Below are 113,395 nucleotides of genomic sequence, written 5' to 3'. Positions count from 1 at the left end.
CGGGTTCCGCTGCCGGACCGCCCCGGTCAACTCGCCCGTGTCTCCGACCTCATCGCCGGGGCAGGCGCGAACGTCATCGAGGCGATACACACCAGGCACGGTCACGGACTGCAGATCAGCGAGGTCATCCTCGAGCTCAGCGTCGAGACGCGCGGCCCGGAGCATTCGGAGCACACTCTCGACACTCTGCGCCGCGCCGGCTTCGAGCCCATCATCGTCGCCGACTAGGTACACGGTCGCTCACGCAGAAGCGCCCCCGCGTCCGAGAGGATGCGGGGGCGCTTCTTGCGTAGGGCGTCAGCCCGCGTAGGTCTCGACGTTCACGATCTCGACGCTGATCGAACGCCCGTTGGGCGCTTCGTAGGCCGACTTCTCGCCGACCTTGAGGCCGAGGATGGCCTGACCGAGCGGGCTGGCCTCGCTGTAGACGTCGAGGTCGCTGCCGACGGCGATCTCCCGGCTGCCGAGGAGGAAGACCTCTTCGCCGCCGGCGACGAGCGCGGTGACGACGGTGCCGGGCTCGACGATCCCGCGGCTGGCGGGAGCTTCGCCGACCTTGGCGGTCTTCAGCAGAGCCTCGAGGGTGCGGATGCGGGCCTCCTGCTTGCCCTGCTCATCCTTCGCGGCGTGGTATCCGCCGTTCTCCTTGAGGTCGCCTTCTTCGCGGGCCGCCTCGATGCGCTTGGCGATCTCATCGCGACCCACGGTCGACAGGTGCTCCAGCTCGGCGACGAGCCGGTCGTAAGCCTCCTGCGTGAGGAAGGGAACCTGAGCATCGGTGGACATGGCGAAGCTCCTTCTTTCGGGATCCCTCCGGCGTGCTGCGGGGGATATGCCAAGACGCCCCGGCTCGTGCCGGGGCGTCGTATGTCTGCCACGAGTCTAGGCGACCCAGCAGGTGTTCACCAAACCTGTCGTGGCCTCGGCGACCGTCGGGATGGTGACCGACTTCGCCTGTGAGTGACTGTCCCCGGCGGGGATCTCGACGATCTTCCAGCCGACCACGCCGAACTCCTCATCGAGGGCTTCGAGGGCGCAGACGACGTCCCGGCCCTGCACGCCGGTGACCTGGAAGCTCACTTCTACCGAGTACTCATCGACGAGCGTGAAGCCCAGATCGTCGGCGTCGACGGAGGCCATGGACTGCGCGACGGTCATCCAGCTGAACGCACCGACCACGAGCAGCGCGAGGCCGCCGCCGACGATCCACGGCCACCGCCGCCGTCGGGTTCGTCCATAGCGTTCGTCGAGCTCTTGTGCGGTCGTCACAGGTGGGTCTTCCCGGTCGTTAGGCTGGTAGTACCAGGTTATGCGACCTGCGTACGAAAGGCCGATTCATGCTCGCTCTGACCGAGACCCCGATGCCGACACCGTCCATGACGGTGAAGCCGGAGGCCGTCACCCCCGGGTTCATCGGTTTCGCCGTGATCGTGGTGATCGTGATCGCCGTGATCCTGCTCATCTGGGACATGAATCGTCGGATCCGCCGCGTCCGGTACCGCGACGAGGTGCGCGAGGAACTCGACGCCGAGGAAGCCGCACGCGCCGCCTTCGGAGCCCAAGGCGACACGAGCACGACGGGATCGACCGAGATCGACGGCGCCGGCGCCCGCGACGAGGGCGAAGAACCGCCGGCACGCTGAGTGCCCCAGGGCGCCGGAGCGCCCGAGCGAGCCCAGGCCGACGGGTGACTACGGAGCGCCGAGCGAGGGCGACAGCGGTGCGAGGGCGATGAGCAGGCACGCGGTCCAATGGCACAGGAACGCGAGCACGGTGCACACGTGGAAGATCTCGTGGAAGCCGAAGTGGCCGGGCCAGGGATTCGGCTTCTTGAGCGCGTAGACGACCGCGCCGCCCGTGTACAGGAGCCCGCCGACGATGACGAGCACCATCATCGCGACGTTCGCCGCGAGAAGGTCGCCGATGTACATCACGGCCGCCCAGCCGAGCAGCAGGTACAGGGCGACGTAGAGCCAGCGCGGCGCGTTGATCCAGAAGACTCGGAACAGGATTCCGATCGCGGTCCCACCCCAGACGAGGCAGAGCAGCAGCACGCCCTGCTCCGGCGGCAGCGCGAGGACCGCCAGCGGCGTGTAGGTGCCGGCGATCAGCAGCAGGATGTTCGCGTGATCGATCCGCTTCAGGAGTACCTTCACCTTCGGCTTCCAATCGAACCGGTGGTACAGCGCCGAGTTGCCGAACAGCAGCATCGAGGTGACCATGAACACGGCGGAGGCCCATTTCGCTGCGGCCCCATCGGCCACGAGGATCAGGATCGCGCCGGCGACCACCGCCACGGGGAAGGTGCCCGCGTGGATCCATCCTCGCCATGTGGGCCGGATCTCCACCGCGGCATCGACTTCGCCGGCGGCGTGCAGCGGGAGCTCGGGGACATCGGGACCGGACTGTTCGGGAGTGCTCACGTGCTCACTCTAAGCCGATGCGCATACCTCGACGAGCACATGATCCTCAGCATCCGCACACCGTGGCGAAAGCCCTGGCACGGTAGCGTAGGGAGGTGATATCACGCGAGAATCCGGTGCGAGGGCCGCTGTATCGGCTCTACACCAGTCGGCTGCGTCGCCACCTCGATCCCGCTTCCGTCCCACATCACGTCGCGATGATGATCGACGGCAACAGGCGATGGGCGCGCCAGCTCGGATTCGACAGTGCGGCAGAAGGCCACCGGGCCGGGGCTGCGAAGATGCGTGAGTTCCTCGGCTGGTGCGACGAACTCGGCGTGCGCGTCGTGTCGCTGTATCTGCTCTCCAGCGACAACCTGCGAAAGAGGGACTCCGCGGAGCTCGCCGACCTCATCGAGATCATCGCCGAGCTGGCAGAGGCGCTGTCCCAGGAGGGCAACTGGCGCGTCAAGCACGTCGGACGCTCCGACATCCTTCCGCCCGAACTCGCCAGAGTGCTCGCCGACGCCGAGGCGCGCACCAAGGACCACAGCGGACTCCACGTGAATCTCGCCGTCGGCTACGGCGGTCGCAACGAGATCGTCGACGCGGTTCGCAGCATCATCACCAAGCACGAAGCTTCGGGCGGCACGCTGGAGGACCTCGCCGCCCACCTCACTCCGGAGATGATCGGCGAGCATCTGTACACCGGGGGACAACCGGATCCCGATCTCGTCATCCGCACGAGCGGTGAGCAGCGACTCAGCGACTTCCTGCTCTGGCAGAGCGCGCACAGCGAGTTCTATTTCGTCGAGGCCCTCGGGCCGGATCTGCGACAGGTCGACTTCCTCCGCGCGATCCGCGACTACACGGATCGCGAACGCCGGTTCGGCCGCTGACCGGAGGCGGTGCGACCGGCACCGTGTCACAATGACGCAGTGAGCACTTTCCAGGACTATGTCGACACGTTCGACAACGAGTCCGGCTACCTGAACTGGGCGGCTTTCGGCCCGCTGTCTCCCTCGGTGCGCGAAGAGGTCTTCGCCGACGCCGACCTCCTGGGAAGCGGACGCCCCTCCTCCCTGTCGCTGGTCGCCGAGCGCGTCGGTCAGGCGCAAGAGCTCGTCGCGGAGATGCTCGGCGGCGACGCTGCCGACGTCACCCTGCAGCCCTCGTCGACGCAGGGACTGATGCACGCGCTGTACGGCATCTCCGGGGCGGTCATCGCGAGCACGGCGGAGTTCCCCAGCGTCAGCCTGACGCTCGAGCGGGCCGCGACCGCATCGGACCGCGCGGTCACGCCCCGGTGGATCACGCCCGACGACGGACGCGTGACGCCGGATGCGGTCGCCGAGGCTCTCGACGACGAGATCGTCGCATTGGCGGTGAGTCACGTCGACTTCCGCACCGGGTACCGTGTCGACCTCGCCGCACTGCGTGACGTGATCGGTCCCGACCGCCTGCTCATCGTCGACGCGGTGCAGTCGTTCGGCGTGATCGACGTCGACTACACGGCCGCCGACGTGGTGGTCGGACACGGCTACAAGTGGCTGCGTGCGGGCAGGGGCAGCGCCTTCGCCTGGTTCGCGCCGCGAGCACGGGAGCGGATCGTCCCCGTGCTCTCCGGGATCACCGGGACCACGGCGACCGACCTGTTCGTCGACGAGCTGCCGGCTCCGGCGGCATCCGCCAGGGCGTATACGGTCAGTCAGCCGGACACCCTCGCTGCGGGACGACTCGCGATCGGTGTGCGCGACATGCGCGACGCCGGAGTCGCCGCCATCGAGGAGCGGCTCGCCGACAACGTCGACCGTGTCATCGAGATCGCCGACCGCCATGGGATCGAGGTGAGTTCGCCGCGCGAGCGCTCGCAGCGTGCCGGCATCGTCGCGCTGGCGCCGGAAGAGCCCGCCCGGCTCGCGGCGGCGCTGGCGAATGCAGGAATCGTGGTGACGGCGCGCGGATCCTCGGTGCGCATCGCCCCGCACGCGGGCACAGACGCGGCCACCCTTGAACTGCTCGACGAGACGCTGCACGCGTTCGGCAACGAGACGTTCATCAGCGCGTAACGAATCCCTGGCGTGTCTAGCCCGGGTTAATCCCCTGGGCGGTCGTACGTTCTAGGCATCGGGCAAGGCGCCCGTTCGGGTCGGCCTCAGGTTCGCGGCTCGTGACCCCCTGGTCGACTCGTTCGAATAGCCGGGATTCCCCGGGTCGGGAGTGGGTCGTGACCACACGTACAGCGCAGCAGGCCACCAGCACCGCGCAGCAGTCCACCCGTAAGACGTCAAGCCGGGCATCATCGTCCGCCGATCCGGATCAGGATCTGCGCACCTACGTGCTCGACACCTCCGTTCTGCTGAGCGATCCGCAGGCGTTCTTCCGTTTCGCAGAGCACTCGGTCGTCGTCCCGGTGGTCGTGATCACGGAGCTGGAGGGCAAGCGTCACGACCCCGAGATCGGATACTTCGCACGCCAGGCGCTGCGGCACCTCGACGACCTGCGCATCGAACACGGACGCCTGGACTTCCCGGTCGAGGTCGGGGAGGGCGGCACGCTCCGCGTCGAGCTCGCCAACACCGACTCCTCGGTGCTCCCGGCCGGCATCCGTCTCAGCGACAACGACACCCGCATCCTCTCGGTCGCGATGCACCTCGCGCAGGACGGCCAGGACGTCACGATCGTCTCGAAGGACCTGCCGATGCGCGTGAAGGCCGCATCGCTGGGACTCCGGGCGGAGGAGTACCTCGCCGAGCAGGCGGTGGACTCCGGATGGACCGGCATCGCGACGCTCGACCTCTCCGGCGACGACATCAGCGACCTCTACGAGAGCGAAGTCGGCATCAGCGACCAGGCTCGGGGGATCCCGGTGAACACCGGGCTGATCATCCACTCCGAGCGCGGCTCCGCTCTCGGGCGCGTCACGGGTGATGGCGAGTTCCGCCTGGTGCGCGGCGACCGCGACATCTTCGGCATGCACGGCCGTTCGGCGGAGCAGCGGATCGCGATCGACCTGCTGCTCGACCAGGAGGTCGGCATCGTCTCCCTCGGCGGTCGTGCGGGAACCGGCAAGTCGGCGCTCGCACTGTGCGCCGGGCTCGAGGCCGTGTTGGAGCGCCAGCAGCAGAAGAAGATCATCGTGTTCCGGCCGCTGTTCGCGGTCGGCGGCCAGGAGCTCGGCTACCTGCCCGGCGACCAGGGCGAGAAGATGGGCCCCTGGGGGCAGGCGGTGTTCGACACGCTCGGCTCGGTCGTCTCCGGCAACGTCATCGAAGAGGTCGTCGAGCGCGGACTGCTCGAGGTGCTGCCGCTCACCCACATCCGTGGACGCTCTCTGCACGACGCCTTCGTGATCGTCGATGAGGCGCAATCGCTGGAACGGAACGTGCTGCTCACGGTGCTGAGCCGCATGGGACAGAACTCGCGGGTCATCCTCACCCACGACGTCGGTCAGCGGGACAACCTCCGCGTCGGCCGGCACGACGGGATCGCCAGCGTGATCGAGACGCTGAAGGGGCATGAGCTCTTCGGACATGTCACCCTGACGCGCTCGGAGCGCTCGGCCATCGCCGCCCTCGTCACCGAGCTTCTGGAGGGCGGAGAGCTCAGCTGACGACCGGAAACGACGGATGCCGCGAGGAACGAGTCCTCGCGGCATCCGTCGTTTCGTGCGGGTCAGCCCGGGTGGGTCATCGAGAGCAGGTCGAGCTTCTCGTCGAGCTGCTCGAGGGTGAGGTCGCCGCGCTCGACATAGCCGAGGTCGATCACGGCGTCGCGCACGGTGATGCCCTTGGCGACCGAGTGCTTGGCGATCTTCGCCGCAGCTTCGTAGCCGATGAGCTTGTTGAGCGGAGTGACGATCGACGGGCTCATACCCGCGAAAGCTGCCGCCCGCTCGACGTTCGCCTGCAGGCCGTCGATCGTCTTGTCGGCGAGTACGCGCGAAGCGTTCGACAGCAGACGGATCGACTCGAGCACGGCCGTGCCCATCACCGGGATCGCGACGTTGAGCTCGAACGAACCGGATGCTCCGGCCCACGCGACCGTCGCATCGTTGCCGATCACCCGCGCGCACACCATCAGCACGGCTTCGGGGACCACCGGGTTGACCTTGCCGGGCATGATCGAGGAGCCGGGCTGGAGGTCGGGGATGTGCAGTTCTCCGAGGCCCGTGTTGGGGCCGGAGCCCATCCACCGCAGGTCGTTGTTGATCTTGGTGAGCGAGACGGCGATCGTCCGCAGAGCGCCGGATGCCTCGACCAGGCCGTCGCGGTTGGCCTGCGCCTCGAAGTGATCCTTGGCCTCGGTGATGGGCAGCTCGGTCTCGGCCGCGAGCAGCGCGATGACCTTCTGCGGGAAGCCGAGGGGCGTGTTGATACCGGTGCCCACCGCGGTGCCGCCCAGGGGGACCTCGGCGACGCGGGGGAGAGCGGACTGCACGCGCTCGATGCCGAGGCGGACCTGTCGGGCGTAGCCGCCGAACTCCTGGCCGAGGGTCACGGGCGTGGCATCCATGAGGTGCGTGCGGCCGGACTTGACCGCATCCTTCCAGAGCTCCGCCTTCGCCTCGAGGGCGACCGCGAGGTGGTCGAGCGCAGGGATGAGGGTGTCGATGAGGGCCTGTGTCACGGCGATGTGCACCGACGTCGGGAACACGTCGTTCGACGACTGCGAGGCGTTCACGTGGTCGTTCGGGTGCACGGTCGAGCCGAGGATGCCGGTCGCGAGGGTCGCGAGCACCTCGTTCATGTTCATGTTCGACGACGTGCCGGAACCGGTCTGATAGGTGTCGACCGGGAACTCGCCGTCGTGCGCGCCGGAGGCCACCTGATCGGCGGCCTGCGCGATCGCGTCGGCGATGGCTCCGTCGAGCGTGCCGAGCTCCTTGTTGGCGAGCGCCGCAGCCTTCTTGATCCGCGCGAGCGCGGCGATCTGCGTGGATTCGAGACCCTTGCCCGAGATCGGGAAGTTCTCGACGGCGCGCTGCGTCTGCGCCCCGTAGAGGGCATTCACGGGCACCCGCACCTCACCCATGGTGTCGTGCTCGATGCGGTACTCGTTATCGGTCATTCCGAACCCTCCTTGGTTGCGGGGTCGATCCCCTTGGTGACGTCGGTGTCGAGCCCGACCGTGATGACGGGCACTGCCACGCCTTCGGCCAGACGGTAGTTGGCGCCGACGATGCCGAGACGGCCTTCGGCGACGGCGTTGCTGATGATCTCGGACGACTGCAGCAGATCGCGCACGGTGTTGCGCAGGTGCTCGATGCCGACGAGCTCCGAGTCGATGTCGGCGACGGTGCCGCCGCCGTTCTCTGCCAGGACCTTCCGGGCCGCGGGAACGATCGGGGCGATCAGCTTCCAGATGTGCGGCGGCAGGGGCGCGGCGTCGATCGCGGTGCCGTCGATCGCTGCGCGAACCGCGCCGCAGGAGTCGTGGGCGAGGACCACGATCAGAGGCACTTCGAGCACCGCGACCGCGTACTCGAGGCTCGCGACGATCGATTCACCGATGACCTGGCCGGCGTTGCGTACGACGAACAGGTCACCGAGGCCGAGGTCGAAGATGATCTCAGCGGCGAGACGGGAGTCAGAGCAGCCGAACAGCGTGGCGACGGGGTGCTGCGCCGCCGCCAGGTCTTTGCGGCGGAGCACATCCTGGTTCGGGTGACGCGGCTCGTCCGCGACGAAACGGCGGTTGCCATCCTGCATCTGCTGCCAGGCTGCGGCCGGGGTCAGGGGGTGCGTCATGAGGCCTCCGAGATGTCGCGGATCTGCGGGATGAGGGATTCTGCGAGCTCCGCGGTGGAGTCTGCGGAGCGCGCGCCGTAGAGCAGGATGTAGTCGTCGCCCGCCTGAGTGCCGATGGCGTAGGTGACGTTCGCGTTGGACTCGGCGCTACCGGGCTTGTAGACGTCCCAGTCGAGTCCGCCGATGCGCACCGTGTCCGTGGGAGCGATGCCGCTCAGACGTTGCGGGGCCCAGGACGCGTCGGCGTCGAAGGCCTGCGCGACCTTGATGAAGCCGCGCTCGGTGTCGGATTTCGGGGCGAGCGTCACTTCCCAGACGACCGTGGCGCCGCCCTGCATCTCCGCTTTGTTCGCGCGCCAGAAGGTACCGAGCTCGGGGATGAGGACGGGGCGCTCCATCGAGGACTCCACGCCTTCGGCCACGGCCGCGACGTCGAGCGGCTTGCGCTCCACAGGCTCGCCCCGGGGCACGGCGAAGATGATGACGGCGACGACGGCCACTGTGACCAGCAGTGCCGCGATGAGATTGCGGAAGGTCTGGCTGGATCGATAGGCCTTGCTCGACGCCGCCTTGCGGGCGGCGGTCTCGTCCGGCGTCTCGGGGCGTCCGAGCTCGGCGATGATCGGAGGCTGCTTGCTCATGCGTCTCCGCCAGGGGCCTCGTCGGATGCGGCCGCACGGGCGGCGTCCAGACGGCGCTTCGCGCCGAGCAGCCACTCCTCGCAGCGTGCGGCCAGCGCCTCGCCGCGCTCCCAGAGCGCGAGTGAGTGCTCGAGCGTCGGAGAGCCCTGCTCCAGCTCGGCGACGACCTTGACGAGCTCGTCACGGGCTGCCTCGAACGACAGCGTCTCCACGGGGATGTCGTTCAGGGCGCTCACTCCTCCATCCTACGTCGTGCGTCGCGTCGGCCCGGCTCAGTCGCTCTCAGGGATCTCGCCCTCCGAGCGGGCAGCCACCGATCCACGATCGACCGTGATCGTCAGCGCGCTGCCTGCCGGCGCATCCGCCGCATCGCGAAGGATCACGCCGCCCTCGAGGTGCGCGATCGCATAGCCGCGAGCCAGGGTCGCCGCGGGGGAGAGCGCGCGCAGGGAGGCGCGCAGTTCGCTCGTGCGACGGCCCGCGAGGTCGAGCTGCCGGGTGAGGCTGTCGCGGCCACGGGACAGCAGGAGCCACAGCTCCTGCGCGCGCGCGTCGATGATCGGCGCGGGGGAGCGGAGGACCGGGCGGGAGCGGAGCTGCTCGAGCTGTGCGATGTCGTGCGTGAAGCGCTGGGTGAGGCGCGACGTCGCGCGGGATCTCAACTGCGCGATCAGAGCTCGCTGCTCTCCGATATCGGGTACCACGCGCTTCGCCGCATCCGTCGGAGTGGACGCGCGGAGGTCGGCGACATCGTCGAGGAGGGGGTGGTCGTTCTCATGTCCGATCGCGCTGACGACGGGAGTGGTCGCCGCGGACACCGCCCGCACGAGACGCTCGTCGCTGAAGCCGAGCAGCGTCTGCGGGTCACCGCCGCCGCGAGCGATGATGATGACATCGACCTCGGTGTCCGCGTCCAACTTCGCCAGGGCGGCCAGGGTGTCGGGCACACAGCGATCACCCTGCACGGCGGCGTATTCGGTGCGGAAGCGCACCTGCGGCCAGCGCAGCTCGGCGTTGCGGTGCACGTCTTTCTCGGCGTCGGAGCGCTCGCCGGTGATCAGACCGATGACGTGCGGGAGGAACGGCAGGCGCTTCTTGCGGGCCGGGTCGAACAGGCCCTCCTGACGCAGTTGCACACGGAGCTTCTCGAGACGTTCGAGCTGATCGCCCAGGCCCACGTGCTTCATCGCGGAGACCGCGAAGCTGAAGTCTCCGGCCTTCACGAAGTAGTCGGCCTTCACCGCGACGACGACGTGATCGCCGATGCCGATGTCGGACGGGATGCGTCCGCGCACACTCGACCACACGCGGATCGAGATCTGCGCGTCGGAGCGGGTGTCTTTCAGTCGTGCGAAGACGTTGCCGGCGCGCACGTTCCAGGACGTGATCTCACCTTCGACCCACACCGTGTTCCAGCGGGCGATGAAGTCGCGGATGGTCGTGTTGAGCCGCGTGACCGAGGTGGGGGCATCGGCTGTGGAATCGCGCGGCGCGACCGAATCGGCGGGCGGCGTCTCGCCCTGGCCCGTCGTCGCTTCGAAGACTGTCATCCGCTCCCGTTCCTGACCTTGCGCTCTCCGGCCTCGCACAGCCGCGCGGCGGTAGAATCCAAGGGTGACTTCGACTGCCGTGCATCTCCCCATCCCCCGTCTCCCACGCGTGCGTGCGGCGGCCGGACGGCTTCAGGATAACCCGGTGGCCGGACACAAGCGGGTCCTGCTCGCCGCGCCGCGTGGATACTGCGCCGGCGTCGACCGTGCCGTCGTCGCCGTCGAGAAGGCGCTCGAACGCTACGGCGCCCCGGTCTATGTGCGCAAGCAGATCGTGCACAACATCCACGTCGTGACCGAGCTCGAGGAGAAGGGCGCGGTCTTCGTCGAAGAGGTCGACGAGGTCCCCGAGGGCGCGCACGTCGTCTTCAGCGCGCACGGCGTCTCCCCGGCGGTCGTCAACGCCGCCTCCGATCGCGGACTGCACGCGATCGACGCGACCTGCCCTCTGGTCACCAAGGTGCACCGCGAGGCCGTGCGCTTCGCCCGCGACGACTTCGAGATCCTGCTCATCGGTCACGAGGGCCATGAAGAGGTCGAGGGGACGGCAGGCGAGGCCCCGGAGCACGTCACGGTCGTGAACTCTCCGGAAGAGGCCGACACGGTCGTCGTCAAGGACCCGAACAAGGTCGTCTGGCTCTCGCAGACCACCCTCTCGGTCGACGAGACGATGGAGACGGTGAACCGGCTGCGCACGCGCTTCCCCGAGCTGCACAACCCGCCGTCCGACGACATCTGCTACGCCACGCAGAACCGCCAGGTCGCGATCAAGAAGGTCGCGGCCGGTGCCGACCTCGTGATCGTCGTGGGCTCATCCAACTCCTCGAACAGCGTGCGCCTCGTCGAAGTCGCCCTCGAGTACGGGGCGAAGGCGGCGTACCGCGTCGACTATGCCGAAGAGATCCAGCAGGAGTGGCTCGACGGAGTCGAGACCGTCGGCGTGACCAGTGGCGCCTCCGTACCTGAGGTGCTGGTGCGTGAGGTGCTCGAAGCGATCGGCGATGCCGGCTACCGCGATGTCGAAGAGGTCAAGACCGCGGAGGAGGACCTCATGTTCTCCCTGCCCAAGGAGCTTCGACACGATGCTTCCGGTCAGCGTGACGATCGTGCACTCGGCGGTCGTGCCACTGGAGGAGGCGCGTAGCGTTGAGCGCCGCGGAAGCGGAGCCGACCCTCATCGGGTCGGTGCAGCGCGCGCTGCGACTGGTCGACATCGTCGCCAACTCACCTCGTCCGCTTCCGGCCAAGATGTTGGCGGCGATCACGGGGCTGACGCCGGGCACGACCTACAACCTGGTGCGCACCCTCGTCCATGAGGGGTATCTGAATTCCGAACCGGACGGATTGGTGCTCGGGACCCGGTTCCCCTCGTTCCAGCAGCAGATCGACTCGCGGGGGGTCTTCCTCGCACGGGTCCGAGCGGCTCTTCGGGACGTGACGGAGGATGTGGGAGCGACCGCGTACCTCTCCCGGTTCGCCGATGGAGAGATGCACCTCGTCGACATCGTCGACGCGGTGCGCAACCCGAGGGTGGAGCTGTGGGTCGGTCTGCAGTCGAGCGCGCACGCGACCGCTCTGGGGAAGCAGATCCTGGCGGACCTCCCCGATGATGAGCGACTGGACTACCTTTCCCGGCATCGCCTGGAGGAGCTCACGCCGCGCACCATCAGTGATCGCACGACACTGCTGACCCAACTGGAGCATTCGCCGGGGTGGGCGGTGGATCATGAGGAGTATGTGATCGGCGCGACCTGCGTCGCCGTGCCGGTCGTCGCGCCCGGCGTCACCGCATCGCTGGCGATCTCATTGCCGGCCGACCGCGCGGTGGTGGACCGTGAGCTCGTCGCGACGCTGCAGCGAACGGCCAGACGGCTCTCGCTGCAACTCGGTGCCGACAACCTCGACGCCGGCTCCGACGGCGCGGAGTTCACTATCTGAAGTCTGGCCCCTGGCGCTCGGGCACGCGTTTTCCTATGATCGGAGAAGTAGCGGCATGCATCAGCGCTACTGATCACCACAGGCGTCCCCAGCGCCGGTGATCAAACTGGATGAGAAGCGTCCCCAGCGCTTCACATCCGCGGCCCCGCGAAGTCCCCACTTCTCCGGGGCCGCTATCGTTTTCGCCCTCCCTCGCTGTGAGCCGCCCAGAGCCGGGACGGTTAGCATGGCGGGATGACCGATCAGCGCCCGCAGTACGGCGAACTCGCCACGCCGGAGGAGCAGCGGCGAGCCGCCGGGCTGCCGCCCCTCGACGAGGTCGTCGTCGCCCCGCCGGCGCCGCCGACCGAGGGACCGACCGCGCCCAGCCCGAGTGCGACCGCCCCCGCTGCGCGTCCGCACCCGGTCGACCGCTTCGTGACCATTGCGCTGTTGGCCTACGGTCTGGTGAACATCATCATCACCGGGTTGTCGTACCTCGACCTGCCGACCGTGATGAACGAGACGATGAAGATCCTCGGCATCGAGGGGGAGTTCACGAACTTCGGCCAGGGGCGGATCTGGGGCACGATCGCGGCCATCGTGCTCGCCGTCGGGTGGTCGATCACCGCGGCGCTGTCGATCCGACGGCTGCGGCGTCGCCGGCTCAGCTGGTGGGTGCCGATCGCGGGTGCGCTGGCGACGATGATCGTCGTGACGATCTGCATCTCGGTGCCGATGATGAACGACCCGGCGTTCGTGGCGTATCTGTCGACCGTCGGACGGTAGACGCCGAATCGCACGGCTACTGTCGAAGGATGCCCCAGAACAGTTTCGGCGTCCACCTCTCCTACACTTCGGTCGATCGTGGTGACGGGACCGACCCGCGCGACGCGGCTCACGACGTCCTCGCTCGACTGCGCGTGCTCGCCGGCGTGCGTGATGCGACAGCCGCGTGGGACGACCACGAGGAGGCCGTGCTCGCGATCGCGGTGACCGACGACGGCCACGTCCTGACGCTCAGCGAGCAGGACACGATCGAGTCGACCCTGTCGGCGAGCGAGCTGAAGGCAGCCTTCGAGGAGAAGGGCCTCACGCTCTGGCTGGACGAGGACGTGGACGAGGCGTTCGGCTTCGATTCGGTGGAGGAATTGGTCGACGAGCTCATCGACGATTCCGTCGAGGTGGGCGCCGACGATTCGGAGGATGCCGCGATCGATTCCGCACTGTTCGCGGCTTCGGCGGTGCAGGTCTCCGCGTTCTCGCACCGCGGCCCCGCGATCGCCCGCATGCTCGCGGCCGTCCACGGGACCGCGGTCGACCACCGCGAGCCCGGAGACTGGTCGCTCCAGCGGTTCGAGACCTCGGAGCCGAGCGGTGCCTGGGTGAGTTCGAAGGCCGAGTTGCCCGTGATCGAGCTGAACCGCGCCGACGCCGCCGTGTGGTTCGAAGTGGCCGTGGGCAGCGGAGGCCCGATCCCGTTCTGGACCGAGGCGGAACGCGACACCCGGCCGGTCCTCGACATCGACGCCATCCGCGTTCCGGAGACGGCGGAGATCTACCGTCGGCTCCTCACCGAGGGCGACGGGAGCCGCGATGAGCTCCTCGAGATCGCCGCAGCCGTGGACCTCGACGTGGATGCCGCACACCGGGCACTGATCCCCGAGGCCCTGGGGGGCGTGGTCGGCGCGGAGGATCGCCAGCGCGCCTTCCTCGCTGCCTTCGGCATCTCGTCCGACCTGATCGACACCGCATTCGGAAGCGCGACCACGGGGGCGGATCGACGGTTCCTTCCTGTGGGATGGTGGCCCACGCTCCGGGAGACGGCGATCGCCGGACTCGGGGAACTCACGCCGCTCACCCGCCGAGAGCGGCCGCTCGCACGTATCGGCGACGCACTCCGTCGCCGCCCCGCCGCGGGTCTCCTGCTCTCCGTCGGGGAACTCGGGGCGGGCCTGTGGGTCGCATCTCGATCGCGGGGAGCGGGCAGGACACTCGGAGTGCTTCTCGTGGTGGATGCCGTCGTCGACGCGGCCATCTGGGTCACCCGCATTCGCCGCAGTCGCGGCGAGTGACAGCCCCGCCCTCGGGCGGTGCCGCCGAAAATGAGAGATGCCCCAGCCGACCGGCTGGGGCATCTCTCATCGAAGTCGTGACGGATCAGCTCTTCGACTGGCCGTACGAGCCGAGCTGACGGGTCGACTCGACCACGCGGGCGGCCATCGCCGACTCGGCGATCTTGCCCCAGGCGCGGGGGTCGTACTGCTTCTTGTTGCCGACCTCGCCGTCGACCTTCAGCACGCCGTCGTAGTTCTTGAACATGTAGTCGGCGATCGCACGCGTGTAGGCGTACTGCGTGTCGGTGTCGATGTTCATCTTGATGACACCGTTCGCGACCGCGAGGGCGATCTCCTCATCGGTCGAGCCGGAGCCGCCGTGGAAGACCAGATCGAGCGGCTTGGCGCCCGTGTTGTACTTCGCCGCGACCTCTGCCTGGATCTCGCCGAGGAGTTCCGGGCGCAGCTTGACACCGCCCGGCTTGTACACGCCGTGCACGTTGCCGAAGGTGAGGGCGGCGATGTAGCGACCCTGCTCGCCCAGACCGAGGGCCTGCACGGCCTGGTCGACGTCGGCGAACGTCGTGTAGAGGGCGTCGTTCGAGCCCTCATGCTGCACGCCGTCCTCTTCGCCACCGACGACGCCGATCTCGACCTCGAGGATGGCGTTGATGTTCTTCATGCGGGGGAGCAGGTCCTTCGCGATCTCGATGTTCTCCGCGAGGGGAACGGCCGAACCGTCCCACATGTGGGACTGGAAGATCGGGTTGCGACCGGCCTTGACCTCGTCCTCGGAGGCTGCGATCAGCGGCTCGACGAAGCCGGCGAGGGCGTCCTTCGGGCAGTGGTCCGTGTGCAGCGCAACGGTGACCGGGTAGTTCTTGGCGACCTCGGTGGCGAAGCGGGCGAAGGCGAGTGCGCCGGTGGCGCGTGCCTTCACGGTGTGGCCGGCGAAGTAGTCGGCTCCACCCGTGGTGACCTGGATGATGCCGTCGGAGCCGGCCTCGGTCAGCCCCTGGAGGACGGAGTTGATCGTCTGCGAGCTCGAGACGTTGAATGCGGGGTACGCGAAGCCGCCGGCCTTCGCGCGGTCGAGCATTTCGGCGTACTGATCCGGGGTGGCGACGGGCATGAGAACTCCTGCGATAAGGGAAGCCGGGACAGGTGCCACTCTATCGGGGCGACCGGAGTCGTACCGCAGGCGAGGGTCCCGCCGGCGCCGCACCTTGTGCTCAGGCGTTAAGAATCGCGATTCCTTCGCGTCGTGGAGCGCGAAAACCGGGCTGTTCGCTCGCGTCGATAGCTAGGCTGACCGCATGGTGAGTCTGACTGCGGATCTGAGCCCTCTTCGTCCCGACCGTAACCTCGCGATGGAGTTGGTGCGAGCGACGGAGGCTGCGGCCATCCGCGCGGTCCCCTTCATCGGTCGAGGCGCGAAGGAGGCCGCCGACGGGGCGGCCGTCGACGCGATGCGCGCGTTCCTGGGCACCGTCGACTTCCAGGGCCGCGTCGTGATCGGCGAGGGTGAGAAAGACAACGCACCCATGCTGTTCAACGGCGAGGTCGTCGGCACCGGGCGCGGACCGCTGTGCGACATCGCAGTCGATCCCATCGACGGAACCTCGCTCACCGCAGCAGGCCGGCAGAACGCGCTGTCCGTGATCGCGGTGTCCGACCGGGGCACGATGCTGGATGCATCCACCGTCTTCTACATGGACAAGCTCGTCACGGGACCCGCAGGCGTCGGCGTCGTCGACATCCGGCTCCCCATCGGCGAGAACATCCGCAAGCTCGCCGGCGCGCTCGACAAGCCCGTCGACGAGATCGTCGTGTCGGTGCTGAACCGTCCGCGTCACGAGCAGCTCATCCAGGACATCCGCGATGCGGGCGCCGGCACCCGACTGATGAGCGACGGTGACGTCGCGGGTGGGATCAACGCCGCCCGGCATGATGCGCGCACCGACATGTGCGTCGGCGTCGGAGGCAGCCCCGAGGGCATCGTCACGGCATGCGCCATCAAGGCGCTCGGCGGACACATCCAGGGGCGCCTGTGGCCGCGTGACGACGACGAGCGTCAGCGCGGGATCGACGCCGGGCTCGACATGGACAGGGTCTACGAGGCCGACGACCTGGTGCAGGGCAACAACACGATCTTCGTCGCGACGGGCGTGACCGACGGCCAGCTCGTTGCCGGCGTCCGCCGCGAGCGGGGCTATGTGTACACGGAGAGCGTCGTGCTCCGCGGTGCTTCCGGGACCCTCCGCCGCATCGCCTCGGAGCACCTCGTCTCGAAGTGGCTCTGATTCACGGGCCCTTCTGAGGGCGTGTTCTCCCGGCCGCCGACGACGGCATCGTTATCGAGCCGGTATGGGCTCGGGGTGGCGTGAGCCACGCTTTCCGAAGCGCCGTGTCACAATTGTCACTGGGTTTGTCGCCGTGGACGGAGCCGTCAGGCACCGCAGGCACAGGAGGGCGAACGGATGACAACGCAGCACACGAGCGGCTCGAAGGCCGCCGCGACGAAGATCATCACGACGAACACCGGGCGAATTCTCCGAGTGAGCGCCGACGCCGAGCCGGGCGTCGCAGCCACCCCGCCCGTGACCACCCCGCCGGCGGCGATCGCCGATCCGGCTCGCCGCGCTGACGTGCTGTTCCGCGTCCGCCGCGACGAGGGCCATGAGATCAGTGCCTGGTGGATGATCGGAGCTTTCCTCGCCACCAGTGGCCTCGTGATCCTGCTGCTCAGCGGCGTCCCCGGTATCGCCTGAGGCGCTGCTCGACAGTTCGTCCGCAGGCTACGCCATCCGCCGCACTGCAGGCGTGACGGCGGTGCACGGCGTCGGCGGGCCCTAGATCTCGTCGAGACGAATCCGCACCTCGCCCACGTCCGCGCGCACTGATGCCGCTCCGAGGTGATCCGTGGCTTCTGACGTTTCAGCCACCGGTTCGTCCCCTTGCCGGTCTGCGGCGATCAGCTCGGGAGCGGTGAAGCGTCGTCCTGTGCTTTCCGTCACTGCCGGAACGGACGCGAGAGCCGCGGCGTCGACGCCGGGGAACTGCCGCGCGGTGACGAGCACGCGCGTCTCGAGGGAGCCGGCGAAGCGGTTGTAGCTGTCGACCGTGCGCTCCAGGGCGCGGCGCAGGTCGTCGGCGTGTCCGGCGAGAGTTCCCAACCGGTCGTAGAGCTGCGTGCCGAGGGTGAGCAGCGTGCGCGCCTCGGTCGACACCTCCTGCTGGGTCCACGTGAAAGCCACGGTCTTCAGGACAGCCCAGAGATTCACGGGAGACGCGAGAGCCACGCGTCGGCTGAACGCGTAGTCGAGCAGGGTGGGGTCTTCGTCGATGGCCGCCGCGAGCAGCGACTCGCTCGGCAGGAAGCAGATCACGAACTCGGGACTCGCGTCGAGTCCGGCCCAGTACGCCTTCTTGGCCAGGGCATCGATGTGCGCGCGGACGGCCTTGACGTGCTTCTGCATGAGGGATCGCCGCTGGGGTTCCTGGGCGTCGCCCGCCGACAGCGCCGAAGCCTCGAGATACGCGTCGAGCGGCACCTTGGCGTCGACCGCGATGGAGCTGCCACCGGCGAGACGGATGACCATGTCGGGCCGACCCTGGCCCCGGTCGGAGGAGATCGTCGCCTGCAGATCGAAGTCGATGTGACGTGTGAGGCCTGCCGCTTCCACCACGCGGCGTAGCTGCGTCTCGCCCCACACTCCGCGAGTGGCTGTCGAGCGCAGCGCTCCGGCGAGGGACTCCGTCGTCGCCCGCAGCGCCTCGTCGGATTCCTGCGCGCGTCGCAGCTGCTCCTCCAGCGTGCCGAACTGGGCGTGGCGCTCGCGTTCGATCGCGGTGACCTTGGTCTGCATCTGCTGCAGGCTCTCCCGCACCGGAGCCAGCGCCGTCAGCACCGCGTTCTGCTGCTGCACGCGCTGCGCCTCGGCGCGCTGCTCGTTCCGTGAGTGCTCGACGGCATCGCGGTAGAGGTCGTACTGGCGGTCGCGGTCGTCGCGCGCGGCGGCCAGCTCGGCCTGAGCGCGCGCGAGATCAGCGGCCCCACGTCCTGCGTGCAGGAACCAGCCCACAGCGACACCCGCCGCGAGAGCGACGAGGAGGAGAACCACAGCCAGAGCATCCATGTGTTCATGATGCGGCCGGCATCGGACATTACGAGGTCGCCGCGCACGGGGGCGGTGTGTCGGCTCAGGCGACGGCGCGCTCCAGAGCAGGCGCGACGGGTGCGGTGACGCGCAGGCTCAGCGCGTCGGCGAGCGCGAACACGTCGGCGGCACCCGCCCTGGCGGCCGCATCGATCACGATCTGCGCGCAGGCACGAGCATCGGCGAGGGCATCGTGGTGCGCGAACTCCTCGAACCCGGCGGCGGCTGCGGCGACGGGCAGGCGATAGGAGTCGAGCACATACGTCTTCCGTGCGACCTGCAGGCTGCAGAGCGAGCGGTACGGCGGGCAGAGCTGCCCCGTCGCCTCCGAGGCGCGGCGCAGCACGTTGAGGTCGAAGCCGGCGTTGTGGGCGACGAGAACGTCGGCTCCGGCAAAGGCGCAGAGTCTGTCGAACTGGTCGACCCAGGTGGCGGCCGACAGCACATCCTCCGGTTGGATGCCATGGATCCGCACGTTCCACTCCTGGAACTCGTCGTGACCGGGCGGCGGCTGGATGAGCCATCCGGTGGTGGCGACGACCTCGCCGCCGCGCACACGGACCAGTCCGACGGAACAGGCGGAGGCGGGGCTGGAGTTCGCGGTCTCGAAGTCGATCGCAGTGAAGTCCAGTGGCACGTATCCACTCTCACCCCGAGGTCGGCGACCAGGCGGGAGACTCGCCGTAGGCTGGCCGCATGGCTGAGGACATGGCGACGTCGTTCGGAGCACAGGCCGGGGATTACGAGGTCGGCAGACCCGAGTATCCCTTCGAGGCGGTGGCGTGGATGCTCGAGCGGATGCCGCACGGAACCCGCCGTATCGCCGATGTCGGTGCCGGCACGGGCAAGCTCACGCGGGTCCTGACGGAAGCGCCGGATGCCGAGGTCGTCGCGATCGACCCGGATTCCGAGATGCTCGCGACGCTGCGTGGTGCTGTCCCGGGCGTGCCGACCTTCGTGGGCTCGGCAGAGCGGCTACCCCTTCCTGATGCCAGCGTCGATGCGGTCGTCCTGGGGCAGGCCTGGCACTGGGTCGATCCCGTCGCCGGATCCGCCGAGATCGGTCGGGTCGTGCGCCGCGGGGGAGTGCTCGGTCTCATCTGGAACATCCGCGACGATCGGGTCGACTGGGTGCGCCGGTTGACCGAGATCATGCACGGCAGCCACGCCGAGAACATGCTTGCCGAGGGAGATCCTGTCGTCGCTGCCCCGTTCGGCCCGCTCGAGCAGGAGCGCTGGGAGTGGGTCCGCCCCATCACGCGCGATCTGCTGCACCGCATGGCGGCGTCGCGCAGCTACATCATCACCGCCTCCGACGATGAGAAGGCTCGGATCCGGGGCGACCTCGACGCGCTGTTCGACGAGCTCGATCTGCACGGAGAGACGACCATCGACCTTCCGTACGTGACACGGGCCTACCGCGCCATCCGCGACTGAGGAGCGGCCTTCCGCAGGGCGATGGGGGTGGGGCCAGGTAGACTCGTGCCCCGTGGCTCTCACTATCGGCATCGTCGGCCTGCCCAACGTCGGCAAGTCCACCCTCTTCAACGCACTCACCAAGAACGACGTGCTCGCGGCGAACTATCCGTTCGCGACGATCGAGCCCAACGTCGGCGTGGTGAACCTGCCCGACCCGCGCCTCGACAAGCTCGCGGAGATCTTCGGCAGCGAGCGGATCCTCCCCGCAGCGGTGTCCTTCGTCGACATCGCCGGCATCGTGCGCGGTGCGAGTGAGGGTGAGGGGCTCGGCAACAAGTTCCTCGCGAACATCCGTGAGGCCGACGCCATCGCTCAGGTCGTGCGCGGCTTCTCGGACGACGACGTCGTGCACGTCGACGGCACGGTGAACCCCGCCTCCGACATGGAGACGATCAACGCCGAGCTCATGCTCGCCGACCTCGAGACGGTCGACAAGGCGATCGCCCGGTACGAGAAGGAAGTCCGCGGCAAGAAGATCGAGCCCGTCGTGCTCGAGACCGCGAACGCCGCGAAGGATGCTCTGGAGCGCGGCGTTCTGCTGTCGGTCGCTGGCATCGATCTGACGCCGATCCGCGAGCTGGGCCTCCTGACCGCGAAGCCTGTCATCTTCGTCTTCAACGTCGATGAGGGCGTTCTGACCGACCCCGCGCGCAAGGAAGAGCTCGCCGCTCTCGTTGCTCCGGCGAAGGCCATCTTCCTCGACGCGAAGATCGAGTCCGAGCTCATCGACCTCGACCCGGAAGATGCCGCCGAACTGCTCGCGTCGACCGGCCAGGACGAGTCGGGGCTCGACCAGCTCGCCCGCATCGGCTTCGACACCCTCGGACTGCAGACCTACCTGACGGCCGGTCCGAAGGAAGCTCGTGCCTGGACGATCCCCAAGGGGTCGAAGGCCCCGCAGGCGGCCGGCGTCATCCACACCGACTTCGAGAAGGGCTTCATCAAGGCCGAGATCGTGTCGTTCGCGGATCTGGTCGAGACGGGCTCCGTCGTCGAGGCCCGGGCCAAGGGCAAGGCTCGCCTTGAGGGCAAGGACTACGTCATGCAGGACGGCGACGTCGTGGAGTTCCGCTTCAACAACTGAAACGCGGCATCTGGCGGCTCGAAGTAAGACCGCGAGACGAGTCGTCCAAGCGGCGCGAAGCTTCCGTCGTCGAGTCAGGCGTGCGCCGAAGGGGCATGGGTATCCACCGAGTCCCGAGTGATAGGGATCGCCCCGACCCCCAGTCCGATGAGCGATCCAACCGCTCCGCAGGCAAGAGCCCATCCGGCGCACCACGCAAGTACAGAGCTTCGGGGATCGACGAAGCGGGGATTCTCCGAGTACGTCGCCATTGCTCCGGGGAACCATGCAAGGAGCACGACCAGGACGCCCACAACTGCGCCGCACGCAAACCCAACCATGGCAAACGTCAGCATCCGGCGACCGGCGGGGCGGAACTCACGCATCGAGGGAGCCATGAGCTAAAGATACGGCCTGCGACCACAGGGTGAGAGGGACAGCCCACGCATGACAACGATGTGGTGGACTTCCGCATCGGAAACATGTCTGGCGGTTCGAAGTAGGCTTCGTCCATGATCCGGGGCAACAGGGCGTCGCTCAGCATTCACAGCGACACGAAGACGGTAGCCGAAATCTCCGCGATTCTCGGACTGGAGCCTACTCACTGGGGTGACAAAGGCGATCTCACACCTGCGGGGCGGGCCGGTCGGAACTATGCGCCGGAGCATCTGACGCATCAGCGGACCTTTTGGTCGCTCACTGAGAATGTTGATGAACCGAGTGTCGACGATCAGACCGGTTTCTCCGCACTTCGCGCGTTGGTGGCGAGACTGGAACCGAACGCACAGGCACTCATGGAGCTACGCCAAGGCGGGGAGACCAGGCTCTGGTGGTCCGGAGACTCCGACAGCACGCAGGGTGGATTCGTGCTGGAGGCGGACCTTCTCCGCTACCTTTCCAAGCTGGGGTGTGATGTCTTCGGGACCGCGTTTCTCACCGAGGACGAGGACGAGGACGAGGGTGCGACGGCGACGTCAAGGAGCTCTGCTTCAACAACTGAGCGGGGATCGTAGGTCAGGGGACCTCTCAGACCCTGTCTATTCCGCGGAGTCGGCGCCAGGCCGTGGGGCCTCGGCCTCCATCAGACCCTTCCGATACTTCGTGGCCGCACGCCGGATCGTTGCCACCTTCGGGTTATCCGCCCGCGATGCGGGAAGACGGTCGAGGATCGTCACGTCGGCTCGTGCAGCGAGCGTCAGAAGTCCCCACATTCCGATCGAGTCGAGCTCGAAGTCAACCCCCTCCGGGGTTGCTGCCGCGAACGCCGCATACGCGGCCCCTTCGAGCTCGGGGTCGCTCGGCCTCTTCGCCGCGCCCTTGACGGCGTTCGGCTGATTCGAGTAGTCATCGAGCTTCGTCAGAAGTTGATCGGCGCGTTCTGTGCCGAGTGCCGATCCGAGCTCGGCTTGGATCGGGTACGTCTCCGTCATTCTCGTCTCCAGCGCTCTGTTGATCGAAGCTGCGGTGGGAGCCGGGGAAAGGTCCCGCACGGGCAGAATACCCAGTCCGAGGCCCTTCGCGTGCGGCCGGGAGCTCGTCAGAACATCCCGGGAATCTGCTGGAGCACCCAAGAGAAGCCGATCATGAGTGCGGTCGCGACCGGGAACACGAACACGGTCACCAGGCCTGCCCGAGGGCTCTCCGGCTGCTCGCCCGGGCCGACGATCGGGTCATCCTGCACCCGACCGCCAAGAAAGGCGCGCAGCTGCAGGAGGAAACCGGCGGCGAGAAGGGCCACGCCGATGGCCGAGGCGACCCCGATGCTCACCTCTCCGACCTGCTGAGGCAGGAGGAGAAGTGCGCCGACCATCACGACGAGCAGCACGATCCAGCCGACCCAGCTGCGTACCGGATGCTGGGCGATCATCCGCAGGGGCACGTGCGACGCGAAGAGGAGCAGCGCGAGCGATGCCGCGGCGATCGCGAGCAGGACGAGGTGCCCGACGGTCACGGCAAGTGCGGACTCGCCCGCGAATGCCGCCTGCGCGCTGAAGGTGGTGAGCAGCATGCCGAAGAGGCCGAGAACCAGGGCGATGCCCCATCCGGGATCGATTCGGTGAGGTGACTGCCGGGGCTGCTCCGGGGCGTCCTCGGCGGCGTACGCACGGGGTTCGCCGAATGCGGTGAGGGCGCTCTCCCCGGACTCGGACACATGGCTCTCCACGACCACGAGGGAATCGCCGATCCGCGGTCCCGGAACGCCGAGGAGGCGCTGTTCGAGCACGAACTGCTCGATCCAGTCCCTGTCGACGCTCGGCGCCAGTCGCGTGTAGGTGTCGACGGAGCCGAAGCCCGTCCTGTCGCTCAGGTTCATCGGTGTTGCCTTTCGGTTCCCGGTGGTCATCTCAGTTCTCGGCCCTTCTCGAGCGCTCCATCGGTGAGATCGCGGGTGGTCTTCGTGAAGTCGGCCCAGAGCTCGGCCAGGGACCGGGCATGCGTGCGGCCCTGTTCTGTCAGGGAGAAGTACTTCCGGCCGGGGCCGCCTTCACCCGGACGCCACTCGACCTCGACGAACCCGGACTCCTCCAGACGGCCGAGGAGGGGGTAGAGCGTGCCGCCCTTGACGGTGCCCAGCCCGGCTGCGGTCAGGTTCTGGGTGATCGCGTACCCGTAGTTCGGGCCATCGAGGAGGGTCCGCAGCACGCACACGCCCAGCACGCTTCTCATCCACTCGCTCGGCCACTCTTCCGGACTCATGACTAGAGCGTACGTCGGACTAGTCAGATTTGCAACTAGTGGTCGGCGCGGGTGCCTCCCCGCGAGTGACAGGATTGACGGATGACCGCAACACTCGTGGCCCAAGGGCTGGCCGGCGGGTACGGCCACCGCACCCTGTTCGACTCGCTCGACCTCACTGTCACCGCCGGCGACGTCGTCGGCCTCGTCGGAGCCAACGGAGCAGGGAAGTCGACCCTCCTGAAGCTGCTGGCCGGCGTCGACGAGCCGCAGGCCGGCACCATCAGGCTCGCTCCGGCGGATGCGTTCGTCGGCTGGCTTCCGCAGGAGCACGAGCGCGTCGTCGGAGAGAGCGTCGTCGACTACATCGCCCGCCGTACCGGGTGTGCCGCCGCGACCAGAGACATGGATGCCGCAGCCGCGGCTCTCGGTGATCCCTCGCTCGCGGCTCCGGGCACAGACCCCGCCGACACCTACTCCACGGCGTTGGATCGGTGGCTGGCCAGCGGTGCCGCGGACCTCGACGAACGCGTTCCCGCCGTGCTCGCCGACCTCGGACTCGATCTGGGCGACGAACCTGCCGACACCATGATGACCTCGCTGTCGGGAGGACAGGCGGCACGCGTCGGCCTCGCTGCGCTACTGCTCTCTCGCTTCGACATCGCGCTGCTGGATGAACCGACCAACGACCTCGACCTCGACGGCATCGAGCGGCTGGAAGCCTTCGTCCGCGGTCTTCGGGGCGGTGTCGTGGTGGTCAGCCACGACCGTGAGTTCCTCGCCCGTTGCGTGACCAGGGTCTTGGAACTCGACCTCGCGCAGAACAGCAACCGGGTGTTCGGCGGTGGGTACGACTCGTACCTGGAGGAGCGGGCGACTGTTCGTCGGCACCAGCGCGAGAAGTACGACGAGTTCGCCGACAAGAAGGCCGACCTCGTGTCCCGCGCCCGCACGCAGCGCGAGTGGTCGAGCCAGGGTGTGCGTAACGCGATGAAGAAAGCACCGGACAACGACAAGATCAAGCGCAAGGCGTCGGCCGAGTCCAGCGAGAAGCAGGCGCAGAAGGTGCGTCAGATGGAGAGCAGAATCGCCCGCCTCGAAGAGGTCGAGGAGCCGCGCAAGGAGTGGCAGCTCGAATTCACGATCGGTTCCGCCCCGCGCTCCAGCTCCGTCGTCTCGACACTGAGCTCGGCCGTGTTCCGGCAGGGATCCTTCCAGCTCGGACCGGTGTCGCTGCAGGTGAATGCGGGGGAGCGCATCGGCATCACCGGTCCCAACGGCGCCGGAAAGTCGACGCTGCTCCGCGGGCTGCTGGGGCGTCAGCTTCCCGATGAGGGAACGGCGAGCCTCGGCGCGAGCGTGCAGATCGGCGAGATCGACCAGGCCCGTGCGCAGCTCGTCGGAACGCAACCGCTCGCGGTCGCGTTCGAAGAGCTCGTGCCGGAGATGGCATCCGCGGAGATCCGCACACTCCTCGCCAAATTCGGCCTCAAGGCCGATCACGTGACGCGCGCGGTCGATGAACTCTCGCCGGGGGAGCGCACGCGGGCAGGGCTCGCCCTGCTGCAGGCCCGCGGCATCAACCTGCTCGTGCTCGACGAGCCGACCAACCACCTCGACCTGCCCGCGATCGAACAGCTCGAACAGGCGCTCGAATCCTACGAAGGAACCCTGCTGCTCGTCACGCACGACCGGCGGATGCTCGCCACGGTGCAGACCGACCGGCATTGGCGGGTGGAAGCCGGGCAGGTCGTCGAGGCATGACGAGCATCATCATCGACGCGGTCCCGCACGGTCGCCTGACCACGAGCGACATGGCGCAACTGCAGGCACTTTTCGACGACGAGTATCTCGGCGAGTTCGGTGAGTGGGATCCCGATCAGCCGTACGGCTACGCACCCCACGACGTTCACCTCATCGCCCGTCTCGGCGATCAGATCGTGGGTCACGTCGGTTGGGCGCGGCGGACCGTCGGCGTCGGTGCGGTGGAGCTCGTGATCGCGGGAGTCGGTGGGGTGCTGATCTCCCCACGCGCACGCGGGCAGCGCGTCGGTGCTCGGCTCCTGATACACGCGGCCGCGTCGATGACGGATGCCGGCGGGATCGAGTTCGGCTATCTCGGGTGCCGCGAAGAGGTCGTCTCCTTCTACGAATCGTGTGGATGGCGCCGCATCTCGGCGGTCGAGCACTCGATCGATCGCGCGGGTCAGCCCTCCACGCAGCCCTCGGGGCCGCCCATCCTGACGCTCGCACTCGGTCCGACACCGCGCATGTGGCCCGCGGCCACGATCGATCTTCGCGGGCGGGCCTGGTAGTCGACCGGCGGGATCCTCGTCTCGCGGACCGCCGGGTCGGGATACGCTGGAGGACGGCGGCTCCGGTCGCGGTCCGGTCGCAGGCGTCCGCCGTGGAGGTTCCGCCTGAATTCCTGACACCGACGGCACGAGGAGATTCACGCCGATGACCGACACCCAGATCTTCGAGCCCGACGGCCGCGCGATCCCCTTCGTCGACGAGGGCGACGGTCCCGTCAAGCTCGTCCTGATCCAGGAGCGCGACCTCCCGGCCGACATCCTCGGTGTCGTCGCGCACTACCTCGCCGAAGAGGCGGGCTTCCACGTGCTGCGGATCGGTCACCGCGCCGAGGTCAAGGGCGAAGAGGTTTCGCTGGACGAGCGCGTCGAGGATGCGCTCGCCGTGATCGACCACGTCGGCCTCGGCGACACCTGGATCGGCGGACACGGGTTCGGCGGCACCGTCGCGCGGGCTTTCGCCGTCGCGCACGCCGACCGCGTGAACGGCCTGGCGCTGCTCGGCGTCGAAGAGCTCGACATCCCCCTCGCGCCGGTGATGCCCGTTCTGATCATCCAGGGGACGAAAGACAACGTCACCCCGTTCGCCAACGGTGAGCAGCTGCAGTCGACGGCGCCCGAGCGTGCGAGCGTGAAGAGCATCGACGGGGGAGACCACCACTTCCCGATGACGCACCCGATCGAGACCGCGGTCGTCATCGAGGAGTACCTCGACTGGGACTGAGCCCCTAGCGGCCTTGCCGCTTCTTGTACGGCTTCGGCTGACCCTTCACCGCGGGGGTTCGGCCCTTGCCCTTCGAGGCCTTCGCCTTGCCGCCGGCGGGTGCGGGGGCGTTCTTCACCGGCGCGGGCGCCGCGGCGACCTCCGCCTTCGCCTCGACCAGCAAGAGCTCACCGACGTGCGTCAGCCGGGTCTGCCCCTCGCGGTGGACGATCGGATGGCCGACCTCGGCCTCGAGCTTGTCGATCGACGTGTACAGCGAGGCCAGTGGGATGCCGAGCTTCTCGGCCGCCCGCGGAAAGTGGAGCTCTTCCGCGAGGACGACGAAACGGCGGAGCAGAGAGATCTTCACGGTGGCCCTTCGACTGTTCGCACGGGATTGCGAGCCACTCCAGGTTACGCGGTGGAAGCCGCCGGTCAGATGTCGCTGAAGTCGTTCGCGGGAGATTGGATCTGTGTGACGGCGTCCGTCTCCAACAGGAAGAGCACGTAGAGGATACCGACGGATCCGGGGTGCGTCAGCGATTGCGTGTCCGGCACCTCCTGTCGGCCCAGGCCCAGTTCGGTGGCGGTCGCCGGGTCTTCTTCATCGATCAGTGCCCAGGCGCCTGCGTCGAGGAGGTCTGCCCTGCTCGACCCCACCTGGAGCCCTTCCTCCGTCATCACGGGGATCCCGTCGACCTCGGCCGCGGTGACCGCGATCGACGCAGGGCTTGCGCCGGAGGTGTCGGTGAGCACCCGCAGACCGTCCCAGACATAGGCCTGCATCTCGACGTCGTAGCCCTCCATCCCCTCGACCGGTTCGGGCTCCGGCAGTTCACCCGTCGCATCCTCGAGCAGGGCGAGAAGCGCATCCGAATCCGCATACTCCGCAGTCGCGGTGCCTCCGTCGTCCGTGAAGGAGAGGCCGTCGAGCGTGACGACGAGCTGGGGTTCGACCTCGGGCTCCGCAGACGCGGAGGTGGACGGCGTGGCCGCAGGTGAAGCGGACGGGGCCGCCGTCGGGGAGCTGCATCCGAGGAGCAGCAGCGCAGAGGCTGTGAGGACCAGGACAGGTGCGAGAACACGTGGCATGGTTCGGAGCGTAGCGCCCACCTGCGCCCTCATCGCGCAAGGGCGTGTCGTCGAGATGGAATCGTGAGGACCGACGCTGCCGTGACACGACGGATGCCGCGACCGAATCGGCCGCGGCATCCGGAATCCTTCGGTCAGGCGACCTGGGGGAGCACCGCGAACGACACGGAGCCCTCGTCGTCCACGCCCGCATCGAGGATCTTGTCGTCGAGTGCGGCGACGGCGGACTCATCGAGGAAGAGCCGGGTGCCGGAGACCTCGACGACCTGGTCCTGGGGCTCCGGATCTGCGGCGACGAGCACCGCGAGACGCGCGCCGCCCTCCGCGTTCTGAGGTTCGGACGAGTGGATGCGCAGTCCGGCATCCGGGGCGTCGGTCTGGCGACTGACGAGCGTCGTCACGATGGCGGAGGCGTTGTCGGTGAGGGTGAGCACGAGACTCTCCTTCCGTTCGGGGCATGTCACGGTCGCAACATGTCCGGGCTACGATGCCGAACTCGGACGATCACCTCAACCCCCTTGTGCCGATTCGGAGGAGGCTCTTATCCTCCTCGCAGGTTCTTCCGCAGGAACACCTGTTCCGTGCCGTCGCCGTCCGGCACGCGCTCGTGCTCGACGTAGCCGCACCTCTCGTAGAGGCGGATGTTCGCCTCGCTCAGGCTGCCGGTGAAGAGTTCGGCGACCTGTGCGTTGGATGCGCTCTCTGCGTGATCGAGCAGCGTCCGCCCGACTCCCTCGCCCTGCATGTCGGGGGCGATCGCGATCCTCCCGATGAGGAGCATCCCGTCCTTCTCCACGAAGCGGATCGCGCCCACGAGGCGTCCGTCGATGCGCGCCGCCAAGCCGGACTCCGCGCGCAGCTCCGCCTCGAGCTCGGTGAGGGTCTGCGTCAGGGGAGGCATGTCCACGCTCCCGTAGATCGCGGCTTCCGAGACGAAGGCCGCACGCTGCACGGTGAGCACTTCACCGGCGTCCGCTTCGCTGAGGGGGGAGATGACGATCTCGCGGTCGTTCGGGTCGTTCTGTTCTGTCACGATGCGGGGTTCTCTTTCTGTCGCGCATTCAGGTCCGGTCGCCACACTCGGGCTCCGCGCTTCCGGTGTCAACCCCCTCGGGTCCGGGCCCAGGTCGCCGTTATCCTCACCGGCAGGAGGTCACAGACATGGCTGATAGCAAGACGAAGAAGACCGGCACCTCGACGAAGGGTGCCGTGAAGACCACGCGCCAGCAGAATGCGGAGAAGGGCTTCACCGCCTCGCCCACGCTCGCGAGCAACCTGCAACTCGTGCTCGTCGACCTGCTCGAACTGGCGATTCAGGGGAAGCAGGCGCACTGGAACGTCGTGGGCCGCAACTTCCGAGACACCCACCGCCAGCTCGACGAGATCATCGACGATGCGCGCGCGTTCAGCGACACGATCGCCGAGCGGATGCGCGCCCTGCACGCCGTTCCCGACGGGCGCAGCGCGACCATCGCCAAGACCACGACTCTGCCCGCGTTCCCCGCGGGGGAGGTCTCGACCACCGAGACCATCGACTTGGTGACCGAGCGCCTGGAAGCGGCGGTCGGGACGATGCGCGACGTGCACGACGCCGTCGACGAGGAAGACCCGACGTCGGCCGATCTCCTGCACGCGGTCATCGAACGACTCGAGCAGTTCGCCTGGATGGTCAGCGCCGAGAACCGCAGCCCCGCCGGTCGCTGAGATCGCCCCTGCCCCTCGGACCGGGATCAGTTCGTCTCGGCTCCGGGGGCGCGGGGTCGGCCGCGCATGATTCGCGGCAACGCTGCCCACAGTGCGACGACCAGCACGAGCGCCGAGATCAACGCCACAAGCCCGGCCGTGCGATTCACGGTGAAATCGACGATCAGCGTCGTCACCCCGATCGTCAGAGCACCGATCACCATCAGATCGATCCTCACGATCCGCGAGGCGATCCGCACGAGCTCGGGCTTACGGCGGTGGCCGAACAGAGCACGGTGCATCCCCACCGGAGCCAGCGCCAGGATCGTCGCGATGGCGGACAGGGCGACGAGCACGACGTAGAGGTCGCGCTGGAATTCGTCCATCTCGGTGAATCTCGGCTGGAAGGCGACGGCGAGGAGGAATCCCGTGAGGATCTGGGTCCCCGTCTGCATCACGCGGAGTTCCTGCAGAAGTTCTTCCCAGTTGCGATCCGCGCGCTCGTTCGCAGTCTCGTCACGTCCGTCCCTGCGGTCATCGAGTTCGTGTTCGCCGCGCGGAGGGTCCGATGTCATGATCACAGTGTCGTGCCGACGCTCGCACGATGTCCAGGCTCTTGCACCGACGGATCGAAAGAAGGCACCATGACGCTCCCGCCGATCAGCGACTGGTGGTCCGAACTCTCAGGGGACGCACGCCGCTCTGTGCTCGACGGCGACTCTCCGCACCTCGACGCGGACGTTCGGGAGGAGATCCGCGTCATCACCGGAGCGGTCGTGGGAATGGTGGAGAGCCTGACCGATGACGACCTCGACTACGCCCGCGCACACGCGGAGGAGTCGGCCGACTGATGCGGGCGGCAGCCGTGGTGATTCACCCCAGGGCGTCGGGATCCGGAGTGGGCTGCTCCTCGCGAAGCCGCGGCTCGGTGCGTCGCTCCGGTCGTGCCCCGGCCTTGTCGGCGTAGAACGCGCGGATCCGATCCATGTCCGCGGCCACGTCTCCGGTCAGGTCGATGGTGGGGCCGAGACCCGTCGTCATCGTGGTGCGATCGACGAAGCCGAGCGTGACCGGCATCCCCGTCTCCCGCGCGATGCGGTAGAAGCCCGATTTCCAGTACTCGTTGCCGCCACGAGTGCCGTCGGGGGTGACGACGAGGCCGAAGACCGTCCCCGCGTGCACCTGCCCGACGACATCGTTCACCACGCGCGCGGGGTCCGCACGATCCACGGGGATCCCTCCGAGTCCGCGCATGAGAGGACCTCGCCAGCCGCGGAAGAGGCTCTTCTTCCCGAGCCAGTGCACATCGATGCTGAGGCGCCAGGCGATCGCGAGCATCAGGACGAAGTCCCAGTTGCTGGTGTGGGGGGCGCCGACGAGCACGGTCGGGCGCGTGGGTGCTGCCTCGCTCGTGAGCGTCCATCGGCTGAACGCCCAGAACATGCGGGCGAGGAGTCGTTTGACCATGGATCAACCGTAGGGGAGAACGGCTGTCGAGCCACTCTCCGCACCCCGCGCGCGGGTTCGGAGCCACCGCCTCGGAGCAGGCGTACGATCGAGGGATGAAGAAGACGCCGGAGGACACCGTGCAGCAGGAAGCGCCCATCGGGCTGCAGCCGCTCCCGGGAGCCCTGGACCTGCTCGAGGGCGATGCCGCCGGCTATTGCAGCAACGGCGTCTGCCACTTCCCCGCCCCGAAGGCCGAGTAAGAAGCAGACGCCGTCGCGTGCGAGCGCTGGGGTCAGTGACCGCCGTGGAAGCCCTCGCCGGCGTCGTCGGCCGGCTTGCGCACGAACGGGCTGAGCGCCACCGCGGCGAGCGAGATGATCGCGGCGATCAGGAACGCCATGCGCGCACCCGGTGCTCCGGCCGCCGCTCGTGACAGGCCTTCGCCCTCGCCCGCATGCAGGATCGCCGAGTAGGTGACCGTGAGCAGAGCGACACCGGCCGCGCCACCGACCTGCTGCAGCGTGTTCAGCACAGCGGAACCGTGCGAGTACAACGACCTCTGCAGCGAACCGAGCGAGGCGGAGAACAGGGGCGTGAACGACATCGCGAGCCCGACGGACATGGCCGCCTGCACGATGATGAGCACCCACCACACGGTGTGCTCGCCGACCGTCGAGTAGAAGAACAGCGCCGCCGACACGAGCATCGTGCCCGGGATCAGCAGCGGCCGCGTGCCGCGTGCGTCGTACACGCGACCCATGATCGGACCCAGCAGGCCCATCAGCACCGAGCCGGGGAGCAGGATCAGGCCGGACTCGAGCGCGTTCAGACCCGCGACGTTCTGCAGGTACTGCGGCAGCAGGGTCAGTGTTCCGAACATCGACAGCGCCAGGATCGTCATGATGATCACCGAGAACGTGAAGTTGCTCGAGCGGAAGACGCGCAGGTCGAGCAGTGCGTCGTCGACACGCTGCAGGATGAGCTGACGCCACACGAACAGCGCCAGCGACACGGCGCCGACGACCAGGGCGATGATGCCCGTGGTCTCGCCCGATCCGCCTTCGCCGCCGAACTGGCTGAGGCCGAACACGATCCCGCCGAAGCCGAGCGCCGCCAGCGGGATGGAGAGCACGTCGAGCGGGACGAGGCGGGTCTCCCCGAGGTTCGTCATCCACTTCACGCCCATGAAGAGCGCGATGAGCGCGATCGGAAGGATGATCGCGAAGAGCGCGCGCCAGTTCAGCGTCTCGAGGACGGCGCCGGCGACGGTGGGTCCGATCGCCGGGGCGAGCGAGATGACCAGGCCGACGCGGCCCATCATGCGGCCGCGGGACTGCGGCGGAACGACGTTCATGATCGTCGTCATCAGCAGCGGCATCATGATGCCGGTACCGGCGGCCTGGATGACGCGCCCGACGAGCAGGATCGAGAAGCCGGGAGCGACCAGCGCAACGAGCGTGCCGAGCGAGAACGCGATCATCGCGGCGATGAAGACCTGGCGGGTGGTGAACCGCTGCAGGATGAACCCGGTGGTCGGGATCACGATGGCCATCGTCAGCATGAAGGCGCTGGTGAGCCACTGGCCGAGCTCGGGCGGGATGCCGAGATCGGCGTTCAGATGCGGGATCGCGATCCCCATCGTGGTCTCGTTGAGGATGGCGACGAACGCGGCGACGAGCAGCAGCCAGATGACGCGCATGTCCTTGCGCGAGATCTCACCCGCTGCCGGTGCGGGGGTCGTCGAGATGGAGCCGGTATCGACGGCAGACATGGGCGGCCTCCTGGGCGAAGAAGAAATGGAGATATCGCGAGAGTTCGCAAGAGTCCTTCAGCGTAACGGCGGTCGCCGACATTTCATTCCGAACTCACAGAAATCCGCTGTCGGCAGATCCGGGCGGCCTCGATGTCGTGGGGGCTGAGTACGCTGGCGCCATGAGCATGGGCGGTGGACGAGGTGGAGGAGCGAGCTTCCGCGGGGTCGATGAGGATACGCAGCGGAAGCTGAATGCCGAGGCGCCGCGGATCAGCGGCCTCGGTTCACGGGTTGTCTCCCTGTTCCGTGCCTACCGCGCGCGCATCTTCCTCACGGGAGTGCTCGTGGTCGTCGGCGCGGCGATCGCGGTCATCCCACCCCTGATCGTGCAGCGCATCTTCGATGACGCGCTGTTCCCGGTCGCCGGCGGCGGGCCGCATCTCGAGCTGCTGGCCTGGCTCGTCGCCGCGATGGTGGTGCTCTTCCTGCTCTCCGCCGTCCTCGGCGTCGCGCAGACGTGGCTCACCTCCACTGTCGGCAACAGCGTCACCGGCGACTTGCGGGTGAAACTCTTCGAGCACCTCCAGGCCATGGAACTCGGGTTCTTCACGCGGACGAAGACCGGGGTGATCCAGTCGCGACTGCAAAACGACGTGGGCGGCGTCTCCGGAGTGCTGACCAACACCGTCACGAGCATCCTGGGTAACGTCGTGACCGTCATCGCCTCGCTCGTCGCGATGATCCTGATCGACTGGCGCCTCACCCTCATCGCCGTGATCATGATGCCGTTCCTCATCTTCGTCCAGCGCAAGGTGGGCCAGGTTCGGGCGCGGATCGCGGGGGAGACGCAGGAGTCCCTGTCGGAGTTGACCTCGATCACGCAGGAGACGCTGAGCGTCTCGGGCATGCTGCTCTCGAAGTCGTTCAACCGTCAGCGCACGGAGTCGGAGCGCTATCAGGCCGAGAACCGCAACCAGGTCGTTCTTCAGGTGCGCAGGGCCATGAGCGGTCAGGGCTTCTTCGCGGTCGTGCAGGTGCTCATGGCCAGCGTGCCTGCGGTCATCTACCTCGTCTCGGGCTACCTCATCGCCGGAGGCACCGGGGCGATCACGGCGGGAACCGTCGTCGCGTTCACCACGGTGCAGGCGCGGCTCCTCATGCCGCTGATGGGCCTGATGCGGGTCTCGCTCGATCTGCAGACGTCTTCGGCGCTGTTCGCCCGCATCTTCGAGTACCTCGACCTGGTGCCCGAGATCCAGGACGCTCCGGATGCGATCACCGTCGACGAGGCACCGGGTCCCAAGGGGCGGCTCGAGTTCGCCGATGTGCTCTTCCGCTACCCGGACGCCTCGGCCGATGCCCGGCCGACGCTGGACGGCGTCTCGTTCGTCGCCGAACCCGGGCAGCACGTGGCGTTCGTCGGTCCATCGGGTGCGGGCAAGACGACGATCCTGTACCTCGCGCCGCGGCTGTACGAAGCCAAGGGCGGCTCGGTGCTCTTCGCGGGCGCCGATGTGCGCACGCTCACGCAGGAGTCGATCATCGACCACGTGGGCATCGTGTCGCAGGAGACCTACCTGTTCCACGCGACGATCCGCGAGAACCTCCGCTATGCCAAGCCGGATGCGACAGAGCAGGAGCTGATCGCCGCGTGCACCGCGGCCAACATCCACCACATCATCGCCGGGTTCGAGCAGGGGTACGACACCGTGGTGGGTGAGCGCGGGTACCGGCTCTCGGGCGGGGAGAAGCAGCGCATCGCGATCGCGCGCGTGCTGCTGAAGGATCCTCCGGTGCTGCTCCTCGACGAAGCGACGTCGGCCCTCGACACCGTGTCGGAGCGCGTGGTGCAGGAGGCACTGGACGAGGCGGCGAAGGGGCGCACGACGCTGTCCATCGCGCACCGCCTGTCCACTGTGATGGGTGCCGACGTGATCCACGTGCTCGAGGCAGGGCGCATCGTCGAGTCGGGAACCCACTCCGAGTTGCTCGCGCGGGGCGGGTTGTATGCGGAACTCGCCGCTCAGCAGGTCGCGGCGTCGCGCGTGCTCGACACCGAGGCCGCGGTCGAAGAGGCCGTGACCGGGGGAGTCGGGGCCGCGCTCACCGACCGCCGTGCGGATCGTGCGCCCGCGGACTCCGCCGGTGCCGATGCCGTCGCGGCCATCACCGCTGCGGTGCCGCTGCTCGCCGAGCCGCGCCCCGATGAACGGGTCTACCCGCCCGAACCCTGAACCGCTCCGGGTGTCAGTGCACGGACAGTCCGCCGTCGACGAACAGGGAGTGGCCGGTGACATAGCCCGAACCGGCTCCGGCGAGGAAGACGGCCGCGCCGGCGAAGTCGCTCGGGAGCCCGTTGCGGCCGATCATCGTGCGGGCGGCCAGCTCGGCGATCTTCGCCGGGTCCTGCTGCAGCCGGGCGTTCAACGGTGTCAGCACGAACCCGGGTACCAGTGTGTTGCTGGTCACTCCGGTCCCTCCCCATGCTTCGGCCTCGGAGCGCATCAGCGACTCCACCGCCCCCTTCGAGGCGCCGTAGACGCCACTGCCGACGAAGGCTCGATGCGCCTGCTGGGAGCTGATGTGGATGAGTCTGCCGTAGCCGCGCTCCGCCATGCCCTGCGCATAGCGCTGACCGAGCAGGAAGGGCGCGAGGGCGTTGACGGTCATCGTCGCGTCCCAGTCGTCTTCGGTGATCTCCCCGAACGGCGGACGGATGTTGATGCCCGCGGAGTTGACCAGGATGTCGGGCTCCCCGAACGGCTCGGCCGCGGCCTCCGCGACGGCATGGATGCCCGACCGCGTGCTGAGGTCGCCGACGACTCCGGCCGCGCGGCAGCCGTGCGCGCGGAGTTCCTCGACGGTCTCCTCGATGCGGGCCTCGCCGCGAGCGACCACGACCGTCGCGGCACCGGACCGGGCGAGTGCCGTGGCGATGCCGCGGCCGATTCCGGAGCTGCCGCCGGTGATGACCGCAGTGCGGCCCTCGAGCGAGAAGAGGGAGGCGAGGTAATCGTTCATGCGGTCATCCGTGTCGTTCGTTCAGTGGTGCGGCGTCACCACGCGAGTGCGGCGGTGATGGTGGGATCGGGGGAGGCATCGGCGAACTCGGGGAGTGCCCGCAGCTCTGCGATGAAGGTGTCGACCTCGGCGGCGTATGCCGGGTCGGGGTGGCTGTGCGCGATGTCGAGGAGGGACGGCATGTCCATGGCGAGGATCAGGTCGAGCCGGGCGACGACCGAGCGTCGGGCACCCGCCTCGTGCAGCACACGGATACCGCCACGCAACGCCGCGAGGTAGTCCCTCAGCACGGGCAGCTGTGCCTTGCCCTGCGTGATCGAGGTGCCGTCGGCCCGGAGTCGCCACTGCACGACGACGTCGGGGATCACATCGAACGCCCGCGCCCGGGTGTACATGAGCTGAGCGACCACCTGGTCCTCGTAAGCGACCCCCTCGGGGAAGCGGAGGTCGTGCCAGAACTCGGTGCGGCTCAGCTTGGACCACGCGACGATGTTCGACACCGCCTGCGGGTGAGCCACGAGCGTGGTGCCGAGACGTTCCGGCGAGGTCGCCGCCATCACCCAGGGCTGCACGCGCCCGGCGACATACGCTGCTCCCTGCGAGCGTGAGCGCACGTAGGCGCCCGCCACGAAGTCGCTCCCGGTCGCTTCGAGTGTGCCCGCCATCCGGGCGAGCGCCTGGGGACGGAGCTCGTCGTCGCCGTCGAGGAACCCCAGGTAAGGCGTGTCGACGAGGTCGAGGCCGATGTTGCGCGCGGCGCCCAGGCCGCGGGATGCGGCATGGCGAATGGTCGTGAACCGGTCGTCGGCGGCGGCCGCCGCGTCGAAGATCGCACCGGTGTCGTCGGTCGAACCGTCGTCGATGAGGATCGCGCGCCATCGAGACTCGGTCTGTGCGCGCAGTGAGTCGAGTGCGGCGGGGGCGAAGGCGGCGATGTCGCGTCCGGGGACGATCACGGTCACGATCGGGGCGGCGGCGGTCACCAGCCGAGTCTATGGCTGTGCATCAGCCTCGCGCCGCGCGCACGGACTCCGCGACGAGCGCAGACAGCCGCTCGGGTGCGTCCTCGGCCAGCCCCTCCCGACCGAAGGTGAACCGGACGGATGTCTGGGCCACCTCGGGCGGAACACCGCACGCGAGGAGCACATGCGAAGGCTCGTCGCTGCCGGCCGCGCACGCCGAGCCACTGGAGGAGATGACTCCGCGACGCTCCAGCTCCAGCAACACGGACTCCCCGCTGGTGCCGGGGAACGTGAAGCTCGCTGTCCCGGGCAGACGGCGCACGGCGTCGCCGGTGAGCGCGGCTTCCGGAACGCTGTTCAGCACGAGGGAGATGAACCGCGCGGTGGCCGAACCCACCCGCGCCGTCACGGTCGCCCGTTCCTGCTCCGCGAGCTCCAGCGCGGTCGCGAGCGCAACAGCCCCGGCGACGTTCTCGGTGCCCGAGCGCCGCCCGCGTTCCTGACCGCCACCGTGCAGCAGCGGCTCGATGGGCACACGTCCGCGCACGGCGAGTGCGCCGATCCCCTTGGGGGCGCCGAGCTTGTGCCCGGCGATCGATACTGCATCGGCACCGAGCTCGTGCAGGGGAAGCCATCCGGCCGACTGCACGGCGTCGAGGTGGAGGGGCACGCGGACGGCGCGGGTGACGGCCGACAGCGCCGCTGCATCCTGAACGGTGCCGATCTCGTTGTTCGCGTGTCCCACCGAGACCAGCGCGGTGTCGGGGCGGATCGCCGCGGCGACGGCATCCGCAGAGATCCGTCCGCCGGCATCCACCGGCAGCAGGGTCACGTCGACGGAGTGGAAGCGTTTCAGGTACTCGGCCGACTCCAGGATCGATTCGTGCTCGATGGGGGAGATCACCAGGTGTCGTCGCCCGGCCTCGAGGCCTGCGAGCACGATGCCCTTGACCGCGAGGTTGTTCGCCTCTGTGCCGCCTGCGGTGAACACGACATCACCGGCACGCATCCCCAGGACACGTGCGACCCGGGCGCGGGCGTCGTCGAGGGCGCTCGCCGCAGCCTCTCCCGCGGTGTGGTGGCTGGACGGGTTGCCGAACACGCCCGTCAGGTACGGGCGCATCGCCTCCAGCACCTCCGGTCGCACCGGAGAGGTCGCGGCATGGTCGAGGTAGAGCACGATGCTCAGTCGATCCGCAGGTCCAGGCCGAGGTCGAGAGCGCGCGCGGAATGCGTGAGCGCCCCCACCGAGATCACGTCGACGCCGGTGCGTGCGATGTCGCCGACGGTGTCGAGGTTCACGCCTCCGGATGCCTCGACCGTGGCCCGATCGCCGATCAGGGCGACGCCTTCGCGCAGGTCGTCGAGCGAGAAGTTGTCGAGCAGCACGGTGTGGGCGCCACCATCGAGGACGGCCGGGATCTGGTCGAGACGGTCGACCTCGACGACGACGTGAGTGGTGTGCGGCAGACGGGACAGTGCGTCGCGCAGCGCCGAGGCGAGGTCGAGGCCGGAACGGGTGAGCACGGCGAGATGGTTGTCCTTGGCCATCACGGCATCGGACAGCGAATACCGGTGGTTGCGGCCGCCGCCGGATTCGACGGCGTGCCGCTCGAACGCACGAAGGCCCGGGGTCGTCTTGCGCGTGTCGGCGATGCGCGCGTGGGTGCCGTCGACAGCCGCGACGTATGCCGCGGTGAGAGTCGCGATGCCGCTCATCCGCTGGGTGAAGTTCAAGGCGACGCGTTCCGCGGTGAGGATGCCGCGCGCCGAGCCGGAAACCGAGGCGAGCACGTCACCCGCGGTGAACTCGTCGCCGTCGCCGACGTGGAGGTCGACGGCCAGGGTGGGGTCGGTGAGGGCGAACGCGGCAGTGAAGACCTCACCGCCGCTGAACACCCCCGCCTCGCGCGCGACGAGGTCGGCGGTGGCTGTCGCCTCAGCGGGAAGCAGCGTCGTGCTGGTGAGGTCGCCCCACGGCGCGTCTTCTTCGAGGGCTGCGCCGACGACGCGGGTCAGGGTGGAGCGGGTGAGCATCAGACGGTCTCCAGGATCGATGAGCGGGGGCGGGTCGGCGCGGCGTCGGCGGAGGCTGCGGCGTCGACTCGGTGGTGGGCGCCGACCGAGACGGTGCGGTCCAGAGCGGCTGCGGCAGTGGCCTCAGCGAGGAGCAGAAGGTTGGCATCCCCGTGCTCGGTGGTCGTGGTCGGTGCTGCCAGGGTCGCGGCCCACGTGCGCACGGTGCCCAGCGCGTGTGCGAGGCCGTCGTGGGTGCGCAGCAACCCGACCTCGTCCCACATCAGCTGCTGCAGTGCGGCACGGCTGAAGGGGGGTGCGTCGGATCCGCGGTCCTCCATCGGGTGCGAGACACCAGCAGGGGGCGCGGGCACCCGACGCCAGGGCATCGCGAGGGCAGCAGCGGCCCTCGCGCCGAAGACGGCGCCCTCGAGCAGCGAGTTGGACGCCAGACGGTTCGCCCCATGCACGCCGGTGCGGGCGACCTCGCCGACGGCGAAGAGTCCCGGGAGTGTCGTGCGGCCGTCGAGGTCGGTCACGACCCCACCCATCAGGTAGTGCGCCGCCGGGGTCACCGGAATCGGCTCGCGCGACCAGTCGAATCCCCGCTCCCTCGTCACTCGATCGATGGTCGGGAAGCGCGTGGCCAGGGTCTCGGCCCCGAGCATCGTGGCGTCCAGGCGCACCGGTCGCCCCTGTGCGGCCGCCTGCCGCGCGATGGCCCGGGACACGACATCGCGAGGCGCGAGCTCGCCGTCCGGATGGCTGTCGAACGTGAAGCGTCGACCGGTGTCGTCGATCAGGGTCGCACCCTCACCGCGCACTGCCTCCGAGATGAGGAATGCCGGGCCCGACGCCAGGATCGTCGGGTGGAACTGCACGAACTCCAGGTCGGAGACGGCCGCTCCTGCGCGCAGGGCCACGGCGATGCCATCCCCGGTGGCGCCGGTCGGGTTGGTCGTGTGGGCGTAGAGACGGCCCGCGCCACCCGTCGCGAGGATCACCGCGTCGGCGTAGAGCTCGGTGGTGTCCCCGTCACGCAGCACACGGATGCCGCGCACGGTGCCGTCGGCCACGACGAGCTCGGTGAGCAGAGCCTGCTCGACCGCGGTGATCGGTGCGCGCCGCACGGCAGCGATCAGCGCCGCGGAGATCGCTGCGCCCGTGGCATCCCCGCCGGCGTGCACGATACGCGCATGCCGGTGGGCCGCCTCGCGTCCGAGCTGCAGCGCCCCCTCGGCCGTCCGATCGAACCGGACGCCGCGGGCGATCAGCTCTGCGATCCGTTCGGCGCCCTCGGTCACCAGCACGCTGACCGCCGCGGGGTCCGAGAGACCGGCGCCGGCGTCGATCGTGTCGTCGGCGTGCCGTTGCGCCGAGTCGTCGGGCCCGTAGACGCCCGCGACGCCGCCCTGAGCGAGGCCGGTGGACCCGTCGCCGAGCGATCCCTTGGTGACGAGCGTCACCGCGTGTCCGGCCTCGTGCGCATGGAGCGCCGCTGTGAGACCGGCGATGCCCGAACCGACGACCAGGATGTTCATCGGGCGCCCGCAGTCACCGGGGGCCTCGCGGCGAGCATCCGCTCCAGCGCCACTCGGGCGGGATCGGCGACGTCGCCGGTGACCGTGATCCGGTTCGGCGTGCGACCGGCGACGAGCTCCTCCAGCACCCAGGCCAGGTAGCCCGGGTGGATGCGGTACATCGTCGAACAGGGGCAGACGACCGGATCCAGGCAGAAGATCTCGTGCTGCGGATACTGCGCCGCGAGTCGGCGCACGAGGTTGATCTCGGTCCCGATGGCGAACGTCGTGGGTTCGGTCGCCGAGTCGATCGCTCGGCGGATGTACTCGGTCGAGCCGGCCTCGTCCGCCGCGTCGACGACCTCCATCGGGCACTCCGGGTGCACGATCACCCGCACGCCGGGGTGGTCGGCGCGGGCCTGGTCGATCTGCCCGACGGTGAAGCGGCGGTGCACGGAGCAGAAGCCGTGCCACAGGATCACCCGGGAGTCGACGAGCTCGGCGGCCGAGGAGCCCCCGAGCGCTCGCCGCGGGTTCCACATCGGCATCTGCTCGAGCGGCACGCCCATCGCCTTGGCGGTGTTGCGCCCCAGGTGCTGGTCGGGGAAGAAGAGCACCCGCCGGCCGCGCTCGAAGGCCCACTCGAGCACGGTCTGGGCATTGGACGAGGTGCAGACGATCCCGCCGTGCCGGCCGACGAAGCCCTTGATCGCCGCCGAGGAGTTCATGTAGGTCACGGGGATCACGGGCACGCGGCCGTCGGCGTCGGGGGTGTCGAGATCGCCGAGCACGTCCGCCAGCTGCTCCCAGCACTCCTCGACCTGGTCGATGTCGGCCATGTCGGCCATCGAGCATCCGGCAGCGAGGTTCGGCAGGATCACGGCCTGCTCGGGCTGCGAGAGCAGATCGGCCGTCTCGGCCATGAAGTGCACTCCGCAGAAGACGATGGCCTCGGCGTCGGCTCTGCCCTTGGCCGCCGTGGCGAGCTGGAAGGAGTCGCCGACGTAGTCCGCGTGCCGCACGACCTCTTCCCGCTGGTAGAAGTGGCCGAGGATCACGACGCGGTCGCCGAGAGTGGCCTTCGCCGCGCGGATGCGTGCGTCGAGTTCGTCTTCGGACGCCTCCCGATACGCGACCGGGAGCTCGCCCTGACGAGGGGATCCTGTGGGGATCACGTCTCCCATCGATGACCCGGGCCCGTATCCGGGGCGGGAATCGAAGTCCCACGGCCCGGCGGCCAGGTCTGTGGCGCAGGTCGGGTCGGTGGACGCGCCGGCGACGATCGCCTGGATCGCGTGGTCCACCGAGGCGTCCAGCGGCGGGACGGTGGGAGCGGGGACGAAGGTGATGCTCATCGGGTGCTCGTTTCTTCGGGACCGAGGGGGCCGCGGTCGGCCAACTCGACATCGGTGTTGTCGCGGTACAGACGTGCAGGACGGTGGCTTCCCGTGCGGAAGCGATCGGTGGGGAGCAGATTCCCCGCCGACTCCACCTGGCGGCGGAAGTTGGCGGGATCGAGGTTCTTGCCGAGGATCGACTCATACGCCTCGCGCAGCTCCGCCAGCGTGAACTCGGCCGGCAGGAAGCCCTGGGCGACCCGGCTGTAACCGACCTTGTTGCGTAGGCGCCAGAGGGCGTATTCGACGATCTTGGTGTGGTCGAAGGCCAGCGGGGGCAACTGATCGACGTCGAACCAGCGCACGTTCTCGGGCGCATGACCGGATGCCCGGTGGGCCGAGATCTGCGCGGTCACGTCATCCTGTCGCAGCAGTGCCCAGTACACGATCGAGACGACCCGGGTGGGGGAGCGGTCGACGGCACCGAAGGCGTACAGCTGCTCCAGGTAGCTGGGGGCGAGACCGGTCGTCTCGGCGAGGGTGCGGGCCGCGGCGTCGACGGGCGACTCGGTGGCGGTGAGCCAGCCTCCGGGGAGGGCCCACTGTTCGGCGAAGGGTTCGCGGGTGCGCAGGACGAGGGGCAGCGCGAGGACGGCGCGTGCGTCGTCGGTACGCCGCAGCGTCAGGATGACCGTCGAGACGGCGACCCGGATCTCCCCGCTTTGAGTCATTGACACCTTAACCTCCGCTCTCGATCTTAGTGTCATCGAGACCCTTAGTGTGCGCATGTGACGCTTTCTCGCGTCGAGGCCGAAACGTTATCTGGCACGCTTCGGGAGGGTTGTCTACCCGCATCGGGGTTTGTTAGGTTACTGTCCTAACAAACCCCCTCCCGGGAGAGGCCGACCAGGCAACTCCTCGGGTCCCACGAACCCCACAGTCGGGGTTCCCGCTCCATCCGGAGCGATCCCTCCTGCAGTGCAGCACCGAGAGGAAACAAGAGAAATGATCCGAAACGGAAAGCGCAGAATCGCGCTCACCGCGATCGCCGGAGCATCCGTCCTCGCCATGGGCCTCACCGCCTGCGGCACCGGCGGCAGCGGCGACGACAATGCCGACAGCGACCGCGCCCTTCGCGTCTGGGCCGGCAGTCAGACGCCGATCGCCGCGAACTACAACCCGTTCGCGCCCACCGTGCTCCACGGTGCGCTCGGCCCCATCTATGAGCCGCTGTTCTTCTACAACAAGACGGCTGACACCGAGCCCGTCGGCCTGATCGGCGACACCTTCGAGTACAACGAGGACGGCACGGTGATCACGATCGCCATCAAGCCCGACCTCAAGTGGAGCGACGGCGAGCCCCTCACCGCGAAGGACGTCGCGTTCTCGTTCAAGTACGAGGCCAACAACCCCGAGGGCAACGGCCTGGTCTCCGCCGAGGCCACCGACGACACCACCGTCGTGCTGACGTACTCGTCCGCGCAGTACACGACCGAGTTCCAGCGTCTCGGCTCGACGTACATCCTCCCCGAGCACATCTGGGCCGACGTCACCGACTTCGCGAACTTCGCCAACGAGGAGCCCGTCGGCTCCGGCGCATACGTCGTCGAGAAGACGACCAGCGAGTCGTACACCCTCGTCGCGAACGAGAACTTCCGCGACGCCGACAAGCTCGGCGTCAAGAAGGTCCAGTACATCGCGGTCGACAACAACCAGACCGCGCAGGACCTGCTCGCCGCCGGCGAGCTCGACTGGACCGGCATGTTCATCCCGAACCCCGACGATGTGACGGGCAACGGGAAGATCGACTGGATCAACACCCCTCAGGACCCGACCGTCCTGTACACCTGCTCGAACGCAGAGCTCGGCTGCACTGGACCGCAGACCGACGTGGCCGTGCGTCAGGCGCTCAACGCAGCGATCGACCGCGCCACCATCAAGGACAAGGCGTTCGTCGGGCTCACCGGTGACATCTCTCCGACATACGCCCTGCTACCCCGCGACGAGAAGTGGGTCGCTGATCCCGCCAACGAGGTCAGCCCGCAGGAGGCGAACGTCGCAGAGGCGGACGCGATCCTCGAGGCCGCCGGCTACACGAAGGACGGCGACTTCTACGCGAAGGGCGGCGTGCCGCTCGAGCTGACGCTGACCTCGGTCGACGGCTGGACGGACTACAACGATGCCGCCAAGCTGATCGCCGAGCAGGCGGCCGCAGCCGGCATCAAGATCAACGTCTCCACCGTGCAGTGGCAGGAGTTCTCCGACTCCCGTCAGGGTGGAGAGTTCCAGCTCATCGTCGGCGGCATGATCGGCACGTCGGTGGCAGACCCGTTCCAGATCTACCGTGACTGGTTCGGCGGCACCGCGGTGCAGTCGACGAGCCCCGTCGGCACCGAGGTCCCGGCCGGTCGCTGGAACTTCAGCCGGTACAACAACCCGAAGGTCGACGCTGCCGTGCAGGCCGCGATCAGCACCGATGACGAGGCCGAGAAGAAGGAGCTGTACGGCACGATCCAGACCGAGATCGTCCGCGACCTGCCCTACATCCCGCTGGTGATCAACGCGACCCAGACCTTCTACAACACGAAGGACTTCACGGGTTGGCCGACGGAGGAGGACCTCTACGCCTTCCCGCCGTCCTGGGGCGCGATCGCGGCAGGCTACGTCCTGACGCAGCTGCAGCCGGCCAAGTAATCAAGAGGAGACGGGAAGCAGGAAGTCAGGAAAGAGTGACATGAAGTTCTATGCACGAAGAATCGGGTTCTACGCGTTCACGCTGTGGGCCGCGATCTCTCTCAACTTCCTGCTTCCCCGTCTCATGCCGGGGAACCCCGCCGACATCATGATCGCCAAGATGCAGCGGGCCGGCGGCGAGATCTCGGAGACGACGATCCGCAACATCAAGCTCCTGCTCGGTGGCGACGACTCCTCGCTCTGGGACCAGTACCTCGCGTACTGGGGGCGTATGTTCCGCGGTGACCTCGGGATCTCGGTGACGAAGTATCCGACACCGGTGACCGAACTGATCGCCGGAGCGCTGCCGTGGACACTCGTCCTGGTCGGCACCGCGACCGTCATCTCGTTCGTCCTCGGTGTCGCGCTGGGTGCCTGGGCCGGATGGAAGCGGGGCACCTGGGTCGACCACGTCATCCCGGCGACCACCGTGCTGCAGTCCATCCCGTACTTCTGGCTGGCGCTGATCCTGGTGTCGGTGTTCGCGGTCGGACTCGGCTGGTTCCCGATCTTCGGGGGCTACGACGTGTTCGACTTCCCCGACGGGCCGGAGCCCACCTGGGCGTTCTTCACCGACGCGCTCGCGCATTCGCTCCTCCCAGCAATCACGATCGTGATCAGTTCCGTGGGCGGCTGGCTGTTCGGCATGCGCAACATGATGGTCGCCACCCTCGCCGAGGACTACGTCCTCACCGCCGAGGCCAAGGGCCTCCGGCACCGCCGCATCATGACGACGTACGCCGCGAGGAACGCGGCCATCCCGTCGATCGCCGGATTCTCGATCACGCTCGGCTTCGTCGTCTCCGGCTCCATCGTCATGGAGCAGGTGTTCACGTATCCGGGCATCGGCAAGCTGATGTTCCAGGCCGTCACGAACAACGACTATGCACTCATGCAGGGCCTGTTCCTGGTGATCACCATCACGGTGCTCGCCGCCAACTTCTTCATGGACCTCGTCTATGGCTTCATCGACCCGAGGGCGCGCCAGAATGTCTGATCCGCAGAACACCGCCGGTCTCCTGACCGTCGAAGACGCGCCCATGACGGCGCCGGCCAGCACCGTCTCACTCGCGACGCAGAGCCGAGGCCGCAAGCGGCGCATCCTGCCGAGCACATCGCCGAAGTTCATCGTCGGCTCGCTCCTCGTGCTCGCGATCGTGCTGTTCGCGATCATCGCGCCGTTCTTCACGCAGAATCCGCGCAGCACGGCGAACCCTGCACTCCAGCCGCCGTCGGCCGAGCACTGGTTGGGCACCACGAAGCTCGGCAACGACATGTTCGCCCAGCTCGCGATCGGTGCGCAGGGATCGCTCATGGTCGGGTTGATCGCCAGCGTGATCGCGATCGTGCTGTCGCTCGTCTTCGGTGTCCTCGCCGGATACCTGGGCGGCTGGCGCGAAGACGGACTCGCCCTCATCACCAACGTGATGATCGTCATCCCCGCCTTGCCGCTGGTCATGGTGATCGCCTCCTTCGTGCCCCAGCGCACCTGGCAGCTGGTCGCGATCTTCCTCGGCATCACCTCCTGGGCCGGCGCCGCCTACGTCCTGCGCCTCCAGACCCGTTCCCTCCGCACACGCGACTACGTCTACGCCTCGAAGGTGGCCGGCGAGCGGTCGCTCCGCGTGATCCTCGTCGAGATCATGCCGAACCTCCTGCCGCTGCTGACCGCGCAGTTCCTCTTCGCTCTGATCTTCGCGATCCTCGGCGAGGCCGGGCTGTCGTACCTGGGGCTCGGACCGACGGACTCGATCACCTGGGGAACCATCCTCAATGACGCCCAGTCCGGTCAGGCACTCGGCCGCGGAGCGTGGTGGTGGTTCGTGCCGCCGGGCATCATGATCGCCATCCTCGGCGCCGGCCTCGCGCTGATCAACTTCGCGATCGACGAGGTCATCAACCCGAAACTGCGCAACGCGCCCGATGCCGCGCGCCGTGTGCGCAAGGCCGCGAAGACCAAGGGGGTCACCGCATGAGCGAGCCGGTGCTGACGGCGCGGAATGTGTCGATCGAGTACGAGGTCGACCCGCCGGTGAAGGCTGTGCGCGACGTGTCCCTGACACTGAACCGGGGAGAGATCCTGGGCCTCGCGGGGGAGTCCGGCTGCGGCAAGACGACCCTGGCCTATGGGATGAACCGCCTCCTCAAGGCGCCTGCCCTGATGACGGCGGGGGAGATCGTCTTCCATGACCGCGACGGTCATGACATCGACATCGTCGGCCTCGACGGCGAGGGCCTCCGGGCGTTCCGGTGGGACAAGATCTCGATGGTCTTCCAGGGTGCGATGAACTCGCTCAACCCGGTGATCTCGGTCAAGGCGCAGATCTTCGACATCTTCGACACGCATCGCCCCGGTATGGGCAAGAAGGCGAAGACCGCGCGGGCAGAAGAACTGCTCACCCTGGTCGGCGTCGACCCGAACCGCCTGACGAGCTTTCCGCACGAGCTCTCGGGCGGCATGCGGCAGCGGATGATGATCGCGATGGCGCTCGCCCTCGATCCGCAGGTGATGATCATGGACGAGCCGACGACCGCGCTCGACGTGGTGGTGCAGCGCGGGATCATCCGCGAGATCATGCGGTTGCGCGAGAAGCTCGGGTTCGCGGTGATCTTCATCACCCACGACCTGCCCATGCTGATCGAGATCAGCGACCGGATCGCGATCATGCTGCAGGGACAGATCGTCGAAGAGGGCACGGCGGAGGAGATCTACCGGACCCCGCAGCACGAGTACACGAAACGGCTGCTGTCGAGCTTCCCGTCGCTCAAGGGCGAACGGGGCGACTTCGTCCGCACCGGTGTCAGCCAGGAGGGCGTCCGATGAGCGCGAACACGACCGCCACGACCACGCCGCAGCCGGCGCGGTTGGAGGCGCGGAACCTGGTGAAGGACTTCCCCCTGCGCTCCGGTTTCAAGACGAACATCCTGCACGCGGTGAAAGACGTGTCCTTCACGATCGAGGCGGGTAAGACGGTCGCGCTGGTCGGCGAATCGGGGTCGGGGAAGTCGACGATCGCGCGGATGCTCATGAAGCTGGAGACCCCCACCAGCGGGGAGATCCTGTTGGACGGGAAACCGTCCGGAACCCGCGGCCGGGCGCTGGAACGCTACCGCGCCGATGTGCAGATGGTGTTCCAGGATCCGTTCGCTTCGCTCAACCCTTTCCACACGATCGTGCATCACCTCGAGCGCCCGATCCGCCTGCACCATCCGGAGCTTTCTCGTGGCGAGGTGCGGGAGCGGGCCGTGGAGCTGCTGGAGCGCGTCCGGCTCACGCCGGGGGACAGCTACGCCGATCGCCGCCCGCACGAGCTGTCCGGCGGGCAGCGTCAGCGCGTCGCGATCGCGCGGGCACTGGCTCCCGGAGCGCGGTTCATCGTCGCGGACGAACCGGTGTCGATGTTGGACGTGTCGATCCGTCTCGGGGTGCTGAACCTGCTCGCGGACCTGCAACGCGAGGAGAACCTCGGCGTCCTCTACATCACCCACGACCTGGCGACCGCGAGGCACTTCTCGGACGAGATCATGGTGCTGTACAAGGGAGATGTCGTGGAACGCGGGCCTGCGGACGAGGTCATCCTCAACCCGCAGCACGAATACACCAAGACGCTTCTGGGCGCCGCACCCGAGCCCGACAACCTCGGCCGCCTCCGCGACGAGGTGCGCGCCGAGCTCGGCATCGCGCACTGACGCCCTGCCACCCCGCTTTCGAATCGCGCGAATGGTCCTCTCGGAGCCCCGAGTGGGACCATTCGCGCGATTCGAACGCGCGTCCCGGGAACCCGGCGCCAGAGATCGGACGGGCTAGACTGAACCCACAATTGAAGACAGGCCGAATGAACCACGCGGGAGAGCCCCGGCGAACGCAGCCGGGCACCGAAGGAGCAAGCCTCCCCGCCAATCTCTCAGGTACGCGTACCGCGCGGTTCCGGCCACTCTGAAAAGCGATCCCGCGAAACTGCGGATCCGCCGACGGTGAAAACCCCGCCTCCGTGCACGGGTGAAGCTCTCAGGCCTATGACAGAGGGGGAGTTCCGAGGAGCGGCGATGCCGCCGTTCCGCCCGCCACAGCCCGGGAGAACTCCATGTCCGACCCCCGCTACACCCCGCTGCGTGAACGCCATGAGGCGCTCGGCGCGTCGTTCACCGACTTCGGCGGCTGGCAGATGCCGGTGCGCTACACCTCCGACCTCGCCGAGCACCACGCCGTGCGGAACGCCGCCGGCATCTTCGACATCTCGCACATGGCGGAGTTCCTCGTCACCGGTGAGAAGGCAGCGGAGTTCCTCGATTTCGCACTCGCCGGCCGCATCTCCGCGATGCCGGTGGGCAAGGCGAAGTACTCGCTGATGCTGGCGGCGAACGGCGGCATCGTCGACGATGTCATCGCGTACCGGTTGGCGGACGACCGCTACCTCGTGATCGCGAACGCCGGCAACCGCGGCTTCGTCGACTCCGCGTTCGCGAAGCGCGTCCGCGACTTCCCCTCGCTCATCGAGCGCGAGCTGCCACCGCTGACGCCGGGGGAGGACCGCAGCTTCGCCGGCTTCCTCGGCGACCGCGGCGTCGATGTGGAAGATGTGTCGGACTCTTACGCGCTGCTCGCCGTGCAGGGGCCCGCTGCGGAGGCGATCCTCGAGGCGACCCTCGGCCTCACCGAGTTGAGCACGCCGTGGGCCGATCAGAAGTACTACGCGTGGGCCGACGCGCGCTTCCTCGGTGAGCCGCTGCTCATCGCCCGCACGGGATACACGGGCGAAGACGGCTTCGAACTGCTCGTCTCGGCGGCTGACGCGCCCGCCCTGTGGGACGCGCTGGTCTCGGCCGGCGAACCGCACGGTCTCGTGCCCGCCGGTCTCGCGGCGCGCGACACCCTTCGCCTCGAGGCGGGCATGCCGCTGTACGGACACGAGCTGAGCCTCGACACACTGCCCGTCCAGGCCGGCCTCGGACGCGTCGTCGTGACTGCCAAGGACCAGTTCGTCGGCAAGGAAGCGCTCGTCGCCGTCGAGCAGGCCGGCGCATCCGACGCCCCCGTGCTGGTCGGCCTCGTCGCCGAGGGCAAGCGCGCCGGGCGCGCCGGCTACGCCGTCGTCGACGGCGAAGGGGAGAAGCTCGGTGAGATCACCAGCGGAGCCCTCAGCCCGACTCTCGGCCATCCGATCGCGATGGCCTACGTGCACCCTTCTTCCGCTGAGGAGGGAACCGCAGTATTCCTTGATGTGCGGGGGACCAGGATCCCCGCGACCGTGACCGCCCTGCCTTTCTATCGGAGGACCAAATGACCGACCTCGCCGCTCTCAGCTATACCGAAGAACACGAGTGGATCGCCGCTGACGGCGACACCGTGACGATCGGCATCACCGACTACGCCGCCGAGAAGCTGGGCGACGTCGTGTTCGTCGAGCTCCCCGCCGTCGGCACCGAGGTCACCGCCGGCTCCGTCGTGGGAGAGATCGAATCCACGAAGTCGGTCGGCGAGCTCTACGCGCCGGTCACCGGCACGGTCGTCGAGATCAACGACGCGGCCGTCGACGACCCGTCGCTCGTCAACTCCGCACCGTTCGAGGGCGGCTGGCTGCTCAAGGTCACCGTCGCCGCCGGTGCGCTCGACGGTCTGCTCGACCGCGACGCCTACGTCGCGCTGACGGAGGGCTGATTCACCAGTGGTCACTTTCGCCGATCGTCACATCGGACCCACGGATGCTGCGCAGCGCACGATGCTCGCCGCCCTCGGTCTCGACACCGCCGGAGCGGACGACGCGCTGAGCCCGGTCGAGGCGCTGATGCGTCAGGCCGTGCCGGCGTCGATCTACACCGGTCCGTCTTCCGAAGCCGAGGGGGGAACGCCGTCTCGCATCCCCGCGGCAGCGAGTGAGACCGAGGCGCTCGCAGAGTTGCGGACCCTCGCGTCCCGCAACACCGTGAACCGCCCGATGATCGGCCTCGGCTATTACGGGACCATCACGCCGCAGGTGATCCAGCGCAACGTGCTGGAGAATCCGTCCTGGTACACGGCGTACACGCCCTACCAGCCGGAGATCTCGCAGGGTCGTCTCGAGGCGCTCATCAACTTCCAGACCATGGTCTCCGACCTCACGGGGCTCACCACGGCCAACGCCTCGATGCTGGACGAGTCCACGGCCGTCGTCGAGGGGATGCTGCTGGCGCGGCGCGCCTCGAAGTCGTCGTCGAACGTGTTCGCCGTCGACGCCGACGCACTGCCGCAGACCAGGGCGATGCTCGCGACCCGCGCGGAAGCCCTCGGGATCGAGATCGCGTCCGTCGACTTCGCTGCGGGGGAGGAGCTTCCCGGTGATCTCTTCGGTGTCTTCGTCCAGTACCCGGGCGCATCGGGTCGGGTCTGGGATCCGTCCGCCGTGTTCGACGCCGCGCACCTCGCGGGTGGACTGGCCGTCGCAGCGGCGGATCTGCTCGCGCTCACACTGATCGCGTCGCCCGGGTCGCTCGGCGCGGATGTGGCCGTCGGCACGACGCAGCGCTTCGGAGTGCCGATGGGCTTCGGGGGGCCGCACGCCGGCTACATGGCCGTCCGCTCGGGCCTGGAGCGTCAGTTGCCGGGCCGTCTCGTCGGGGTGTCGGTGGATGCCGACGGCAAGCCCGCGTACCGTCTCTCTCTGCAGACGCGCGAGCAGCACATCCGCCGTGAGAAGGCGACGTCGAACATCTGCACCGCCCAGGTGCTGCTGGCCGTGATGGCGGCGATGTACGCGGTCTATCACGGCCCGGATGGGCTCCGTGCGATCGCCTCAGAAGCAGCCACGAAGGCGGCCCTGCTCGGGACCTGGCTCACCGAGGCGGGCGCCGAGGTCGTGCACGACGCGTTCTTCGACACGGTCACGGTGCGGGTGCCGGGGCGTGCGGCCGAGCACGCCGCGCAGGCGCGCGACGGATACGGCATCCTGCTCCGCGTGGCCGATGCCGACACGATCGGCATCTCGGTCGATGAGACCACCACGGTGACCGAGCTGCATCAGGTGGCGATGGTCTTCGGCGGCGCGCAGGAGCGTGCATTCGGCTTCCTTCAGCGTGGCAGCAACTCCCTGCCGTCGGACCTGGGGCGTCAGGACGAGTACCTCACGCACCCGGTGTTCCACGCACACCGCAGCGAGACGGCCATGATGCGGTATCTGAAGAGCCTCGCCGACCGCGACTATGCGCTCGACCGCGGCATGATCCCGCTGGGCTCCTGCACGATGAAGCTCAATGCGGCCACCGAGATGGCGGCGATCACGTGGCCCGAGTTCGCGGGCATCCACCCGTTCGCTCCGACGGCCGATGTGCAGGGCTACCTCGAGCTCATCGATCAGCTCGAGGGTTGGCTCGCCGAGGTCACCGGGTACGACGCGGTGTCGCTGCAGCCGAACGCGGGCTCGCAGGGTGAACTCGCGGGGCTGCTCGCGATCCGCGGCTACCACCACGCCAACGGCGACCAGCACCGCACGATCTGCCTGATCCCGTCTTCGGCCCATGGCACCAACGCCGCATCGGCCGTCCTCGCCGGTATGAAGGTCGTGGTCGTCGCGACCGACGAGCTCGGCAACGTCGACCTCGACGATCTGCGCGCGAAGATCGCGCTGCACTCCGACGAGCTTTCGGCTCTGATGATCACCTACCCCTCCACACACGGCGTGTACGAGGAGCAGGTGGTCGACATCACCGCAGCCGTGCACGACGCCGGTGGGCAGGTCTACGTCGACGGCGCGAACCTCAACGCTCTGCTCGGCTACGCGCGCTTCGGCGACCTGGGTGGCGACGTCTCGCACCTCAACCTGCACAAGACGTTCGCGATCCCGCACGGCGGCGGCGGCCCCGGCATCGGTCCGGTGGCGGCGAAGGCCCACCTCGCGCCGTTCCTGCCCTCGCACCCGCTCGCCCAGAGCGCGGAGCACTTCGGCGGGTATACGTTCGACGGCGGAGTCATCTCGGCAGCGCCGTACGGCTCGGCCGGGATCCTGCCGATCTCGTGGGCGTATGTGCGGATGATGGGTGCCGACGGACTGCGTCGCGCCACCGCGGCAGCCGTGCTCTCCGCCAACTACATGGCGGAGCGGCTCGGTTCCCACTTCCCGGTGCTCTACACGGGCGAGAACGGGCGGGTGGCTCACGAGTGCATCCTCGATCTGCGTCCGCTCAAGGAGGCCACCGGCATCACGGTCGACGATGTCGCCAAACGCCTCATCGACTACGGCTTCCACGCGCCGACCATGTCGTTCCCGGTCGCGGGCACGCTGATGGTCGAGCCGACCGAGTCGGAGGACCTCGACGAGATCGAGCGCTTCATCGAGGCCATGGTCATGATCAAGGCCGAGGCGGAGGGGGTCGCCGCCGGTCGCTTGCCGGCCGACGACAACCCGCTCGTGCACGCGCCGCACACCGCGGTCTCGCTCATCGCGGGGGAGTGGAACCATGCGTACTCGCGGGAAGAGGCGGCGTACCCCGTGCGTGCCCTCATCGCGGGCAAGTACTGGCCGCCGGTGCGTCGCATCGACCAGGCATACGGCGACCGCAACCTGGTCTGCGCCTGCCCTCCGGTGGAGGCTTTCGCTTGAGTCTCGTGCTCATGTGAGCAGACGGTGCTGCACCCCTGTTGTGGGGTGCGGCACCGTCTCTCTTTTCCCGGTGTTTCGGCCTTGTTACGTATGGTCACCACTCAGTAACAGTTCGTTAGCTGAGCGTCTCGGGCGAAGAGGTGCGGGTTACGCTCAGGTATCCCTGCCCGCTCGATGGTGAGTGTGCAGAATCCCCGTGTCCACAGGAGGACAAAAGTGAAAAGAAACAGGACTGCCCTCGCGGGCACCGCTCTGCTCGCCGTCGGCGCTATCGCGCTCGCAGGCTGCGCATCCGGCGGCGACAACGGCAGTGGTGAAGAAGGCGGCGAAGCGTCGACCGGAATCGTCACGGTTCAGAGCAACGAGCCTCAGAACCCGCTCCTCCCCGCCGTGACCAACGAGGTCGGTGGCGGACTCGTTCTGCAGAACATCTTCGCCGGTCTCGTCTACTACGAAGCCGACGGCGCCCTCGCCAACGACCTCGCCGACTCGATCGAGTCGGACGACAACCAGACCTGGACCATCAAGATCAAGGAGGGTGAGAAGTTCAGCGACGACACCCCCGTGACCGCGGAGTCCTTCGTCGAGGCATGGCAGTACGCCGCCTCCGACCCCGCCTTCGAGAACCAGTGGTGGTTCGCCAACTTCTCCGGCTACAGCGCCGACGCCGTGAAGGAAGACTCCCTCGCTCTCGAGGTCGTCGACGACACGACGTTCACGGTCGAGCTCGCCGCTCCGCAGTCGGACTTCCCGACCACTCTGGGCTACCAGGTGTTCGCGCCGCTCCCCGAGTCGTTCTTCGACGACCCCGAGGCGTTCGGCCAGGCTCCGGTCGGCAACGGCCCGTACGTGCTCGACAAGTGGGAGCACGACTCCGTGATCTCGCTGCTTCCGAACGAGAGCTACGACGGTCCGCGCAAGGCGAAGAACGGCGGAGTCGACCTCGCCATGTACGCGACCGCCGAGGCCGCATACACCGACCTGCTCTCGGACAACCTCGACGTGCTCAACCCCGGCGTGCCGCCGACGGCTCTGGCCACGTACAAGGACGACCTGGGCGACCGTGCCGTCGACCAGCCGGCCGCGATCTGGGAAGGCCTGACCATCCCGGCCCGCCTCGCCCACTTCGGCAATGACGAAGAGGGCAACCTGCGTCGTCAGGCCATCTCCTACGCGATCGACCGCGAACAGGTCACAGACGTGATCTTCGAGGGCACCCGCACGCCGGCCGTCGACTACACCTCGCCGGTCATCGCGGGCTGGAACGACGAGATCGCCGGTTCCGAGGTCACGCACGCCGACGCCGACAAGGCGAAGGACCTGTGGGCTCAGGCCGACGCCATCTCCCCGTGGAGCGGCACGTTCACCATCGCGTACAACGCCGACGGTGGACACCAGGCGTGGGTCGACGCGGTGTCGAACCAGATCAAGAACACGCTGGGCATCGACGCCGCCGGTCAGTCCTTCCCCGACCTGGCGACGCTCCGCGAGGAGATCAAGAACCGCACGCTGAACGCGGCGACGCGTTCGGGCTGGCAGTTCGACTACCCGGGTGCGTACAACATCCTGGGCGCGCTGTTCATCACGGGTGCCGGTTCCAACGACGGCGACTACTCGAACCCCGAGTACGACGAGCTCGTGACGAAGGGCTCCACGGCGCCCTCGGTCGAAGAGGGCAACAAGCTCTTCGAGCAGGCGCAGGAGGTCCTGTTCACGGACCTTCCCGTCCTGCCGCTCTGGTACCGCTCGACCAACGCCGGTTTCTCCACGCTCGTCGACAACGTCGAGTACGGCTGGGACAGCTGGCCGATCGTGTACGAGATCACCAAGGCCGGCGAGTAACACTCCCGCTCTGATCTGAACCCGCCGTGCGGGGCGATGCGCAAGCGTCGCCCCGCACGGCGCGGTTGAGTTCACGCTATGACTGCCTACATCATTCGTCGCCTTCTTCAGGCGATACCCGTCTTCCTCGGGGCGACCTTCCTGATTTTCTCGATGGTCTTCCTGCTGCCGGGTGACCCGATTCTCGCTCTGTTCGGTGACAAGACACCGACCGATGCGCAGTACGCCGCCTTGCAGGCGCAGTACCACCTGGACCAGCCGTTCTTCACGCGCTACCTGATCTACCTCGGCGACCTGTTCCAGGGTGACCTGGGAACGACCTTCCGCGGCCAGAGCGTCAATGAGATCCTCGCCGCGAAGTTCCCGGTGACGCTGCGCCTCGCGCTGCTGGCGATCGTCATCCAACTCGTCTTCGGCGTCGTCGTCGGTCTGATCTCCGGCCTGCGCAAGAACAGCCTGTTCGACCACGCCTCGATGCTGGTGAGCCTTCTGCTCATCTCGATCCCGGTGTTCGTGCTGGCCTTCATCGCGCAGTACTTCCTCGCCATCGAGCTGCATCTGTTCCGACCAACGGTCGGCCGAGGGGCGCCCTGGTCGGATCTGATACTCCCGGCCATCGTGCTCGCCGCACTGAACTTCGCCTACGTGGTCCGGCTCACGCGCAACTCGGTCATCGAGACGCGTCAGCAGGACTTCGTCCGGATGGCGTTCGGCAAGGGACTCCCCACGCGGCGCGTCATCCCGGTGCATGTGCTGCGCAACTCGCTCATTCCTGTGACGACGAACCTCGCTGCCGACTTCGGCATCCTGATCGTCGGCGCCACCGTCACCGAGGGCGTGTTCAACGTGCCCGGCATCGGAAACGAGCTCTTCAAGGCCATCAATCAACACGATGGTCCGGAGATCGTCTCGATCGTGACCGTGCTCGTCGTGATCTACGTCTTGGTCAACCTGTTCATCGATCTGCTCTACGGTGTGCTCGACCCGAGGATCCGCTATGTCCGATAACACTCGTACCCGCCGTATGGCGCATTATGTGGCCGAGGCCGACGAGGGTGGCCTCGGGGCCGTCGACGCCGTCCGTGTCAGCGAGCGCAAGAGCAACCTGTGGCTCGATGCCTGGCGTGACCTCCGTGGTCGCTGGATGTTCTGGACCGCCGGCGTCTTCGTCGTGCTGCTGGTCGTCATCGCGTCGTTCCCCGACCTGTTCGCTCCGGTCGACCCGTTCCAGTGCGACCTGAATTTCTCGAACGACGGGCCGTCTGCAGGACATCCGTTCGGATACACCTTCCAGGGCTGCGACGTCTACTCCCGAGTCGTGCACGGCGCAGGCACCTCGCTGTCGGTCGGCATCCTGGTGACGATCATCATCGCTGCCATGGGCATCGTGATCGGTGCGTTCGCCGGCTTCTTCGGCGGCTGGATCGATTCGCTGCTCATGCGCATCGGCGACATGTTCTTCGCGATCCCCTACGTGCTGGCCGCCGTGGTCATCATGTCGATGTTCCTCAACGACCGGAACATCCTCGTGGTCTCCCTCGCGATCGGCTTCTTCGGATGGCCGTCGGTCGCGCGCATCCTGCGCGCCGAGATCCTGCGCGTGCGCTCGGCCGACTTCGTGATGGCGTCCGAGGCCCTCGGTGTCTCCCGTGTGCGGACGATGTTCTCGCACGTCATGCCGAACTCGATCGCCCCGGTGATCGTGCTCAGCACGGTCGGTCTGGCCGCGGCCATCACGGCCGAGGCGACGCTGTCCTTCCTGGGTGTCGGTCTGCCGCCGGAGTTCATCTCCTGGGGCAACGACATCGCCATGGCGCAGCAGCGTCTGCGCACCGACCCCATGCCGCTGATCTATCCGTCGATCGCTCTCTCCCTCACCGTGCTGTCGTTCATCATGCTCGGCGAGACGGTGCGAGACGCGCTCGACCCGAAGGCGAGGGCACTGCGATGACCGCCGAATACAACCCCGATGTCCCGCTCCTGTCGATCGAGAACCTGGAGGTCGCGTTCAAGACGCAGGACGGTTTCGTCCCTGCGGTGCGCGGTGTCAGCTTCGACATCTACCCGGGCGAGACCATGGCGATCGTCGGCGAGTCCGGTTCGGGCAAGTCGACGACCGCACACGCGATCATCAACCTGCTGCCCGGCAGCGGGAAGGTCACCGGTGGCGCCGTCAAGTTCGAGGGTCGCGACCTGACGAAACTCGGACGCTCCGAGATCGAGCATGTGCGCGGCAACCTCATCGGCCTGGTTCCCCAGGACCCGATGAACAGCCTCAACCCCGTGCACCGCATCGGTTTCCAGGTGGAGGAGACCATCCTCGCCAACGGGCAGGCCGACGGCCGCAAGGCCGCGCGCAAGCAGGCGATCCAGGTGCTGAAGGAGGCGGGACTCGCGGATGCCGATCGGCGTCTGCGGCAGTTCCCGCATGAGTTCTCCGGCGGCATGCGCCAGCGGGTGCTCATCGGCATCGGGCTGTCGTCCGATCCGAAGCTGCTCATCGCCGACGAGCCCACCAGCGCGCTCGACGTCACGGTGCAGAAGCGGATCCTCGATCACCTCGACACCCTCACGAAGGAGCGCAACACTGCGGTCCTGTTCATCACCCACGACCTCGGCCTCGCCGCGGAGCGGGCGGAGAACCTCGTCGTGATGCATCGCGGACGCATCGTGGAATCGGGTCCTGCGCTCGAGATCCTGCAGAACCCGCAGCATCCGTACACCCAGCGGCTGGTCGCCGCGGCGCCGAGCCTGGCGTCGAAGCGCATCCAGACGGCGGTCACGGGCCACGTCGACCCTCTCGCCGAGGTGCTCACGGAGGCCACGGGCACGGTCGATCTCGCATCGATCGCGCACACCGAGGCGGTTCCGGCCGAGCCGGTGATCGAGTTCCGTGATGTGACGAAGGTCTACAAGATCCGGGGGAGCGGCTTCCGTTCCACCGATTTCACGGCCGTCGACAAGATGTCCTTCCAGGTGCCCAAGGGTTCCACGATGGCCATCGTCGGTGAATCTGGTTCCGGCAAGTCGACCGCCGCCAAGATGCTGCTGCGTCTGGAGACGAAGACGTCGGGCTCGATCCTGGTGAACGGTCGGGACACCGACACGCTCTCGCGGCCCGAGCTGCAGGCACTGCGTCGCGAGATGCAGCCGGTGTTCCAGGACCCGTACGGTTCGCTGGATCCGCTGCACAACATCGGAAACACGGTGGCGGAGCCGCTGCGCGTGCACGGGGTCGGCGACACTTCCTCGCGCCGCAAGCGTGTTCTCGAGGTGCTCGACCAGGTCGCGCTCCCGTCGAGTGTGGCCGACCGGTATCCGAACGAGCTCTCGGGCGGTCAGCGCCAGCGAGTCGCCATCGCCAGGGCCCTCGCGCTCAAGCCGGAGATCGTCGTCCTCGACGAGGCCGTGTCGGCGCTGGATGTGCTGGTGCAGGCGCAAGTGCTGAACCTGCTCGCCGAACTCCAGTCCGAGCTCGACCTGACGTATCTGTTCATCACCCATGACCTCGCGGTCGTGCGGGTGATCGCGGATCGGGTCTGCGTGATGGAGCAGGGGCGTGTGGTCGAGCACGGCACGGTCGACGACATCTTCGCGAACCCGCAGCAGGAGTACACGGAGCGACTGCTCCAAGCGATTCCCGGTGCGTCGATCACCCTCGGGAGCAACTGACGGTGACGACGGACGACAGGTCGGAGGGCGTACGGACATTTCGTGCGCCCTCCGGTCCCGCCGCGCTCGTGATCGGCTCGCTTCTGGCCCTGTTCCTGTTGGGCGATGCCGTTCTGCGGGCAGGGTGGGGGCCGATGCTCCTGCTCGCCCCGTGGGTGCTGCTGGTGCTCTGGCTCGTGTATGTGAGCTCCTTCGCCTCGGTCGTGCGCATCGACGACGACGGTGTGGTGGTGCAGAACCTGCTCCGCCGCATCACGTTCGGCTGGCAGCGCGTGCGCGCCGTCGACCTGCGGTGGCAGCTGATCTTCTCGCTCGATGACGGGACGGATCTCGCCTGCTACGGGGGACCGGCCAAGGCCGGCCCGTTCCGGATGCCCGCTCGCGGGGGCGACGGCGAGGAGAAGATGCCCGCAGGCATCCGTGCGCTCACCGAGATCGAGGAGCGCTGGGAAGCCGCGTCAGACACCGCAGATGCCCCGATCCGCCGCAGCTGGGATCGTCCGGCCACGATCGCGCTGGTCGTGATCGTCGTCTGGGCGGTGCTGGCCGTCCTCGTGGCGAACGCGGGTTGACCCCGAAATCCTCTGCTCAGCCCCGCAATCCGAAGAGGTCGGGCCACATCGCCGCTGCCCACGGGTAGCCGACGAACGCGGCCGCATCGATCAGGAAGTGCGCGACCAGGAACGGCATCAGGCGCCCTGAGCGCTGATACAGCCAGCCGAACAGCAGACCCATCGCGAGATTCCCGAAGAACGCGGGATAGCCCTGATAGAGGTGGTAGCTCGCGCGCAGCACCGACGTGCCGATGATGATCGACCACGGTCCCCAGCCGAGCTGCTTCAGCCGCGTGAAGAGATAGCCGAGCAGGACGAACTCCTCCTGCAGTGCGGCCCGTGCGGCAGCGAGAAGGAGGACGGGCACCGTCCACCAGTAGGCGTCGATGCCCGCGGGATCGATCGCCACGGTCATCCCGAGTGCGCGACCGGCGAGGTAGAGGCCGATGCCGGGCACGCCGATGGCCAGGACCAGCAGGATGCCGCGACCGATATCGCGCCCCGTCCTAGTGCCGTCGAGTCCCAGCCGGCCCAGGTGCGGTCGGCGCGACTGCCAGAGCAGGAAGCACACCAGCAGCACGGGGACGAGCGAGAACCCGATCGCGAGTACCTGGTAGATGAGGTCGAAGATCTCCCGGTCGCTGCGCGAGGGATTCAGCTTCGCGACCTGATCGGCGATCGGGATCTCGTCGGTGAGACGGTAGGCGAGCTGCACGATCGCGTACACGGCGGACTGCCCGAGCCCGAGCGCCAGGACGATCGAGATCTCCCACCACAGCCGCGCGCGAGAGGGCGTGGGGGAGAGCTCGGGAAGGTCTCCGGAGGCCTGCGGTCGGGTCACGATCTCGATGCTACGACCTGTTTTCAGGAACTCGCCCTGAGCTTGCGTTATCCTGGAACGTCGGCTTCCCGGCACAATCCCACACTCTTTAGGACACCTGCATGGCGCACGCCCTTCGCTCTGACCTCCGCAACGTCGCAATCGTCGCCCACGTCGACCACGGCAAGACGACTCTCGTCGACGCCATGCTGCGTCAGACGGGCTCCTTCGGCGAACATGCCCACGTCGATGAGCGCGCCATGGACTCGAACGATCTGGAGCGTGAGAAGGGCATCACGATCCTCGCCAAGAACACGGCGATCACCTACAAGGGCAAGCACGCCGGCGGCAAGGAGATCACGATCAACGTGATCGACACCCCCGGTCACGCCGACTTCGGTGGCGAGGTCGAGCGCGGCCTGTCCATGGTCGACGGTGTCGTGCTGCTCGTCGACGCCAGCGAGGGCCCGCTGCCCCAGACCCGCTTCGTCCTGCGCAAGGCGCTCGAGTCGAAGCTGCCGGTCATCCTGCTCGTCAACAAGACCGACCGTCCCGACGCCCGCATCGCCGAGGTCGAGGAAGAGGCGCACGACCTGCTGCTGGGCCTCGCTTCCGACCTGGTCGACGACGTGCCCGACCTCGATGTCGACGCGCTGCTCGACGTGCCGGTCGTCTACGCCTCCGGTCGTGCCGGCGCCGCGTCGCAGAACCGTCCCGCCGACGGCTCGCTGCCCGACAACGACGACCTCGAGCCGCTGTTCGAGGCGATCCTCGAGCACGTGCCCGCGCCGTCCTACGACGACGAGCACCCGCTGCAGGCCTGGGTCACGAACCTCGACTCCAGCCCGTTCCTCGGCCGCCTCGCGCTGCTGCGCGTCTTCAACGGCACGCTCAAGAAGGGCCAGACCGTGGCCTGGCTCCGTGCCGACGGCACGCACCAGAACGCGCGCATCACCGAGCTCCTGAAGACCCGTGCGCTCGAGCGTTACCCGGCCGAATCCGCGGGCCCCGGCGACATCGTCGCCATCGCCGGCTTCGAGAACATCACCATCGGCGAGACCATCGCCGATCCCGAGGACGTGCGTCCGCTGCCGGCCATCACGGTCGACGACCCCGCCATCTCGATGACCATCGGCACCAACACCTCCCCGCTCATGGGCAAGGTCAAGGGCCACAAGCTCACCGCTCGCATGGTCAAGGACCGTCTGGACAAGGAGCTCATCGGCAACGTCTCGCTCAAGGTCGTCGACATCGGGCGTCCGGATGCCTGGGAGGTGCAGGGTCGCGGCGAGCTCGCCCTCGCCATCCTCGTCGAGAACATGCGTCGCGAGGGCTTCGAGCTCACCGTCGGCAAGCCGCAGGTGGTCACGAAGAAGATCGACGGCAAGACCTACGAGCCCTTCGAGCACCTCACGATCGACACGCCGGAGGAGCACCTCGGCGCGATCACCCAGCTGCTTGCGGGCCGCAAGGGCCGCATGGAGAACATGACGAACCACGGCACCGGCTGGGTGCGCATGGAGTTCGTCGTCCCGTCGCGCGGCCTCATCGGCTTCCGCAGCGAGTTCCTCACCACGACGCGCGGCACCGGCATCGCGAACGCGATCTCGCACGGCTACGAGCCGTGGGCGGGCTCGATCTCGACGCGTCAGAACGGCTCCATCGTCGCCGACCGTTCGGGCGTCGTCACCCCGTTCGCCATGATCGCCCTGCAGGAGCGCATGTCGTTCTTCGTGCAGCCCACGCAGGAGGTCTACGAGGGCATGGTCATCGGCGAGAACTCCCGCGCCGACGACATGGACGTGAACATCACGAAGGAGAAGAAGCTCACCAACATGCGTGCGGCGAGCTCCGACACCTTCGAGTCGATGACGCCTCCGCGCCAGCTGACGCTCGAGGAGAGCCTCGAGTTCGCGCGTGACGACGAATGTGTCGAGGTCACGCCCGAGGTCGTCCGCATCCGCAAGGTGAACCTCGACGCGAACACGCGCGCCCGCGACACCGCGCGCCTGAAGCGTCAGGACGCCGGCTCCTGAGCCTGAGCCTGCTCCGAGAAGAGTGCCTCGTGCCGCCGAAAGGCGAGCGCGGGGCCCTCTTCTCATGTAAATCCCAGGTCAGGGATGGTTTTCACTCAGGTTGATGGTGCAGACTCGTTGGCTTGCGCCCGGGACGAGCTCCCGATGAGTCTCCTGCAAGGGCGTACGACAACCCGAAAGTCGAACCCAATGCTTCAGAAAACCCGTGCGCTTCGGCGCGCCTCCGACGCGGCGTCGGCCCGCGCCGCCGTCACCGCCCGCCGCCCGATGACCATCCTCGGAGTGACCGCCGCCACCCTGGTCGGAATCACGCTCAGCGTCGGTCTGGCCTCCACCTCCGCCGCGGCCGCCATGAGCCCGGCCATCGCCGTCGCCGCGCCCGCACTGTCCGGTGCCGAGCCTCTGGCGAAGATCACCGCAGACGCTTCGTCCACGCGCGCGGAGGCCCGGAGTGCCGTCGCGGCGGCCGAGGCGGTGAGCGCCGACGTGGCGGCTTCCGGTCTCGATGTGGGCGTCTCGACATCCGTCGACACGGCCGAGCTCGAGAGCGGCATCGACAAGCTCTCCGACAGTGAGGTGACGCCGTTGCTCCTCGTGGGCATCGTCACCGACGACGTGGAGTCGGAACTGACGAAGGTCATCTCGGACACCGCGGATCTCCGCACCGCGCTCACCGCGGCGCAGGAGAAGCGCGCCGCGGAGGAAGCGGCCGCAGCGGCGGCCAAGGCTGCGGCAGAGCATGCGGCCGCCGAGCGAGCAGCCGCCGCGGCGCTCGCCTCCGCCAACACCGTCGAGGGCGCCAAGGCCTCCGCGCAGCAGCAGATGTCGAGCCGATACGGCTGGGGCGGGGATCAGTTCTCGTGCCTGGACTCGCTGTGGACCAAGGAATCGGGCTGGAACTACCAGGCCTACAACTCCGACGGCGGGGCCACCGGGATTCCGCAGGCTCTGCCCGGCAGCAAGATGGCATCCGCGGGAGCCGACTGGCAGTCCAGCGCCGCCACGCAGATCGCCTGGGGCCTCGAGTACATCTCGGCGGCCTATGGAAGTCCGTGCAGCGCCTGGTCGCACTCGCAGGCGATGAACTGGTACTGAGACCGTGAGATCCCAACCCGTCGCCTGTCGCCGGCGGGGAATGAGGCTCAGCGGAGCTCGGAGATGAGCACGGCGCTCGTGGCCGCTGTCGTCGCCTCGAAGATGTGCGGGGCGTCGCCGGCATACGTCAGATAGTCGCCGGGCTCGAGCAGTACCGGCTCATCCGCCGGTCCGATGAGGGCCTGCCCGGAGATCAGGATGACGTGCTCGATGGTGCCGGGGTGGTGTGGGTCAGAGCGTCGGGCATCGCCCGGTTCGGCCTTGATCAGGTAGATGTCGCGTCGCGCGCCGGGAGGGCTGGCCGCCAGCAGGGTGGCGCTGTACGCGGCTGCGGACGACGGGACGCCGGCGAGGTCATCGGCGCGGATCAGCGTCGGCGCGTTGCTCTGCTGGTCGACGAGCACCGCGAACGGCACTCCGAGGGCGACGCCGAGCGCCCACAGCGTCTCGACGCTCGGATTGCCGGCTCCGGCCTCGAGTTGCGAGACGGTCGCTTTGGACACGTCGGCGCGGCGCGCGAGCTCCGAGATCGACAGGCCGACGGCCTCTCGTTCTCGGCGCAGAGTGCGGGCGATGCGTGTGCGGAGGTCTTCCATCCGTTCATCATGCCAAACGTTCGTTCGCTTGACTATCCGTTCGCGAGTGTTCAGAATTATCGTCATGTGTTCAGCGAAGCGAACAGAGGTCCTCGGGGCGGGCGATGACCGCCGAGCGTGAGGTCTGGCGCGAGGCGCTCGGCGTCGTGCTCGCGACCAGCGCCTACGGTGTCTCCTTCGGCGCGCTGGCCGTGGCGTCCGGACTCGACGTCTGGCAAACGTGCGTCCTCAGCCTGCTGATGTTCACCGGAGGATCGCAGTTCGCGTTCATCGGCGTCTTCACTGCGGGAGGCCTCGCCGCTCTGCCCTCCGCGGTCGCGTCGGCCGCCCTCCTCGGCGTGCGCAACGTCGCGTACGGGATGCGCATGTCGCCGATCGTGGGCGGGGGGCCGGTGCGCAAGGCTGCCGCTGCGCATTTCACGATCGACGAGTCCACGGCCGTGGCGATCTCGCAGAGCGACCCGCGGCTGCGCCAGGTGGGTTTCTGGGTCACCGGCATCGGCATCTTCGTCGGCTGGAACATCACGACCCTCGTCGGCGCGCTCGTCGGTGACGTGCTCGGCGACCCGCGGACGTGGGGATTGGACGCCGCTGCCGCGGCCGCATTCCTCGCACTGCTCTGGCCTCGGCTCCGGCAGCGGCAGGCCATCGCGGTGGGTGTGGCGGCCGCGGTGGTCGCTGCAGCGTTCACCCCCTTCCTCATGCCGGGTCTCCCGGTGCTCGTCGCGGCCGTCGTGGCGATCGCCGTCGGCTGGTTCAACTGGCTGGGCGGCCGCGAGACGCCGTCGGGTGGTCCCGCCGGCATCCGAACGGAGGAGGCGCCATGAGCCTGTGGAGTGCGATCCTCCTCGCGGCGCTCATCTGCGTCGCGCTCAAGGCCGCCGGATACCTGGTGCCGCCCAAGGTCCTCGAAGCGCCTCGCACTGCTCGCATCTCCGACCTGCTGACGGTCGCGCTGCTGGCAGCGCTCGTCGCGGTGCAGACCCTCGGCGACGGCCAGTCCATCACGGTGGACGCGCGCGTGCCCGCCCTGCTCGTCGCGGGAGGGCTCCTGTGGCTCCGACAGTCGTTCCTCGTCGTCGTGGCGGCGGCTGCACTGGTCGCCGCGCTCCTGCGGCTCTTCGGCCTCGCCTCGTGACGGACTGCTCGGTCACAGGGGGCGCCGGTAAGATCGACGGGTGCGCGTGAGCTGGGTGTCGAGAGTGTTGTCGTGGGTCGCTGCGGCCCTGGTGGGCGGCGTCTACGGCATCGCCGGCACGATCGCGCACAGTGTGATGTGGGGACCGATCCCGGTGGGGCTCATCGTCGCCGCCATCGCCTGCGCGGCGATCCTCGTCGCCGTACGAGCACTCACCCACGACAGAGGGGCGGCGGTGGCAGCCGGCCTCGGGATGATCGGCATGCTGGTGCTGATCTCCGGCGTGGGTCCCGGCGGATCCGTCGTCGTCCCGGATTCCCTGAGTGGGCAGATCTGGACGTACCTGGTCGCGGGAATCGTGCTGCTCGTGATCGCCTGGCCCTCCTTCTCACGGGTTCCGGTCCGCACGGTCGCGCCTGCCGCGCAGGAACCCGAGCGCCACGAGTCGTAGACTGGAGGGGTGACGTATGTGATCGCCCTCCCGTGCGTCGATGTCAAGGATCGCGCCTGCATCGACGAGTGCCCCGTTGACTGCATCTACGAGGGTGAACGGTCGTTGTACATCCACCCCGACGAGTGTGTGGATTGCGGCGCCTGCGAACCGGTGTGCCCGGTCGAGGCCATCTACTACGAAGACGACCTGCCCGACGAATGGCAGGACTACTACAAGGCGAACGTCGAGTTCTTCGACGAGATCGGCTCGCCCGGAGGCGCCGCCAAGGTCGGCGTCTACACGTTCGACCACCCGATCATCGCCGCGCTCCCGCCCCAGGGCGAGTAGGCGTCTTCCGTGAGCGTCCGCGACCTCGCCGACTACCCGTGGGACGCCGTCGTCCCTTTCCGTGCGCGCGCCGCTGAGCATCCCGAGGGTCTCGTGGACCTTTCGGTGGGATCGCCGGTGGATCCGACGCCCGAGCTCATCCGCCGTGCGCTGGCCGAGGCCACCGATGCGCACGCCTACCCGCAGACGGTCGGCACGCCGACGCTGCGCGAAGCCATCGTGGAGTGGTACGCGCGGCGCAGGGGAGTGTCCGACCTCCGCGTCGACAACGTCCTGCCGACGATCGGTTCCAAGGAGCTCGTCGCACTGCTGCCCACGCTTCTAGGGCTCGGCGAGGGTGACATCGTCGTGCATCCGCGTGTGGCATACCCGACGTACGAGGTCGGCGCCCGCGTGGTCGGCGCGACGCCTCTGCCGGCCGACGATCCCGACGAGTGGCCGGAGGGCACCAAGCTCATCTGGATCAACACTCCGGGCAACCCCGACGGCCGGACCTGGACGGTCGACGAGCTCGCTGCAGCCGTGCGCCGTGCGCGCGAACTCGGAGCCGTCCTCGCGAGTGACGAATGCTATGCCGAGCTGGGCTGGGACGGAATCTGGGCGACGGAGCCGATCCCCTCGATCCTCGATCCTCGGGTGACCGGGGGCAGCAGGGCGAACCTGCTCAGCGTGTACTCGCTGAGCAAGCAGTCGAATCTCGCCGGCTATCGAGCCGCGTTCGTCGCCGGCTGCGCGCGCGTCGTCGGAGACCTGCTCACGGCGCGCAAGCACCTCGGACTCATGCCGCCCGCGCCCGTGCAGCACGCCATGGCGGTCGCGCTAGGTGACGACGAGCATGTCGCCGCCCAGAAAGAGCTGTACCGCACCAGGCGAGAAGCACTGCGCCCCGCGCTGGAGGCCGCCGGCTTCCGCATCGACGGTTCGGAGGCCGGGCTGTATCTCTGGGCGACGGAAGGGCGCGATGCCTGGGAGTCGATGGGACGCCTCGCCGATCTCGGCATCCTCGCCGGTCCCGGTCCGTTCTACGGCGCGGACTCCTCGCAGCATGTGCGCCTCGCGCTGACCGCTCCCACCGAGCGGGTGCGAGAAGCCGCGCGCCGGCTCACCGCTTCGGCTCTGTAGGTTTTCTCCGTGAAGATCGCATCTGTTTGGCGGATGTCACAGTAGGCCTGTGTGCCTACTAGGCTGTAAAGGCGATTCGGTCGTGTCTCGACCTGGTGCCACAGCGCCGTGAGATCGCCAGTTCCGACTTGATCAAGATCTTGTCCGATGCACCGCGACCAGCGGGGTCGGACGCCAGGAGGAGGACCGCGTGAGCGCAGCGGCAGAGCAGACGGCGAAGCTGACGATCGGCGATACAACCGCCGAATTCCCGGTATTGCGCGGTACGGCAGGCCACGACAGCATCGACTTCTCGACGCTGACCCGGCAGACCGGCTACACCGGCCTCGACTACGGTTTCGTCAACACGGCGTCCACCAAGTCCGACATCACCTTCATCGACGGAGACAAGGGCATCCTGCGCTACCGCGGATATCCCATCGAGCAGCTGGCCGGATCGACGAGCTACCTCGAGGTCGCCTGGCTCTTGATCTACGGGGAACTGCCCTCGGCTTCCGAGCTGGCAGAGTTCGACGAGAAGATCCGTCGCCACACGCTGCTGCACGAAGACCTCAAGCGCTTCTTCTCGGCTCTGCCGCACACGGCGCACCCGATGTCGGTGCTCTCGTCGGCGGTCGCCGCCCTCTCGACGTACTACGAGGGGCAGACCGACCCGCACAACCCCGAGCATGTCGAGCTGAACATGGTGCGCATGCTCGCCAAGCTGCCCGTGATCGCGGCCTATGCGCACAAGAAGAGCGTCGGCCAGGCCTTCCTGTACCCCGACAACTCGCTGAGCTTCGTGGACAACTTCCTCAAGCTCAACTTCGGCGTGCACAGCGAGGAGTACGAGGTCAACCCGGTCATGTCGAAGGCTCTCGAGCTTCTCCTGATCCTCCACGAAGACCACGAGCAGAACGCCTCCACCTCGACCGTCCGCCTGGTGGGCTCCACCGGCGCGAACCAGTTCGCCTCGGTCTCCGCCGGCATCCAGGCACTCTCCGGTCCGCTGCACGGCGGTGCGAACGAGGCCGTCCTGACGATGCTGGGGCAGATCCGCGACTCCGGCCAGAGCGTCTCGCGCTTCGTGGAGCGGGTGAAGAACAAGGAGGAGGGCGTGAAGCTCATGGGCTTCGGGCACCGCGTCTACAAGAACTACGATCCGCGCGCCAAGCTGGTCAAGGACGCCGCCGATGAGGTGCTCTCCTCGCTGGGCGTCACCGATCCGCTTCTCGACCTCGCGAAGGAGCTCGAGGAGCTCGCGCTCGCGGACGACTACTTCCGTGAGCGCCGCCTGTACCCGAACGTCGACTTCTACACGGGCGTCATCTACAAGGCGATGGGCTTCCCGACCCGGATGTTCACGGTGCTGTTCGCCATCGGTCGTCTGCCCGGCTGGCTGGCGCAGTGGCGCGAGCTTCAGCTCGACCCGCAGACCAAGATCGGCCGCCCGCAGCAGCTGTACACGGGCTCTCCCGAGCGGTCGTTCCCGACGCGGTGAGCACAGAACGAGAAAGCGCCCCTTCCGCCGAAACGGAAGGGGCGCTTTGCTGTCGAGCTGCGTCCGCGGGTCAGCGACCCTGCGCGCTGCGGCCGCCCTGACGGGACTGTCCGCTCTGCGTGGAGTAGCCACCACCCTGGTAGCCGCTGCCCTGGCCACCGGCGCCACCGGCGCGGGGGCGACGACGACGACGTGCGGGCGGGTTCGCCGCACCGCTCTTCTCGCCACCGGCGGGACGCTGCTTGGACGACTGACGCTGCTGCTGCTGCGGAGCCTGCACGGGAGCCGGGCGCACGTGCGGGGCGCGCTCGGGGACCAGGGCCGTGACGGCAGCGGTCGTGACATCTTCCAGCGGAGCCGAGATGGCCGCCTTGCGCAGCAGGTCCTTGACGTCACGGCGCTGCTCGGGGAGCACGACGGTCACGACGGTGCCGGCAGCACCGGCACGGGCCGTACGTCCCGAACGGTGCAGGTATGCCTTGTGCTCGACGGGCGGGTCGACGTGGACGACGAGGTCGACGTTGTCGACGTGCACGCCACGGGCGGCGACATCGGTTGCGACGAGAACGCGCACTCCGCCGTCTTCCGGTGCGGCGGAGAAGGCACCGAGGTTGCGCTCACGAGCGTTCTGCGACAGGTTTCCGTGCAGGTCGACGGCCGGGATGCCGGCAGCCGTGAGCTGCTTCGCGAGCTTCTTCGCCTGGTGCTTGGTGCGGGTGAAGAGGATGCGGCGGCCGGTGCCGGAGGCGAGCTCCTTCACCAGGGCGGTCTTGTTGTCGGTGGAGTCGACGACCAGCACGCGGTGGGTCATCTCGCCCACGGGCACGCTCTCTTCATCGACCTCGTGGCTGACCGCGTTCGAGAGGAAGCGGCGGGCGAGGGTGTCGATGCCGCGGTCCAGCGTCGCGCTGAACAGGAGGCGCTGGCCACCGGCCGGCGTCGCGGTGAGAATGCGGGTGACGCCGGGGAGGAAGCCGAGGTCGGCCATGTGGTCGGCCTCGTCGAGCACGGTGACCTCGATCGCGCTGAGGCGCACGACCTGCTGCTTCATGAGGTCTTCGAGTCGACCGGGGCAGGCCACGACGATGTCGACGCCGCCGCGCAGCGCCTGCTCCTGCGGACGCTGGCTGACGCCACCGAAGACGGTCGTGACGCGCAGGCCGGCAGCCTCGGCGAGCGGGGCGATGGTTGCGGCGATCTGCGTCGCGAGTTCACGGGTCGGGGCGAGGACGAGTCCGCGCGGGAGGCCGGCGCGGCGCTGACCACCGGATGCGGCGAGGCGTGCCACGAGCGGCAGGGCGAAGGCGATGGTCTTACCGCTGCCCGTGCGTCCGCGGCCGAGGAGGTCGCGACCCGCGAGGGAGTCGGGAAGGGTGTCGCGCTGGATCGCGAAGGCCTCGGTCTTGCCGGAATCGGCGAGAACGGCGGCGAGCTCGGCGGGAACGCCGAGTTCAAGGAAAGTAGACATGCAGAAACTCCGTCAGCGCACGAGTGATCGGCGCGAGATAAGGGGTGAGGTGGGCGACGGCGCAGGAATTGCGCATCGGTTCGCCGTTCGAAATGCCAGCTCATGCTGGTGGTGGGAGCAGTTCTGCTCGCTTCGGTCCTCGGAGACCCCATGACGACGACGATGTTGCAGCACCGGCGGTGCGGACAACGGTGTCAGTCTACCAGTGCGTGCATGCCGTCGGCTGCATGCCGCCTCCACGCGCGGGTCGCGGGCGGCCGACGCACGCGCAGGGAGGGCTCTCAGGCGTGAAGGGCCTCGTTGAGCGTCACGCCCACGCCGGCACGGCGCACGGCCTCGACGGCCCCGCTGAGGGAGTTCCGGCGGAAGAGCAGCCCGTCCTGGCCGGAGAGTTCTCCGCCCTTCACCGTCCGCCGTCCGCCGTCCGGCGTCATCGGGCCGTCGACCAGCACGATCTTCGTCCCGGCGGTCACGTACAGGCCCGCCTCGACGACGCAGTCGTCGCCGAGGGAGATGCCGATGCCGGCGTTCGCTCCGAGCAGGGTGCGCGCGCCGATCGACACCCGGTGCGTGCCACCGCCCGAGAGCGTGCCCATGATCGAGGAACCGCCGCCGATGTCGCTGCCGTCGCCCACGACGACGCCCTGCGAGATGCGTCCCTCGACCATGGAGGAGCCGAGCGTTCCGGCGTTGAAGTTGACGAAGCCCTCATGCATCACGGTGGTGCCGGGGGAGAGGTGTGCGCCGAGCCGCACGCGCGAGGCGTCGGCGATCCTGACGCCCGCAGGCTGCACGTAGTCGGTCAGGCGCGGGAACTTGTCCAGTCCCTGCACCTGGATGCCGGCGCGCTGGAGGTGCGGCCGCAGACGGGCGGCGTCGGCGGGGAGTACCGGGCCGGCGTTCGTCCAGGCGACGTTCGGCAGGTGGCCGAAGATGCCCTCCAGGTTCAGCTCGTTGGGGCGCACGACGAGGTGCGAGAGGGCGTGCAGTCGCAGGTACGCGTCGGCCGTGGAAGCGGGAGCTGCGTCGAGGTCGATCTGGAGCCGGATGATCTCGACGGTCACGTTCCGTCGCTCATCGGCGCCGACCAGGGGCTCGAGCGCGGCGACGGCCGCATCGTCTGCTGAGGCAGATCCCGTGCTGACATCCGGGTACCACGCATCGAGAACCGTGCCATCGCCGGCGATCGTGGTCAGGCCGATACCCCATACGGTGCGTGCGTCGCTCATCCCTCCACGCTATCGCGCCGGGAGGCGGGGGACTTCACGCATGACGGGGTAAGTAGGCTTGACCCATGGTGCTCGATCTGACCGCGTCCTCCGTCGACCTCACCCGTGCGATCTGCGACATCCCGAGCGTGTCCGGCGACGAGAAGACCCTCGCCGACGCGATCGAGGCGGCTATCACGCCGTTGACGCACCTCGAGGTCTTCCGCCACGGCAACACGATCGTCGCCCGCACCGATCTCGGGCGCGCGCAGCGCGTCGCCATCGCCGGTCACATCGACACCGTGCCGATCAATGCGAACCTGCCGACCAGGGACATCGAGATCGACGGCGTGCCCTATCTCTGGGGGCGCGGAACCGTCGATATGAAGGCGGGCACGGCCGTGCAGCTCAAGCTCGCGGCGGAGCTCACCGATCCCGCGATCGACATCACTTGGATGTGGTACGACAACGAAGAGATCGAGGCGTCCAAGAACGGCCTCGGCCTGCTCGCCGCGGTGCGACCCGACCTGTTCCGGGCCGACTTCGCGATCCTCGGCGAGCCCTCCAACGGCGAGGTCGAGGGCGGATGCAACGGCACGCTGCGCGCGATCGTGCGCACGACCGGCGTTCGCGCACACAGTGCACGAGCGTGGATCGGCGAGAACGCGATCCACCGTGCGGCGCCGATCCTGACGCGGCTCGCCGAGTACCGCGCCAGGGAGGTGCCGGTCGAGGGGCTCCTGTACCGGGAGAGCCTGAGCGCCGTGCGAATCGCCGGCGGCGTCGCGGGCAACGTCATCCCCGACGCGTGCGAGGTCGAGGTCAACTATCGCTTCGCGCCCAGCAAGTCCGCCGCGGACGCTGAAGCGCACCTCCGCGGGGTTCTCGCCGGCTTCGAGATCGAGATCACCGACGCCGCCGAGGGCGCGCGCCCCGGACTCGACGCCGAGATCGCGAAGCAGTTCGTGGCGGCTGTGGGCGCCGAGCCGCGCCCGAAGTACGGCTGGACCGACGTCGCCCGCTTCTCGGCGCTCGGCATTCCGGCGGTGAACTACGGTCCCGGCGACCCGCACCTCGCGCACCACGACGAGGAGCGCGTGCCGCTCGCGCAGATCGACGCCGTGGAGCGGGGCCTGCGCGCATGGCTCACCTCGCGCTGAGCACGGCTCGCCGTTGGGCGCAGGCGCCGATCGCGCTGCGGATCGCGATCATCTACCTCGCGGCACGGGCAACGACCACGATCTTCCTGCTCATCGCCGCGTCGCTGTCGACGTCGTTCTCGCGCTTCGGGGCCGATGCCGGACTCGATGACTTCATCCTCGGCTGGGACGCCCAGTGGTACTGGCTGGTCGCCGAGTCCGGCTATCCGACCGAGCTTCCCCTGACCGAGTCGGGCGAAGTCGCCGAGAACGCCTGGGCATTCATGCCCGTGTTCGCATATGCGGCGAAGGCGGTGGGCTTCGTCTTCGGGTCCTGGGGAGTCGGCGCTCTCCTGATCTCGCTGGCCGCGGGGTATCTCGCGTGCCTCGCGCTTCATCGTCTGCTCCGTGACCGCATCGGCGCTTCTGCGGCGCTCTGGGCAGTCGTGTTCTTCGCTGCCGGGCCGATCGCCGCGATGTTCCAGGTCGGTTATGCCGAGACTCTGTTCCTGCTGCTGTTGTTCCTCGCGCTCGATGCGACGATCAGACACGAGTACGGCCGGCTCTTCCTCCTGATCCCGGTGATGGCCTTCACGCGCCCCGGGATCCTCGCCTTCGCCCTGTACCTCGGGTTGCACGGTGTCGTGCGCTGGTTCCGCCGGAAGAAGGAACCGCTCACCGGGCGCGAGATCACGCACATCGTCGCGCTCGGGGCGCTCGCAACCGCGGCGGGCTTCGCCTGGCAGTTGATCGCCGGTGTCGTCACGGGCGACCCCGGTGCCTATCTCGCGACAGAACTCGCGTGGCGCCGGCACTGGATCGTCGGCGGCGTCGACGGTTTCCTGCCGTTCGAAGGATGGGTTCAGGCCTCGCAGTTCTGGTTCGCGCTCTGGGGCATGCCGCAGTGGTGGGGGCCGGTGGCGCTCGTGCTCCTGGTCGCGGCGGCCGCCGTCGCCCTCCTGCGCTCGCCCCAGGTGCGCGCCCTCGGCGGTGACCTGCGTCTGTGGAGCGCCAGTTATCTCCTGTACCTCCTCGCGGTGTTCTTCCCGCAGTCCAGCACGTTCCGCCTGCTGCTGCCCCTCAGCCCGCTCTGGGGCGCCGTCGCGGTTCCTCGATCGAGGTGGTGGCGCGTCGGTGTGGTGGCCCTCTGCCTCCTGGGCCAATGGCTCTGGATCTACCACGTGTATGCGCTCGGGAGCACGTTCTGGCAGGTGCCCTGACGGTGTCCGGCGACCCAATTGTTGCTCGGTGACCTCCAGGTCCCGGTGACACCCGATAAACTCATTCCATACCACCGGAGGAAAGGGAGCCACGATGGCAGCGATGAAGCCGAGGACCGGAGACGGACCCATGGAGGCCGTGAAAGAAGGACGACTCATCATCGTGCGCGTTCCGCTCGAAGGCGGCGGCCGTCTGGTCGTCTCCGTGAACGACGCCGAGGCCAAGGAACTTCACGACGTGCTTGCAGCCGTCGTGGCACCGGCCTGAACGATCTGAGGTCCGCATCCGCGGACCGAAAGGGCGGTGGATCCTCGGATCCACCGCCCTTTGTCGATTCCGGGGCGTACCCGAGCGCGGCTCTTCTCAGTCGCGGTCGGCGAGTCTGATCAGCTGGAGCAGTCCTTCACCTGCGGGTGACACGGTCGCCAACACGGCCGAAGACTCCTGCGTCTCCTGCACCAGCGAGCGGTAGGCCGACGTGACCTCATCGCGCTGCACCGGGTCGGCCACGCGGCCGCCGCCGAGAATCCGCGGCACCAGCACGATGCCGCCGGTGCGGGCGAGGCGGAGTCCGTGCTCGACGTACTCGATGATGTGGTCGGGGTCGGCGTCGACGAGCACGATGTCGTACGAGGACTCATTCATGCGGGGGAGCACGTCGATGGCGCGACCGGTGATGAATCGGACCTTGGTGGACGGCACCTTCGCGTCGGTGAAAGCCTGTCGCGCTGCTGCGAGGTGCTCGGGCTCGTTGTCGATCGAGGTGAGCACGGCCTGCGGCGCTCCGTGCAGCAGCCAGAGTCCGGAGACTCCTGCGCCGGTGCCGATCTCGACGATCGAGCGCGCGCCGGTCGCGGCGGCGAGCACGGCGATCTGGGAACCGACGACGGTGCTGATCGGCATCGCGCCGAGCTCGACCGCATGCGCGCGCGCACGTGCGATGGAGTCGGGTTCCACGATGGACTCGCGAAGGAATCGCGCGTTCGCGTCGTGCTCGCTCATGGCCTGTTTCTCCCTGCCTGCCCGGTGGTTCCCTCCAGAGTATTCGCTCGGTGTACCCGCGGACCGCAGGCGCGACGGTAGCCTGTAGAGATGACGTTCGGGCTCACCTTCGAGAAGCTGCTGCTGATCGGCCTCATCGCGGTCCTCATCATCGGCCCGGAACGTCTTCCGCGAGCTGCCGAAGGCTTCTCCCGCATGGTCCGCAAGGCCGGCGAGTATCTTCGCTCGACCAAGTCCCGCATGCGCGAGGAGATGGGTCCGGAGCTTGACGATGTGGACTGGCGCAAGCTCGACCCCCGTCAGTACGATCCGCGACGCATCATCCGCGACGCGCTGTTCGAGGAGCCGCAGCCGGCCGCGACGCCGACGCAGGCGCGAGAGACGATCGCGGAGCCTGTCGCTCCCCGTGTGCTCCCGCAGGAGTTCAGCGCGAGCAACCGGCCTCCGTTCGACCCCGAAGCCACGTGACCCGAGGGCGGCTCGCCGATCGCGATGCCGTGGCATTCGGGTTCTCCGCGCTGTGCGCGTGCATCGGTGTGCTGATCTGGACGCTCTGGGTGTTGCCCGTCGCGGCCTCCGTGAGAGATGCAGACCCGGTTCCGCTGGGACGGGGGGAGACGGTCGAGCTGCGGGCGGGCGAGCGAGTCGGCATCTGGGGCAGCGGCATCTCCGCGATGCTGGGGACGTTGGAGTGCTCGGTGTCGGGCCCGGACGGCGCCGCTCTCCCTCAGCGCGGAGGACCCTCGCTGTCGTGGGACGACACGCTCTGGTGGATGACCCCGAAACGCGGGTTCGAGCAGCATACGCAGTTCACCGCTGCTCATGAGGGCGTCCATACCGTCACCTGTATCGACTCGCTCGACACCTACGACGGCGAGTTCCTCGTCGCCGGGGACGCCTTCGGGAGTGGCTCCATCGGACTCGGACGCACTGGGGGGAACGACTTCGCCACGGGGACGCTCCTGGCGTTCGGTGCGGTGTTCTGTCTTCCCGTCGCCGCGTTGCTGCCCGTCGTCATCCTGGTCCGCCGTTGGGTCACCAGACGGAGAAGCACGCGAGATGCCGAGCGCGCGCACGAGTCCTGGACGGAGTCCCCGGAGCTGTAGGGGAGCTGCACTCAGCCGATCGTCATCGGCAGCGAGCGGCCGGAGAGGCCCCGCCCCTGCCGAGCGAGCGTGCGCGCGAGGTCGAGGATCGTCGTGGCCGCGGCATCCGTCGTCTCGCCGGCGACGATCGGGAGGCCGGCGTCGCCCCCCTCACGGAGCGCGGGACTCAGCGGGATCGAGGCCAGCAGGGGGACCGTGGCGCCCGGCTCGGAGAGCGCTTCGGCGACCGCCGCACCTCCACCCGAGCCGAACAGATCGATGACCGTGCCATCGGGGAGCGTGTACGCCGCCATGTTCTCGATGACGCCGATCACCCGCTGACCTGTCTGCCGCGCGACGAGTCCACTGCGGATGGCCACCTCTGCGGCGGCGGTCTGCGGGGTCGTGACGACAAGGACCTCGGCGTGGGGGAGGAGTTGGCCGATCGAGATGGCGATGTCGCCGGTGCCGGGCGGCATGTCGATGAGCAGCACATCGAGGTCGCCGAAGAACACGTCGGTGAGGAACTGCTGCACCGTGCGGTGCAGCATCGGTCCGCGCCACGCTACGACGGCCTCGCCGTCGCGGAGGAACATCCCGATCGAGATGGTCTTCACCCCGTGCGCCACCGGGGGCAGCATGAGGTCGTCGATACGAGTCGGCTGCGTCCCGGCGGGGATGCCGAGGAGCCCGGGAATCGAGAATCCGTGCACGTCGGCATCGACGAGGCCCACGGACAGACCCTGGTCTGCGAGTGCGACGGCGAGATTGGCGGTGACCGTCGATTTACCCACGCCGCCCTTGCCGCTGGAGACGAGGATCACGCGGGTGAGCGAGTCGGGCCCGAAGGGCATCTGGCGGGCCGGCCTGCCGTCGCGGAGCTTCTCGGTCAGCGCCTTGCGCTCCGCCGGCGTCATGACGCCCACTTCGACGTCGACCGAGGCGATGCCGGGGACGGATGCCGCAGCCTCGCGCACGTCGGACTCGATGCGCGCCGCTGCAGGGCAGCCCACGATCGTCAGGACGATGCCGACCCGAGCGCGGTCTCCGTCCACGGCGATCTCACGCACCATGTCGAGCTCGCCGATAGGGCGGCGCAGCTCCGGGTCCGTCACCGCGGAAACCGCGGCACGGACGAGGTCGGTCTCGGTCACGATGCGGCGCCCGCCGTCGGCTTGTCCCCGGTGTCTTCGAGCTCGGCGAGGAGAGCCTTCAGCTCCTGTCGGAGAACGTCACGCGTGACGGCCTGCGAATTGCGCTCCTCGAGCGCCATCCGCAGCGCCACGATCTCCCGGGCGAGGTACTCGGTGTCAGCGAGGTTGCGTTCCGCGCGCTGGCGATCCTGCTCGATCTGCACGCGGTCGCGGTCGTCCTGTCGGTTCTGGGCGAGCAGGATCAGCGGCGCGGCATAAGAGGCCTGCAAAGAGAGCATGAGGGTCAGGGCGGTGAAGCCGAGGGCGGCGTCGTCGAAGCGCAGCTCGTCGGGCCCCAAGGTGTTCCAGACGATCCAGGCCACGCAGAACAAGCTGAGCATGAGCAGGAAGGTCGGTGTGCCCATCGCGCGGGCCACCCACTCCGTGAACCGGCCGAACCGGTCGCGCGAGGTCGTGCGGGGCCTCGTCGTGCTGCGGCCGGGGGCATCGAGGCGCGGCGAGCGGGGCATCAGCGTGCCTCCTTCGCGGGGGACGGCGTGTCGCTGTCGTGCGATCGCCAGTCATCGGGGAGCAGATAGTCGAGCACATCATCGATGCTGATCGCGCCGACGAGCCGGTGCGCCGCGTCGATCACCGGGAGCGAGACGAGGTCGTAGCTCGCCAGCAACCGCGCCACCTCGGCGGCGGACGCGGTGACGGGAACGGGCTCGAGGCTGTCGTCGAGGATCGCTCCGAGGCGCTCGTGCGGCGGGTAGCGCAGCATCCGCTGGAAGTGCACGAGGCCGAGCAGGCGCCCGGTCGGCGTCTCGAACGGTGGCAGGGTGACGAACACCGCGGCGGCCAATGCGGGGTGCAGCTCATGACGGCGGATCAGGGCCAATGCCTCCGCGACGGTGGCGTCTGCGGAGAGGATGATCGGCTCCGGGGTCATCAGACCACCCGCGGTGTCGGGGCCGTAGCGCAGCAGCATCCTGACGTCTTCGGCCTCTTCCGGCTCCATCAGCTCGAGAAGCTGTTCGAGTCGGTCCGGGGCCAGCTGGGCGAGCAGGTCGGCGGCGTCGTCCGGTTCCATCTGGTCGAGGATGTCGGCTGCGCGCTCATCGCCGAGGCGGTCGAGGATATGCACCTGTTCGTCCTCAGGCATCTCCTCGAGGGCATCGGCGAGACGGTCGTCCGACAGCTCTTCGGCCACCTCGATCATGCGCTGCTGTGGAAGATCGAGAAGGGTGTTGGCGAGGTCGGCGGCGTGCAGCTCCGAGTACGAGGCGACGAGCTGCTCAGCGGACTGCGACTCGCCCGGTGCACGCTGCTCGGCGACCTCGCTCCAGGCGGCGAACGTGGTCGGACCCTTCGCGAACGGCGAGGCGCTGGTCTTCGGGCGGCGGAGGAAGAGCTGACTGATCGCCCATTCGCCGAGGCGGTTCGGTTCGATCGCGACGTCTTCGATGACGGCCGTGCCGCTGCCGTCCGCGAAGCTCACGCGCCGTCCGAGCATCTCGGCGAGCACGCGCACCTCGCCGGCGCGGGGAGAGAAGCGTCGCACGTTGATCAGCCCGGTGGTGATGACCTGTCCGGACCGGATCGACGTGACCCGGCCGATCGAGAGGAACACGTGACGTCGCCCCGGGATCTCGACGACCAGGCCGATCACGCGGGGCGCCGCGGTACTTCGATACACGACGACGACATCCCGGACCTTGCCGAGCCGGTCGCCGAGGGGGTCGAAGACGGCGCACCCGGCCAGGCGCGCGGCGAAAACCCGTTGTGTGCTCACTTCTCCAGAGTAGTCGGCGGGTCCGGTCGAGGGCGGGATGGTCGCGCCTCGGGCCGTCGACGGGTGCGCGTGGAAGAATAGCCGGATGAGCATGCTGAACCGCCCCGCGAGCGGCACCGAGACCGGCGAGATGGTCGCTTCGACGCGCGACTACGAGAGCGCGCAGAAGACGGTGTCGAAGCTGATCGCGGGGGAGGTGCCGGCCAGGGACATCGCGATCGTCGGGCAGAGCGTGCGCACGGTCGAGCGCGTCACCGGAAAGCTGGGGTATGCGGCGGCCGCGCGTTCGGGCGCCGTCAACGGCGTCCTGATCGGCCTGTTCCTCTCGGCGATCCTCGTGATCGGCAACCCCGAGGTGCCGATCCAGCTCTTCGTCGGCTTCGTCTTCATCGGCGTCGCGCTCGGGATGCTGCTGAGCCTCGTCACCTACGCGATCGTTCGTCGCCGACGCGACTTCGCGAGCGTCACGCAGTTCGCCGCCGACCACTACGAGGTGACGGTGCAGGCAGCATCGCTCGCGAAGGCCCGTCAGGTGCTCGGCGCGACGAAGACGGCGCCGGTGCGGCCGCCCGTGAACCTCGACGAGCCGCCGCGCTACGGCGAGCGGATCACGCCCGGTGCGGTGACTCCCGAGCCCGCGGAGCCCGTGGTCCCGCCGCGTCCGGCCGATCCCGTCGCGGAACCGCAGCAGCCGGAGGGCGGTCCCGCCCCCGAAGCCGCCCCTGCGGCGCCCGCGGCCGACGAGGCCGAGCCGATCTCCCCGCTGCCCGTTCCCGAACCCGGCATCGTGCCCGGCTCGGATGCGCCGGAAGGTGACCGACGATGACGCTTCCCGAGCCCCATCAGCCGGGGGAGTTCGCTCCGCCGCCTCCGCCTCCGCCTGCGCCGCCTGTGCCCCCGGCGCCCCCTGCGTCGTCTGCACCACCCGTGCCCCCGGCGCCGACCGTGCCGCCGGCATCGCCTGTGCCCCCGGCGCCGCCGGCTCAGGCATACCCTGCGCCTACGGCGCCCGCGGGATACCCCGCACCCGGGTACCCCGCACCCGGGTACCCGGCGCCCACCTACCAGGCACCCGGCCAACCGGCTGCTGCGGTGCCGCCCGGGTATGCCCCGCCGGCGTATCCAGGACCCGGATATCCGTCGCAGACGTACCCCACCCCCGGCTACCCCGGGCAGTTCCCCCCAGCGGTCGCGCCGGCGCGCGGTCTGCTCCCGTGGGCGCTCGGTTTCCTGGTGCTCATCCCCTTCCCGTTCATCGGAGGGCTCGCGTCGGGCCTCGCGATGGCTGTCAGCGGAGCATCGGCGCGACGAGCCGGCGGACCCGCTGCGGAGAACGCGCGATCGGCGTTGAACTGGGGACTGACCTACCTGATGGTGTCGACGGTGCTCCTCGTCATGCACTTCGTGCTGCTCATCACCCTGACCTCGCAGGGCACCGCGTCCACCGGGTTCTTCCCTCTGGGCATCCCCATCACGTTGTACTTCGCCGTCTCGCTGCTGCACGTCGTGCTCGTGATCATCGGCACGGTGCGGGTGTCGTCGGGAGGCGTCATGCGCGTCCCCTTCGCCATCCCCTTCGCGCGCGCCTGATGACGACGATCCAGGTCGATCTCCCGACGGGGCCGACCGTGGTGAGCGCGGACTGGTCCGCGGGCGAGAACGGCATGACGGTGCTCGTCGCGCACGGTGCCGGCACCGGCAAGGACCATCCGTTCCTCACAGGGTTCACGGAGGCCCTCGGCGGACTCGGTTTCTCCACTCTGCGCTTCAACTTCCCGTACGTGGAGCAGGGCAGGAAGATGCCCGGACCCGCGGCGCACGCCATGTCGACGTGGCAGGCCGCTGTGGCGTTCGCCCGCGCGCAGGAACCGGGAAACACGGTGTGGGCGACAGGCAAGTCCTACGGCGGACGCATGGCGTCCATGGCCGTCGCGGACGGACTCATCGTCGACGGCCTGGCGTACCTCGGCTATCCGCTGCACCCACCGGGCAGGCCCGAGAAGCCGCGCGTGGAGCATCTGCCGGCCATCGCGGTTCCGCAGCTGTTCGTCGAGGGGACGAACGACCCTTTCATCCAGCCGATCTCGCAGTTCGAAGAAGCGGTCGCGTCCTGTCAGGATGCCCGAGTCGTCTGGATCGAGGGCGGCGGCCATACCTTCGAGGTGAAGGGACAGAAGCGTCCCGCATCCGAGATCGGCGCATCTCTCGCGCCGATCGTCGCCGAGTTCACACGCCGCTAGCGGCGAACTCGGCGACGTGCCGTGTCAGGCCTTCAGTCGGGCGATCCAGGCCTCGACCTCGTCGGCCGTGCGCGGGATGTCCGCCGACAGGTTGACCGGACCGTCTTCGGTCATGAGGATGTCGTCTTCGATGCGCACGCCGATCCCGCGGAGCTCGGCCGGAACCGTCAGGTCGTCGATCTGGAAGTACAGGCCGGGCTCGATCGTGAACACCATGCCCGGGGCCAGGATGCCGTCGTAGTACATCTCCCGACGTGCCTGCGCGCAGTCGTGCACATCGATGCCGAGGTGGTGCGAGGTGCCGTGCACCATGTACCGGCGGTGCTGGCCGCCCTTGTCGGCATCGAGCGCCTCCTCGGCGGTGACCGGAAGCAGGCCCCACTCGGCGGTGCGCTCGGCGATGACCTTCATGGCCGCGCCGTGCACATCGCGGAACCGCACACCGATCCGCGCCGCAGCGAAGGCCGCATCCGCTGCTTCGCGCACCGTCTCGTACACGCGGCGCTGCACCTCGGTGAACGTGCCGGAGACGGGAAGCGTGCGGGTGATGTCGGCCGTGTACAGGCTGTCGGCCTCGACACCGGCATCGACCAGGATCAGGTCGCCGGGGACGACGGTGCCGTCGTTGCGCGTCCAGTGCAGGTAGCAGGCGTGGGGACCCGAGGCGGCGATCGTGTCGTAGCCCTCGCCGTTGCCGTCTTCGCGGGCCCGGCGGTGGAACACTCCTTCGACGACGCGCTCGCCGCGGGCGTGGGCGACGGCGGCGGGAAGCTCGCGGATGATGTCGTCGAACCCGTCGGCCGTGATCTCGACCGCACGGCGCATCTCGGCGATCTCGAACTCGTCCTTGATGAGGCGCAGCTCGGAGACGAATCGGGTCAGCGCCTCGTCGTCTTCGAGCACGAGCTCGCCCGCCACGGCCTCGAGCTCGTCGAGGTGGGCGGTGGCGATGTCGAGGTCGGCGGCGACGCCAGCCAGGGACGGGCGGGGGCCGATCCAGAACTCGCCGACCGTGGCATCGGCGTAGAACTCGGTCGTCGTCCGGTCGGCACGCTCGCGGAAGAAGAGCGTGATGTCATGCCCCGAGTCGGTGGGCGCGAAGACCAGTACCGAGTCGGGCTCCGCGTCCGACGCCCATCCGGTGAGGTGCGCGAAGGCGGAGTGCGCCCGGAAGACGTAGTCGGTGTCGTTGCTGCGCTGCTTGAGGGAGCCGGCGGGGATCACCAGGCGCTTGCCGGGGAATGCGGCCGAGACGGCGGCACGGCGGACGGCGGCGTAGGCGGCCTGTGCGCGGGGAGCCGGAAGGGTCTCCGGGCGCTCGGCCCAGCCGGTGGAGATGGTGTCGAGGAAGCCCTGGGGGAACGGCTGCTTGCGGTTCGTGGTGCTGTTCTCGGCCGATGCTTCGACGGTGGGTTCTGCGATCGTGTCGCGCTCTCCGGTGCTCATCCCTCCAGTCTGTCATCTGCAGGGAGTACACGGGAGTTCAGCCGGCGGGCTCCAACTGCACGACGAGCGCACGGTGGTCGCTGCCGCCGGCATCGTCGAGCACGACGGAGCCGGTCGGCGTCCAGTTCTGCGAGGCCATCACGTGGTCGATCGGCGCACCGGCGAGCGGCGGGAGCGAGCTCGGCCAGGTGCCGGTGACGCCGTTGCCGGTGCGCGCCGCCACGTCACGGCAGTAGCCGATGTCGCCGCCCTCCACGCCGAGTCCGGCCATATGGTCGATCGTCGCGTTGAAGTCTCCCGCCAGGATGAAGTCCCCCTGCGGGCACTGGTCGGCGATCCACTGCAGATCGGTCTGCCACTGCTGCATCTCTTCCATGCGCGGTGCGACCGCGTGCACGGCGACGATCGTGGGACCTGTGCCGTCGATCGGCATCAGGACGACGCTGGGCACGGAACCCGTGTTGCTGGTGCCGTCCTTCGCCGACTCGATCACGGAGTACTCGCCGAGGTCGGGGGCGACCAGGACCGTGGTCTGCCAGGACTGCGGTCCGTCCTGCACATCGGGACGGAACTGCACGTGGTGCACCCACATCGGGTGCCCCTGCTCCCTCAGCATGATGGCGATTCGCTCACCGACCTCTTCGGTGGTCTCGGGCAGCGCGACCACGTCCGCGCCCTGGTCAAGGATGCGCTGTGCGATCACGTCGGCCGACACGGCCTCGCCCGCGGTGTTCCAGGTGAGCACTCGAACGCTGCTGTCGGTCTTCTCCGGAAGGGCGGTCGCTCCGAAGCCTCTGCTGGCTCCGATCAGTGCGGTGGCGCTCGCTCCCAACAGCGCGACGATCAGCACCGACGCGGCGAACCCGCGAAGCGGCCGTGCGAACAGCAGCAGGAGGGCGAGCACCACGATGATGAGGAAGCCGCCGAGGACCAGGCCGCGGACGGAGACGAGCTGCGCGAAGGGATAGGTCTGCTCGAGGTGGAAGAACTGCGGCCACACGACGATCGCCGTCGCGATCGCGAGCAGCACGGTGAAGAGGATCCCCAGTAGTCGAAACATCCCCTCCAGCCTAGAAGCGCCGCCTGTGAAGTCCCTGCCCCGACATCCCCTCCGTGCGCCTCCGCGCCCGGTGCGGGTGACGCTCGGTACGCTCGGAGGATGGCCACTCCGTCTGCCGGGTTCGCCGGTCCCGCCGACCTGCACCTGCACTCCCACCAGTCCGACGGCACGGAGTCGCCGGCCGAGGTGATGCGGCAGGTCCACGCGCACGGGATCCGCACGGCGGCGCTCACCGACCACGACCGCTCCACCGGGTGGGCCGAGGCGGGCGATGCGGCCGTCGCGCTCGGAATGACCTTCATCCCCGGCATGGAGCTTTCAGCCAAGCACGAATGGCGCAGTGTGCACGTACTGGGCTATCTCTTCGACCCCGAGAACGAGGCGCTGCGCGCCGAGACCGATCGCATCCGCGGAGACCGGATCGGCCGTGCCGAGCGCATCGTTCGGAACATCGGGCGGGACTACGACCTCCACTGGGAGGACGTCGTCGCGCAGACGAACCTGGATGCGACGGTGGGGCGCCCCCACATCGCCGACGCGCTGATCGCCCGCGGCATCGTCCGCGACCGGACCGAGGCGTTCGACGGCATCCTGCACCCGCGCGAGGGGTACTACGAGCCGCACTACGCACCGGATCCCCTCACCGCCGTACGGCTGATCACGGAGGCCGGGGGAGTGGCCGTCATCGCGCACCCCGTGACGTCGGGACGCGACCGGATGATGCCGGTGTCGTTCATCGAGCGACTGATCGACGCCGGCCTCGGTGGCTTCGAGATCGACCATCGCGAGAACACCGAGGCCGGCAAGCGGAAGCTGCGGGAGATCGCCGCCGAGCACGACCTCATCGTCACCGGGTCCAGCGACTATCACGGCAGCGGCAAACCGAACCGTCCGGGCGAGAACACCACGTCCGACGAGATGGTCGCGCGGCTCATAGCACGCAGCACCGGCATCTCCCCGCGTTATCCCTGATCCTCGGCATTCTCTCGGTCATCTCCCGGCGGGCTGTCGACGGCGACCGATACCGTCCGAGGCATGCAGCGACCGACTTCCCTGGAGCGGCGCGTCGATGCGATCGCTCACCGCGTCCTCCGTGGCGCCCCGGCGAACGGCATCCGCGCCGGCCTGATCGAGTTCGCGGTGTTCGTGCTGAAGCAGGCATGGGCGTGCATCTTCGGGGCGGCACTGCTCGTCGTGATCGTCGCAGCGCGGATCTGGTACCCCGACGATGCGGCGCTCGCCCGCAACGATGCGCTGACGATCGCCGCGGTGCTCATCCAGGCGGCGATGCTCGCCTTCCGGCTGGAGAGCGGTCGAGAGCTGTGGGTCATCGTGCTGTTCCACATCACCGGCACCGTGATGGAGCTGTTCAAGACCGATGTCGGATCGTGGGCCTATGCCGCGGACGGATTCCTGCGCATCGGCGGGGTGCCCCTGTTCAGCGGCTTCATGTACGCCGCGGTCGGGTCTTACATGGTGCGCGTCTACCGCCTCTTCGACCTGGGCTTCGAGAGGTATCCGCGTCGGTGGATGACGGCGATCCTCGCGGTCGCGATCTACGTCAACTTCTTCGCGCACCACTGGTGGTGGGACGCGCGTTGGGTGCTGCTGATCGGCGTCGTGCTGCTGTGGCTGCCCACCGTCATGCACGCCCGCGTGTGGCGTCGCACGATCCGGCTACCGCTCCTGGCCGTCTTCGCCGGTGTCGCCGTGTTCATCTATCTCGCCGAGAACATCGGCACCTGGGCGGGTGCCTGGGCGTATCCCGACCAGGCCGAGGGCTGGCAGCCGGTGTCTCCGAGCAAGCTGACCTCGTGGTTCCTGCTCATGATCATCTCGGTCGTCCTCGTCGCGTGGGTATATCCGCCACAAGTTCCTGCCGCGTTGCTGCAACGAGGGCAGGCCGCTCGAGCGCCGGTCTGATCCGGGTGCACGACGAAGGGCGCGTACTGCGGATGATCGTCCGCAGTACGCGCCCTTCGTGAGCTGCTGAGGTCTGTCAGGCTCCGGCGACCGGAGCCGCTCCTGCGCCGGAACCGCCGCGACGACGCCGGCGACGACGTGCCGGGGCCGGCTTGCCGTCGTGGTGTTCCTTGCCCGCACCGTCGTGTGTGCCGGCGCCCTCGGCGCCACGGTCGGCTGCCGGCGCGGACTGACCCTCGTCCGACGTGGACTCGGCAGCGCCTTCGGCGAAGGTCGAACCGACCGGGGTGGTGCTGTTGCGGCGACGACGACGGCGGCGCGTGCCACCCTCATCGGTGCCCTCGGCCGCGGCATCCGCAGCCCGTTCGGGACGGCGGGTGCGCTCGGTCTTGACCGACTCGGTCTTCGGAGCCGAAACGAGACGGCCCTTGGTGCCCTGCGGGATGTCGAGGTCCTCGAACAGGTGCGGGCTCGACGAGTAGGTCTCGGTCGGATCCGGCTGGCCGAACTCGAGGGCGCGGTTGATGAGGGCCCACTTGTGCAGGTCCTCCCAGTCGACGAACGTGACCGCGATGCCGGTCTTGCCCGCGCGACCGGTACGGCCGGCGCGGTGCAGGTACGTCTTGTCCTCATCCGGGATGGTGTGATTGATCACGTGCGTGACGTCGTCGACGTCGATGCCGCGGGCCGCGACGTCGGTGGCGACGAGCACGTCGCGCTTGCCGGCCTTGAACGCGGCCATCGAGCGCTCGCGCTGGTCCTGGCCCATGTCGCCGTGCACGCCGCCGACGTTGAAGCCGCGGTCGCCGAGCTCATCGACGAGGCGCTGTGCAGCGCGCTTCGTGCGCGTGAAGATGACCGTCTTGCCGCGACCCTCGGCCTGCAGGATGCGGGCGATGATCTCGTCCTTGTCCATCGAGTGCGCGCGGTAGACGAGGTGCTTGATGTTCGCCTGCGTGAGGCCCTCGTCCGGGTCGTTCGCGCGGATGTGGATCGGGTTCGACATGAAGCGGCGGGCGAGCGCCACGATCGGGCCGGGCATGGTCGCCGAGAACAGCTGCGTGTGGCGGACCGCCGGGACCTTCTGGAAGATCTTCTCGATGTCGGCGAGGAAGCCGAGGTCGAGCATCTTGTCGGCCTCGTCGAGCACGACCTCGGTCGCGTTCGAGAGGTCGAGCAGGCGCTGGCCCGCGAGGTCGATCAGGCGACCGGGGGTGCCGACGACGATCTGTGCGCCGGCCTTGAGCTGGTCGATCTGCCCCTCGTACGCCTTGCCGCCGTAGATGGCGACGACGCTGGTGGAACGGTTGCTGGTGAGCAGGTCGATGTCTTCGTAGACCTGCACCGCGAGCTCGCGGGTCGGCACCACGATGAGTGCCTTGACGCCGTGCTCCGGGTCCTTGCCGAGGCGCTGGACGACGGGGATGCCGAACCCGAAGGTCTTTCCCGTTCCGGTCTTCGCCTGGCCGATGATGTCCTGGCCGGGAAGGCCGAGGGGGATGGTCTGCTCCTGGATCGGGAACGCGTCGACGATGCCCTTGGCGGCGAGCGCGTCGACGATGTCCTGATCGATGCCGAGATCGGCGAAAGTTGTCACTTTATTCAGATTGCCTGTCCGGCGAGCCTGGGGGATCGCCACGTAAACGGAGCCACGCCGTCTCTTGTGCCACAGGCGCGGGGCCCCGCTCCGACGGCGGGGACACGCCCAGCCTACCCGAGGGGTCGTCAGGACCCGGGAGAAGGTCGCGGCGCGGGTATTGTGAACGACGTGGCGGACTCGGGAGGAAGACCTCGTGGTTAAGTGGTTCTGGCAGCGCGAAGACGCGCCGCGGCGTACCCTCGCTCTGCGCAGTCGAGGGGAGCAGAGCGATGCCACGCGCATCGACTTCGCCGAACTCGCCCCCGAACTGGATCGTTTCCTCGGCCAGGCGGCCTATCTGCAGCTGGGGTATTTCGAGACGCTCACCCGGCTGATCCGAGCGACGCCGGAGCTGTCCGAGAAAGAGTCGCTGTCGCGCGCGGCCGGAGCAGCGCTGACGAAACACCGCGGCATCGTCGAGGTCATCGCCGAGCGCGGCGGAGATCCCACGCAGGTGATGCTGCCGTTCCGCGAGCACCTCGACGCGTTCCGACGCAAGACGATCGGTGCGCGTCCGCGTGAGACCCTGCTGGCGGTCTACATCACCGCGGGGATGCTCGACGACTTCTACCTCGCGCTCGCCTCGAGCTACGGCGACACCGGCCGCCGGGTCGCGCAGATCCTGCGAGAGGACGACGCCGGCCACGAGATCGTCGCGATCATCCAGGAGACGATCGAGAGCGACGAGGAGTGGCGTTCGCTGCTGTCGATGTGGGCGCGGCGACTGGTCGGAGACACGATCCTCGTCTGCCGCTCGGCTCTGCGTCCCGAGCTGCTCGACGTCGACGACGCCCGCATCGAGCCGGTGTACACCGAGCTGATGGGCGCGCACGCGCGACGCATGGATGCGATGGGCCTCGCGTCCTAGAGGCCGCCGCGGACCAAGGGGCGTCCGGGTCAGATGCCCAGTGCGGTCCTCGTCGCCGAGTCGGAGCGCTTGCGCAGCGCCGTGATGGACATGGTCCCGACGGCGGCGATCACGGCGGCGCCGAGCACGCTCGCGAGCCACAGCCAGATGCTGTCCTCGCCGACGCCCAGCCACTGCAGGCCCGTGTAGAGGATCGCCGATGCGGCCGTCGCGATGGCGGGGGCGAGGACGACCCCGCGCAGCTCGCGGTCACCGATCAGGAAGTGCACCGCGATTCCCAGCGCGCACGCCCCGACGAGTGCGAGGAGGATATACATCGTCGGATCAGGCGACGAAGCCGACGCGGCGCGATTCCTCGGTGCCCAGCTCGATGTAGGCGAGGTTCGCGGTCGGGACGATGTACGAGTTGCCCTTCACATCGGCGAAGCTCACGTGCGTCGAGTTCTGCTCCAGCGCCGTGGCGACCTGGGTGCGGACCTCGTCCGCGCTCGCGCCGGTGTCGAAGCTCAGTTCACGGCCGGTGTTGATGATGCCGATGCGGATTTCCACGCGTGCTCCTTGAAGTTCGGGGACTGGCCCAACTCTACCCCGCGCGCCTCGGGCCGGATCGGCCGACCGCGGTGGTTTCGCCCTGAGCGCACAGGCGAGGACGCACGCCGATGTCCGCGCGTCCGGATAGCGTGGAGGACATGACATCGGATGCCGCGCAGCGAGCTGTGATCGCCGCGGAGCCGTCGGCATCGGGCGTCATCATCGGCGCACCGGGAACGGGGAAGACCCGCACCCTCGTCGACCGTGTGGTGCATCTGCTCGACGCGCAGGGGCTGCGACCCGAAGAGGTCCTCGCGCTCACCCCGAGTCGTCAGGCGGCGACGGCGCTGCGAGATCGCATCGGCGTGCGCATCGGTCAGGCCACCCCCGGCCCGTTGGCGCGGTCACTCGGGTCCTTCGCCTTCCAGCTGGTCCGCGGAGCGATGGTGCGAGAGGGCGCGGAACCGCCCGCGCTGCTCACCGGCGCAGACCAGGACCGTATCATCGCGGAGCTCCTCGCCGGTGACACGGAAGACGGGCGCATCCCCTGGCCGGATGCCCTCAGCGCCTCGGTTCGCGCATCGAAGGGATTCCGCTCCGAGCTTCGGGCGTTCCTGGCGGAGTGCACCGAGATCGGTGTCCACCCCGACGAGCTCCGAGCGTCGGGCAACGATGTGTGGGCCGCGGCGGCCGAGTTCCTGGTCGAGTATCGGACGGTGCTCGATGCGCTGCGTTCTGCGCACCGCGACGCGGCCGATCTCCTGAGCGAGGCGAGCACGATCCTGCAGGGGGCCGACGCCGCGACGCTCGGCCCTCTGGCGCCCCTGCGCGTGGTGCTGATCGACGACGCGCAGGAGCTCACCCGCGGCGGGATCGCCATGGTCCGGAGCCTGCGTGGCCGCGGCATCGCCGTTCTGGCGTTCGGCGACCCCGACATCTCGTCCGGTTCCTTCCGCGGAGCGAGCCCTGAGCTGTTCGCCCAGCTCGCGGGCGCGCTCGGAGATGTGCATGTGCTCGACGGTGCACATCGCCAGCAGCCGGCGCTCACCGCCCTCACGCGGACCGTGACGCAGGCGATCGGTGTCTCCGGCAGGGTGGAGCATCGACGTGCTCCCGTGCCGGTGACAGCGGAGGAGATCGACGCCCGGGTCTCGACCTTCGTCGCCCCCTCGCCCTACGAGGAGCTCGATCGCATCGCCGGTGTGATGCGGGAATGGCATCTCGCCGAGGGGATCCGCTGGGACCGGATGGCCGTCATCGCCCACGACACCCGACAGGTGACGACCCTCGAGACCGAGCTCGCCGCCCGGGAGATACCCACCAGGGCCGCCGGAGTGCAGCGTCCGCTCGGCAGCGAGGGCATCGTGCGAGACATCGTCGGCATCGTCCGGCTGGCGCTGACCCCGACGGAGGAGCGCACATCCGAAGCGCTCGAAGAGGCCATGCGCACCCCGTTCGGGGGGATGGACGCGATCGGACTGCGGCGACTCCGCGCGCGGCTCCGACACGTCGAGCTCGAGCAGGGCGGCGCGACCCCCGCGCGAGAGCTGCTGCGGCAGGCCATGGCCAATCCGTCGCACCTGACCCTCATCGACGCGCCGGAGTCGCGCACGGCCGAGCGCTTCGCCGAGACGATCGAGGCCACGGCCAGAGCGGCCGCTCAGGGGGAGACGATCCACGATCTGCTGTGGCGGGTGTGGGACCAGGCCCGCGCCGTGGACGGTCGTCGGCTGCAGGTCGCCTGGCGAGAGATCTCGCAGGTGCCGACCGGCGCCGAGACGGCGCGCTCACTCGACGCCCTCGTCGCGCTCTTCGATGCGGCGAAGAGGTTCGTCGAGCGCACTCCCAACGAGAAGCCGCACACCTTCGTGCGCGACATCCTCGACAGCGAAGTCCCCGAGGATTCGCTGTCGACTCCCGACCGCCCGGGCAGGGTCACGCTCCTGACCCCGGCGACCGCGCTCGGAACGGAGTTCGACGCGGTGGTCGTCGCGGGGGTGCAGGACGGCATCTGGCCGAACGTGCGCTTGCGCGGCGGACTGCTGCAGACGTGGCGGCTGGCAGATGCGATGCACGCGGCTCGCACCGGTATCAGCACCGAGCCCGCGGGTGTGCTGGATCGCCGGCGAGCGGCACTCCACGACGAACTCCGGCTGTTCGTCCGCGCGGTCTCGCGTGCGCGCGATCGCCTTCTGATCACGGCGGTCGACGACGACGATCTCACGCCGAGTCCCTTCTTCGGGTTCCTGCCGGCCCCGGAACCACCGGAACGCCACGCGTCAGCCGAGCATCCTCTCACCCTGCGCGGACTGGTCGCACGGCATCGACGCAGCCTCACCACCGCCCACGCGGAGTCGCTCAGACGCGACGCCGCCGGGCAGCTCGCCGTGCTCGCCCGGGAGGGGGTGCCCGGGTCCGATCCGGCCGAGTGGTACGGAATCACCCCCGCGTCGAGCGACGCCCCACTCCGAGATCTCGCGGTCACGGGTGCGCGGGTCTCGCCGTCGAAGATGGAGTCGTATGAGGAGTGCGGCCTCAACTGGGTCGTCTCGGCGCTCGGCGGCGATACGGTGATGCCGCCGACCGCCGGGATCGGCACGATCGTGCACGAAGCGATGGAGCGCGTTCCCGACGGCGACCTGGAGCGGATGCGGGCGATCGTCGAGGAGCACTGGCCCGAGCTCGACTTCGAGACCGAGTGGATCGGCCGCAAGGAGCGGCGGCGTGCCGACGTGCTCGTGAACCGCCTGCACACCTATCTCGGCGATGTGCGGCGCGAGGGCGGCCGCGTGATCGGCAGCGAGATGGAGTTCCGCTTCGCCGTCGACGTGGCGCCGGATGCGGAGGGCGAAGCCGTGCCGACCGTGCATCCGGTGGGGGAAGACCGGGCGAATCAGGCCGCCATCCATGGGTACATCGACCGGGTCGAGGCCTATCCGCCGGCGGCCGGCGAGCATTCCCACGCCCGCGGGCGCGGCTGGGAGCCGATGTCGGGCGGTCAAGAAGGCCCGGTGGTCGTCGTCGATCTGAAGACCGGGAAGAACGACCCGGAATCCGACTCCGGCGTCGTCGAGCACGCGCAGCTGGCCGCCTATCAGGTCGCGGTCCAGGAGGGGCTCGTCGAGGGTGCTCCGCCGACGTCGCTGGCGGGGGCGCGGCTCGTGATCGTCTCGAAGACGCTTTCCAAGAGCGACTATCGCATCGCGCATCAGCACACGCTGAGTGACGAATCGCGCTCCGCCTTCTTGCGGAGGGTGTCGGATGCCGCGCGCGGCATGTCGGCATCGAGCTTCACCGCGCAGGTGGAGTCGCACTGTGCGGACACCCAGCGCCGCGTGCATCCGTGTCGCATCCACACGGTGCCGGCGGTGAGCTCGTGACCGCGTGGAGCGGTGGCGAGGGGATCTCCGCCACCGATATCGCCGCCGCGCTCGGTCAGCCGTCGCCCACACCTGCGCAGCAGCGCGTGATCGAGGCGCCACCCGAGCCCGCGCTCGTCGTCGCCGGCGCCGGCAGCGGCAAGACCGAGACGATGTCGGGGCGCGTGGTGTGGCTGGTCGCGAACGGACACGTGCGGCGAGACGAGATCCTCGGTCTGACGTTCACCAGGAAGGCGGCGGGCGAGCTCGCAGAACGGATCGGACACCGGCTCGCGGTCATCGACGAGTACGGACGCCGAGGTCTTCTGCCGCACGTGCCCGAGATCGTGCGCGCGGGGGCACTGCGTCGTGTCGACGAGGCGGTGCCGGGCCGCCAGCGCGAGCTCGTGCGCGCGCACGTGCTCGATGAGCTTGCCGCGCACCACGGCACCGGGTGGGATCCGGCGACGCCTCGATCGGCCGAAGACCTCATGGTCCGGCCGCGCGTCTCGACGTACAACGCGTTCGCCGACGGCATCGTCCGCGAACACGCGGCGCGGATCGGCCGGGATCCCGACGTCGCCATGCTCAGCCAGGCAGCCTCGTGGATGCTGGCGCGCGAGGTCGTCCTCCGCAGCGATCTTCCCGAGCTGGAGAACATCGACTACGCGCTCGCCACGATCATCGACGCGGTGCAGCGGCTCGCGGGCGACGCCCTCGATCATCGCGTCGACCTCGACCTGGCCGAGCGGATCGCGGGGGAGCAGGCGCTGGCGTTCGAGCCGTATCGCGGCAATGCCGATGTCGAGAAGGCGGCGGTCAACCTGCTCAGTCTGCCGACGATCGCACGCCTGGTGCGCGACTACATCGATGCGAAGCAACGCCGTGGCGTGCTGGACTTCGCCGATCAGGTCAGTGGCGCCTACGACATCGTCGAGTCCGCTCCCGACGTCCGCGCTGAACTCCGTGAGCAGCATCGCGTCGTGCTCCTCGACGAGTACCAGGACACCTCGGTGATCCAGACGCGCTTCCTCGCCGAGCTCTTCCGTGATTCCGCGGTGATGGCGGTCGGCGACCCGCACCAGTCCATCTACGGCTGGCGCGGTGCGAGCGCCGACAACCTGTACGCCTTCTCGGGAACCTTCTCGGGAACGGGAACAGCGACGACGTACAGCCTCATGACGAGCTGGCGGAACGACCGGGGCATCCTCGACATCGCGAACCGGGTGCTCGAGCCGCTGCAGCGGCCGGGGCTCGATGTCCCGCCGCTCGAACCCCGCCCCGGAGCGGGCGAAGGCACGGTCACCGTGAGATTCCCGTTCACTGTCGACGAGGAGGCCGCAGCCGTCGCGGATTGGTTCGTCGAGCGGCGGGCGGAACACGAAGCGCGTGCGGGCGGCGCGGGCCACACAACGATTCCCCACACCGGTGCGATCCTGTTCCGCTCCAAACGGCACATGCAGACCTTCGCGGCGGCGCTCGCCGGCCGCGGCGTCCCGCACCGTATCCTCGGCCTCGGTGGACTCCTCGCGACACCGGAGGTCGTCGACGTCGTCTCGACCCTTCGCGTCGTGCACGACCCCACCGCGGGGTCTGCGCTGATTCGCCTGCTCACCGGCCCCCGGTTCGGCGTCGGCGTCGCCGACATGGCGGCCCTCTATGACCTGGGGCGTACTCTGTCCGAGCGCGACACCGCGATGGCGCCCCTCCCTGAAGAAGTGCGGGCACGGCTGCGATCTTCCCGCGGCGCGGACGAGGCGGTGTCGATCATCGACGCGGTCGACGTGGTGCGCGCGGTGCGCGACGACTACCGGTTGCTCGAATCGATCACCCCCGACGGGCGGGCGCGGGTCAGAGCAGCGGGGGAGATGCTGGAACGGCTCCGACGCGCCTCGTCGCAGCCGATCCCGGAGCTGATCCGACTCATCGAGCTCGAACTCCGCCTGGACATCGAGCTCGCGGCCAACGAGACGAGGGGCCCCGCACGTATCGCGGCCACGCAGCTGCGTGCCTTCGCCGACGAGGTGCGGGCGTTCCTCGCGGCCGACGAGCGGGGGAGCATCGGCAGCCTGCTCGCCTGGCTCGACAAGGCCGAGAGCACGGATGAGCTGATGCCGCGGCCCGAGCCGCCGGAGGCGGGTGTCGTGCAGCTGCTCACCATCCACGGGTCCAAGGGACTCGAGTGGGATGCAGTCGCCGTGGTCCGGCTGGTGGCCGACGAGCTTCCGAGCAGGGTCTCCGACACCTCTGGCTGGTTCGGGTTCGGCGTCGTGCCGTTCGCCCTGCGGGGTGACCGGGACGCGTTGCCGCGGTTCGAGTGGGACCCCGTCGAGGCCATGGGCGGCGAGGCCGATCCCGCGAAGAGGCAGAAGCTCGCGCAGGCCTCGCTCTCGGGCGGTGCGACGAAAGCGAACCCGCACGGGGGCGCGCTCAAGCGGTTCAAGGACGCCTACCGTGCGTACCAGCAGCAGGAAGAGCGGCGCCTCGCCTACGTCGCGGTCACCCGTGCGCGGACGGATCTGCTTCTCAGCGGTGCGCACTGGGCCGGTCAGAAGGCCCCGCGCACGCCGAGTCCCTTCCTCATCGAGGCGATCGAGGTGCGTGGCCTCGAGCCGATCGAGACGGTGGACCCGGACGACAATCCGTACGACGGTCCCGGGTCCACGCTTCGCTGGCCGCTCGATCCGCTGGGAGCGCGGAGGGCGGTCGTCTCCGCAGCCGCCACGTCTGTCGAGGAGGCGATGCGGGCCGGGACGGCCGAGCCGACGATCGAGCTCGAGCGTCTGCTGGCCGAGCGCGCGGCCCGCCAGCGCGGGACCGATGCCGAGGCCCCGACGCGTGTGCCCGCCTCACGATTCAAGGACTACGTGACCGATTTCTCGGGAACGCTGTCGTCGATCGTGCGCCCCATGCCGGAACGCCCCTATCGGCAGACGCGCCTCGGCACCCTGTTCCACGCCTGGGTCGAGCAGCGGTCCGAGCTCGTCGGAGTCGGCAGTCGCGTCGACGAGGCGCTCTGGGAGATCGACGAGGACGAGACCGGGCCGGATCCCGTCCGAGAAGGCTCGGGCGCGTCAGCCGACGCGGCCGACCTCGCTGCCCTGCAGGAGACCTTCGAGCGCAGCGAATGGGGCGCGCTGAAGCCGATCGCCGTGGAAATCGAGATCGATTTCGCCCTCGGGTCCGGACTGCCTGAGGCGGAACACCGGGGTGGGGCCCACATCGTGATCTGCAAGCTCGACGCGGTGTACCGGCGCGCCGACCGCGGCGACCGAATCGAGATCGTCGACTGGAAGACCGGTCGGGCGCCGCGCACACCACAGGAGCGCGACGAGCGGATGCTGCAGCTCGCGCTCTACCGCCTGGCCTATCATCGGCGATTCGAGGTGCCGCTCGACGACATCGACGTGGCGTTGTACTACGTGGCGGACGATCTGATCATCCGCGGCGACCGCGTCTATTCGGAGGAAGAGCTCTTCCAGCGCTGGAGTGCCGCTCGCGCGGCGCGCTGAGCCTCATCGGAGTCTTCCCCGTCGTCGTCGGTGTCCTCGCGCGGGGCGAGGGGGTGCGAGTCCTCGCGTGCTCCGGCGGCGCCGCTGGTGCCGGCGAACAGGCTCGCGACGCCCGAGAGGTCTTCGGTCTCGATGTTCAGCATCTCCGCCCGGTGCGCGCTCTCGTCGGGGCGACGGCCGGTTTCGGTTCTGGTGCTCGGGAGCCGGTCGTGCGATGCGGTCTCGGTCTGCGCCGGGTCCGACTCGTCGGGGGTGTTCGCCCACAGCTCCTCCGGGTTGTACGCATCGGTGTGCATCGACGTGTCGATCTCCGCGGCGGCGTCTTGGGGAACACGGTCGAGGGCGTCGAGGGCGGAGTCGACGCCGACGCCGCGAGAGTCGATGAGGTTGAGGTCGTCGTCGCGGATACCTTCGGCGAGTGCCTCCAGCAGGGCGGCGGCATCGTCGACGATGTCCGGGCGGCGCATCGAATCGCCGTGCACCAGCCACCGGGCGAATTCCAGCTCGGCGAGCAGGCGCGCCCGCACCTCGAGGCCGCTGTCGGGTGCGCGGTCGACAGCACGGGCGTATGACGCGTGCACGTCGGCGGCGGCGTCCGGGGCCGCCGAGAGCCAGGAGAGATCGAGGGCCGGATCGCCGACGGAGAGTCCATGCCATCCGAGCAGTCCGACCACTTCGGGGCCGCGCTCGGGGTCGTCTTCGAACAGGAACGAGGTCGCCTGGACGCCGCCCAGGATGACGGTGGACTCGAAACGCCACAGCTCGTCGTCGGCGACGGCATCGCGCCAGCGCACCGTGAGTCGGGCGGGAACGCGGCCGGTGGCAGCGGCCGTGTCGATCAGGCGATCCAGTTCCGCGCGGCTCTCCTCGGCGCTGCGAGTGGCGAGCCCTGCACCCCGGACGACCGATGTCGGCAGGCCGTGCACGGCGGCGATCGACGAGCCCATGGATTCGGCGGCGCCACGCCCGGCCGGCACCAGCGCGGCTTCGATCTGGAACCCGGGGAGGAGTTCGGTCACGAGGGCGCGTGCGTCGCCGAGTCGGGTCTCGCCGATGTAGGCGGGAGCGCGGAAGGGGAGCATCGCCCGTGCGCCGTCGGTCAGTGCGCGCAACGCGAGTGCCTCGGCAGCGAGCTCACGCGCGGTGTCGTCATCGTCTGCGACACGGATCGCGAGCTCACGGCCGTCGGCGAGCGAGGCCACCGCCGAGTCGAACCGCGCGTCGCCGTCCGCGCTCAAGCTCCGGGCGCCGGTGACCTCCGCCCCGGGCAGTGCGGCGGTCACTGCCGCGGCTAGAGTGAATGGAGAGCGTCCCATGCCCCCAGGGTAGGTGGGCTCAGGGGCGGTCCCGCCTCCGCCACGCCCGTGAAAGAGGGAGTCGATGACCATTCAGCGCCCGTCCCTCGACCGTGCAGCCGAACTCCGCGACGAGCCGGACGTCGTAGACCGCCTCCGTGACGACCCGGCCACCCGGGTGGTGGTCGTCCGCGAGGGGCGTGTCCGAGTCGTCGATTCGACACTCCTGCGGGTCCCCGCCGACACCGTGGTCGAGGCGACCTGGGCTCTCCTCGGCCGCGACGCCGACGGCACCGTTCTGCTCCTCGCCGCTGCCCCGCCCGAGACCGATGCGCTCGACACCGCACCCGATGAGGTCTGGCTCGGACTGCGTGATCTCGGCGGTCGCATCGACGGGCAGGAGACGGAGTTGCTCACCGGTGCCATCGCGCTCGCCGGGTGGCTCCGCGATGCACCGTTCTGCCCCACCTGCGGGGGCGGCACCGAACTGCGCAACGGCGGATGGTCGCGACGCTGCCTGGTCTGCGGGCGGGAGCACTTCCCGCGCACGGATCCGGCCGTGATCGTCGCCGTCGAGAGCCGTGACGGGGAACGCCTGCTGCTCGGCGCCAATGCGAACTGGGGAGGCCGCATGTACTCGTGCTTCGCCGGCTTCACCGAGGCGGGGGAGTCGCTGGAATCGACCGTCCACCGCGAGATCGAGGAGGAGTCCGGCGTGCGCCTGTCGTCGCTGCGCTACATCTCATCGCAGGCGTGGCCGTTCCCACGTTCGCTCATGGTGGGGTTCCGCGCCGTCGTCGACGACGAGTCCGCGGCGCTCGCAGACGGCGAGGAGATCATCGATGTGCGGTGGTTCACGCGCGCCGAGATCGGTTCTGCCCTCGCCGGAGACGGTCCGGTCGGGCTTCCGGGTCACGCGTCGATCGCCCGCGCACTGATCGTCGACTGGTACGAGGATCACGCGTGAGTGCACTCGATGCCCTCGATGAGCGGCAGCGGGCTGCAGCATCCGTCCTTCGCGGGCCCGTCGTGGTGCTTGCCGGAGCCGGCACCGGCAAGACGCGTGTCATCACGCATCGCATCGCGCACGGTGTCGACACCGGGGCGTACTCGCCGTCGCGCGTCATGGCCGTCACCTTCACTGCCAAGGCGGCCGGCGAACTGCGGGGGCGGCTGCGGGCGCTCGGCGTCGAGGGCGTCGCCGCTCGGACCTTCCACGCGACAGCTCTCGCGCAACTCAACTTCTTCTGGCCGACGCTCGCCGGCTCGCCTGCGCCGTCGATCATCGACAACAAGGTGCGGTTGCTGGGGCAGGCCGCGGATGCGATCCGGCTCCGCCCGAGCACGGCCACCCTTCGGGACATCGCCTCCGAGATCGAATGGCGCAAGGTCTCGATGCTCTCGATCGAGCAGTACGCCGCGCTCGGGCGTCCGATCAGCGGCGTCGACGCCGGTCAACTGGTCGAGCTCATGCGCGGCTACGAAGCGCTGAAGGACGATCGCCGTCAACTCGACTTCGAGGATGTGCTGCTCGCGTGCGCCGGCATGTTGGAGGCGGAGCCGCGGGTCGCTGCATCCGTCCACGAGCAGTACCGTCACTTCACGGTCGACGAGTTCCAAGACGTCTCGCCGCTGCAGAACAGGCTGCTGGAGCTGTGGCTCGGGGACCGGCACGACATCTGCGTCGTCGGCGACGCCAGCCAGACCATCTACTCCTTCGCCGGGGCGGAGCAGCGGTTCCTGCTCGAGTTCGAGCGTCGTCATCCCGACGCCACGGTCGTGCGGCTCGAGACGAACTACCGCTCCCAGCCCCCCATCCTCACCGTCGCGAATGCGCTGATGCAGGGTCGTCCCGGCGCGCTGGAACTCATGCCGGCGCGAGAGCAGTTCACCGCCGACGCCCCCACCGTCACCGCGTACGACACCGAGGGCGAAGAGGCCGCGGGCATCGCCGCAGCCATCTCCGCGCAGATCGCGGCGGGAGCATCCCCTTCGGAGATCGCCGTGCTGTATCGAGCGCATGCGCAGTCCGCGATGCTGCAACAGGCCCTCGCCGCGGAGGGCATCGCAACCACGGTGCTGGGCGGGACCCGCTTCTTCTCGATGCCCGAGGTGCGCCAGGCGATCCTGGCGCTGCGTGCCGCGGCGGTGGCGCCCACCGAGCAGGGGTTCCTGCCCGGGGTGCAGCGGGTGCTGCGCGAGCTCGGATTGACCGAAGAGCCGCCGGCGGCCGGCGGGGCCCAGCGCGGCGGCTGGGAGGCGCGACGCGCCATCCTGCGGCTCGCCGAGGAGGCGGGGCCGGACGCGACCCTGCGCAGCTTCAGCGACGCGCTGATGGCGCGGGCGAAAGACCAGCACGAACCCACGATGCGGACGGTGACCCTCTCGACCCTGCACGCAGCGAAGGGCCTGGAATGGCCTCATGTGCATCTCGCCGGCTGGGCCGAGGGCTCACTCCCGATCTCCTACGCGACGACTTTCGAGTCGGTCGACGAAGAGCGTCGTCTGGCCTACGTGGGCGTCACGCGGGCCGCGCGAACGCTCTCGTTGTCCTGGTCGAGATCGGCAGGACGGGGGGAACGTGCTCCGTCGAGGTTCCTCGCTGAGATGGGGACCACAGCCCGCGGCACCGGCATTCTTCGTGAAATGTCACCGAACGCCACACGCGGGAACCGTCCGCGCTGACGCGCACCACGCGCCCGTCAGCGCGTCGGTCGCCTGCGAGGAGCAGGGCTGCGAGGCGTCCGGCCTCGGCGGCCTGCGCGGCGCGGATCGGGCCGGGGTCACGGTCGATCATCTGGGTGTGCAGCAGCGGCCAGGCCGGGTCGAGCTCGGTGGCGTGCGCATCGCGGCAGGCGAGGCAGGCGGATTCACCGGGGACCACCAGCGGCCCGATGGTCACCCTGCCCGGTTCGAAGGAGACGGGCAGATGCGGGGTGTCTTCGCGCAGGTGGCGCGCGAACTGCAGAGCTGCAGCGGCGCCTTGCACGAGCACGACGCCCACTCCCGGTCGGTGACCGTGGTCGACGAGGGAGACTCCCTCATCGGTGAGCGCCTCCCGAATGCGGTATTCGCTGCGCCCGTCGTCGATGCCGATGCTCTCGACCCAGGCCGGGCGGAGCGTGGTGGGCTCATCGAGGAGAACCGGCTCCAGGCGCGCGAGCAGAGCCCTGGCTGCTTCGCGCGGTGCGCCGGCAGCGTGCGCGATCACGTCGAACGACCCGCGGCGGAAACTCGTGCGCAGGCGGCTGAGGAGGAGCTCCACCCAGGCGGCGTCCGCCTCGATGCGCAGTCCGTCGCCGTCGCCGAGCTGCAGTGTGTGCTCGTCCCGCCACAGCAGCGGTGCGCTGGGGTCGAGGCGCGTGAGGATCGGCGGTGTGAGAGGCATCTCTCCGATTCTGGAGGGACACCGGAGGCCGCAGGGTGCTGTCGAGGCATCCGTGGACAACTGCCGCGCGTGTCCCCGACGGGGGAGGAGAGGTGCTGACACCCTTCGCCCACGTCGAGGTCTGGTCCTCAGACCGGGCGGTCCCCCTCCGGGGCGGCGTCGCCATCGTCCCCGGCATCGTCGTCCGCGCCGTCGGCCGGTGCCTCTTCCGAGAAGTCGTCGCCGTCGAGCAGGCGGGCGAGCGCCTCGTCGAACTCGTCCGCGACGGGCTGTTCGCCGCGTTCGACCGCCTGCAACCGGGCGACGAGGGCGCTCGGATCGTCGATGTCCTCGGCCGTCGGCATCAGGTCGGGGTAGTCCCAGAGGGAGTCGCGGGCGCTGATGCCGACGGCATCCGTCACCGCCTGCCACATCGCGGACGCTTCGCGCATGCGCCGTGGTCGCAGCTTCAGTCCGACCAGCGCACCGAGCGCGTCCTCGGCGGGTCCGCCCACTGCGCGGCGGCGACGGGCGGCCTCGGCGATCCGTGCGCCGTCCGGCAGGCGGGACGTGGCCTGTGCGGTCACCACGTCGACCCAGCCGTCGATCGTCGCGATGAGGTTCTCGAGCCGGGTCAGGGCCTCGCGCTGCGCTTCGCTCTGCACGGGCAGGAGCGCGCCACCCTCGATGGCCGCGCGCAGCTCCTCAGGATCGGAGGGGTCCAATCGGCTCGCGACATCTTCGAGAGCGTCCACGTCGACGGTCACCCCCCGAGCGAAGTCCGTGATCTGGGCCATCACGTGCAGGTGCAGCCACTTCGCGTGCCGGTAGAGCCGGGCGTAGGCGAGCTCCCGGGTGGCGAGATAGAGCGCGATCTGGTCTTCCGGGATCTCGAGGCCATCACCGAATGCCGTGAGGTTCTGGGGGATGACGGCGGCCGTGCCGGCGGGGAGCACGGGGATCCCGACGTCGCCTCCGGAGACGACCTCGAGCGACAGGTTGCCGAGCACCTGGCCGAACTGGGCGGCGAACACCGAGCCGCCGAGCCCGCGCATGAGCTTGCCCGCGCCCTGGACGACGCTGCGCATCTCCTCGGGGACCTGCATGTCGAGCGCGGAGGTGAGCGCGTCGGCGATGCTGGTCGACACCGGGTCGGCGATCTCCTTCCACACCGGCAGCGTCTTCTCGACCCATTCCCCGCGGGTCATCGCGGTGGGCGCCTCGGAGAGCTCGGAGATCGTGGTGGCTTCGCCGAGCCACAGGTTCGCGAGGGAGAAGGAATCCGCGAGCGACGTGCGGGCGCCGTCGGTGACGCCCTGGCCATCGCGGTTGGCGATGAACAGGGCCTGCCGCAGCGCGTTCTCCCACGGGTCGCCACCGAACGCGCCCTGGAGCTGCGACATGATCGTCTGCATCATCGCGGGGTCGAGGGTGAAGCCGTCCATGCCTTCGAAGGCGCCCCGAAGCGCCTCGGGGTCGATGTCGCCACCGCCCTGATTCGCGAGCATCCTTCGCAGGAACTCCTGGAAGTCCTCGGGGGTGGGGTCGTTGTCTGCCATGTCGCTCGCCTCTCAGCAGGTCTGAAGCCGTGGCCTCTACGCTAGTCACAGGTTTCTGCGCGCGAACCCGATGCGGGCAGATCGGTGTACGCCGCCCGCGAACGACGGAGGAATGCAGTGGATCGAACGCGGTCTGGAAAGCTCGGACTCGGAGTCTGGGCGCTGATCGTCGCACTCGTCGCCCTGGTCGTGCTGACGTTCCTGCCGTCGCCGTACGTGATCCAGCGGCCGGGTCCGGTCTACGACACCCTCGGCACCGCGACGGACAAGGAGGGCGACGAGGTTCCCCTGATCAAGGTCGAAGGCGCCGAGACGTTCGAGACGGCGGGCACCCTCGACCTCACCACCGTGCAGGTCGTCGGCAATCGCGAGCGCACCCCGAGCTGGTTCGAGCTGGCGCTGGCCTGGATGGACTCGTCGCGCGCTGTCGTGCCGCTGGATTCGGTCTTCCCCGAGGGGGTCACGACGGAGCAGCGCGACGAGCGCAACGCCACGCTGATGGTCGACTCACAGCACGAGGCGACGGCGGCCGCACTCAACGAGCTCGGCTACGACACGGGCGCAGAGGTCGTCGTCGTGGAGGCGGTCGCCGACACTCCAGCCGACGGCACGCTCGAGGCCGACGACGTGATCACCGCGATCGACGGCACGGCCGTCGAGTCGGCGACGGAGCTGCGGACCGCGATCCAGAAGGCCGGGGGAGACCCGGTGACGCTCACGGTGCTGCGAGACGGCAAGGAGCAGAGCGTCGAGGTGACGCCGGAGGAACACACCGAGGGGGGAGTGACGACCTGGCTCATCGGCGTCACACTCCGCACCGACTACGACTTCGAGATCGACGTCACGATCCAGCTCGACAACGTCGGCGGACCGAGCGCCGGGATGATGTTCGCGCTCGGGATCATCGACACCCTCACCGAGGGCGAGCTCAACGGCGGGGAGAACGTGGCCGGCACCGGCACGATCGACGCCGCCGGCACAGTCGGGCCGATCGGCGGGATCCGACAGAAGCTGTACGGTGCGCGTGACGCCGGAGCGGAGTACTTCCTCGCCCCGGAGGCCAACTGCGACGAGGTCGTCGGGCACGTTCCCGACGGGCTGCAGGTGATCCGCACGGCCACGCTCGACGAGTCGCTCGCGGCGCTCGAGGTCATCGCGGACGACGGCGACGTCGCTTCGCTGCCCACCTGCGAACGCGTCGCCGGCTGATCCGCGGGAGCGGCCGTGACCTCGCCGTGATCGGGATGACAGCCCGCGCACAGTGAGCGATGCCTAGGATGGAAGGGTGACCTCACCCTCAGCATCGAATCCGGCCACGCCTCGAACGTCCCGACGTATTCTCGGCATCTCCCTGGTGATCATCGCCGCCTTGATCGCGGTGTTCTTCGTGTTCGCCTCCCTGTACACCGAGTTCCTGTGGTTCGATCAGGTGGGCTTCACGGGGGTGCTCACCACACAGTGGATCGCCACGGCGGTGATGTTCGTCGTCGGCTTCCTCGGGATGGCCGTGCCGCTGTTCGTCGCCATCCAGCTCGCCTACCGGCTGCGCCCGGTCTATGTGCGACTCAGCTCGCAACTGGACCGGTACCAGGAGGTCATCGAACCCCTGCGCCGTCTGGCGATGTGGGGCATGCCGATCTTCTTCGGACTGTTCGCCGGCTTCGCCGCCGCGGGGCAGTGGAAGACCGTGTGGCTCTGGGCCAACGGTGTCGCCACGTCGAGTGTCGACCCGCAGTTCGGCATCGACACCGGCTTCTACATGTTCGCGATGCCGTTCTACTCGATCCTGCTCGCCTTCGTGTCGGCCGTTCTGCTGCTCTCGCTGCTCGTCACCGCTCTCGTGTCGTACCTCTACGGCTCGGTGCGCATCGGCCAGGGTGAGCTGCGCATCTCCAAGCCCGCTCGCATCCAGCTCGCCGTCATCGCGGGGCTCTACCTGCTTGTGCAGGCGGCGAGCCTCTGGCTCGACCAGTACAAGACGCTGGTGCAGCCCGACGACCGCATCACCGGTGCCGCGTACACGGGAGTCAACGCGACCATCCCCGGCCTCGCGATCCTCGCCATCATCGCCGGTGTCGTCGCGATCCTCTTCTTCGTCACGGCCGTCATCGGCCGCTGGCGCTTCCCGCTCGCGGCCACGGCACTGCTGATCGTGGCCGCCCTGGTCGTCGGAGTCGGCTACCCCTGGGTGGTCACCACCTTCCAGGTGAAGCCGAACCAGAACGCCTACCAGGCCGAGTACTACCAGCGGAACATCGACGGCACGAAGGAGGCGTACGGGGTCGCGAACCTCGAGACGACGCCTTTCGCCGCCAAGACCGACGCCGAGGCCGGCCAGCTGCGCGCCGACGCGGAGACCACGGCGTCCACGCGCATCATGGACCCGAAGGTCATCCCGCCGACGGTCCGCCAGCTCGAGCAGTACCGCGGGTACTACCAGTTCCAGAAGACGATGGACGTCGACCGGTACGAGATCGACGGCAAGATGCAGGACACCGTGGTGTCGGTGCGCGACCTCGACATGTCCGGGCTCGGCGACGGAGACAACTGGAACAACCGGGTCGCGGTCTACACCCACGGCTACGGCCTCGTCGCGGCTGCGGGCAACCAGCGCACCACCGACGGCGAGCCCGTGTTCCTCGAGCGCGGCATCCCCACGTCCGGCTTCCTGTCGGACCGTGAGAACTTCGAGCCGCGTGTCTACTTCGGCGAGAACTCGCCCGAGTACTCGATCGTCGGGGCTCCCGACGGATCCGAGCCCGCAGAGATCGACTACCCGCGCGGCAAGGACGGCTCGAGCGAGACGAAGACCACGTTCGAGGGGAGCGGTGGTCCGCAGATCGGTGACACGTTCACGAAGCTGCTCTACGCGCTCAAGTTCCAGTCGGAGCAGATCCTGTTCTCCAACCTGGTGAACGAGGAGTCGCAGATCCTGTACGACCGCGACCCGAAGACGCGCGTGCAGAAGGTCGCTCCGTACCTCGAGCTCGACAGCGACCCGTACCCGAGCGTGGTGGACGGCCGGATCGTGTGGATCGTCGACGGTTATACGACCAGCTCGACCTACCCGTACTCGACGAGCGTCAGCCTGTCCGACGCGATCGCGGACTCCAACGTCCCGTCGCCGACGCTCGCCATCGACGACATCAACTACATCCGCAACTCGGTGAAGGCCACGGTCGACGCCTACGACGGCTCCGTCACGCTCTACGCGTGGGATGACGAAGACCCGGTGCTCAAGACCTGGCAGAAGATCTACCCGTCGACCCTGAAGCCGATCAGCGACATGTCGGGCGAGCTCATGAGTCACGTGCGCTACCCGACCGACCTGTTCAAGGTGCAGCGCGACGTCCTCGGCGTCTACCACGTCGACAAGGCCGGCTCGTTCGCCCAGCAGGACAACCGGTGGCAGACGCCGAACGACCCGCGCAGCGAGGCGATGCTGCAGCCGCCGTACTACCTGACGATGCAGATGCCCGGCCAGGATTCGCCGCGGTTCTCGATGTTCTCGACGTTCATCCCGAACTCGCAGGGCGCGGGTGGTAGCCGTGATGTACTGATGGGCTACCTCGCGGTGGACTCGGATGCCGGTTCCGAGAAGGGCAAGAAGGCAGAGGGCTACGGCCAGCTGCGCATGCTCGAGATCGACACCGACACGACAGTTCCTGGCCCCGGTCAGGTGCAGAACACGTACAACTCCGATACGTCGGTGGTCCCGCAGCTCAACCTGCTCCAGCAGGGTGAGTCCGAGGTGATCTACGGCAACCTGCTGACGCTGCCCGTCGGTGGCGGTCTGCTGTACGTGCAGCCCGTCTACGTGCAGTCGTCCGAGGGGACGCAGCTGCCACGACTCCAGAAGGTGCTCGTCGCCTTCGGTGACCGGGTCGCGTTCGAGAACACCCTCACCGAGGCGCTCGACACCCTCTTCGGCGGTGACTCCGGTGCGACCGGTGGCGATGACGAGGTCGAACCCACCGGACCAGGCACCGAGGACCCGGAGACCGGAGAGACGCCGACAGAGCCCACGCAGCCGACGAATGCCGAGGCGGACGCCCTGGCCTCTGCACAGGAGGCCCTGATTGATCGCGAGGCGGCACTGAAGGCCGGCGACCTCGCCAAGTTCGCCGAGGCGGACGAGCGCCTCACCGCAGCGGTCGAGAAGCTCCTGCAGTTGGAGTCCGCGGCGGGGGAGTGATCACTCCCTCTTCACGGTGAAAGAGAATGGGCGCCCCCTCGAGGGCGCCCATTCTCGTCTCCGGCCGACGTGGATCGACGAATTCATCGGGGAAGTCGACCTCGTCCGGGAAAATCGAAAGGCCCTCTGACCTGGATTTCTCCGAGTCAGAGGGCCTTTCATTTGTTGCGGGGACAGGATTTGAACCTGCGACCTCCGGGTTATGAGCCCGGCGAGCTACCGAACTGCTCCACCCCGCGGCACAAGAAGTAACTTATCACGGATCCCGGGGCCCGGCCAATCGGGGCCGCCCTGCGCGACGCCCCGGGCGTGTCGATGCGAGAGGATGGGGATATGCCTGAGACCCCTGCCGTCGCCGTCGCCGTGTGTCAGTTCGCGCCGACAGCTTCCCGAGCCGACAACCTCGCGCAGATCGCGGAGCTGACCGCCGACGCTGCCGCCCGGGGCGCGAAGCTGATCGTCTTCCCCGAGTACTCGAGCTACTTCGTCGACCCGATGGACGACACCCTCGCCGCGAATGCGGAAGATCTCGACGGCGAGTTCGTCGAGACGCTGACCGCGCTGGCCGCCGACCGCGCGGTGGTGATCGTCGCCGGCCTCGTCGAGCGTGCCTCCGATGGACATCGAGTGCGGAACACGGTCGTGGCGGTCCGCGGCGACGGCATCCTCGCCGTCTATCGCAAACAGCATCTCTACGACGCCTTCGGGCAGACCGAGTCCGACTGGATCGAGGCCGGAGACGTGGGGGAGGCCGCGACGTTCGAGCTCGGCGGTCTCCGGTTCGGACTCATGACCTGCTACGACCTGAGGTTCCCTGAAGTCGCCCGGTCGCTCGTAGATGCGCAGGCCGACGTCCTGGTCGTCCCCGCCGAGTGGGTCAGAGGACCGCTCAAGGAGCACCACTGGACGACGCTGCTCGCCGCACGGGCGATCGAGAACACCGTCTACGTGGTCGCGGCCGATCACCCGACGCCGATCGGCGTCGGCCACTCGCAGATCATCGACCCGCAGGGCGTGGTTCTGGCGGGGGTCGGGACAGCCCCCGGCATCGCGGTCGCGGTCGTGGAGGCCGCGGCGATCGAGCGGGTGCGACGGAGCAATCCCTCGCTGCGTGTGCGGAGGTACGCGGTCGTACCGCGCTGAGGGCGGGTTCCGCTGCGGGGGAGAGCCGGTCAGGCGGAGAACCGCGCCAGACGCGAAGCCGCCTCCTCGAGCACATCGACGCGCTTGCAGGCGGCGAAGCGCACCAGACCCGCGTACTCATGCCGGCGGGGCTCGGAGACGAACGCCGTCAGAGGGATCGCCACGACTCCAGCGCGCTCCGGCAGGGTACGGCAGAATGCTGCGGCATCCGTGCCTCCGAGCGCCGTCGCATCCGCCACCGTGAAGTAGCCGCCCTGCGGGGCGTACACGGTGAACCCGGCAGTGCGCAGCCCATCGCCGAGGATCTCGTGCTTGCGGGCGAGCGTCGCCGCAGCATCCGTGAAGTACGAATCGGGCAGCCGGAGCCCGACGGCGACAGCAGGCTGGAAGGCCGAGCCGTTCACATACGTGAGGTACTGCTTCACGGTGAGGACGGCGGTGATGAGGTCGGCGGGCCCGTGGACCCAGCCGATCTTCCATCCCGTCGCGGAGAAGGTCTTGCCTGCCGAGGAGATCGTGAGGGTGCGCTCGGCCGCTCCGGGGAGCGTGGCGATCGGCGTGTGCGGCGCGTGGAACGCGAGGTGCTCGTAGACCTCGTCGGTGACGATGACGGCATCGTGCCGCGTGGCGAGCCGGACGATCTCCTCGAGAACGTCGCGTCCGAAGACCGCACCCGTCGGATTGTGCGGATCGTTGACGAGGATGATCCGGGTGCGATCGGTCACGCTGGCGGCGAGCTGATCGAGGTCGGGCTGGAAGTCGGGAGCGCGGAGGGGAACAGTGCGTAGTCGCGCGCCCGCCAGCGCCACCGCCGCCGCGTACGAGTCGTAGTACGGCTCGAAGACGACCACTTCGTCGTCGGGGCCGTCGATTAGCGCGAGCAGCGTCGCCGTCAGTGCCTCGGTCGCTCCGGCCGTCACGATCACTTCGCCGGCCGGGTCCACATCGAGACCGTAGAAGCGCCGCTGATGCTCGCTGATGGCGGCGAGCAGGTCGGGGATGCCGCGCCCCGGCGGATACTGATTGGCGCCGTGCGCGATCGCGCTCCGGGCGGCTTCGAGCACCTCCGCCGGCCCGTCCTCGTCGGGGAAGCCCTGTCCGAGATTGATCGCCCCGGTACGGGCTGCTGCTGCGGACATCTCTGCGAAGATGGTGGGCGCGACGGTTCCGTCTGCGGCGAGCAGACCTGCACCGGCCGCCGTGCGCCGCCATGCGCCGGGAATGACACTCATGAAGAACAGGCTAAGGCCATAGCTGAAACTCATCCTCGACATAAGGAACACACAGACACAGGCGTCATTCTGAAGTGGTCGTTGAAGGAGCACACCATGAACGAGAACGAACCCCAGGACCACTCGGCACCCGCGTCGAACGACGCCGTGCCGTCCACCGAGGCTGCAGAGGTCGCCGCTCAGCCGGCGACGGCTGCCGCCGCTGACACGACCGGGTCGGCATCCGCCGCGCCCACCCCCGCCGCGCCGACGCCCGGTGCACCGGTGCAGGGGCACGAGGTGCCGTCGATGTTCACGTCGCACGTGGCGCCCGCGCCGCAGGTCGCGCCGGTGCCACACGCATTCAGCGCGCCATCTGCGCCGGCGACGGGCACCGCTTCGGGCGCGGCCTTCGGTATCCCGACGGCGTCGCACACGCAGCCCACGCAGCCGTACGGCGCGGAGCCGCTCGTCGGCGATGGCACCAAGACCAAGGAGCAGAAGCCGCGAGGGGGCACGAAGTTCGCGGCGCTGATCGTCGCGGCCGCACTCGTCGGCGGTGTCGCCGGCTTCGGCGGTGGTGCTCTGCTGAACGGGCTCCAGAACACCCCGTCATCGGGCACGGCGACCGGACCGCAGACCGTGACGGTCAACAACCCCGGCTCGGTCAACGAGACCACCGCGGTCGCGACCGCTGCTCTGCCGTCCGTGGTCACCATCGAGGTCGCCGGCTCGCAGGAGGCCGGCAGCGGCTCCGGCGTGATCATCAGCGACGACGGCTACGTGCTCACGAACACGCACGTCGTGACCCTCGGCGGTGCAGCGGCAGATCCCACCATCCGTGTGACCGCATCCGACGGGAAGATCTACGAGGCCACCGTCGTCGGCACCGACCCGATCTACGATCTCGCCGTGATCAAGCTGAAGGGCGCAGAAGGGCTCACGCCCATCGACTTCGCCGACTCGTCGAAGCTCAACGTCGGCGACACGACCGTCGCGCTCGGCGCCCCGTTGGGCCTGGCGAACTCGGTGACGACCGGTATCGTGAGCGCGCTCAACCGGAGCATCCAGATCGCGTCCTCCGCTCTGCCGGACTCGTCCACCGAAGACGCGCCGCAGGAGCAGTCTCCCGAGGGCCAGGGTCAGGGGCCGTTCCAGTTCGACATCCCCGGCAGCGGCGAGCAGCAGCAGACCTCGGAGTCGATCTCGATCGCCGTCATCCAGACGGATGCCGCGATCAACCACGGAAACTCCGGTGGAGCGCTCGTGAACAGCAAGGGCGAGCTGATCGGCATCAACGTGGCGATCGCGAGTTCGGGCAGCTCCGAGGAGTCCGGCTCGATCGGCATCGGCTTCGCGATCCCTTCGAACATCGCCAAGCGAGTGTCCGAGGAGATCATCGCCGACGGCGTCGCGACCCACGGTCTGCTGAACGCATCCGTCCAGGATGCCTCGAGCATCGAGGGCGCGACCGTCGCCGGTGCCTACATCGCCAAGGCCAATGAGGGTGGCGCTGCTGCCGCAGCGGGCATCGAGAAGGGCGACATCGTCACGTCGTTCAATGGCGTGCCGATCACCAGCGCCACCGACCTCACCGCGCAGGTGCGCGCGGCGGCGGCCGGCAGCGACGCCAAGGTCACATATGTCCGTGACGGCAAGGACTACGACGTCGAGGTCACCCTCGGCGAACTGGCCGGCTGACCCGGCGCCTCACAGCGAAGGACGCCACCCCGCGCGATAGGCTCGCGGGGTGGCGTCCTTCTCTTTCGGCACCGGCAACGCGGCCAAACTGCTCCGGATCCCGCTGTATGCCGTCGGACGCATCGGTACGCTCCTCCTCCCGCGAGGTCGGCGGTGGGTGTTCGGCTGCGGCGCCGGGATCGGTGACGGTGCGCTCGCGTTGCAGCAGCACGCCGCAGCGGCCGGCCATGACACGCTCTGGCTCACTTCCTCCGATCGTGAAGACCGCGAGGCGGCCGCCCACGGCATCCGGTTCGTCCGCAAGAGCGGTCTGCGCGGCTGGTGGGCGACCGCCAGAGCCGGCGTGCTGGTGGTCACTCACGGTCTGGGAGATGTCAACCGCTATGCGAACGGCGGCGCGTTCGTCGTCCAGCTCTGGCACGGCATCCCGCTCAAGCGGATCGGGCTGGACTCGCCGGCGACGACCGAGGTGCCGAACGTTCCCGGTGCACCGTTGCTGCGTCGCGCGATCGCGGTGCTCTACCGCGCCGCCGCGCAGCGGATCCGCGTGCTGCCCGCCGCGTCCCATCGCGCGAGGGGCAGGCTGGAGTCCGCATTCGGTCTCGGCGATCACCGGGTCGTCGTGACCGGTGAGCCTCGCGTCGACGTCCTCTCCGCGAATTCGCGAGAGGAGCGACGCAGCGCCGCATCCGAACTTCTCCATCGGGCGGTCGGCGACATCCCCGGGTCGGCACGCACGGTCCTGTACGCCCCCACGTGGCGGGACGGCGCTCCCGACCCAGCCGTGCCGTCCGCCGCGGAGTGGGTCCAGATCATCCGCCTCCTCGAAGCACAGGACGCGGTTCTCCTCGTGCGCTCGCACCCGTTGGGCGCCGGCGGCTACGTGCCTCCGCTGCCGAGCAGGCGGGTCCGCGCTCTGGGGTCGTCCGTGATCGCCGATGTGACCCCGGTGCTGGCAGCAGTGGACGTGCTCGTCACCGACTACTCCTCCCTCGCGTACGACGTCGGGCTGTTGCCGGTGCCGGTGCTGTTCCTGGCGCCCGATGCGCAGCAGTACGCGCGGACACGCGGCTTCTACGGCCGGTATGAAGAGGTCGCGGGCAACGATGCGGCCGCGGACTGGCCCGGGCTGCTCGTGCAACTCGAGCATCTGCTCGCCGACGGTCGCGTGTACGACGCGGCGTCCGAGTGGTCCGCTACGCTCAGCGCGGGGATGCACGCGTATCGAGACGGATGCAACACCGAGCGCGTCTACGACGTGATCCGCGCACGGGGGATTCCCGCGCCGAAGGGAGCAGTATGACAACGGCCCGCATCGACGACGCGGCACAGGCGCTGGTCGTCGCAGGGACCGGGGAGCGACCGGCGGATGCGGCGCTGGTCGGACCGCGCGCTCGGGTCGAGGCCCGCATCAGTGGCGGTGGCAAGACGTGGAAGGCCACGTTCCCGCTCGAGGCCTCGCGCTGGGGAGGACCGTCGCTCCCGCTGCCGACCGGAACGTACGAACTGCGGATCTCGGGTGCCGACCTGCAGGAGTTGAGGATCGATCCGGTCGTCCTGACCGGCGTACGCATCGCCGTCGACGGCGGCACCGTGCGCATCGCCGCGCCGATCGAGCCCGTGTATGAGACGGCGGAGGGCAGGTCGACGCTCGAGGAGCGCTACGTCGCTCAGAGCGGCGGCACCGAGAACGCGGTCTTCTTCGAGAGCTTCTACGGCCGCAGCGTCGGCTGCAATCCTCGCGCGATCGACCGCGAGCTCGCGGTTCGTGCTCCGCACGTGCGGCGCTACTGGAGCGTCGTCGACCTCTCGGTCGAGGTTCCGGAGGGTGCGATCGCCGTCGTCGAGGGGAGCCCCCAGTGGTGGCATGCGCGGGGAGCGGCCCGTCTGCTCGTCGTGAACGACTGGTTGCGGCGTCGCTTCGCCCGCAAACCGGGGCAGAAGGTTCTGCAGACCTGGCATGGCACCCCGCTGAAGCGGCTCGCGCTGCACCGGCCGGGCTTCGATCCGCGACGCATGGCGGCCGTGGTCAAGGAATCCCGCCGCTGGGACGTCCTCCTGGCGCAGAACACCTATTCGGAGCGCATTCTGCGGAAGGCATACGCATTCTTCGGGCGACCGATCTGGGTGGACGGTTATCCCCGGAACGACACGCTGATCTCCGGAGACGCCGCAGCGATCCGCCGCTCTCTGGGCATCGGCGCCGAGGAGCGGGTGCTCCTGTATGCCCCGACCTGGCGAGACGACCGCACCGAGATGGTCGACTTCGTCGACCCCGAACTCCTGGCTCGCCAGGCCAACGCCGTGGTGCTCGTGCGCGGTCATTCCCGCACCCTGGAGCAGGGCCGCGACCGTGACGGCGCGCGTGTCATCGACGTGACGGGGTATCCGGAGACCGCACGGCTGCTTCTCGCCGCCGACGCGCTGATCACCGACTACTCCTCGGTGATGTTCGATTTCAGCGTCACGGGCAAGCCGATGTACTTCCTGGTGCCCGACCTCGATCACTACCGCGGACAGCTGCGCGGCTTCTACTTCGACCTCGCCGAACGTGCACCCGGGCCCCTGGTGCGCACGCAACAAGAGCTCACCGCTGCCCTCGATGACGCGGGTCACGAAGCCGCATTCGCCGAGCGGTATGCGGCGTGGCGCCGACAGTTCAACCCCCGTGACGACGGCCACGCTGCTCAGCGTGTCGTCGACCGCATCCTCGATCTCGGCTTCGTCACGCTCTGACGTCGCCGTCCTCGCCGCCGGATCGGGTCAGGGAAGCGGTGTGTTGCGAGTGCCGAGGCGTGAGGCATCGACGGTGTCGCGTGCTCCGCGGAGCACGCCCCCGATGAAGCCGATGCCCCAGGAGACATGCATGGTCGGCAGCACGAGCATTGTCCACAGCCGCTGGCGTACGCCGCCGCCGCCGGGCGTGAGAGCGACGCTCAGCACCAGGAGCAGGTAGAGCGCGAGCGGTACGTAAACGATGAGGGAGACGATCAGCGAGACCGCGCCACTGAGCACTCCGGTGAGCTGAAGAAGCCCCGTCACGAGGGCGAGCACGGCCAGCAGCACGAGCGCGGGCGGAGCGAAGTAGCGGATGCCGTTGCGGCGACCGAAGCGACGCACGAGCTCGCCGCGCCAAGCACCGGTCGCGCGGAACTGACGTGCCAGACGTATCCAGCTCTCGCGGGGCCAGTAGGTGACGGACAGCTCGGGGTCGAACCAGACGCGGTGGCCCGCCTGACGGATGCGAAGGTTGAGCTCCCAGTCCTCGCCCCGCCGGATCGACTCGTCGAACAGGCCGACCTCGTCCAGCACCTCGCGCCGCATGACGCCGAGATAGGCGGACTCGGCCTCGCCCTCCTGGGAGCTGCCGTGATACGCGCCTCCGCCGAGTCCGACGGGGGAGTTGTACAGGCGGGCGACGGCCTTCTGGAACGGTGTGCGTCCCTCGGCGTGCATGACGCCGCCCACGTTGGCCGAATCGGTGCGTTCCAGAGTCTGAAGCGCCCGGGCGGCGTAGCCCGCCGAGAGCTCGGAGTGTGCGTCGACGCGCACGATCGTCGAATAGCGGCTCGCGCGGATCGCGGCGTTGAGTCCGACGGGAATGTGGGCCGCGGGGTTGTCGACCAGCCGGATGCGCTCGTCGTTCTCCGCCAGACGCTGAGCGAGTTCGGTCGTGCCGTCGTTCGACGGCCCGAGCGCGAGGACGAGCTCGGTGGGGACATCGACGTCCTGAGCGAGTACGGATTCGATCGCGCGCTCGAGATAGGCGCGCTCGTTGAGCACCGGCATCACGAAGGACACCCCGGGCAGGGGAGCGGCTGTTTCGTCGGCTGGCACATGACGATCATGTCACGGTGGCTCCCGGTGATCCTGAGCAGGACGCGGACTATCGCCCTTCCGGCGATGGATCCGTCCCCAGGCGCCGGACGCTGCCGCCTCGACGAACTATTCTGGAGGGATGGGTGCACTGTCTGATGCGAAGAAGGCGTACCGACTGCTGACGCGGGCGCTCGCATCCCGCACCGCCGTGCAACGCGTGCGTCGACGGCTCTCCGAACGCGAACCGCTCCCGACCGACCACTTCCAGGTGGCGGTGTACTTCGCCGACGGTGCGGTGAACATGTACCAGATGCGTCAGTGGTACCGCCCGCTCGCCGAACTCGCGAAGCGGTGGCCCGTCGTCGTGCTCTCACGACAGGCGACCGGCACCGAGAGGCTGCTCGAGGAGGACTCCCCTCCTGTCGCTTTCGTGCCGAAGGTCCGCGACCTCGAACGGTTCATCGCGACGCAGGACATCCGCGTGGTGCTGT

At 68.6% G+C, this 113,395-nt stretch carries 108 protein-coding genes, 1 tRNA gene, 1 pseudogene and 1 riboswitch (2 of these 111 only partly in view); of the genes and pseudogenes, 64 read left to right on the top strand and 46 right to left on the bottom strand.

The genetic code is table 11. The features are described from left to right. Positions 1-228, top strand: partial view of a threonine ammonia-lyase gene (gene ilvA / locus J7E45_RS03810; protein ID WP_215067121.1) — the final stretch only. 1,002 nt of this gene lie to the left of the window's left edge; 228 of the gene's 1,230 nt are visible here — the last part of the coding sequence; its start codon lies beyond the left edge, outside the window; its stop codon occupies positions 226-228. Between the two features lie 69 nt (positions 229-297). On the opposite strand, the gene greA is transcribed toward ilvA, so the two are convergent. Further along, entirely contained in the window at positions 298-786 is a 489-nt protein-coding gene (gene greA, locus J7E45_RS03805) for a transcription elongation factor GreA (protein WP_029262971.1), read from the bottom strand. 96 nt (positions 787-882) lie between these two features. Then, positions 883-1,269, bottom strand: a complete 387-nt coding sequence (locus tag J7E45_RS03800) for a DUF4307 domain-containing protein (RefSeq protein WP_167633925.1) — start codon at positions 1,267-1,269, stop codon at positions 883-885. A gap of 68 nt (positions 1,270-1,337) precedes the next feature. Between J7E45_RS03800 and J7E45_RS03795 the strand changes: the two genes are divergently transcribed. Then, positions 1,338-1,643 (top strand): hypothetical protein, encoded by a 306-nt coding sequence (locus J7E45_RS03795; protein ID WP_237682422.1) that lies wholly within the window; start codon positions 1,338-1,340, stop codon positions 1,641-1,643. 48 nt (positions 1,644-1,691) lie between these two features. Here J7E45_RS03795 and J7E45_RS03790 read toward each other — a convergent pair whose 3' ends face one another. After that, entirely contained in the window at positions 1,692-2,423 is a 732-nt protein-coding gene (locus J7E45_RS03790; protein ID WP_091034275.1) for a hemolysin III family protein, read from the bottom strand. Positions 2,424-2,521: 98 nt separating this feature from the next. On the opposite strand from J7E45_RS03790, the gene J7E45_RS03785 reads away from it, so the two are divergent. The 3 genes from J7E45_RS03785 to J7E45_RS03775 all read left to right on the top strand — a co-directional run bounded on the left by J7E45_RS03785 (position 2,522) and on the right by J7E45_RS03775 (position 6,015). Further along, positions 2,522-3,301 carry an isoprenyl transferase gene (locus J7E45_RS03785; RefSeq protein WP_091034563.1) on the top strand — a complete coding sequence of 260 codons (780 nt, stop codon included), beginning with the start codon at positions 2,522-2,524 and terminating at the stop codon, positions 3,299-3,301. A 39-nt stretch (positions 3,302-3,340) separates the two neighbouring features. After that, a complete protein-coding gene (locus tag J7E45_RS03780; protein ID WP_091034272.1) occupies positions 3,341-4,471 on the top strand; it encodes an aminotransferase class V-fold PLP-dependent enzyme in 1,131 nt (376 codons plus the stop codon). Between the two features lie 158 nt (positions 4,472-4,629). Further along, positions 4,630-6,015, top strand: coding sequence for a PhoH family protein (locus J7E45_RS03775; protein ID WP_029262965.1), 1,386 nt, complete (start codon positions 4,630-4,632; stop codon positions 6,013-6,015). A 62-nt stretch (positions 6,016-6,077) separates the two neighbouring features. On the opposite strand, the gene J7E45_RS03770 is transcribed toward J7E45_RS03775, so the two are convergent. Genes J7E45_RS03770 through xseA form a run of 5 tightly spaced genes read right to left on the bottom strand, consistent with a single transcriptional unit; the run spans position 6,078 to position 10,343 of the window. Continuing rightward, positions 6,078-7,472 carry an aspartate ammonia-lyase gene (locus J7E45_RS03770; protein ID WP_167633927.1) on the bottom strand — a complete coding sequence of 465 codons (1,395 nt, stop codon included), beginning with the start codon at positions 7,470-7,472 and terminating at the stop codon, positions 6,078-6,080. Next, the gene (locus J7E45_RS03765; RefSeq protein WP_091034267.1) at positions 7,469-8,152 is read right to left on the bottom strand and encodes a carbonic anhydrase; all 684 of its coding nucleotides are present in this window, start codon (positions 8,150-8,152) and stop codon (positions 7,469-7,471) included. Before J7E45_RS03765 ends, J7E45_RS03770 begins: the two co-directional genes overlap by 4 nt. Continuing rightward, on the bottom strand, positions 8,149-8,793 hold the full coding sequence (locus tag J7E45_RS03760) for a DUF4245 family protein (protein WP_215067119.1): 645 nt from the start codon (positions 8,791-8,793) through the stop codon (positions 8,149-8,151). Before J7E45_RS03760 ends, J7E45_RS03765 begins: the two co-directional genes overlap by 4 nt. After that, positions 8,790-9,029, bottom strand: coding sequence for an exodeoxyribonuclease VII small subunit (locus J7E45_RS03755; protein ID WP_208617666.1), 240 nt, complete (start codon positions 9,027-9,029; stop codon positions 8,790-8,792). The genes J7E45_RS03760 and J7E45_RS03755 overlap by 4 nt, the downstream gene beginning before the upstream one ends. A 36-nt stretch (positions 9,030-9,065) precedes the next feature. After that, entirely contained in the window at positions 9,066-10,343 is a 1,278-nt protein-coding gene (gene xseA, locus J7E45_RS03750) for an exodeoxyribonuclease VII large subunit (RefSeq protein ID WP_215067117.1), read from the bottom strand. Positions 10,344-10,407: 64 nt separating this feature from the next. Here xseA and J7E45_RS03745 point away from each other — a divergent pair, with 64 nt between their 5' ends. From J7E45_RS03745 to J7E45_RS03730, 4 genes are all read left to right on the top strand, one after another. Further along, positions 10,408-11,487 (top strand): 4-hydroxy-3-methylbut-2-enyl diphosphate reductase, encoded by a 1,080-nt coding sequence (locus J7E45_RS03745; RefSeq protein WP_215067115.1) that lies wholly within the window; start codon positions 10,408-10,410, stop codon positions 11,485-11,487. Positions 11,488-11,489: 2 nt separating this feature from the next. Then, the gene (locus J7E45_RS03740) at positions 11,490-12,281 is read left to right on the top strand and encodes an IclR family transcriptional regulator (RefSeq protein WP_091034257.1); all 792 of its coding nucleotides are present in this window, start codon (positions 11,490-11,492) and stop codon (positions 12,279-12,281) included. 234 nt (positions 12,282-12,515) lie between these two features. Then, the gene (locus J7E45_RS03735; protein WP_215067113.1) at positions 12,516-13,049 is read left to right on the top strand and encodes a DUF6264 family protein; all 534 of its coding nucleotides are present in this window, start codon (positions 12,516-12,518) and stop codon (positions 13,047-13,049) included. Positions 13,050-13,078: 29 nt separating this feature from the next. Further along, entirely contained in the window at positions 13,079-14,335 is a 1,257-nt protein-coding gene (locus tag J7E45_RS03730; protein ID WP_215067111.1) for a hypothetical protein, read from the top strand. An 85-nt stretch (positions 14,336-14,420) separates the two neighbouring features. Here J7E45_RS03730 and fbaA read toward each other — a convergent pair whose 3' ends face one another. Continuing rightward, on the bottom strand, positions 14,421-15,449 hold the full coding sequence (gene fbaA, locus J7E45_RS03725; RefSeq protein WP_091034247.1) for a class II fructose-bisphosphate aldolase: 1,029 nt from the start codon (positions 15,447-15,449) through the stop codon (positions 14,421-14,423). Positions 15,450-15,633: 184 nt separating this feature from the next. Here fbaA and glpX point away from each other — a divergent pair, with 184 nt between their 5' ends. After that, a complete protein-coding gene (gene glpX / locus J7E45_RS03720; RefSeq protein WP_091034244.1) occupies positions 15,634-16,620 on the top strand; it encodes a class II fructose-bisphosphatase in 987 nt (328 codons plus the stop codon). Positions 16,621-16,797: 177 nt separating this feature from the next. After that, on the top strand, positions 16,798-17,088 hold the full coding sequence (locus tag J7E45_RS03715; RefSeq protein ID WP_215067109.1) for a hypothetical protein: 291 nt from the start codon (positions 16,798-16,800) through the stop codon (positions 17,086-17,088). Between the two features lie 81 nt (positions 17,089-17,169). Here J7E45_RS03715 and J7E45_RS03710 read toward each other — a convergent pair whose 3' ends face one another. Further along, positions 17,170-18,456, bottom strand: a complete 1,287-nt coding sequence (locus J7E45_RS03710) for a DNA recombination protein RmuC (protein WP_215067107.1) — start codon at positions 18,454-18,456, stop codon at positions 17,170-17,172. A 64-nt stretch (positions 18,457-18,520) separates the two neighbouring features. After that, the gene (locus J7E45_RS03705; RefSeq protein WP_029262950.1) at positions 18,521-19,114 is read right to left on the bottom strand and encodes an exonuclease domain-containing protein; all 594 of its coding nucleotides are present in this window, start codon (positions 19,112-19,114) and stop codon (positions 18,521-18,523) included. Between the two features lie 59 nt (positions 19,115-19,173). Here J7E45_RS03705 and J7E45_RS03700 point away from each other — a divergent pair, with 59 nt between their 5' ends. The 3 genes from J7E45_RS03700 to J7E45_RS03690 all read left to right on the top strand — a co-directional run bounded on the left by J7E45_RS03700 (position 19,174) and on the right by J7E45_RS03690 (position 22,032). Beyond that, positions 19,174-19,914 carry a class I SAM-dependent methyltransferase gene (locus J7E45_RS03700; protein ID WP_215067105.1) on the top strand — a complete coding sequence of 247 codons (741 nt, stop codon included), beginning with the start codon at positions 19,174-19,176 and terminating at the stop codon, positions 19,912-19,914. A gap of 52 nt (positions 19,915-19,966) precedes the next feature. Further along, complete coding sequence (gene ychF / locus J7E45_RS03695; RefSeq protein WP_215067103.1) at positions 19,967-21,040, top strand: redox-regulated ATPase YchF; 1,074 nt, start codon at positions 19,967-19,969, stop codon at positions 21,038-21,040. A gap of 491 nt (positions 21,041-21,531) precedes the next feature. Then, positions 21,532-22,032, top strand: coding sequence for a DUF4279 domain-containing protein (locus J7E45_RS03690; protein WP_215067101.1), 501 nt, complete (start codon positions 21,532-21,534; stop codon positions 22,030-22,032). A gap of 24 nt (positions 22,033-22,056) precedes the next feature. Here the strand turns inward: J7E45_RS03690 and J7E45_RS03685 are convergent, their stop codons facing one another. From J7E45_RS03685 to J7E45_RS03675, 3 genes are all read right to left on the bottom strand, one after another. Next, positions 22,057-22,449 (bottom strand): hypothetical protein, encoded by a 393-nt coding sequence (locus J7E45_RS03685; RefSeq protein WP_215067099.1) that lies wholly within the window; start codon positions 22,447-22,449, stop codon positions 22,057-22,059. Positions 22,450-22,556: 107 nt separating this feature from the next. Then, entirely contained in the window at positions 22,557-23,333 is a 777-nt protein-coding gene (locus J7E45_RS03680) for a hypothetical protein (protein ID WP_215067097.1), read from the bottom strand. Positions 23,334-23,359: 26 nt separating this feature from the next. Beyond that, positions 23,360-23,716: a PadR family transcriptional regulator gene (locus tag J7E45_RS03675; protein ID WP_215067095.1), complete on the bottom strand. Its 357-nt coding sequence runs from the start codon at positions 23,714-23,716 to the stop codon at positions 23,360-23,362. Positions 23,717-23,797: 81 nt separating this feature from the next. Between J7E45_RS03675 and J7E45_RS03670 the strand changes: the two genes are divergently transcribed. The 3 genes from J7E45_RS03670 (at position 23,798) to J7E45_RS03660 (ending at position 26,731) form a co-directional block, all read left to right on the top strand. Then, complete coding sequence (locus J7E45_RS03670; protein ID WP_215067093.1) at positions 23,798-25,459, top strand: ABC-F family ATP-binding cassette domain-containing protein; 1,662 nt, start codon at positions 23,798-23,800, stop codon at positions 25,457-25,459. Next, positions 25,456-26,010, top strand: coding sequence for a GNAT family N-acetyltransferase (locus J7E45_RS03665; RefSeq protein ID WP_215067091.1), 555 nt, complete (start codon positions 25,456-25,458; stop codon positions 26,008-26,010). The genes J7E45_RS03670 and J7E45_RS03665 overlap by 4 nt, the downstream gene beginning before the upstream one ends. A 145-nt stretch (positions 26,011-26,155) precedes the next feature. Further along, positions 26,156-26,731, top strand: a complete 576-nt coding sequence (locus J7E45_RS03660; RefSeq protein ID WP_215067089.1) for an alpha/beta fold hydrolase — start codon at positions 26,156-26,158, stop codon at positions 26,729-26,731. Between the two features lie 4 nt (positions 26,732-26,735). Here the strand turns inward: J7E45_RS03660 and J7E45_RS03655 are convergent, their stop codons facing one another. The 4 genes from J7E45_RS03655 to J7E45_RS03640 all read right to left on the bottom strand — a co-directional run bounded on the left by J7E45_RS03655 (position 26,736) and on the right by J7E45_RS03640 (position 28,835). Continuing rightward, positions 26,736-27,080, bottom strand: a complete 345-nt coding sequence (locus tag J7E45_RS03655; protein ID WP_029262938.1) for a LysR family transcriptional regulator — start codon at positions 27,078-27,080, stop codon at positions 26,736-26,738. A gap of 65 nt (positions 27,081-27,145) precedes the next feature. Continuing rightward, positions 27,146-27,802, bottom strand: coding sequence for a hypothetical protein (locus J7E45_RS03650; protein WP_215067087.1), 657 nt, complete (start codon positions 27,800-27,802; stop codon positions 27,146-27,148). Between the two features lie 134 nt (positions 27,803-27,936). Continuing rightward, positions 27,937-28,236, bottom strand: coding sequence for a Fe-S cluster assembly protein HesB (locus J7E45_RS03645; protein WP_029262936.1), 300 nt, complete (start codon positions 28,234-28,236; stop codon positions 27,937-27,939). A gap of 107 nt (positions 28,237-28,343) precedes the next feature. Then, positions 28,344-28,835 (bottom strand): GNAT family N-acetyltransferase, encoded by a 492-nt coding sequence (locus J7E45_RS03640; RefSeq protein WP_215067085.1) that lies wholly within the window; start codon positions 28,833-28,835, stop codon positions 28,344-28,346. A gap of 128 nt (positions 28,836-28,963) precedes the next feature. Between J7E45_RS03640 and J7E45_RS03635 the strand changes: the two genes are divergently transcribed. Then, entirely contained in the window at positions 28,964-29,506 is a 543-nt protein-coding gene (locus J7E45_RS03635; protein ID WP_167633953.1) for a Dps family protein, read from the top strand. A 26-nt stretch (positions 29,507-29,532) separates the two neighbouring features. Here the strand turns inward: J7E45_RS03635 and J7E45_RS03630 are convergent, their stop codons facing one another. Then, complete coding sequence (locus tag J7E45_RS03630; RefSeq protein WP_091034555.1) at positions 29,533-30,060, bottom strand: DUF6328 family protein; 528 nt, start codon at positions 30,058-30,060, stop codon at positions 29,533-29,535. A gap of 69 nt (positions 30,061-30,129) precedes the next feature. Here J7E45_RS03630 and J7E45_RS03625 point away from each other — a divergent pair, with 69 nt between their 5' ends. Then, positions 30,130-30,336, top strand: a complete 207-nt coding sequence (locus J7E45_RS03625) for a hypothetical protein (RefSeq protein WP_215067083.1) — start codon at positions 30,130-30,132, stop codon at positions 30,334-30,336. Positions 30,337-30,358: 22 nt separating this feature from the next. Here J7E45_RS03625 and J7E45_RS03620 read toward each other — a convergent pair whose 3' ends face one another. Beyond that, the gene (locus tag J7E45_RS03620) at positions 30,359-30,952 is read right to left on the bottom strand and encodes a 1-acyl-sn-glycerol-3-phosphate acyltransferase (RefSeq protein ID WP_215067081.1); all 594 of its coding nucleotides are present in this window, start codon (positions 30,950-30,952) and stop codon (positions 30,359-30,361) included. A 95-nt stretch (positions 30,953-31,047) separates the two neighbouring features. On the opposite strand from J7E45_RS03620, the gene J7E45_RS03615 reads away from it, so the two are divergent. Next, entirely contained in the window at positions 31,048-31,194 is a 147-nt protein-coding gene (locus tag J7E45_RS03615) for a hypothetical protein (RefSeq protein ID WP_167381615.1), read from the top strand. 32 nt (positions 31,195-31,226) lie between these two features. Here the strand turns inward: J7E45_RS03615 and J7E45_RS03610 are convergent, their stop codons facing one another. After that, positions 31,227-32,705: a DHA2 family efflux MFS transporter permease subunit gene (locus J7E45_RS03610; protein ID WP_091034199.1), complete on the bottom strand. Its 1,479-nt coding sequence runs from the start codon at positions 32,703-32,705 to the stop codon at positions 31,227-31,229. A gap of 167 nt (positions 32,706-32,872) precedes the next feature. On the opposite strand from J7E45_RS03610, the gene J7E45_RS03605 reads away from it, so the two are divergent. Beyond that, positions 32,873-34,921 carry an ABC transporter ATP-binding protein gene (locus J7E45_RS03605; RefSeq protein ID WP_215067329.1) on the top strand — a complete coding sequence of 683 codons (2,049 nt, stop codon included), beginning with the start codon at positions 32,873-32,875 and terminating at the stop codon, positions 34,919-34,921. Between the two features lie 13 nt (positions 34,922-34,934). Here the strand turns inward: J7E45_RS03605 and J7E45_RS03600 are convergent, their stop codons facing one another. Genes J7E45_RS03600 through J7E45_RS03570 form a run of 7 tightly spaced genes read right to left on the bottom strand, consistent with a single transcriptional unit; the run spans position 34,935 to position 42,274 of the window. After that, positions 34,935-35,708, bottom strand: a complete 774-nt coding sequence (locus J7E45_RS03600) for an SDR family oxidoreductase (RefSeq protein WP_215067079.1) — start codon at positions 35,706-35,708, stop codon at positions 34,935-34,937. 35 nt (positions 35,709-35,743) lie between these two features. Further along, a complete protein-coding gene (locus J7E45_RS03595) occupies positions 35,744-36,691 on the bottom strand; it encodes a glycosyltransferase family 2 protein (RefSeq protein WP_215067077.1) in 948 nt (315 codons plus the stop codon). A gap of 22 nt (positions 36,692-36,713) precedes the next feature. Further along, on the bottom strand, positions 36,714-37,850 hold the full coding sequence (locus tag J7E45_RS03590; protein ID WP_215067075.1) for a cysteine desulfurase family protein: 1,137 nt from the start codon (positions 37,848-37,850) through the stop codon (positions 36,714-36,716). Between the two features lie 5 nt (positions 37,851-37,855). Continuing rightward, positions 37,856-38,707: a carboxylating nicotinate-nucleotide diphosphorylase gene (nadC, locus tag J7E45_RS03585; RefSeq protein ID WP_215067072.1), complete on the bottom strand. Its 852-nt coding sequence runs from the start codon at positions 38,705-38,707 to the stop codon at positions 37,856-37,858. Then, on the bottom strand, positions 38,707-40,227 hold the full coding sequence (gene nadB, locus J7E45_RS03580) for an L-aspartate oxidase (protein WP_215067070.1): 1,521 nt from the start codon (positions 40,225-40,227) through the stop codon (positions 38,707-38,709). Before nadB ends, nadC begins: the two co-directional genes overlap by 1 nt. After that, positions 40,224-41,561 (bottom strand): quinolinate synthase NadA, encoded by a 1,338-nt coding sequence (nadA, locus tag J7E45_RS03575; RefSeq protein ID WP_215067068.1) that lies wholly within the window; start codon positions 41,559-41,561, stop codon positions 40,224-40,226. The genes nadB and nadA overlap by 4 nt, the downstream gene beginning before the upstream one ends. After that, positions 41,558-42,274 (bottom strand): NUDIX domain-containing protein, encoded by a 717-nt coding sequence (locus tag J7E45_RS03570; RefSeq protein ID WP_167633968.1) that lies wholly within the window; start codon positions 42,272-42,274, stop codon positions 41,558-41,560. The genes nadA and J7E45_RS03570 overlap by 4 nt, the downstream gene beginning before the upstream one ends. Positions 42,275-42,548: 274 nt before the next feature. Between J7E45_RS03570 and J7E45_RS03565 the strand changes: the two genes are divergently transcribed. The 13 genes from J7E45_RS03565 to J7E45_RS03505 all read left to right on the top strand — a co-directional run bounded on the left by J7E45_RS03565 (position 42,549) and on the right by J7E45_RS03505 (position 58,935). Continuing rightward, a complete protein-coding gene (locus tag J7E45_RS03565) occupies positions 42,549-44,237 on the top strand; it encodes an ABC transporter substrate-binding protein (RefSeq protein WP_167633970.1) in 1,689 nt (562 codons plus the stop codon). A gap of 40 nt (positions 44,238-44,277) precedes the next feature. Next, positions 44,278-45,273: an ABC transporter permease gene (locus J7E45_RS03560; RefSeq protein WP_029262920.1), complete on the top strand. Its 996-nt coding sequence runs from the start codon at positions 44,278-44,280 to the stop codon at positions 45,271-45,273. Next, on the top strand, positions 45,266-46,252 hold the full coding sequence (locus J7E45_RS03555) for an ABC transporter permease (protein WP_105709582.1): 987 nt from the start codon (positions 45,266-45,268) through the stop codon (positions 46,250-46,252). The genes J7E45_RS03560 and J7E45_RS03555 overlap by 8 nt, the downstream gene beginning before the upstream one ends. Beyond that, the gene (locus J7E45_RS03550; protein WP_029262918.1) at positions 46,249-47,100 is read left to right on the top strand and encodes an ABC transporter ATP-binding protein; all 852 of its coding nucleotides are present in this window, start codon (positions 46,249-46,251) and stop codon (positions 47,098-47,100) included. The genes J7E45_RS03555 and J7E45_RS03550 overlap by 4 nt, the downstream gene beginning before the upstream one ends. Continuing rightward, on the top strand, positions 47,097-47,966 hold the full coding sequence (locus J7E45_RS03545) for an ABC transporter ATP-binding protein (protein ID WP_091034169.1): 870 nt from the start codon (positions 47,097-47,099) through the stop codon (positions 47,964-47,966). Before J7E45_RS03550 ends, J7E45_RS03545 begins: the two co-directional genes overlap by 4 nt. Positions 47,967-48,112: 146 nt before the next feature. After that, positions 48,113-48,207, top strand: a riboswitch (glycine riboswitch). 154 nt (positions 48,208-48,361) lie between these two features. Then, positions 48,362-49,561 (top strand): glycine cleavage system aminomethyltransferase GcvT, encoded by a 1,200-nt coding sequence (locus J7E45_RS03540; protein WP_091034166.1) that lies wholly within the window; start codon positions 48,362-48,364, stop codon positions 49,559-49,561. Then, positions 49,558-49,935: a glycine cleavage system protein GcvH gene (gene gcvH, locus J7E45_RS03535; protein ID WP_215067066.1), complete on the top strand. Its 378-nt coding sequence runs from the start codon at positions 49,558-49,560 to the stop codon at positions 49,933-49,935. The genes J7E45_RS03540 and gcvH overlap by 4 nt, the downstream gene beginning before the upstream one ends. Positions 49,936-49,996: 61 nt before the next feature. Further along, the gene (gcvP, locus tag J7E45_RS03530; RefSeq protein WP_251053456.1) at positions 49,997-52,849 is read left to right on the top strand and encodes an aminomethyl-transferring glycine dehydrogenase; all 2,853 of its coding nucleotides are present in this window, start codon (positions 49,997-49,999) and stop codon (positions 52,847-52,849) included. A 216-nt stretch (positions 52,850-53,065) separates the two neighbouring features. Then, positions 53,066-54,691: an ABC transporter substrate-binding protein gene (locus J7E45_RS03525; RefSeq protein ID WP_244176005.1), complete on the top strand. Its 1,626-nt coding sequence runs from the start codon at positions 53,066-53,068 to the stop codon at positions 54,689-54,691. Between the two features lie 78 nt (positions 54,692-54,769). Further along, entirely contained in the window at positions 54,770-55,699 is a 930-nt protein-coding gene (locus J7E45_RS03520; protein ID WP_091034157.1) for an ABC transporter permease, read from the top strand. Then, complete coding sequence (locus J7E45_RS03515) at positions 55,689-56,642, top strand: ABC transporter permease (RefSeq protein WP_091034155.1); 954 nt, start codon at positions 55,689-55,691, stop codon at positions 56,640-56,642. The genes J7E45_RS03520 and J7E45_RS03515 overlap by 11 nt, the downstream gene beginning before the upstream one ends. Then, positions 56,639-58,363: an ABC transporter ATP-binding protein gene (locus J7E45_RS03510; RefSeq protein ID WP_215067062.1), complete on the top strand. Its 1,725-nt coding sequence runs from the start codon at positions 56,639-56,641 to the stop codon at positions 58,361-58,363. Before J7E45_RS03515 ends, J7E45_RS03510 begins: the two co-directional genes overlap by 4 nt. 2 nt (positions 58,364-58,365) lie before the next feature. Continuing rightward, a complete protein-coding gene (locus J7E45_RS03505) occupies positions 58,366-58,935 on the top strand; it encodes a PH domain-containing protein (protein WP_215067060.1) in 570 nt (189 codons plus the stop codon). 16 nt (positions 58,936-58,951) lie between these two features. On the opposite strand, the gene J7E45_RS03500 is transcribed toward J7E45_RS03505, so the two are convergent. After that, positions 58,952-59,758, bottom strand: a complete 807-nt coding sequence (locus J7E45_RS03500; RefSeq protein ID WP_215067057.1) for a CPBP family intramembrane glutamic endopeptidase — start codon at positions 59,756-59,758, stop codon at positions 58,952-58,954. 101 nt (positions 59,759-59,859) lie between these two features. Between J7E45_RS03500 and typA the strand changes: the two genes are divergently transcribed. Then, positions 59,860-61,773, top strand: coding sequence for a translational GTPase TypA (gene typA, locus J7E45_RS03495; protein ID WP_215067055.1), 1,914 nt, complete (start codon positions 59,860-59,862; stop codon positions 61,771-61,773). A 189-nt stretch (positions 61,774-61,962) separates the two neighbouring features. Continuing rightward, entirely contained in the window at positions 61,963-62,868 is a 906-nt protein-coding gene (locus J7E45_RS03490) for a phospholipase (RefSeq protein ID WP_208617663.1), read from the top strand. A 47-nt stretch (positions 62,869-62,915) separates the two neighbouring features. Here J7E45_RS03490 and J7E45_RS03485 read toward each other — a convergent pair whose 3' ends face one another. Further along, a complete protein-coding gene (locus J7E45_RS03485) occupies positions 62,916-63,464 on the bottom strand; it encodes a helix-turn-helix domain-containing protein (protein WP_215067053.1) in 549 nt (182 codons plus the stop codon). 104 nt (positions 63,465-63,568) lie between these two features. On the opposite strand from J7E45_RS03485, the gene J7E45_RS03480 reads away from it, so the two are divergent. The 6 genes from J7E45_RS03480 (at position 63,569) to J7E45_RS03455 (ending at position 67,985) form a co-directional block, all read left to right on the top strand. Then, the gene (locus J7E45_RS03480) at positions 63,569-64,291 is read left to right on the top strand and encodes an AzlC family ABC transporter permease (RefSeq protein WP_215067050.1); all 723 of its coding nucleotides are present in this window, start codon (positions 63,569-63,571) and stop codon (positions 64,289-64,291) included. Beyond that, positions 64,288-64,602 carry an AzlD domain-containing protein gene (locus J7E45_RS03475; protein WP_091034138.1) on the top strand — a complete coding sequence of 105 codons (315 nt, stop codon included), beginning with the start codon at positions 64,288-64,290 and terminating at the stop codon, positions 64,600-64,602. The genes J7E45_RS03480 and J7E45_RS03475 overlap by 4 nt, the downstream gene beginning before the upstream one ends. 40 nt (positions 64,603-64,642) lie before the next feature. Further along, positions 64,643-65,053, top strand: coding sequence for a hypothetical protein (locus J7E45_RS03470; RefSeq protein ID WP_029262902.1), 411 nt, complete (start codon positions 64,643-64,645; stop codon positions 65,051-65,053). Positions 65,054-65,062: 9 nt separating this feature from the next. Continuing rightward, positions 65,063-65,383, top strand: a complete 321-nt coding sequence (gene fdxA / locus J7E45_RS03465) for a ferredoxin (protein ID WP_046013877.1) — start codon at positions 65,063-65,065, stop codon at positions 65,381-65,383. A 9-nt stretch (positions 65,384-65,392) separates the two neighbouring features. After that, positions 65,393-66,505, top strand: coding sequence for a succinyldiaminopimelate transaminase (gene dapC / locus J7E45_RS03460; RefSeq protein ID WP_215067048.1), 1,113 nt, complete (start codon positions 65,393-65,395; stop codon positions 66,503-66,505). 190 nt (positions 66,506-66,695) lie between these two features. Continuing rightward, a complete protein-coding gene (locus J7E45_RS03455; protein ID WP_081859847.1) occupies positions 66,696-67,985 on the top strand; it encodes a citrate synthase in 1,290 nt (429 codons plus the stop codon). A 73-nt stretch (positions 67,986-68,058) separates the two neighbouring features. Here J7E45_RS03455 and J7E45_RS03450 read toward each other — a convergent pair. Together J7E45_RS03450 and dapD are read right to left on the bottom strand one after the other, a co-directional pair. Beyond that, positions 68,059-69,453: pseudogene (locus tag J7E45_RS03450) on the bottom strand (DEAD/DEAH box helicase); the annotation flags it as partial. A 281-nt stretch (positions 69,454-69,734) separates the two neighbouring features. Beyond that, a complete protein-coding gene (gene dapD, locus J7E45_RS03445) occupies positions 69,735-70,682 on the bottom strand; it encodes a 2,3,4,5-tetrahydropyridine-2,6-dicarboxylate N-succinyltransferase (RefSeq protein WP_215067046.1) in 948 nt (315 codons plus the stop codon). 65 nt (positions 70,683-70,747) lie between these two features. On the opposite strand from dapD, the gene dapE reads away from it, so the two are divergent. The 3 genes from dapE to J7E45_RS03430 all read left to right on the top strand — a co-directional run bounded on the left by dapE (position 70,748) and on the right by J7E45_RS03430 (position 73,288). Beyond that, positions 70,748-71,821, top strand: a complete 1,074-nt coding sequence (gene dapE / locus J7E45_RS03440) for a succinyl-diaminopimelate desuccinylase (protein WP_091034126.1) — start codon at positions 70,748-70,750, stop codon at positions 71,819-71,821. Next, positions 71,803-73,020: a hypothetical protein gene (locus tag J7E45_RS03435; protein ID WP_215067044.1), complete on the top strand. Its 1,218-nt coding sequence runs from the start codon at positions 71,803-71,805 to the stop codon at positions 73,018-73,020. The genes dapE and J7E45_RS03435 overlap by 19 nt, the downstream gene beginning before the upstream one ends. Positions 73,021-73,114: 94 nt before the next feature. Beyond that, the gene (locus tag J7E45_RS03430; protein ID WP_017203323.1) at positions 73,115-73,288 is read left to right on the top strand and encodes a DUF3117 domain-containing protein; all 174 of its coding nucleotides are present in this window, start codon (positions 73,115-73,117) and stop codon (positions 73,286-73,288) included. Positions 73,289-73,384: 96 nt separating this feature from the next. On the opposite strand, the gene J7E45_RS03425 is transcribed toward J7E45_RS03430, so the two are convergent. After that, the gene (locus J7E45_RS03425) at positions 73,385-74,023 is read right to left on the bottom strand and encodes a class I SAM-dependent methyltransferase (protein WP_215067042.1); all 639 of its coding nucleotides are present in this window, start codon (positions 74,021-74,023) and stop codon (positions 73,385-73,387) included. Positions 74,024-74,113: 90 nt separating this feature from the next. Here J7E45_RS03425 and J7E45_RS03420 point away from each other — a divergent pair, with 90 nt between their 5' ends. Continuing rightward, on the top strand, positions 74,114-74,491 hold the full coding sequence (locus J7E45_RS03420) for a twin-arginine translocase TatA/TatE family subunit (RefSeq protein ID WP_215067039.1): 378 nt from the start codon (positions 74,114-74,116) through the stop codon (positions 74,489-74,491). Beyond that, a complete protein-coding gene (locus J7E45_RS03415) occupies positions 74,488-75,129 on the top strand; it encodes a hypothetical protein (RefSeq protein ID WP_215067037.1) in 642 nt (213 codons plus the stop codon). The genes J7E45_RS03420 and J7E45_RS03415 overlap by 4 nt, the downstream gene beginning before the upstream one ends. A gap of 11 nt (positions 75,130-75,140) precedes the next feature. On the opposite strand, the gene J7E45_RS03410 is transcribed toward J7E45_RS03415, so the two are convergent. The 3 genes from J7E45_RS03410 to J7E45_RS03400 are packed head-to-tail and all read right to left on the bottom strand — an operon-like array spanning position 75,141 to position 78,036. Further along, on the bottom strand, positions 75,141-76,262 hold the full coding sequence (locus tag J7E45_RS03410) for an Mrp/NBP35 family ATP-binding protein (RefSeq protein WP_215067035.1): 1,122 nt from the start codon (positions 76,260-76,262) through the stop codon (positions 75,141-75,143). Next, a complete protein-coding gene (locus tag J7E45_RS03405; RefSeq protein ID WP_091034110.1) occupies positions 76,259-76,771 on the bottom strand; it encodes a DUF1003 domain-containing protein in 513 nt (170 codons plus the stop codon). The genes J7E45_RS03410 and J7E45_RS03405 overlap by 4 nt, the downstream gene beginning before the upstream one ends. After that, positions 76,771-78,036 (bottom strand): magnesium transporter MgtE N-terminal domain-containing protein, encoded by a 1,266-nt coding sequence (locus tag J7E45_RS03400; RefSeq protein WP_091034547.1) that lies wholly within the window; start codon positions 78,034-78,036, stop codon positions 76,771-76,773. Before J7E45_RS03400 ends, J7E45_RS03405 begins: the two co-directional genes overlap by 1 nt. Before the next feature lie 85 nt (positions 78,037-78,121). Between J7E45_RS03400 and J7E45_RS03395 the strand changes: the two genes are divergently transcribed. From J7E45_RS03395 to J7E45_RS03385, 3 genes are all read left to right on the top strand, one after another. Beyond that, the gene (locus J7E45_RS03395; RefSeq protein WP_251053365.1) at positions 78,122-78,862 is read left to right on the top strand and encodes a general stress protein; all 741 of its coding nucleotides are present in this window, start codon (positions 78,122-78,124) and stop codon (positions 78,860-78,862) included. A gap of 407 nt (positions 78,863-79,269) precedes the next feature. Beyond that, on the top strand, positions 79,270-79,626 hold the full coding sequence (locus J7E45_RS18145; RefSeq protein WP_140403348.1) for a DUF4870 domain-containing protein: 357 nt from the start codon (positions 79,270-79,272) through the stop codon (positions 79,624-79,626). After that, the gene (locus tag J7E45_RS03385; RefSeq protein WP_215067033.1) at positions 79,626-80,276 is read left to right on the top strand and encodes an alpha/beta family hydrolase; all 651 of its coding nucleotides are present in this window, start codon (positions 79,626-79,628) and stop codon (positions 80,274-80,276) included. Before J7E45_RS18145 ends, J7E45_RS03385 begins: the two co-directional genes overlap by 1 nt. 24 nt (positions 80,277-80,300) lie before the next feature. On the opposite strand, the gene J7E45_RS03380 is transcribed toward J7E45_RS03385, so the two are convergent. Next, a complete protein-coding gene (locus tag J7E45_RS03380; protein ID WP_091034101.1) occupies positions 80,301-81,722 on the bottom strand; it encodes an aminopeptidase P family protein in 1,422 nt (473 codons plus the stop codon). Between the two features lie 37 nt (positions 81,723-81,759). Then, complete coding sequence (locus J7E45_RS03375; RefSeq protein WP_167634002.1) at positions 81,760-82,782, bottom strand: endonuclease/exonuclease/phosphatase family protein; 1,023 nt, start codon at positions 82,780-82,782, stop codon at positions 81,760-81,762. A 99-nt stretch (positions 82,783-82,881) separates the two neighbouring features. Here J7E45_RS03375 and J7E45_RS03370 point away from each other — a divergent pair, with 99 nt between their 5' ends. Both J7E45_RS03370 and J7E45_RS03365 read left to right on the top strand, forming a co-directional pair. Further along, positions 82,882-83,754: a PHP domain-containing protein gene (locus J7E45_RS03370; protein WP_215067031.1), complete on the top strand. Its 873-nt coding sequence runs from the start codon at positions 82,882-82,884 to the stop codon at positions 83,752-83,754. Between the two features lie 63 nt (positions 83,755-83,817). Further along, a complete protein-coding gene (locus tag J7E45_RS03365; protein WP_215067029.1) occupies positions 83,818-84,705 on the top strand; it encodes a DUF817 domain-containing protein in 888 nt (295 codons plus the stop codon). A 76-nt stretch (positions 84,706-84,781) separates the two neighbouring features. Here the strand turns inward: J7E45_RS03365 and J7E45_RS03360 are convergent, their stop codons facing one another. Next, positions 84,782-86,302 carry a DEAD/DEAH box helicase gene (locus tag J7E45_RS03360; protein ID WP_215067027.1) on the bottom strand — a complete coding sequence of 507 codons (1,521 nt, stop codon included), beginning with the start codon at positions 86,300-86,302 and terminating at the stop codon, positions 84,782-84,784. A gap of 196 nt (positions 86,303-86,498) precedes the next feature. Between J7E45_RS03360 and J7E45_RS03355 the strand changes: the two genes are divergently transcribed. After that, positions 86,499-87,212 carry a ferritin-like fold-containing protein gene (locus J7E45_RS03355; protein WP_167634004.1) on the top strand — a complete coding sequence of 238 codons (714 nt, stop codon included), beginning with the start codon at positions 86,499-86,501 and terminating at the stop codon, positions 87,210-87,212. A gap of 29 nt (positions 87,213-87,241) precedes the next feature. Here J7E45_RS03355 and J7E45_RS03350 read toward each other — a convergent pair whose 3' ends face one another. Both J7E45_RS03350 and J7E45_RS03345 read right to left on the bottom strand, forming a co-directional pair. Further along, the gene (locus J7E45_RS03350) at positions 87,242-87,529 is read right to left on the bottom strand and encodes a hypothetical protein (RefSeq protein WP_215067025.1); all 288 of its coding nucleotides are present in this window, start codon (positions 87,527-87,529) and stop codon (positions 87,242-87,244) included. 7 nt (positions 87,530-87,536) lie between these two features. Beyond that, complete coding sequence (locus J7E45_RS03345) at positions 87,537-87,761, bottom strand: DUF3107 domain-containing protein (protein ID WP_091034081.1); 225 nt, start codon at positions 87,759-87,761, stop codon at positions 87,537-87,539. A 140-nt stretch (positions 87,762-87,901) separates the two neighbouring features. Between J7E45_RS03345 and J7E45_RS03340 the strand changes: the two genes are divergently transcribed. Both J7E45_RS03340 and J7E45_RS03335 read left to right on the top strand, forming a co-directional pair. After that, complete coding sequence (locus J7E45_RS03340; RefSeq protein WP_215067023.1) at positions 87,902-91,123, top strand: ATP-dependent DNA helicase; 3,222 nt, start codon at positions 87,902-87,904, stop codon at positions 91,121-91,123. Then, on the top strand, positions 91,087-94,614 hold the full coding sequence (locus J7E45_RS03335; protein WP_308162049.1) for an ATP-dependent DNA helicase: 3,528 nt from the start codon (positions 91,087-91,089) through the stop codon (positions 94,612-94,614). Before J7E45_RS03340 ends, J7E45_RS03335 begins: the two co-directional genes overlap by 37 nt. Here J7E45_RS03335 and J7E45_RS03330 read toward each other — a convergent pair. Continuing rightward, positions 94,560-95,930 (bottom strand): hypothetical protein, encoded by a 1,371-nt coding sequence (locus J7E45_RS03330; protein ID WP_251053364.1) that lies wholly within the window; start codon positions 95,928-95,930, stop codon positions 94,560-94,562. The genes J7E45_RS03335 and J7E45_RS03330 overlap by 55 nt on opposite strands. A gap of 64 nt (positions 95,931-95,994) precedes the next feature. On the opposite strand from J7E45_RS03330, the gene nudC reads away from it, so the two are divergent. Then, positions 95,995-96,876 carry an NAD(+) diphosphatase gene (gene nudC / locus J7E45_RS03325; protein WP_215067021.1) on the top strand — a complete coding sequence of 294 codons (882 nt, stop codon included), beginning with the start codon at positions 95,995-95,997 and terminating at the stop codon, positions 96,874-96,876. After that, on the top strand, positions 96,873-98,594 hold the full coding sequence (locus J7E45_RS03320) for an ATP-dependent helicase (RefSeq protein ID WP_215067019.1): 1,722 nt from the start codon (positions 96,873-96,875) through the stop codon (positions 98,592-98,594). The genes nudC and J7E45_RS03320 overlap by 4 nt, the downstream gene beginning before the upstream one ends. Positions 98,595-99,425: 831 nt before the next feature. On the opposite strand, the gene J7E45_RS03315 is transcribed toward J7E45_RS03320, so the two are convergent. Next, the gene (locus J7E45_RS03315; RefSeq protein ID WP_215067017.1) at positions 99,426-100,835 is read right to left on the bottom strand and encodes a zinc-dependent metalloprotease; all 1,410 of its coding nucleotides are present in this window, start codon (positions 100,833-100,835) and stop codon (positions 99,426-99,428) included. A gap of 117 nt (positions 100,836-100,952) precedes the next feature. Here J7E45_RS03315 and J7E45_RS03310 point away from each other — a divergent pair, with 117 nt between their 5' ends. Then, positions 100,953-102,044 (top strand): PDZ domain-containing protein, encoded by a 1,092-nt coding sequence (locus tag J7E45_RS03310; RefSeq protein ID WP_091034069.1) that lies wholly within the window; start codon positions 100,953-100,955, stop codon positions 102,042-102,044. A gap of 76 nt (positions 102,045-102,120) precedes the next feature. Then, positions 102,121-105,030 (top strand): UPF0182 family protein, encoded by a 2,910-nt coding sequence (locus J7E45_RS03305; RefSeq protein ID WP_215067015.1) that lies wholly within the window; start codon positions 102,121-102,123, stop codon positions 105,028-105,030. Between the two features lie 165 nt (positions 105,031-105,195). Here the strand turns inward: J7E45_RS03305 and J7E45_RS03300 are convergent. Then, positions 105,196-105,269 (bottom strand) — tRNA-Met (locus tag J7E45_RS03300). 94 nt (positions 105,270-105,363) lie between these two features. Here J7E45_RS03300 and J7E45_RS03295 point away from each other — a divergent pair. Further along, positions 105,364-106,173, top strand: coding sequence for a carbon-nitrogen hydrolase family protein (locus tag J7E45_RS03295; protein ID WP_091034064.1), 810 nt, complete (start codon positions 105,364-105,366; stop codon positions 106,171-106,173). Between the two features lie 29 nt (positions 106,174-106,202). On the opposite strand, the gene J7E45_RS03290 is transcribed toward J7E45_RS03295, so the two are convergent. Further along, positions 106,203-107,405: an aminotransferase class I/II-fold pyridoxal phosphate-dependent enzyme gene (locus J7E45_RS03290; protein ID WP_215067013.1), complete on the bottom strand. Its 1,203-nt coding sequence runs from the start codon at positions 107,403-107,405 to the stop codon at positions 106,203-106,205. Between the two features lie 96 nt (positions 107,406-107,501). Here J7E45_RS03290 and J7E45_RS03285 point away from each other — a divergent pair, with 96 nt between their 5' ends. Genes J7E45_RS03285 through J7E45_RS03275 form a run of 3 tightly spaced genes read left to right on the top strand, consistent with a single transcriptional unit; the run spans position 107,502 to position 111,821 of the window. Further along, a complete protein-coding gene (locus tag J7E45_RS03285; protein WP_237682424.1) occupies positions 107,502-109,085 on the top strand; it encodes a S1C family serine protease in 1,584 nt (527 codons plus the stop codon). Positions 109,086-109,134: 49 nt separating this feature from the next. Continuing rightward, complete coding sequence (locus J7E45_RS03280; RefSeq protein WP_215067011.1) at positions 109,135-110,388, top strand: CDP-glycerol glycerophosphotransferase family protein; 1,254 nt, start codon at positions 109,135-109,137, stop codon at positions 110,386-110,388. After that, positions 110,385-111,821 carry a CDP-glycerol glycerophosphotransferase family protein gene (locus J7E45_RS03275; protein WP_091034057.1) on the top strand — a complete coding sequence of 479 codons (1,437 nt, stop codon included), beginning with the start codon at positions 110,385-110,387 and terminating at the stop codon, positions 111,819-111,821. Before J7E45_RS03280 ends, J7E45_RS03275 begins: the two co-directional genes overlap by 4 nt. Positions 111,822-111,848: 27 nt before the next feature. Here J7E45_RS03275 and J7E45_RS03270 read toward each other — a convergent pair whose 3' ends face one another. Beyond that, a complete protein-coding gene (locus J7E45_RS03270; RefSeq protein ID WP_308162048.1) occupies positions 111,849-112,922 on the bottom strand; it encodes a glycosyltransferase family 2 protein in 1,074 nt (357 codons plus the stop codon). 121 nt (positions 112,923-113,043) lie between these two features. Here J7E45_RS03270 and J7E45_RS03265 point away from each other — a divergent pair, with 121 nt between their 5' ends. After that, positions 113,044-113,395: the 5' portion of a CDP-glycerol glycerophosphotransferase family protein gene (locus J7E45_RS03265; protein ID WP_215067009.1), read on the top strand. Its footprint extends 932 nt past the window's final position; the window shows 352 of its 1,284 coding nt (coding positions 1-352); its start codon is at positions 113,044-113,046; its stop codon lies beyond the right edge, outside the window.

It is taken from the genome of Microbacterium sp. ISL-59 (assembly GCF_018613945.1).
Lineage (GTDB): Bacteria > Actinomycetota > Actinomycetes > Actinomycetales > Microbacteriaceae > Microbacterium > Microbacterium oxydans_B.
Note: the sequence above shows the minus strand (reverse complement) of the source record. Positions and strands in the feature narration are given on the sequence as shown.

What these genes read in the sequence shown, in the direction of transcription:
- J7E45_RS03685 (WP_215067099.1), bottom strand. Translation starts at nt 22,449, where the DNA reads ATGACGGAGACGTACCCGATCCAAGCCGAGCTCGGATCGGCACTCGGC.
- J7E45_RS03290 (WP_215067013.1), bottom strand. Translation starts at nt 107,405, where the DNA reads ATGAGTGTCATTCCCGGCGCATGGCGGCGCACGGCGGCCGGTGCAGGT.
- J7E45_RS03395 (WP_251053365.1), top strand. Translation starts at nt 78,122, where the DNA reads ATGAGCATGCTGAACCGCCCCGCGAGCGGCACCGAGACCGGCGAGATG.
- J7E45_RS03315 (WP_215067017.1), bottom strand. Translation starts at nt 100,835, where the DNA reads ATGGCAGACAACGACCCCACCCCCGAGGACTTCCAGGAGTTCCTGCGA.
- J7E45_RS03375 (WP_167634002.1), bottom strand. Translation starts at nt 82,782, where the DNA reads ATGTTTCGACTACTGGGGATCCTCTTCACCGTGCTGCTCGCGATCGCG.
- J7E45_RS03350 (WP_215067025.1), bottom strand. Translation starts at nt 87,529, where the DNA reads ATGTATATCCTCCTCGCACTCGTCGGGGCGTGCGCGCTGGGAATCGCG.
- J7E45_RS03630 (WP_091034555.1), bottom strand. Translation starts at nt 30,060, where the DNA reads ATGACATCGGACCCTCCGCGCGGCGAACACGAACTCGATGACCGCAGG.
- J7E45_RS03480 (WP_215067050.1), top strand. Translation starts at nt 63,569, where the DNA reads ATGACCGCCGAGCGTGAGGTCTGGCGCGAGGCGCTCGGCGTCGTGCTC.
- J7E45_RS03555 (WP_105709582.1), top strand. Translation starts at nt 45,266, where the DNA reads ATGTCTGATCCGCAGAACACCGCCGGTCTCCTGACCGTCGAAGACGCG.
- J7E45_RS03485 (WP_215067053.1), bottom strand. Translation starts at nt 63,464, where the DNA reads ATGGAAGACCTCCGCACACGCATCGCCCGCACTCTGCGCCGAGAACGA.
- nadC (WP_215067072.1), bottom strand. Translation starts at nt 38,707, where the DNA reads ATGCTCACCCGCTCCACCCTGACCCGCGTCGTCGGCGCAGCCCTCGAA.
- J7E45_RS03795 (WP_237682422.1), top strand. Translation starts at nt 1,338, where the DNA reads ATGCTCGCTCTGACCGAGACCCCGATGCCGACACCGTCCATGACGGTG.
- J7E45_RS03520 (WP_091034157.1), top strand. Translation starts at nt 54,770, where the DNA reads ATGACTGCCTACATCATTCGTCGCCTTCTTCAGGCGATACCCGTCTTC.
- J7E45_RS03770 (WP_167633927.1), bottom strand. Translation starts at nt 7,472, where the DNA reads ATGACCGATAACGAGTACCGCATCGAGCACGACACCATGGGTGAGGTG.
- J7E45_RS03760 (WP_215067119.1), bottom strand. Translation starts at nt 8,793, where the DNA reads ATGAGCAAGCAGCCTCCGATCATCGCCGAGCTCGGACGCCCCGAGACG.
- nudC (WP_215067021.1), top strand. Translation starts at nt 95,995, where the DNA reads ATGACCATTCAGCGCCCGTCCCTCGACCGTGCAGCCGAACTCCGCGAC.
- J7E45_RS03510 (WP_215067062.1), top strand. Translation starts at nt 56,639, where the DNA reads ATGACCGCCGAATACAACCCCGATGTCCCGCTCCTGTCGATCGAGAAC.
- J7E45_RS03610 (WP_091034199.1), bottom strand. Translation starts at nt 32,705, where the DNA reads ATGTCTGCCGTCGATACCGGCTCCATCTCGACGACCCCCGCACCGGCA.
- J7E45_RS03670 (WP_215067093.1), top strand. Translation starts at nt 23,798, where the DNA reads ATGACCGCAACACTCGTGGCCCAAGGGCTGGCCGGCGGGTACGGCCAC.
- greA (WP_029262971.1), bottom strand. Translation starts at nt 786, where the DNA reads ATGTCCACCGATGCTCAGGTTCCCTTCCTCACGCAGGAGGCTTACGAC.
- J7E45_RS03435 (WP_215067044.1), top strand. Translation starts at nt 71,803, where the DNA reads ATGGCTCACCTCGCGCTGAGCACGGCTCGCCGTTGGGCGCAGGCGCCG.
- J7E45_RS03340 (WP_215067023.1), top strand. Translation starts at nt 87,902, where the DNA reads ATGACATCGGATGCCGCGCAGCGAGCTGTGATCGCCGCGGAGCCGTCG.
- J7E45_RS03625 (WP_215067083.1), top strand. Translation starts at nt 30,130, where the DNA reads ATGACGCTCCCGCCGATCAGCGACTGGTGGTCCGAACTCTCAGGGGAC.
- J7E45_RS03550 (WP_029262918.1), top strand. Translation starts at nt 46,249, where the DNA reads ATGAGCGAGCCGGTGCTGACGGCGCGGAATGTGTCGATCGAGTACGAG.
- J7E45_RS03675 (WP_215067095.1), bottom strand. Translation starts at nt 23,716, where the DNA reads ATGAGTCCGGAAGAGTGGCCGAGCGAGTGGATGAGAAGCGTGCTGGGC.
- J7E45_RS03660 (WP_215067089.1), top strand. Translation starts at nt 26,156, where the DNA reads ATGACCGACACCCAGATCTTCGAGCCCGACGGCCGCGCGATCCCCTTC.
- J7E45_RS03380 (WP_091034101.1), bottom strand. Translation starts at nt 81,722, where the DNA reads ATGAGCACCGGAGAGCGCGACACGATCGCAGAACCCACCGTCGAAGCA.
- J7E45_RS03490 (WP_208617663.1), top strand. Translation starts at nt 61,963, where the DNA reads ATGCTTCAGAAAACCCGTGCGCTTCGGCGCGCCTCCGACGCGGCGTCG.
- dapE (WP_091034126.1), top strand. Translation starts at nt 70,748, where the DNA reads ATGGTGCTCGATCTGACCGCGTCCTCCGTCGACCTCACCCGTGCGATC.
- fbaA (WP_091034247.1), bottom strand. Translation starts at nt 15,449, where the DNA reads ATGCCCGTCGCCACCCCGGATCAGTACGCCGAAATGCTCGACCGCGCG.
- J7E45_RS03650 (WP_215067087.1), bottom strand. Translation starts at nt 27,802, where the DNA reads ATGCCACGTGTTCTCGCACCTGTCCTGGTCCTCACAGCCTCTGCGCTG.
- J7E45_RS03295 (WP_091034064.1), top strand. Translation starts at nt 105,364, where the DNA reads ATGCCTGAGACCCCTGCCGTCGCCGTCGCCGTGTGTCAGTTCGCGCCG.
- J7E45_RS03665 (WP_215067091.1), top strand. Translation starts at nt 25,456, where the DNA reads ATGACGAGCATCATCATCGACGCGGTCCCGCACGGTCGCCTGACCACG.
- J7E45_RS03715 (WP_215067109.1), top strand. Translation starts at nt 16,798, where the DNA reads ATGACAACGCAGCACACGAGCGGCTCGAAGGCCGCCGCGACGAAGATC.
- J7E45_RS03430 (WP_017203323.1), top strand. Translation starts at nt 73,115, where the DNA reads ATGGCAGCGATGAAGCCGAGGACCGGAGACGGACCCATGGAGGCCGTG.
- gcvP (WP_251053456.1), top strand. Translation starts at nt 49,997, where the DNA reads ATGCTCGCCGCCCTCGGTCTCGACACCGCCGGAGCGGACGACGCGCTG.
- dapD (WP_215067046.1), bottom strand. Translation starts at nt 70,682, where the DNA reads ATGAGCGACGCACGCACCGTATGGGGTATCGGCCTGACCACGATCGCC.
- gcvH (WP_215067066.1), top strand. Translation starts at nt 49,558, where the DNA reads ATGACCGACCTCGCCGCTCTCAGCTATACCGAAGAACACGAGTGGATC.
- J7E45_RS03570 (WP_167633968.1), bottom strand. Translation starts at nt 42,274, where the DNA reads ATGACTCAAAGCGGGGAGATCCGGGTCGCCGTCTCGACGGTCATCCTG.
- J7E45_RS03515 (WP_091034155.1), top strand. Translation starts at nt 55,689, where the DNA reads ATGTCCGATAACACTCGTACCCGCCGTATGGCGCATTATGTGGCCGAG.
- J7E45_RS03385 (WP_215067033.1), top strand. Translation starts at nt 79,626, where the DNA reads ATGACGACGATCCAGGTCGATCTCCCGACGGGGCCGACCGTGGTGAGC.
- typA (WP_215067055.1), top strand. Translation starts at nt 59,860, where the DNA reads ATGGCGCACGCCCTTCGCTCTGACCTCCGCAACGTCGCAATCGTCGCC.
- J7E45_RS03615 (WP_167381615.1), top strand. Translation starts at nt 31,048, where the DNA reads ATGAAGAAGACGCCGGAGGACACCGTGCAGCAGGAAGCGCCCATCGGG.
- J7E45_RS03620 (WP_215067081.1), bottom strand. Translation starts at nt 30,952, where the DNA reads ATGGTCAAACGACTCCTCGCCCGCATGTTCTGGGCGTTCAGCCGATGG.
- J7E45_RS03635 (WP_167633953.1), top strand. Translation starts at nt 28,964, where the DNA reads ATGGCTGATAGCAAGACGAAGAAGACCGGCACCTCGACGAAGGGTGCC.
- J7E45_RS03405 (WP_091034110.1), bottom strand. Translation starts at nt 76,771, where the DNA reads ATGCCCCGCTCGCCGCGCCTCGATGCCCCCGGCCGCAGCACGACGAGG.
- J7E45_RS03365 (WP_215067029.1), top strand. Translation starts at nt 83,818, where the DNA reads ATGCAGCGACCGACTTCCCTGGAGCGGCGCGTCGATGCGATCGCTCAC.
- J7E45_RS03700 (WP_215067105.1), top strand. Translation starts at nt 19,174, where the DNA reads ATGGCTGAGGACATGGCGACGTCGTTCGGAGCACAGGCCGGGGATTAC.
- J7E45_RS03605 (WP_215067329.1), top strand. Translation starts at nt 32,873, where the DNA reads ATGGGCGGTGGACGAGGTGGAGGAGCGAGCTTCCGCGGGGTCGATGAG.
- J7E45_RS03285 (WP_237682424.1), top strand. Translation starts at nt 107,502, where the DNA reads ATGAACGAGAACGAACCCCAGGACCACTCGGCACCCGCGTCGAACGAC.
- J7E45_RS03275 (WP_091034057.1), top strand. Translation starts at nt 110,385, where the DNA reads ATGACAACGGCCCGCATCGACGACGCGGCACAGGCGCTGGTCGTCGCA.
- glpX (WP_091034244.1), top strand. Translation starts at nt 15,634, where the DNA reads ATGGTGAGTCTGACTGCGGATCTGAGCCCTCTTCGTCCCGACCGTAAC.
- J7E45_RS03475 (WP_091034138.1), top strand. Translation starts at nt 64,288, where the DNA reads ATGAGCCTGTGGAGTGCGATCCTCCTCGCGGCGCTCATCTGCGTCGCG.
- J7E45_RS03710 (WP_215067107.1), bottom strand. Translation starts at nt 18,456, where the DNA reads ATGGATGCTCTGGCTGTGGTTCTCCTCCTCGTCGCTCTCGCGGCGGGT.
- J7E45_RS03765 (WP_091034267.1), bottom strand. Translation starts at nt 8,152, where the DNA reads ATGACGCACCCCCTGACCCCGGCCGCAGCCTGGCAGCAGATGCAGGAT.
- J7E45_RS03545 (WP_091034169.1), top strand. Translation starts at nt 47,097, where the DNA reads ATGAGCGCGAACACGACCGCCACGACCACGCCGCAGCCGGCGCGGTTG.
- xseA (WP_215067117.1), bottom strand. Translation starts at nt 10,343, where the DNA reads ATGACAGTCTTCGAAGCGACGACGGGCCAGGGCGAGACGCCGCCCGCC.
- nadA (WP_215067068.1), bottom strand. Translation starts at nt 41,561, where the DNA reads ATGAGCATCACCTTCGTCCCCGCTCCCACCGTCCCGCCGCTGGACGCC.
- J7E45_RS03370 (WP_215067031.1), top strand. Translation starts at nt 82,882, where the DNA reads ATGGCCACTCCGTCTGCCGGGTTCGCCGGTCCCGCCGACCTGCACCTG.
- J7E45_RS03730 (WP_215067111.1), top strand. Translation starts at nt 13,079, where the DNA reads ATGCCCCAGAACAGTTTCGGCGTCCACCTCTCCTACACTTCGGTCGAT.
- J7E45_RS03565 (WP_167633970.1), top strand. Translation starts at nt 42,549, where the DNA reads ATGATCCGAAACGGAAAGCGCAGAATCGCGCTCACCGCGATCGCCGGA.
- J7E45_RS03690 (WP_215067101.1), top strand. Translation starts at nt 21,532, where the DNA reads ATGATCCGGGGCAACAGGGCGTCGCTCAGCATTCACAGCGACACGAAG.
- J7E45_RS03425 (WP_215067042.1), bottom strand. Translation starts at nt 74,023, where the DNA reads ATGAGCGAGCACGACGCGAACGCGCGATTCCTTCGCGAGTCCATCGTG.
- J7E45_RS03560 (WP_029262920.1), top strand. Translation starts at nt 44,278, where the DNA reads ATGAAGTTCTATGCACGAAGAATCGGGTTCTACGCGTTCACGCTGTGG.
- J7E45_RS03330 (WP_251053364.1), bottom strand. Translation starts at nt 95,930, where the DNA reads ATGGGACGCTCTCCATTCACTCTAGCCGCGGCAGTGACCGCCGCACTG.
- J7E45_RS03540 (WP_091034166.1), top strand. Translation starts at nt 48,362, where the DNA reads ATGTCCGACCCCCGCTACACCCCGCTGCGTGAACGCCATGAGGCGCTC.
- J7E45_RS03600 (WP_215067079.1), bottom strand. Translation starts at nt 35,708, where the DNA reads ATGAACGATTACCTCGCCTCCCTCTTCTCGCTCGAGGGCCGCACTGCG.
- J7E45_RS03680 (WP_215067097.1), bottom strand. Translation starts at nt 23,333, where the DNA reads ATGAACCTGAGCGACAGGACGGGCTTCGGCTCCGTCGACACCTACACG.
- J7E45_RS03420 (WP_215067039.1), top strand. Translation starts at nt 74,114, where the DNA reads ATGACGTTCGGGCTCACCTTCGAGAAGCTGCTGCTGATCGGCCTCATC.
- nadB (WP_215067070.1), bottom strand. Translation starts at nt 40,227, where the DNA reads ATGAACATCCTGGTCGTCGGTTCGGGCATCGCCGGTCTCACAGCGGCG.
- J7E45_RS03735 (WP_215067113.1), top strand. Translation starts at nt 12,516, where the DNA reads ATGACCGATCAGCGCCCGCAGTACGGCGAACTCGCCACGCCGGAGGAG.